The following is a 112,213-nucleotide window of genomic DNA, read 5'->3' as shown; positions in this document are numbered from 1 at the left end:
GCTGCGGTCGGCCGGCCCGGCCACGCGAGCCGCCGCGGCGGGCGCCGGAGCCGCGCCGCCAGCGGCATGAACGTGCTCGCCGTCATCGAATACCCGCCAGATCACGGCAATCAGCACCACCGCAAGGACGCCCAGCCCGATCCAGCCCGCCTCCGAACCCCAGCGCCCGAGCGCGCCGCCGAGCAGGCCGGTCATGGCAATGCCGATCCCCGGCCCGGTGTAGATCACGCCGGCCAGCGTCGGCGCGTTCGTCTCCGCCAGCCGGCGCAGCCCCCAGCCCGAGGCGAAGACGAAGACCCAGGCGCTCATCACGCCCGCCGCCGTGCGCAACACGCCCCAGCTCGTGAAGCTGTGAAGCAGCCCCATGCCGACCAGCAAGGCCGCCGTGGCCACGAGCCCGCCGCGCACCATGCTCGACGCCTTGATGCCGATGGCCGCGCAGCTCACCGCGCCGAGAAAGTAGCCCAGGTAGTTGAGCGAGGCCAGCACCCCGCCCGCGGCGAGTTCCAGCTTTCCCTCGTGCAGCATGATGGGCAGCATGGGCGTGAAGGCAAAGCGCCCCAGGCCCATCGCCACCGACAGAGTGACCATGCAGGCCAGCGCCGCGCGCCAGGCTCCGCGCCGGTCGCGTCCGATTTCCGACATTTCTCGCAGTCTCCGTTGTTGTTCTACTCAAGCAGCGCGGCAGCCACCAGCTTCTTCGTATATGGATGCTCGGGCGCATCGAGCACGCGCTCGACCTGCCCGGTTTCGAGGATCGCCCCGTCCTTCATCACGATGACGTTGTGCGCCATCGCGCGAATCACCTCGACGTCGTGCGTGATCAGCAGGTAGCTCAAGCCGCGCTCGCGCTGCAGGCGCTGCAGCAACCCCAGCACCTGCTTCTGGATCGTGACGTCGAGCGCGCTGGTGGGCTCGTCGAGCACCAGCAGCCGGGGATCGACGATCAGCGCCCGGGCGATCGCCAGGCGCTGCCGCTGCCCGCCCGAGAACTCATGTGGATAGCGCTCGAGCAGCGCCGGAAACTGCGTCTCCGTCAGCCCGACATCCGCCAGCGCGGCAAGCGTACGCGCCCGGCGCGCCTCGACGCCGAGCTCGGGCGCATGCACGCGCAGCCCCTCGCCCACGATCTGCTCCACCGTCATGCGGGGAGAGAGCGACGAGAACGGATCCTGGAACACCACCTGCATGGTGCGGCGCAACGAGAGATCGGAGGCCCGGTCGACCGCCCACCCCTTGCCCGCGACGGTCAGCGCGCCCTGGTACTTCAGCAGCCCGAGCGCCGCCAGCGCGAGCGTCGACTTGCCCGAGCCCGACTCGCCGACCACACCCAGCGTCTCGCCGGAAGCGATGCGGAAATCCGCCCCCTGCACCGCGACGAACTCGCCCTTGCGGAACCAGCCGGCGACGCCCGGCCTCGGCACGGGGTAGACCACCCGCAGGGCCTTGGCCTCGATCAGCGGTGCCGCGCCCGGGCCGCCAGCGACGGGCGCCACGTTGCGCTCGGGATGGCTGTCGATCAGCTTGCGCGTGTAGGGATGCTGCGGGGCGTCGAACACGGATGCAACCGCGCCATGCTCGACGATATGGCCGTTCTCCATGACCACCACGCGGTCGGCGAAGCGCCGCACCAGGTTCAGGTCGTGCGTGATGAGCAGCACAGCCATGCCGTACTTGCGCTGCAGGTCGGCCAGCAATTCGAGGATCTGCGCGCGCACGGTCACGTCGAGCGCGGTGGTCGGCTCGTCGGCCAGCAGCAGGCGCGGCTTGCAGGCGAGTGCCATCGCGATCATGGCGCGCTGGCGCTGGCCGCCCGACAGCTGGTGCGGAAACGCCCTCGCCCGCCGCGCCGGCTCCGGAATGCCAGTGTCGGCCAGCAATTGCACGGCAGCCGCCTGCGCCGCGCGCGCCGACAGCCCCTCATGGAGCTCGAGCACCTCGGCGATCTGGTCGCCCACGGTATAGAGCGCGTTCAACGCGGTCATCGGCTCCTGGAAGATCATGGCGATCTCCTTGCCGCGGATGCCGCGCAGTTCGCGCTCGGGAATCGACAGCAGGTCGCGAGAGCCCTGCACGCGTTCACCACCGGAGAGTCGCGCCGTGCCGGACAGGTCCGCGTTCTGCACCAGCCGCAGCAGCGACAGCGCGGTGACGGTCTTGCCCGAGCCCGATTCGCCGACGAGCGCGAGCTTTTCACCGGCGGCCATCCGGAAGTCGATGCCGTGCACGACCTCCTTGCCGCCGAAGGCGACGCGCAGGTCCTTCACGTCGAGCAAGGATTGACTGGGCATGGTGCTCATCACTTGTCGGCCTTCCGCGGATCGAGTGCGTCGCGCAGGGCGTCGCCCATGAAGGTCAGCAGCATCAGCGTGAGGACCAGCACGCCGAAAGTGGAAATCGAGATCCACCAGGCGTCGATGTTGGCCTTGCCCTGGCTGAGCAACTCGCCGAGCGACGGCGTACCCGGCGGCACTCCCAGCCCCAGGAAGTCGAGCGAGGTCAGCGCCAGGATGGCCGCGCTCATCCGGAACGGCAGGAAGGTGACGACCGGCACCATGCTGTTGGGCAGGATGTGGCGCCACATGATCTGCAGGTTGCTTACGCCCAGGGCGCGCGCCGCTCGCACGTAGTCCATCTGGCGATTGCGCAGGAACTCGGCGCGCACGTAGTCGGCCAACCCCATCCAGCCGAACAGGCTCAGCAGGATGAGCAGCAGCGCCACGCTGGGCGCGAAGATCGCGCTGAAGATGATCAGCAGGTAGAGCTCGGGCATCGAGCTCCATATCTCGATGAAGCGTTGGAACGCGAGGTCGGTCTTGCCACCGAAGAAGCCCTGGATCGCGCCAGCGACGATGCCGAGCACCACGCCGATCGCGGTCAGTGCCAGTCCGAATAGCACGCTCACGCGAAAGCCGTAGATCAGCTGCGCCAGCAGATCGCGGCCACGGTCGTCAGTTCCGAAAATGTTCTCGCCAGAAGGCGCAGCGGGGTTCGGCTGCTTCGCGAAGTAGTTGAGTGTGCGGGGGCCGTAGCGGTTGGGCGCGTAAATCGCCCAGTTGTCGCCTTTGGTGATGCGCTCCTCGATGAACGGATCGAGATAGTCCGCGGGCGCCTCAAAATCGCCGCCGAAGGTTTTCTCCGAGTAGTCACGCAGTACGGGGAAATAAGTCGTTCCCTCGTAACGAACCATGAGCGGCTTGTCGGTCGAGAGCAATTCGGCGAACAGGCTGAGCACGACCAGTACCGAGAAGATCAGCAGGCTCCAGAAACCCAGCGGGTTGCGGCGAAAGCGCCGCCAGGCGCGGCGGCCGGGGCTGATGGATACAGGCGCGTCAGTCAAACTTCACCCTCGGGTCGACCCAGACGTAGCAGAGATCGGAGATGAGCTTGGTCACCAGGCCGATCAACGTGAAGAGATACAGCGTCCCCAGCACCACTGGGTAGTCGCGGCGAATCACGCTCTCATAGCTCAACAAGCCAAGGCCGTCGAGCGTGAACAGCGTTTCGATCAGCAATGCGCCAGTGAAGAAGGCGCCAATGAAAGCCGCCGGAAAGCCCGTAATGATCGGGATCAATGCATTGCGAAAAACGTGCTTCCACAGCACTTGTCTTTCTGCCAGCCCTTTGGCACGGGCTGTCGTTACATACTGCTTGCGGATTTCTTCAAGGAAGGAGTTCTTGGTCAGCATGGCGGTGACCGCGAAACTGCCGAGAACCATGGACGTCACCGGCAGTGCGATATGCCACAGGTAGTCGATGACACGCGCCCCCCAGGTCATGGTCTCCCAATTCGGAGAAGTCAGCCCGCGCAACGGGAACCACTGCAGCTTGCCGCCAAAGATCACGAGCAACGCCACGCCCAGCACGAAACTCGGAATCGCATAGCCGACGAGCACGATCAATGTGGTCCCGAAATCAAAGCGCGACCCCGCGCGCACGGCCTTGGCCACGCCCAACGGCACTGCGATCAGGTAGCTGATGAAGAACGTCCACAAACCCAGGCTGATCGAGACCGGAAGCTTTTCCTTGACCAACTCCCACACAGCCTTGCGCTGATAGAAGCTCGTGCCCAGATCGAAGCTCGCATAAGACTTGAGCATGATCCACAGGCGCTCGTGGGCCGGCTTGTCAAACCCGTAGAGCTGCTTGATCTCCTCGATGCGCTGAGGATCGAGACCCTGCCGACCTCGATAGCCGGCACCGCTGCTCGCAGCGCGCTCGCCGCCCGAATCGCGCCCTTGCAACTGGGCCACCATCTGCTCAACCGGTCCACCGGGCACGAACTGGATCACGATGAAGGTGACGATCAGCACGCCAAGCAGCGTGGGGATCATGAGCAGCAGGCGCTTGAAGATGTAGCTCGTCATGGGTGCGTGCGATTCATGCCTGATCTTGCCTACTTGTTCGCGGGCGAAGCCCACCAAGTCGAAACCGCCCAATCGTCGGCCTGGTAGTACAGCGGAATCGTCGGCGGCAACACGAACGGACGGGGCCGGTAACCGATCAGGAAGGTGTTGCTGTTGTACTGAGGAATCGAGTAATAGCCATGCGAGAGCACCCTGTCCAACACGCGCATGGCCGTGGCGAGTTCGGGACGCGTAGTGGCCGCGACCACCTTGCCCACGATCGCATCGACGGCCGGGTCCGACACGCCCCAGAGATTGAAAGACCCCGGGGTGGCTGCCGCCTTGGAGCCGAACAGCTCGAGCAGCTCTCCACCCGGCGCGTTGCTGCCCGGAAGACGCAGCGAGGTCATCTCGAAATCGAAGTTTTGCATGCGCTGCTGCGACAGCGAGAAGTCGACATTGCGGAACGTCATCTCGATGCCGAGCTTCCGAAGCGCCGTCTGCATCGGCGTGACCACCCGAACCAATGAGGGCTGATCGTTGAGGAATTCGATCGTGAATGGCTCGCCTTCGGTATTACGCAGCGCTCCATCGCGGTAGGTCCAGCCCGCCTCGGCCAGCAGCGCACTGGCCTTGCGCAGGTTCTCGCGCAGGCTGCCAGGCGGGGCGGTGTTCGGCGGAATCGGAGCCGGACCGAAAACATCCGGCCGCAGCTTCGATCGCAGCGGCTCCAACAGTGCCAGTTCGTCAGGCTTGGGCAGACCCTCGGCATGGAACTCGCTGTTCGGGAAATAGCCCTGCACGCGCGTGTAGAGGCCGTAGAACAGCTGTCGGTTGAGCCATTCGAAGTCCATCGCCAGGCCAATGGCCTGCCGCACGCGGATGTCCTTGAACTTCTCCTTGCGGGTATTGAACACATAGCCCTGGAAATCGCCAGGGTTGTGGTTCTCGAAGGCCCGCTTGACGAGTTCGCCACTGTCGAACTGCTTGCCCGTGTACTGGCGGGCCCAGTTGCGCGAGCTGAATTCGCGCATGAAGTCGAACTCTCCGGCCTTGAGTCCCTCGAAACGCGAAGTCTCGTCGAGGTAGACCTTGAAGGTGACGCGATCGAAGTTGAACTGACCCTTGCGAACCGGGAGATCCACCCCCCAGTAGTTCGGGTCGCGTACATAGGTAATGTCGCGGCCCAGACGGTTGCTGGCGGGCCGATAAGGGCCCGATGCGACGGGCAGGTCTGTTGTGATTTGATCGAAGGGCTTTCCGCCACCCCAGGTGCGGCTGAAGATCGCCATGCCTCCCACGACCAGTGGCAGTTCGCGGTTCGGACTGGCGAAATCGAAGCGCACGGAGCGCTCGCTGACCGCAGTGGCCTTCTTGACCTCGGCGTAGATCGTCCGATACTGCGGCGCCGCCAGCTTGCCGGTGAGCGTTTCGAACGAATACACCACGTCGGCCGCCAGCACCGGCGTGCCATTGTTGAATTTCGCCTTGGGATTGAGGCGGAAGGTCGCCGATAGGCGGTCGGGAGCAACCTCCACGTCCTCGGCCAGCAGGCCGTAGGCGGTGGTCGGCTCCTCGAAATTTCCCGTGAGCAGGCTCTCGAACATCAACGTGGCGATATCCGAGGGAGCTGTCCCCTTGAGCGTGAACGGATTGAACTTGTCGAAGTTGGTGGGCCGCGTGGGCGGCACCAGCCGGATCTCCCCCCCCTTGGGCGCACCTGGATTCACGTATTCGAAATGCGTGAACCCCGCCGGGTACTTGATGTCCCCGAACTGCGCATAGGCATGAGCAGCCCATGAGGGGGCTGCCGAGAGCGCCAACGTCATCCAAAGCAGCCAACCTCGCATGCGAGAATTCTGCCCAAGATTTTCACAAGGCAACCTCATGGGCTTTCTTTCGGGCAAGAAACTGCTGATCACCGGTGTATTGAGCAATCGCTCCATTGCTTATGGCATTGCCAAGGCCTGTCACGACCAGGGCGCGGAACTCGCCTTCAGCTATGTCGGCGAGCGATTCAAGGACCGTATCACCGAATATGCCGCAGACTTCGGCTCGAAGCTCATTTTCGACTGCGACGTGAGCGACGATGCGCAGATCGACAAGCTCTTCGCCGATCTCTCGCAGGCCTGGCCCAAATTCGACGGCTTCGTGCACAGCATCGGCTTCGCTCCGCGCGAGGCCATCGCGGGCGACTTCCTCGACGGGCTCTCGCGCGAAGGCTTCAAGGTCGCGCACGACATCAGCGCATACAGCTTCCCGGCCATGGCCAAGGCGGCCCTGCCCTATCTCAACGACAAGTCGGCCCTGCTCACGCTGACCTACCTGGGCGCCGAGCGTGCCCTGCCCAACTACAACACCATGGGCCTGGCCAAGGCCTCGCTCGAAGCCTCGGTTCGCTACACGGCCGCCTCGCTCGGCCCCAAGGGCATGCGCGTGAACGGCATCAGCGCGGGCCCCATCAAGACGCTGGCTGCCAGCGGCATCAAGGGCTTCGGCAAAATGCTGGCGGCGGTGGCCGACGCATCGCCGATCCGCCGCAACGTGACCATCGAGGAAGTCGGCAACGTCGCCGCCTTCCTGCTGAGCGACCTGGCCAGCGGCGTGACGGCCGAGATCACCTACGTGGACGGCGGCTTCAGCAACGTGGTCGGCGGAATGGCCGAATAACCCCGCCGACGCCTGCTGCGCCACGGCCGCTCGAGCGGCCTTTTTTCGCTATTCATTTCATAGCAACGTGCTGAACCGCCGCTCCCTGCTGCTCGCCGCCTTCGGCCTGGCCATCGCGCCGGCTGTGCTCGCGCGCGAGTCCGCGCCATCACTCATGCTGGCCGAGACATACCGCCCAGGCATGTCGCTGGCGGACTACTGGGTGAGCGAGAAGTACGACGGCGTGCGCGCCTACTGGGACGGCCAGCAGCTCTGGACGCGCGGCGGCGAGAAGATCGTCGCGCCGGCATGGTTCACCACCCCGCTGCCGAAACGGCCGCTCGACGGCGAACTCTGGGCGGGTCGGGGCCGGTTCTCGCACGCGGTGTCGACGGCACGCAACCAGACGCCCAACGACATCGCGTGGCACGAGATGCGCTTCATGGTGTTCGACCTGCCCACGCAGCCCGGCGATTTCACGGCGCGGCTGGCGGCCCTGCGCAAGCTGCTGCCCGTCACCGGCGCACCGTGGGTCGTGCCGGTGCCGCAGGAGCGCGCGACCACGCACGAGGCGCTGCAGGCGCTGCTCGACAAGACGATGAAGATGGGTGGCGAAGGCCTGATGCTGCACCGCGGCGCTTCGCTCTACAAGGGCGAGCGCAGCAACGACCTGCTCAAGGTCAAGCCCTACGAGGATGCCGAAGCCCGGGTGATCGAGCATGTGCCCGGCAAGGGCAGGCATGGCTCCCGGCTGGGCGCGCTGGTGGTCGAGACGCCCGACGGCAAGCGCTTCAGGCTTGGCACCGGCCTCACCGACGCCGAGCGCGAAAACCCGCCCGCCATCGGCACCTGGGTGACCTACCGCTACAACGGACTCACCGCCAAGGGCCTGCCCCGCTTCGCGCGCTTCATGCGGGTGCGCGAGGGCTGATCGATCGACCCGATCGACTGACCGACCGGGCCGGTATCGGCCCTTCAGCCCACCTCAGCCCCGCTGACCGGTTACTTCGATTCCTTGACGCAGTCCGCGTAGTAGCGCTTCTTGCCCGTCTCGTCGACGCGCGCCACCAGGCCGTGGATGTCGGTCTCGAAGCCCGGGCACTGCGTGTTGAACTCGCGCGAGAACTTGAGGTAGTCGACGATCTTCTTGTTGAACACCTCGCCCGGGATCAGCAGCGGAATGCCCGGCGGGTACGGCGTGATCAGGCTGGTGGTGATGCGGCCCTCGAGGTCGTCGATTTCCACGCGCTCGGTCTTGCGGTGCGCGATGTGGGCGAAGGCGTCGCTGGGCTTCATGGCCGGCGTCAGGTCGCTCAGGTACATCTCGGTCGTGAGGCGGGCCACGTCGTAGCGCGCGTACAGCTGGTGGATGTGGTGGCAAAGGTCGCGCAGGCCCAGGCGCTCGTAGCCGGGGTGCTGCTGGCAGAACTCCGGCAGGATGCGCCACATCGGCTGGTTGCGCGCGTAGTCGTCCTTGAACTGCTGCAGCGCCGTCAGCAGCGTGTTCCAGCGGCCCTTGGTGATGCCGATGGTGAACATGATGAAGAAGCTGTAGAGGCCCGTCTTCTCCACGATCACGCCGTGCTCGGCGAGGAACTTGGTCACCACGCTGGCCGGAATGCCGGTCTCGGCGAAGTTGCCTTCGAGGTCGAGGCCCGGCGTGACGATGGTCGACTTGATCGGGTCGAGCATGTTGAAGCCGTCGGCCAGTTCGCCGAAGCCGTGCCAGTTGCGCGGCGAATTCTTGCCCTTGCTCTTGCCCTTGGGCTGGCCGTTCTTCTCGCCGTGCATGATCCAGTCTTCCGCACGGCCGATGCCCTCCTCTACGAGCTTTTCGGGGCCCCAGACCTTGAACCACCACTCGTCCTTGCCGAACTCGTCCTCGACCTTGCGCATGGCGCGACGGAAGTCCAGCGCCTCGAGGATGCTCTCCTCCACCAGGGCGGTGCCGCCGGGCGGCTCCATCATGGCGGCGGCCACGTCGCAGCTCGCGATGATCGCGTACTGCGGGCTGGTCGACGAGTGCATCAGGTAGGCCTCGTTGAAGAGGTCGCGGTCGAGCTGGCGGTTCTGCGAGTCCTGCACCAGCACATGGCTGGCCTGGCTGATGCCGGCGAGCAGCTTGTGGGTGGACTGCGTCGCGAACACCAGCGATTCCTTCGGGCGCACGCGACGCTTGCCCATCGCGTGGTAGGCGCCGTAGAACGGGTGAAAGGCCGCGTGCGGCAGCCAAGCCTCGTCGAAGTGCAACGTGTCGACATAGCCGTCGAGCATGTTCTTGATGGTCTCGGTGTTGTAGATCACGCCGTCGTAGGTCGACTGCGTGAGCGTCATCACGCGCGGTTTGACCTTGTCGGCATCCACGTCGGCCAGCAGCGGGTTGGCCTTGATCTTGGCCTTGATGGCGCTCTGCTCGAACTCGCTCTTCGGAATGGGTCCGATGATGCCGAAGTGGTTGCGCGTGGGCTTCATGAACACCGGAATCGCGCCGGTCATGATGATCGCGTGCAGGATCGACTTGTGGCAGTTGCGGTCGACCACCACCACGTCGCCCGGCGCCACCGTGTGGTGCCACACCATCTTGTTGCTGGTGCTGGTGCCGTTGGTCACGAAGAAGCAGTGGTCGGCGTTGAAGATGCGCGCCGCGTTGCGCTCGCTGGCCGCCACCGGGCCGGTGTGGTCGAGCAGCTGACCCAGCTCTTCCACCGCGTTGCAGACGTCGGCGCGCAGCATGTTCTCGCCGAAGAACTGGTGGAACATCTGACCCACCGGGCTCTTCAGGAACGCCACGCCGCCCGAGTGGCCCGGGCAGTGCCAGGAGTACGAACCGTCTTCCGCGTAGTCGATCAGCGCCTTGAAGAACGGCGGCTGCACGCTCTCGAGGTAGCTCTTGGCCTCGCGGATGATGTGGCGCGCCACGAACTCGGGCGTGTCCTCGAACATGTGGATGAAGCCGTGCAGCTCGCGCAGGATGTCGTTCGGCAGGTGGCGCGAGGTCTTGGTCTCGCCGTAGATGTAGATCGGCACGTCGGCGTTCTTGCGCCGGACTTCGCCGATGAAGGTGCGCAGGTTCAACACGGCCGGATCGAGGTCGGGGCCGATGGTGAACTCCTCGTCGTCGATCGACAGGATGAAGGCGCTGGCACGGCTTTGCTGCTGGGCGAACTGGCTCAGGTCGCCGTAGCTGGTGACGCCCAGCACCTCGAAACCCTCCGTCTCGATGGCCTGCGCGAGCGCGCGGATGCCGAGACCCGAAGTGTTTTCGGAGCGGAAGTCCTCGTCGATGATGACGATGGGAAAGCGGAATTTCATGAGCGGGGCTCCGGACAGGCAGACAGACAGCAATGTGGCGAGGCGCGAAGTGTACGGAATTCGGATGACGGATCCGGTCAGCTTCGCGCAAGCCATCCGGAGCAGTCAGGCAAGGCCTCTTTTGCAGTCTCCGGCACAGTACCCCTACGCACGGCAAGCGCTTGAAGCGAATGCATCAGAATGGCGCGCATCGAACAAGTAACAAGAGGAGTCGACATGGCGAATTCCACTGTCTGGTGGCTGATTGCGGGGGCGGCCATCGTGGTCGAGCTGCTCTCGGGCACCGTCTATCTTCTCCTGCTGGCAGCCGGTTTCGCGGCCGCGGCCATCGCGGCGCACCTGGGCTTCGGCACCGTCACCCAACTCATCGTGGCCGCCGTCATCGGCGTGGGGGCCGTGCTGGTCTGGTACACGATCCAGCGCAAGCGCCCTCCCGCCCCGCCCACCGAAGCCAACCGCGACGTGAACCTCGACATCGGCGAGACCGTGCAGGTCGATGCCTGGAATCCCGACGGCACGGCGACGGTGCGCTATCGCGGCGCGCAATGGACCGTGATCCAGCGCGCGGGCCGCACGCCCTCCACCGGCGAGCACCGCGTGGTCGAGGTGGTCGGCAGCAGGCTGGTGGTCGACAAGGTTTAGTCAGTCCGTCGTAGGTAGAACTCAGAAAAGGAAGCGCACCATGGAATTCTCGGTACCTCTCATCATCCTGGTCATCGCGATCATCTTCATCAGCCAGTCGGTCAAGTTCGTGCCGCAGCAGAACGCCTGGATCCGCGAGCGACTGGGCAAGTACCACGGCACGATGACGCCCGGCCCCAACTTCCTGATCCCGTTCATCGACCGGGTGGCCTACAAGCACAGCCTGAAGGAAATCCCGCTCGACGTGCCGAGCCAGATCTGCATCACGCGCGACAACACGCAGCTGCAGGTCGACGGCATCCTGTACTTCCAGGTCACCGACCCGATGCGCGCCAGCTACGGCTCGTCGAACTACATCGTGGCCGTGACCCAGCTCGCGCAGACCTCCCTGCGCAGCGTGATCGGCAAGCTGGAGCTCGACAAGACCTTCGAGGAGCGCGACGTCATCAATGCCCAGGTGGTGGCTGCGATCGACGAGGCGGCGCTCAACTGGGGCGTGAAGGTGCTGCGCTACGAGATCAAGGACCTGACCCCGCCGAAGGAAATCCTGCAGGCGATGCAGCGCCAGATCACCGCCGAGCGCGAAAAGCGCGCGCTGATCGCCGCCTCCGAAGGCCGCCGCCAGGAGCAGATCAACATCGCCACCGGCGAGCGCGAGGCCTTCATCGCCCGCTCCGAGGGCGAGAAGCAGGCGCAGATCAACAACGCCCAGGGTGAAGCTGCCGCCATCACGGCGGTGGCCACGGCAACGGCGGACGCCATCGAGCGCGTGGCGGCCGCCATCCGCCAGCCCGGCGGCGAACAGGCCGTGCAGCTCAAGGTGGCCGAGCGCGCCGTCGACGCCTACGGCAAGGTCGCGGCCGACTCCAAGACCACGCTGATCGTGCCCAGCAACATGACCGAAACCGCCACGCTCATCGCTTCGGCGATGCGGATGGTGCAGGCCGGCAAGTCTTCGGTGCAAGGTCAGGCAAATCAGGGCTGAACTGACTGCTACAATCGTGGGCTCAGGAGCGGTGGATGAGCGGTTTAAGTCGCACGCCTGGAAAGCGTGTGAGGGTTAATAGCCCTCCGCGGGTTCGAATCCCGCCTGCTCCGCCAGAGATTGATTGTTCGTAACCGTTCACGGACAAGCAGACGATCAGAAAAGCCCGAGTTGCCACAAGCACTTGGGCTTTTTTCTGCCCGAGACAGAACAACCAGAAATTCGAGGAGAAACGCATGCAAAAAATCACCCTGCCTGTCGCGCTATCCGCTCTGCTCGTGTTGGCGGGATGCGGAAACGCCCCCACTACCGCAAGCCGCCCTGACCAGTTCAGCATCGTCTCGGAAGGCCGCTACGACGTCACCCACCAATCGTTGATGGTCGACTGCGTTTTCGACGGCTTTCTCTCCGTGCAGGAGCAGGCCATGGCAACGCATGTCCGCCAGGTGAAGCGCGCTGATGGTTGGCGTATCGATGTGATTGCTGGTGCGTTCCAATACCTCGTCGTCGACATGCGTGACGACGGCACGTTCAAGTTGATCCGCAACAAGGCCGCGGTGCTCGTACCCTTGTCGAAGGACGAGGCCGCCGCTACGGCGTGCCTGAACAAGTTCCCTGCCAAGTAGATCGCCCGTCGCTGAGTTGGAGTTGCAATAACGCAACTACCCATTTCTCCACCAAGCGCCTCCTCGTGGCAGTACGATCAAAAGGTCTTACTTTTGCCCGCAAAGGAACCCGATGGCCGGAAAACCGGAAAACCAGTCTCGAGGCACGACACCGCTGGACCGAACCCTGAAAAAGAGCGAACAGGTGGCGGCGGATGTTCAGCGGGCGTCGGACAACCTCGCCGTGGTGAACACGGTGCTCGAGCAGGAGCTGCCCGAGGAAGTGCAGGTCGGCGAGGTGGCGCAGGCCATCGAGCACACCAGCCAACTCGAGGAAAAGCTGGCCAAGTCGGCCGAGAAGCTCGCCGAGGTCAACGCCGCGCTGAGCGAGGAAATCGAGAAGCGCCTCGAGGTGACAGCCGAACGAGACGAAAGCCAGGCGCTGGCCGAGAAGCTCAAGGCGAAGATCCGCGCAGAAGGCGCGGACTGACCTCGCACCGGACCGCGTCCGTATCCCTTCTCCTACGCCGGGCGGGCGTCAGGCACGCTACGCTATTCGTTCTCAAAGCGAAACCACGGCATGGCCCTCATCACGTTCCTCGTCGAGGACAACAAGACCATCAGGGACAACCTGGTCCCGGCACTGGAGGATCTGGTCAACGGCCGGGTGGTCGGCTTCGCCGAAACCGAGACGGAAGCCCTGGCGTGGCTCGCCGAACACCCTGATGGCTGGCAACTGCTGATAGTCGATCTCTTCCTGAAGGAAGGCTCCGGCCTCGGCGTTCTCGGCGGCTGCAGGGACCGCAAGCCCAGCCAGCGGGTGGTGGTGCTCAGCAACTACGTGACGGCGGACATCAGGGCGCGCTGCACTGCGCTAGGCGCGGATGCGGTGTTCGACAAGTCGCGCGACCTCGATGCGTTCATCGAGTACTGCAACGCCAACCGCCCCTCGGGCCTTGCGCCGCTCTGACCGCCTGCCATTGAAGCAGGCATGAAAAAAGGGCCCGAAGGCCCTTTTCTCTTTTGTGCCGGAGCGAATCAGCGCACCACGGCGATCTGCGTACGCGCACCACCCTTGTAGGTGTACAGCGTCAGCGCGCCGTTCTTGATGTCGCCCTTCTCGTCGAAGGCGATCGGGCCGGTCACGCCCTTGTATTGCACCTTGCCGACTTCGGGCAGGTACTTGGCGGGGTCGGACGAACCGGCCTTCACCATGGCTTCGGCCAGCACGTTGACCGCGTCGTACACGTACGGTGCATAGATCTGCACTTCGACGCCGTTCTTGGTCTTGAACTTGGCCTTGAAGTCTTCCAGCGGCTGCTTGAAGTCGCCGTCCACGCCGCCAGCTTCCGCGCACACCACCATGTCTTCGCCGATGGCATCGCCAGCCAGCTTCGGCAGCTCGCCGGTGCACAGGCCGTCGCCGCCCATGAACTTGACGTTCAGGCCCAGCTGCTTGACCTGCTTGAGCATCGGGCCGCCGACGGCGTCCATGCCGCCGAAGAACAGCACGTCGGGCTTGGCAGCCTTCAGCTTGGTCAGGATGGCGTTGAAGTCGGTCGACTTGTCGGTGGTGAATTCGTGACCCACGATGGTGGCGCCAGCAGCCTTGGCCGCCTTCTCGAACTCTTCGGCGACGCCCTGGCCGTAGGCGGTGCGGTCGTCGATCACGGCGATGTTCTTGCCCTTGAGCGTTTCGACGGCGTACTTGCCCAGCGTGCCGCCGAGCTGCGTGTCGTCAGCCACCACGCGGAACGTGGTCTTGAAGCCCTGGCGCGTGTACTTCGGGTTGGTTGCCGAAGGCGAGATCTGGGGAATGCCGGCGTCGCTATACAGCTTCGAGGCGGGGATGGTGGTGCCCGAATTCAGGTGACCGACCACGCCGTTGACCTTTTCGTCCACGAGCTTCTGGGCAACGGCCGTGCCTTGCTTCGGATCGCCTGCGTCGTCTTCGGCGACCAGTTCGAACTTGGCAACCTTGTCGCCAACCTTGAGGCCCTTTGCATTCAGGTCTTCGATGGCCATCTTGGCGCCGAACTCGTTGTCCTTGCCGAGGTGGGCAATGGGACCGCTGGTAGGTGCCACGTGACCGATCTTGATGACCAGGGTGTCTCCGGCAGGTGCGGGTGCAGGTGCAGCCGCCGGGGCCGCGGCCGTTGGCGCGGGCGCTGCAGCGGGAGCAGCAGCTTCTTCCTTCTTGCCGCAAGCCACGAGCGTGATTGCAGCCAGTGCGACCGCAGTCCATTTCAATTGCATGGGAACCTCCAGAACTTGGATGAAAAGAATAAAAAACACCGGTCGTACGATCCGGGCGCGCAGACCTCGCAAGTTTCGCGCCGCAGACCAGCGGCACCCTCACGCCCTTCCGACCTGCGGCGCAGTTTAGCCCAGTATTCAGGCCCCGGAAGCTGGCGTAGACCCGGTGTTTTCGCTGAGTTCGGCGGCCATTGCCTCGATCACAAGCGCGCGTAAAACGGCCTCGATTTCATTGCGCAGACGCGGCACCATCGCATCGAGCTGATGCTGAACGGCAGCTGACACGGTGTCGCTCAAACGCTCTTCCAGCGACAGGTCGACGCGCTGCAGCACGCGATGAAGCAACTGCTCTTCGAGGCTGACGATTTCCGCCTGCGAGAGCTGCGCGGCCGGAGGCAATGCCATCGAACTCGCCGGGTCCGGCTGAGGCGCCTGCGCGACCTGCGGCTCGGGACTCGCGGGCTCCGCAGGAACCTCGAGCACCGTCGTCAGCGTGGGAACGAACCGGGGCGGTGTGCGCAGCGTGCTGGCCATGTCAGGAACTCTTTGCGAAGTCGTGCGGCTGGATGGTGTAGCCACGATCGGCATAGTGACGCCAGCGAGAGCGGCCGACCTGGCGGTCGTTGGCCTCGTCGCTCACGATGTCGATCATGCGTTCGTAGCGCTCGAAGCCCGCAGGCACTTCGAGGCCCAGGTTCACCAGCATCTCGCGGTGCGGCAGCGAGGCCGCATCGGCTCCCTGCGCCGACAGCACCACGGGCGAGCGCGCGACGACGTGGGCCGGCGCGTCGTCGCGGCAATGCGCGACGAAGTCCACCGGCGAGAGCTGCCAGAGCGCCGCATCCACCGCGTCGAGCGAGCGCGCATCACCCACCACCACCACGCGCAGGCCACGCGTGTTCACGGCCTTGCGAACCAGCCGGCAGGCGTAGTTCAGCTTGTCGCGCGCGTTGTAGTGAAAGCCGATTTCCGTCACTTCGCGGACCGTGCCTTCTTGCCCGCGGCCTCGGCGGCCTTGGCCTTCCTGGGCTTCGCCTTGCCCGATGCGTCGCCGCTGCCCGCGCGGCTCGTCAGGTAGGACACCAGCAGGCCCACCGGACGGCCAGTCGAGCCCTTGGCCGCCCCGCTCTTCCAGGCGGTCCCGGCGATGTCAAGGTGCGCCCAGGCGAAGTCACTGGTGAAGCGTTGCAGGAACTTCGCCGCGGTGATGGCGCCGCCCGCGCGGCCGGCGATATTGGCCACGTCGGCGAAGTTGCTCTTCAGCCCTTCGGCGTAGTCGTCGTCCAGCGGCATGCGCCAGCAGCGATCCTGCGAGGTTTCTCCGGCGGCTTCGAGCGCGGCGGCGAGCGTGTCGTCGCTGGCGAACAGTCCGCTGCGCACGCCGCCCAGCGCGATCACGCAGGCGCCCGTCAGCGTGGCGATGTCGATCACTGCGGCCGGCTCGAAGCGCTTGGCGTAGGTCAGCGCGTCGCACAGGATGAGCCGGCCCTCGGCGTCGGTGTTGAGCACCTCGATGGTCTGGCCGCTCATGCTGGTCACCACGTCGCCCGGCTTCACCGAGCGGCCGTCGTTCATGTTCTCGCACGAGGGAATGAGACCGACGACGTTGATGGCGGGTTGGATGTCGCCCAGCGCGCGGAAGGTGCCGAGCACGCTGGCCGCGCCGCACATGTCGAACTTCATCTCGTCCATCTCGGCAGCCGGCTTGAGCGAGACGCCGCCGGTGTCGAAGGTGATGCCCTTGCCGACCAGCACCACCGGCGCCTGGTCCTTGGGAGCCCCGTGGTAGCGCAGCACGATGAAGCGCAGCGGCTCGGCCGAGCCCTGGGCCACGGCGGCGAAGGAGCCCATGCCGAGCTTCTCGACTTCCTTCGGGCCCAGCACTTCGCACTTGATGTTCGGGAGCTTCGCCAGCTCCTTGGCGGCCTCGCCCAGCAGCGTGGGGGTAGCGTGGTTGGCGGGCCGGTTGCCCCATTCCTTGGCCAGTTCGATGCCCCGGACGGTGGCACGGGCCTGGTCGAACGCGCCGGCGATCGCGGCGGCATCGGCCACGCCGACGGTCAGCTGGCGGATGCTGCGGGGTTCGGCCTTCGACTTGGTGGTGGTGTAGGCATAGCTGGCTTCGGCCGCCGCCGTGACGGCGCAAGCCACCGCAGCGCCGTCGGCGGGCTGCGCGAACACCAGGGTCACACGCTTGGGCGCCTGGGCCTTGGCCGCGTTGATCGCCGCGACGACGCCCGTGCGCACCGAGGCCGGCTTGCCGTCGCCGATGGCGGCGAGCACCACGCGGGCGGCCACGACGTCTTCCGGACGGTAGAGCGCGAGCAGCTTGCCGGCCTTGTCGGGCAGGTCGCCGGCCTTGCGGGCACTGGCGGCAAGCACCGAAAGCGGGTCTTTGGAGGCGGGAGGAGCGCTGCCGACGAGCACGATCAGGACATCGGATTTCTCGGCTGCGGCCTGGGAAACGGTGAGGGTCTTGAGTTGAAAGTCCATAATCCTTTTTTTCCTCGAACGATGTTATTCCATTCTTCCCTACGCAAGGAGCTGTCCCGCAGCTTCGGAGCGACCCTCGTGGTACTGGTCACCATCGTGATGACCATGATGCTCATCCGCACCCTCGGGCTCGCGTCCAAGGGCAGTGTGAACCCGCAGGAGGTGTTCCTGGTCATGACCTACACGGTGCTCGGCTACATGCCGACCATCCTGAGTCTGAGCCTGTTCATCGCCATCGTCGGCACCCTCTCGCGCATGTACCGCGACAGCGAGATGGTCATCTGGTTCTCCAGCGGGCGCGGCCTGGCCGACTTCGTCAAGCCGCTGTTCCGCTTCGCCTGGCCGGTGCTGATCCTGATCGCCGTGATGGCGCTGGTGGGCTGGCCCTGGGCCAACTCGCAGACCATCGGCATGCGCAAGCAGTACGAGCAGCGCAGCGACATCGAGCGCGTGGCGCCGGGTGAGTTCCGCGAATCCGCCGGCCGGGTGCGCGTGTTCTTCATCGACAAGGAGACGCCGGACAACTCCAAGGCCACCAACGTCTTCATCTGGTCGATCGAGCGCAACATGCAGATCACCACCTCGGCGCGCAGTGGCAGCATCGAGAACATCGGCGATTCGCGCTACCTGCTGCTCAACAACGGCCAGCGTCTCGAGCAGCCGATGGCGGCCACCGGCCTGAAGATCAGCGAGTTCAAGACCTACGGCACCCGCGCCGGCGGCAACTCCGGCCTGGTCAACGACGCGACGCCGCCGCGCGCGCGCACGACGCTGTCCCTGCTGACCGACTCCGGCGCCCCCAGCCGCGGCGAACTGGCCTGGCGCATCGGCATGCTGCTGGCGGCCGTCAACTTCGTGCTGCTGGCGCTGAACGTGTCCAGCGCCAACCCGCGCGTCGGCCGCAGCGGCAACCTGCTGCTCGCGCTGTTCGCCTTCGTCGTCTACTACAACATGCTCAACCTGGGCCAGAGCTGGATCAGCTCGGGCAAGTACGGCATGGGCGGCTTCATGCTGATGCTGCACGGCGGCGTGCTGCTGATCAACCTGGCATGGCTCGGCGCCCGTCAGAACAACTGGGGCCGGCGGATCAGGTCGAACCCGTCGACTCGCGCCGTGTCGCCCACACCCAAGATCGAACCCACGTGAAAACGATAAGACGCCTGATCTACGTCGAGGTGCTCAAGGCCGTCGCGTTCGTGACGCTCGGCTTCCTGTGCCTCTTCTTCTTCTTCGACTTCGTCGACGAACTGCAGTCCATCGGCAAGCCCGACAGCCTGAACTACGGGCCCGCGCAGGCGCTGGTCTACGTGACCCTGCTGGTCCCGAGCCATCTCTACGAACTGCTGCCGATCACCGTGCTGATCGGCTCGATCTTCGTCATGGCCCGGCTGGCGCAGAGCTCCGAATACACCATCCTGCGCACCAGCGGACTGGGTCCCTGGCGCGCGCTGCGCACCCTGCTGCTGCTGGGCATCGGCTTCGTGGTGCTGACCTTCGCCATCGGCGACTACGTGGCACCGGCTTCCGAGCGCACGGGCCAGCTGCTCAAGGCCAGGTACCAGGGCACCTACTCGCTGGCCGGCAACACGGGCGCCTGGCTCAAGGAAAAGCGGGACAACGCCTCCTACGCCGTGAACGTGCTGGCCATCGACCGCAAGGGCGCGCTGAAGAACCCGCGCATCTTCGAGTTCGACGACAACGGCTACATCAAGACCCAGATCGTCGCCGCCTCGGCCACCATCGGCAACGACGGCCACTGGCTGCTCACCGACGTCGCCGAGCAGAAGTACGACACCCGCAGCTCGGCGGAGCAGGCGCACATCGTCACCACCAAGATCCCTCAGGTGAACTGGCCGACCTCGCTGACCGGGGAAATGGTGTCGGTCGCGCTGCTGCGCCCCGACCGGATGAGCACGATCGACCTGTTCGACTACATCCGCCACCTCGACGCCAACGGCCAGACCGCGCAGCGCTACGAGATCGAGTTCTGGCGCAAGGTGTTCTACCCGCTGTCGTGCCTGGTGATGGTGGTGCTCGCCCTGCCCTTCGCCTACCTGCACTTCCGCCAGGCCGGCATCACCACCTACGTGTTCGGCGGCGTGATGATCGGCATCAGCTTCTTCCTGCTGAACAACGTGTTCGGCTACCTGGGCAATCTCAGCAACTGGTCGCCCTGGCTCACGGCGGCGGCACCCGGGATGATCTATTCGGTGATGTCGCTCACGGCCTTCAGCTGGCTCGTGCTGCGACGATGACGCGGGGCATCGTCCTGCTGGCGCACGGCTCGCGCGACGAGCGTTGGCGCCAGCCCATCGAGGCCGTTGCCGCGCGGGTGCTCGCCGACGAGCCCGATGCCCGCGTGGCCTGCGCCTACATGGAACTGGCCGAGCCCGACCTGCCCACGGCCGTGGCAACGCTGGTTGCCGGTGGTGCCACCGCCATCCGCGTCGTTCCTCTCTTCCTCGGCATGGGCAAGCACGCCCGCGAAGACCTGCCGCACCAACTCGATGCGCTGCGCCAGCGCTGGCCGGCCATCGGCTTCACGCTCGCGCGGATCGTGGGTGAAGAGCCCGAACTGGTCGATCTCCTGGCAAGGATTGCGGTCAAATCCTGAACATCCGGCAATTTCAATAGATTCTGAAGGCATAATGAATTCCGCAATAAGACGGAATTTGATATGAATCTGCATCAGTTCAAGTTTGTTCAGGAAGCCGTGCGGCGCAACCTGAACCTCACCGAGGCGGCCAAGGCGCTGCACACCTCGCAGCCCGGTGTATCCAAGGCCATCATCGAACTCGAGGAAGAACTGGGCGTCGAGATCTTCGCGCGCCACGGCAAGCGGCTGAAGCGCGTCACCGAGCCGGGCCAGCACGTCATCGCCAGCATCGAGCTGATCATGCGCGAGGTGGGCAACCTCAAGCGCATCGGCGAGCAGTTCAGCGCCCAGGACAGCGGTACCCTCTCCATCGCCACCACCCACACCCAGGCGCGCTACGTGCTGCCGGTGCCCGTGGCCAACCTGCGCGAGGCGTATCCCAAGGTCAACGTGAGCCTGCACCAGGGCTCGCCCGACCAGGTGGCACGCATGGTGATCGACGAGATCGCCGAGATCGGCATCGCCACCGAGTCGCTCGACGGCTACGCCGAGCTGGTAACCCTGCCCTGCTACGAATGGCAGCACGTGCTGGTGCTCCCCAAGGACCACCCGCTGGCCTCCAAGGAGCGCATCTCGCTGGAAGACCTGGCGAGCGAGCCGATCATCACGTACCACCCGTCGTTCACCGGCCGCACGCGCATCGACCACGCATTCGCACAGAAGAAGCTCACGCCGCGCATCGCGCTCGAAGCCATCGACTCGGACGTGATCAAGACCTACGTGCGCCTCGGGCTGGGCGTGGGCATCGTGGCCGAGATGGCCGTGCGCGACGAGTCGAATGCCGACCTCGTGGTGCGCCCGATGGGCCATGTGTTCGGCCAGAATATCGCGCGGGTCGCGTTCAAGCGCAGCGCCTATCTGCGCAACTTCGTCTTCAAGTTCGCGGAGCTGCTCTCCGACCGCCTCGACCGCAACCTGATCGCCAAGGCCCTGAGCGGCCACCAACAAGACTACGAGCTGTAAACAGGATCACCCCCAGGCTTCGCGCACTTCGTGTCGCTTCGCCCCCCACCTGCGGCCCGGCAAAGCCGGTTCCGCGGTGTTTCTGGAAGAGGCGGCGACGAGCAAGTGGCATGCAGAACAACAGTTGAAGAAATCACGAACATCATGAGCACGCCACCACGCACACCCGAAGTCGGCACCAAGCTGCCGGCCGTCGGCACCACCATCTTCACCGTGATGTCGGCGCTGGCCGCCGAGAAGAACGCGGTCAACCTGGGCCAGGGCTTCCCCGATTTCAACTGCGACCCGAAGCTGCTCGAGGACGTGACGGCCGCGATGGCGGCAGGCCACAACCAGTACCCGCCGATGCCGGGCATTCCGGCGCTGCGCGAAGCCATCGCGGCCAAGATCTCGGCGCAGTACGGCCATCATGACTACAGCCCGGCCACGGAGATCACCGTCACAGCCGGCGCCACGCAGGCGATCATCACGGCCATCCTCGCGGTGGTGCGTCCGGGCGACGAGGTGATCGTGCTCGAGCCCTGCTACGACAGCTACGTGCCCAACATCGAGCTGGCCGGCGGCAGCGTGGTGCGGGTGCCGCTGGTGCCGGGCACTTTCCGCCCCGATTTCGACAAGATCGCCGCCGCGCTCACGACTCGCACGCGCGCCATCATCATCAACACGCCGCACAACCCGAGTGCCACGGTCTGGACCGAAGCCGAGATGCGGCGGCTCGAGGAGCTGCTCGCGCCCACCGACGTGTTCGTCATCAGCGACGAGGTCTACGAGCACATGGTGTTCGACGCCGCCCGCCACGAGAGCGTGGCGCGCTTCCCGGGCCTGGCCGCGCGCAGCTTCATCGTCAGCAGCTTCGGCAAGACCTATCACGTCACCGGCTGGAAGGTCGGCTACGTGGCCGCGCCGGCCCCGCTGATGGCCGAGTTCCGCAAGGTGCACCAGTTCAACGTGTTCACCGTGAACACGCCGATGCAGCACGCGCTCGCGCAATACATGGCCGAGCCGAAGCCCTACCTCGAGCTGCCGGCCTTCTACCAGCGCAAGCGCGACCTGTTCGCCGCGGGCCTGGCCGAGAAGACCCGCTTCAGGCTGCTGCGCAGCGAGGGCAGCTACTTCCAGTGCGTCGACATCTCGGAGGTGAGCGACCTGTCCGAGGCCGAGTTCTGCCTGTGGCTCACGCGCGAGATCGGCGTGGCCGCCATTCCGCTGTCGGCCTTCTACGGCAACGGCTTCGACCAGCGGGTGGTGCGCTTCTGCTTCGCCAAGAAGGACGAGACGCTGCTGGCCGCGCTGGACCGCCTGGCGCGGCTCTGAGGGCCGCACGCTCGGCAACCGGATGGCCATCGCGATGAACAGGCCGCGCCGGGTGCTTCTTGCACTGGCGCTCTCGTTCGTCGTGGCGGGCGTGCTCTCGCCGATCGTGCCGTCGATGGCCGGCAAGCCGTACTCGGTGATCGACGTGGTCCACAGCCTGCTCATCGGGGCCCTCTGCTACACGTGGTGCCGGGCAGACGGCCTGGAGCGCGGCGTGCTGCCGCCGGGACGCTCGGCGCTGCTGGCCGGCCTGTTCCCGCCGTTGGGGGTGCCCCTCTATTTCTTCCGCACCCGGCCCATCGCCAGGGCGTTCGTCGCCACTCTTGGCGCGATCGGCTTCCTGGTCGTGTGCACCGTGCTGTCCGGCCTCTGCGCCATCGCCACCGCCGCACTGTTCGGAAAGCCCCTGCCCGAATGAAGAACCCGGTCACGATCCTGAGGCTCGTTTTCGGTGCAGTGGCCGTGGTGCTGTGCAGCGTCGCCTGGCTGCTGCACCACAACACGACTTCCTTCATCGCATCGGCAAGCCGCACGCAGGGTGAAGTGATGCGGCTGCTCTACGTGGAAAGCTCGAAGCGCAACGAATCGGGCACCTGGAAGCCGCTGGTGCGCTTCAAGGCGCCGTCGGGCGAGATCATCGAGTTCGCGCCCTCGAACAGCAGCAGCCCGCCTTCCTACGAAGTGGGCGAGACGGTGAACGTCTTCTTCGACCCGGAGAATCCGCAGGACGCCCGTCTCGACAGCTTCTTCTCGCTGTGGGGCGGCGCGACCATCACGGGCGGCCTGGGCCTTGTTTTCCTGCTGGTGACGGCGGGACTGCTGTTCATGCCTGCGAGCACACCGGCAAAGCGCCGACGCCCACGGTAGGACGTTGCCTGACCACCGGAGGGGCTACCCTCCGGCCTCCCACGCGACACGACAGGACGAGCATGAAAGCTCATCACAACAACGCCCTGGAGACAAACATGTCGCTCTCGTTCATTCTGCTGATCGTCCTGATCCTGCTGCTGATCGGCGCACTGCCAAGCTGGGGCTACAGCCGCGCGTGGGGCTACGGGCCCAGTGGCGGCCTTGGCCTGGTCGTGCTGATCGTGGTGATCCTCGTGCTCATGGGGCGCATATAGGCCTTGCGACCATCGCGCCCCGAACACGAAAAAGGAAAAGCCCGCGCGAGCGGGCTTTTCTTCGTCCGGCAAACCCGTCGTCAGGCCTGCAGCTGCGCCCAGGCCTTGTCGAGCCGCTTCACGCTCACAGGCTGCGGCGTGCGCAACTCCTGCGCGAAGAAGCTCACGCGCAACTCCTCCAGCAGCCAGCGGAATTCGAGCATGCGTTCGTCCACCACGCCCTTGCGCTCGGCCACCAGCCGCCAGTAGCGCTGGTCCTGCGGCTTCAGCTCGGCCAACTTGCCGGCGTCGCGCGCCGGGTCCGCGCGCAGCTTGTCGAGCCGCAGCACGATCGCCTTCAGATACCGCGCGAAATGCTGCAGCTGCGTCCACGGCGCCTCGGCGATGAAGCGCTTGCCGACAAGGCGCTGAAGCTGCTGCGCGGCATCCTGCACGGCGTCGGGCTGGATCTTGGTGTCCTTGATCTTGCGCGCGGCTGCGGCGTACTCGACGAGGATGGCCGACGCGAGCCGCGCCACCTCGTTGGCGATCAGCGTGAGGCGGCCACGGCCCTCCTCCAGCCGGCGCTTGAACGCGAACTCGTCTGTCGGCAGCGGCTCCTGCAGGAAGGCCCGGTCGATCGCCACGTCGATGATCTGGGCGCGCAGCTCCTCCGAGGTGCCCAGCGGCATATAGGCCACCGACATCTTCTGCAGGTCGGGGATGTTCTTCTCGAGGTACTTGAGCGCGTCCTTGAGCTGCAGCGCGAACAGGCGGCGCAGCCCGGCCCGATGCTTCGCAGCAGCCACGGCGGGCTCGTCGAACACCTCGATGGTCACGGCGTCGCCTTCGTCGCGCAACGCCGGAAAGCCGATCAGCGACTGCGATCCGCGACGCACTTCCATCAGCTCGGGCAGCTCGCCGAAGGTCCAGGCCGTGTAGCGCTGGCCGGCCGGCAGCGCGGCGGGCGCGGGTGCATCCGCCGCCTTCGAGGACTGCTTCGGGCGGTCATCCGGCGCAGCGCCGGCTGCCTTCTTCTCCGGCGACGCCTTGACGTTCAGCCCCGCCAGCGCCTGGAAGGCCCCTCGAGCCTGCGCACCCAGCTCGGCCTTCAGCGCACCTAGGTTGCGCCCCATGCCCAGCTGCCGGCCATGCTCGTCGATCACGCGCAGGTTCATGAACAGGTGCGGCGCCAGCATGTCGAGCTTGAAGTCGGCGCGCTTGACGTCGATGCTGGTCATGTCGCGCACGCGCTTGAGCAGCACGTCGGTCAGCGAGCCGGTGCCGAACAGTTCGGGCACGGACAGCTCTTCCGCCAGCTTCGAGGCCGACTCGGGCAGCGGCACCAGCCGCGAACGCGGGCGCTGCGGCAGGCTCTTGAGCAGCGCCTGGATCTTGTCCTTGAGCATGCCCGTCACCAGCCACTCGCAGCGCTCCTCGCTCACCTGGTTGAGCACGAAGAGCGGCACGCTGACGGTGAGGCCGTCCTTCGCGTCGCCGGGCTCGTGCAGGTAGCTCGCGGCGCAATCGACGCCGCCGAGCCGCAGCGTCGGCGGGAATGATTGCGTGGTGATACCCGCCGCCTGGTGGCGCATGAGCTCGTCGCGCGTCAGGAACAGCAGGCGCGGCTGCTCCTTCGACGCCTGGCGGTACCAGTTCTCGAAGCTGGTGCCGCTGGCCACGTCGGCGGGCAGCTGTGCGTCGTAGAAGGCGAAGATCAGTTCGTCGTCGACCAGCACGTCCTGCCGGCGCGACTTGTGCTCCAGCCCTTCCACCTCGCGCACCAGCTTGCGGTTGGCCTGCAAAAACGGGAACCGGCTTTCCCACTGGCCGCCGACCAGCGCCTCGCGGATGAAGATCTCGCGCGCGGCGACCGGGTCGACACGCGTGAAGTCGACGCGCCGGCCGCTGTACACCACGAGCCCATAGAGCGTCGCGCGCTCCAGCGCCGACACCTGCGCGCCCTTCTTCTCCCAGTGCGGATCGAGCAGCTGCTTCTTCAGCAGGTGCCCCGCCACCTGCTCGAGCCACTGTGGCTCGATGTTGGCGATGCCGCGCCCGAAGAGCCGCGTGGTCTCGACCAGCTCGGCCGCAACGATCCAGCGCCCGGGCTTCTTCTTCAGATGCGCGCCGGGGTGCCGGTAGAACTTGATGCCGCGGGCACCGAGGTAGGCCTCGTCGTCCTCCAGCTTCCAGCCGATGTTGCCCAGCAGGCCCGACAGCATCGACATGTGCAGCGCCTCGTAGCCCGCGGGCTCGGCGTTGATGCGCCACTTGTGCTCGGTGACCACGGTGAGCAGCTGCGAATGGATGTCGCGCCATTCGCGCACGCGGCGGATGTTGATGAAGTTCTGCCGCAGCAGCTGTTCGTACTGGCGGTTGCTGAGCTTGTGGGTGTCGCCATGGCCGCCGCGCGCGTCGGCGATCCACTTCCACAGCCGCAGGTAGCCGCTGAACTCGCTCTTCTCGTCGTCGAACTTCGAGTGCGCCTGGTCGGCCTGCTGCTGCGCGTCCATCGGGCGGTCGCGCACGTCCTGCACGCTGAGGGCCGAGGCGATGATGAGCACTTCTTCGAGCGCGCTGCGCGAGCGGGCTTCGAGAATCATTCGGCCCACGCGCGGGTCGAGCGGCAGCTTCGACAGCTCGGCGCCGGTGTGCGTGAGCTCGTTGGCGTCGTCGACCGCGCCCAGCTCGTTGAGCAGCTGGTAGCCATCGGCGATGGCGCGCGGCGACGGCGCCTCCAGGAACGGGAAGCGCGCCACATCGCCCAGGCGCAGCGACTTCATGCGCAGGATCACGCCCGCCAGCGAGGAGCGAAGGATCTCGGGGTCGGTGAAGCGCGGGCGGCCCTCGAAGTCCTTCTCGTCGTAGAGCCGGATGCAGATGCCATTCGCCACCCGGCCGCAGCGGCCCGCGCGCTGGTTGGCGGCCGCCTGGCTGATCGGCTCTACCAGCAGCTGCTCGACCTTGCTGCGGAAGCTGTAGCGCTTGACGCGCGCCGTGCCCGTATCGATAACGTAGCGGATGCCCGGCACCGTGAGCGAGGTCTCGGCCACGTTGGTTGCGAGCACGATGCGGCGGCCCGTGTGGCCGTCGAAGATGCGGTCCTGCTCGGGGCCCGACAGCCGCGCGAACAGCGGCAGCACTTCGGCGCTGCGCAGCAGCGGCTGGTGACTCAGGTGACGGCGCAGATGGTCGGCCGCCTCGCGGATCTCGCGCTCGCCGGGCAGGAAGACGAGGATGTCGCCCGCGTTGTGCGGATCGCGCCAGAGCTCGTCGACCGCGTCGGCGATGGCGTCGTTCAGGTCGTGCTCGCGCGATTCCTCGAAGGGCCGGTAGCGCTGCTCCACCGGGTAGGTGCGACCCGAGACGAAGATGGTGGGCGCCGGGCCTTTCGCCGAGGCGAAGTGCTGCGCGAAGCGGTCGGCGTCGATGGTGGCCGAGGTGACGATGACTTTCAGGTCAGGCCTGCGCGGCAGGATCTCACGCAGGTAGCCCAGCAGGAAGTCGATGTTCAGCGAGCGCTCGTGGGCCTCGTCGATGATGAGCGTGTCGTAGGCCTTCAGCAGCGGATCGGTCTGCGTCTCGGCCAGCAGGATGCCGTCGGTCATCAGCTTGACGGAGGCGTCGCGTGACAGGCGGTCCTGGAAGCGCACCTTGAAGCCGACCACGTCGCCCAGCGGCGTCTTCAGCTCTTCGGCGATGCGCTTGGCCACCGAGCTCGCGGCGATGCGGCGCGGCTGCGTGTGGCCGATGAGCCGGCCCTTGCCCGGCTCGGCATTGAGCTTGCCGCGGCCCAGCGCGAGGGCGATCTTCGGCAGTTGCGTGGTCTTGCCCGAGCCCGTCTCGCCGCAGACGATCACGACCTGGTGCGCCGAGATGGCGGCCATGATCTCGTCGCGCCTGCTCGATACAGGAAGCGATTCGGGAAATTCGATGCGAAGTGGTGTGGTGGTCGTCAAGGGAAAACAGTCGTCGGGCCGGCGCGGCGGGCAAACCGTCGATTATCGGCGCGCACCGCGCCTGTTGCACGGCATCCACATCGCGCGGTTTCGTTGCAACACGATCCGTAAATAGTCTTTACTCAATTGCAAACCGCCACTACGATCGCGTCCATGTCCTATCGCCTTGCCCCCATCACCTTGCGCCGTCGCTGCGCAAGCCGTGCGCCCAGTGCGCACGGGCGGGTCAAGTTGCCTCGTCCTGCCTGACCGAAGCTTCGCGCACGTTCGCGCGCTTCGGACACAGAAGCGCCGCAACCGACACCCACAGCGTCCCGACAGCCGACTCCTTCATGCCGAAGGAGCGGCCGCCTTTCCGTACCTGTGTACCTGTATGAACGGCTCCAGGAGCCGAAGAAAAAGAAAAACCAGATCATGTCCAAAGACATCCGCTCCCAACTGCATGCCGAGCTCGCCGAACGCACTCGCCATCTGCAAACCGTCGCCGAAGCGCTGAAGACCGAGCTCTTCGGCATCGACGACATCATCGATCGCGTGATCGATTCGCTTCGCGCCTGGTATGTGCTGCCGCAGCTCATCAGCCGCCCCGTCATCGTCTGCCTCTGGGGTCTCACCGGCACCGGCAAGACGCAGCTGGTGCGCAGGCTCGCGCAGCACCTGGGCTTCTACGACCGCTTCATCGAAGTGCAGATGGACGGCTTCAGCCATGGCTCGGGCTATCACAGCCGCGGCTCCATCTCGGCCATGCTGGCCGAGTCGGGCATTGCCGAAGGCATGCCCGGCATCCTGGTGCTCGACGAGTTCCAGCGCTTCCGCACGGTGGAAGGCAACGGCAGCGACGCCAAGGTCGAGCGCTACCAGGACGTGTGGGCGCTGCTGTCCGACGGCCGCCTGCCGCCCGCGCTCTCGATGCTCGGCGAGATCGAGTCCTCGCTCGCGTACGCCGAGTACACGCAGGACCGCGACGGCACCGAAAAGAAAAAGGAAGACAAGAAGCGCAAGCTGCACCTGTCGCCCTGGGAGGCGCGCGAGGTGAAGCGCTGCCTGAAGCTCTCCGAGACGCTGCTGCAGATCATGGCGTGGAAGCCCGCCGAGGTGCACGCGCGCCTGCGCGCCTTCCGCGACACCCAGCAGAGCTGGGAAACCGACTACAGCAAGCTGCTGGTGTTCGTCTCGGGCAATCTCGACGAGATGTACGCCGAGACGGCCCAGCGCGTCGAGGACTGCGACACCGACGCCGACATCTTCCACGAGCTGACGAAGAAGCTCTCGGTCATCGACGTGAAGAAGGCGCTGGCCGAACGCTTCCGCCCCGAGCAGATCGCGCGCCTGGGCAACAACCACGTGATCTACCCCTCGTTCAACCGCGCGACCTACGTGCGCCTGATCCTGTCGATCTGCGACCGCTACGTGGCCGAGATCCAGGAAAGCTCCGGCGTGCGCTTCGTGCTGGACGCGAGCGTGTACGAGCAGATCTACGCCAACGCCGTGTTTCCGGCGCAGGGCACGCGACCGCTCTTCTCGTCGATCCACGCGATCCTGAGCGCCACGCTGGTCAATGCCGCGCTGTGGGCGCTGGAGCAAGGCGCCAACGGCAGCGAACCCGTGTGGCTCACGCTGGACGCGGGCGTCTCGGCCATCACCGCGAAGTACCGCAAGGCGCGCCGCCAGTTTCCGGTCACGCTGGAGCTGAACCGCCTCAAGCAGCGCTCGAGCGAGGACTTCCGCGCCCTGCTCGCCGTGCACGAGGCCGGTCACGGCGTGGTGTACAGCCTGCTCTTCGCCCGCGCGCCGCAGGAGATCAAGATCAACGTGGCCTCGTTCGAAGGCGGCTACAACAGCTACGAGCAGCGCAAGGCCTGGTCGAGGGAGAACCTGCGCGACCGCATCTGCGTGAGCCTCGCGGGCCGCGCCGCCGAGCAGCTGGTGTTCGGCGAGCAGGCCTGCACCACGGGCGCCACGCAGGACTTCATGCAGGCGACCGCCCAGGCCGCGCAGTACGTGCGCCACTTCGCCTTCGGCTCGCGCCTGAGCCGCACCGACGTGGCGAACGACCCGAACGACAACGTCAACACCGACATCGCCGCGACCAACCCCGAGATCGAGGCGCTGCTGGAGCAGGAGCACGCCCGCGCGCTCGCGCTGCTGGACGCCCATACGCCGGCGCTGATGGCTGTGGTCGACGCGCTGCTGCGCCACGGTTCGATCGCCCCGTCGGAGCTGGCCGGGATGCTCGGGCTGCCGGACCCGGCGTCCGGTGCCGGCGGCGCGGCCACGGACGCCTACGCGGCGCTGCTGGCGAGCTTCCGCGCCGATCGTGTCGGCCTGCCGCCGCCTTCGCCGCCCGGCGGCGGTGGCGGCGCCATCCCGGCGAGCGCGGCCCGGGTGCTGCGCGCGATCGCCTGATCCGGCCCGGTCGGGCCGGGTCAGGCAAATGGCTTTTCATGAATGCACAATCACGCCCCATGTCCACCGTCTTCAATTTCACCTTCGTGCCCTGGTTCCGCTCGGTCGCGCCTTACATCCACACGCACCGCGGTAAGACTTTCGTGGTCGGGCTCGCGGGCGAGGCGATCGCGGCGGGCAAGCTGCAGAACATCGCGCAGGACCTGGCGCTGATCCAGAGCATGGGCGTGAAGATCGTGCTGGTGCACGGCTTCAGGCCGCAGGTCAACGAGCAGCTCGCTGCCAAGGGGCACGAGGCGAAGTATTCGCACGGCATCCGCATCACCGACGAGGTGGCGCTCGACTCCGCCCAGGAAGCCGCCGGCCAGCTGCGCTACGAGATCGAGGCCGCCTTCAGCCAGGGCCTGCCCAACACGCCGATGGCGGGCTCCACGGTCCGGGTGATCTCGGGCAACTTCATCACCGCGCGCCCGGTGGGCGTGGTCGACGGGGTGGACTTCAAGCATTCGGGCCTGGTGCGCAAGGTGGACGCGGCCGGCATCCGCCGCACGCTGGACTTCGGCGCGATGGTGCTGATGTCGCCCTTCGGCTTCTCGCCCACCGGCGAAGCCTTCAACCTGACGATGGAAGAAGTCGCCACCAGCGTCGCCATCTCGCTGCAGGCCGACAAGCTGATCTTCCTGACCGAGATTCCGGGTATCCGCATCGACAGCGAGCTGCCCGAGAGCGACGACAACCCGATCGACACCGAGCTGCCGCTGGACGCCGCCGAGAAGCTGCTGGCCTCTCTGCCGCCGCCGCAGAAGCCGACGGACACCGCCTTCTATCTGCAGCACTGCGTGAAGGCCTGCAAGGCCGGCGTGGAGCGCAACCACATCCTGCCATTTGCCCTCGACGGCTCGCTGCTGCTGGAGGTGTACGTGCACGACGGCGTCGGCACGATGGTGATCGACGAGAAGCTCGAGAGCCTGCGCGAGGCCTCGGTGGACGACATCGGCGGCATCCTGCAGCTGATCGAGCCCTTCGAGCGCGACGGCACGCTGGTCAAGCGCGACCGCACCGAGATCGAGCGCGACATCCACCAGTACACGGTGGTCGAGCACGACGGCGTGATCTTCGGCTGCGCGGCGCTCTACCCATACCCCGAGGCGCGCACCGCCGAGATGGCCGCGCTCACGGTGTCGCCGCAATCGCAGTCGCAGGGCGACGGCGAGCGCATCCTCAAGCACATCGAGCACCGCGCCAAGGCCATGGGCCTGGAAAGCATCTTCGTGCTCACCACGCGCACCATGCACTGGTTCCTCAAGCGCGGCTTCCAGCAGGTCAACCCCGACTGGCTGCCCGAGGCGCGCAAGCGCAAGTACAACTGGGACCGCAAGAGCCTGGTGCTGGTCAAGAAGATCTAATTCCAGCCCTCGTCCCCCGTAGGAACACACAAGGAGACTGCCCCGATGACGCTCGCAACCGCCCTGCTCTTCGCCATCGTGGCCTTCGCCGCCATCGCCACGCCCGGCCCCACGGTGCTGCTGGCACTGAGCAACGGCTCCCGGCACGGTGTGCGGCGAGCGCTGCCGGGCATGCTGGGCGCGGTGCTGTCCGACTTCGTGCTGGTAGGCGCCGTGGCCCTGGGCCTGGGGGCGCTGCTGGCGGCGTCGGAATTCTGCTTCTCGATGCTGAAGTGGGTCGGCGCGGTGTACCTCGCCTGGCTGGGCCTGCGGATGCTGCGCTCCAAGGGCGGCTTCCACCTGCCCGCGGCGGACGCGGCGCCTTCGGTCTCGGCGGGCGAGAGCCGGCGCATCTTCTTCAAGTCCTTCCTGGTGGCGGTGACCAACCCCAAGGGCTACATCTTCTGCTCGGCGCTGCTGCCGCAGTTCATCGACCCATCGGCCGCCCAGGCGCCGCAGTACATCGTCATCGCCCTGATATTCGCGGCGCTGGACATGGCCGTGATGCTGGCCTACGCCTTCGTGGGCGCCCGGGCGATCCGGCTGCTGACCGTGTCGGCCACGCGCTGGATCGACCGCGCCTGCGGCGGCATGCTGCTGGCGCTGGCCGGCTCGCTGGCTTTCTATCGTCGCAGCGCGGCCTGACGGCGCGGTCCTCCCCCAAGCCCCCTGCAGCCGGCCTCCACGAGTAGCCGCTTCGCCGGGAGCGGTAAGACCTGTCACCGATAATCCCGGCCATGAATCCCCTGCTTTCCCGGTTGCAACCCTACCCCTTCGAACGGCTGAAGCAGCTGTTCGCGGGCGTCACGCCCAGCCCCGAGTTCCCGGCCATCAGCCTGGGCATCGGCGAACCCAAGCACGCCACGCCGGGTTTCATCAAGGACGCGCTGAGCGCCAGCCTCGGCGCGCTGGCCGCCTACCCCGCCACCGCCGGCGACCTGAAGCTGCGCACCGCCTTCACCGGCTGGCTCAAGACCCGCTACAGCCTCGCCCTCGACCCGGCCACGCAGGTGCTGCCCGTCAACGGCTCGCGCGAGGCGCTGTTCTCGCTGGCCCAGACGGTGGTCGACCCGACCGCCTCGCCGCAGCCGGTGGTGCTGTCGCCCAATCCGTTCTATCAGATCTACGAGGGCGCGGCCCTGCTCGCCGGTGCCGAGCCGTACTACGTGCCCAGCGTGCCCGCGCGCAACTTCGCGGTCGACTGGGACAGCGTGCCCGAGGAGGTCTGGGCCCGCACGCAGCTGGTTTTCGTGTGTTCCCCAGGTAACCCGACCGGCGCCGTGATGGCGCTGGACGAGTGGAAGAAGCTCTTCGCCCTTTCCGACCGCCACGGCTTCGTGATCGCCGCCGACGAGTGCTACAGCGAGATCTACTTCCGCGACGAGCCCCCGCTCAGCGGCCTCGAGGCCTCGGTCAAGCTCGGGCGGCCCGACTTCCGCAACCTGATCGCGCTGACCTCGCTGTCCAAGCGCAGCAACGTGCCCGGCCTGCGCAGCGGCTTCGTGGCGGGCGACGCGGCCATCATCAAGAAATTCCTGCTCTACCGCACCTACCACGGTAGCGCCATGAGCGGCGCCGTGGCCGCGGCCAGCATCGCGGCCTGGGGCGACGAGTCGCACGTGGTCGACAACCGCGCCCAGTACCGCGCCAAGTTCGCGGCCGTCACGCCGCTGCTGGAGCCGGTGCTCGACGTGCGGCTGCCCGACGCCAGCTTCTACCTCTGGGCCGGCGTGCCCGAAGTGTGGGCTGGCGACGACGAAGCCTTCGCCCGGGAGCTCTACGCTCAATACAATGTGACGGTTTTGCCGGGGAGCTATCTGGCGCGCGAGACGACGTACGGCGCGCACAGCACGAATCCCGGCCGTGGCCGCATCCGCATGGCGCTTGTGGCCGAAACGGCCGAATGCGTGGAGGCCGCAGAGCGCATCGTCCGCTTCTGCAAGGACGCCCGCCGCTGATCCGCTTCGCTTTCCTGCTCCCATTTTTCACCCGAGACTCTCCATGACCCAGCAACTGCAACAAATCATCGACGCCGCGTGGGAAGACCGCGCCAACATCTCGGTCGCCGCCTCGTCGGCCGAAGTGCGCGACGCCGTCGAGCACGTCATCACCGAACTCAACAACGGCAAGCTGCGCGTGGCCACCCGCGAAGGCGTGGGCAAGTGGACCGTGCACCAGTGGATCAAGAAGGCCGTGCTGCTGTCGTTCCGCCTGAAGGACAACGAACAGATCCAGGCCGGCTCGCTCGGCTTCTACGACAAGGTGCCGACCAAGTTCTCGCACCTGTCGGCCAACGAGCTGAAGGACTCGGGCGTGCGCATCGTGCCGCCGGCCGTGGCCCGCCGCGGCAGCTTCATCGCCAAGGGCGCGATCCTGATGCCCTCGTACGTGAACATCGGCGCCTACGTGGGCGAAGGCTCCATGGTCGACACCTGGGCCACCGTGGGTTCGTGCGCGCAGGTCGGCGCCAACGTGCACCTGTCGGGCGGCGTGGGCCTCGGCGGCGTGCTGGAGCCCCTGCAGGCCAACCCGACCATCATCGAGGACAACTGCTTCATCGGCGCGCGCTCCGAAGTGGTCGAAGGCGTGATCGTCGAAGAGAACTCCGTGCTCGGCATGGGCGTGTACATCGGCCAGAGCACCCCGATCTTCAACCGCGACACCGGCGAGATCTCGTACGGCCGCGTGCCGACCGGCAGCGTGGTCATCAGCGGCAACCTGCCCAAGAAGACCAAGTCGGGCCAGGACTACAGCACCTACGCCGCGATCATCGTGAAGACGGTCGACGCGCAGACGCGCTCCAAGACCAGCCTCAACGACCTCCTGCGCGACTGACAACTCCCCGCCGGCCCCTCTTCCGGGGCCGGTTTTCTTCAGAGTCCCAGAGAAAACAACAGCACCCGAGGAGAGAGACCGATGAACATGATGGAACGGCTTCTTCGTCTGATGGCCGAGCGCAAGGCATCCGACATCTATCTCTCTGCCCACTCTCCGGTGCTGATCCGCATCAACGGCATCTGCCTGCCCGTCAACGCGCAGGTGCTGCCGCCCACGGCGCCCCTGGCGCTGCTGTCCGAGGTGGTGCCCGCCGCGCGCATCCAGGAACTGGAGAGCACGGGCGAACTGAACATGGCCGTCCACATCGAGGACGCGGGCAACTACCGCGTGAGCGCCATGCGCCAGCGCGGCACCTATGCTGTGGTGGTGCGGCACATCGCCTCCACGATTCCCAGCTTCGACGAGCTGAACCTGCCCGACATCCTGAAGACGCTCATCATGGAGCGCCGCGGACTGATCCTCATGGTCGGTGCCACCGGCGCGGGCAAGACCACCACGCTGGCCTCGATGCTCGACTACCGCAACGAGCACGCCAGCGGCCACATCCTCACGGTCGAGGAGCCGATCGAGTTCACCTACACCAACAAGAAGTCGGTGGTGAACCAGCGCGACGTGGGCAGCGACACCACCTCGCTGCAGACGGCGCTGAAGAACGCGCTGCGCCAGGCACCCGACGTGATCCAGATCGGCGAAATCCGCGACCGCGACACCATGTCCGCCGCCATCGCCTATGCGCAGTCGGGCCACCTGTGCGTGGCCACGCTGCACGCCAACAACAGCTACCGCGCGCTGAACCGCATCCTGAGCTTCTACCCCGTCGAGGTGCGCCCCACTCTGCTGGGCGACCTGGGCGGCGCGCTGCGCGCCATCGTGTCTCAGCGCCTGCTGCGCACGCCGGTGGGCGGGCGCGTGCCGGCGCTGGAAGTCATGCTCAACACCGCGCTGGTGGCCGAGCTGATCGAGAAGGGCGACTTCTCCGGCGTGAAGGAGGCCATGGAGAAGTCGATGGCCGAAGGCTCGCAGACCTTCGAGGAAGACATCGCCCGCCTCATCGTCGAGGAGCGCGTGACGCGCGAAGAGGGCCTGTCGCAGGCCGACTCCCCCACCAACCTCATGTGGCGCCTGCAGAATCGCGCGGCGCCCAAGCAGCAGGTCGACGACCGCAACCTCACCGACCAGGTCGACGAACCCACTTTCACCGACATCACGCTAGACGTGAAGTTCTGAACCCAGCCTTTTCCCGATGTCCCGTACGCTCCAGCTCGCCGAACAACTCATCTCGCGCCCTTCCGTCACCCCCGACGACGCGGGCTGCCAGCAGATCCTCGGCGAGCGGCTGGCGCGACTCGGCTTCACGCTGGAGACCATCGAGAGCGGCCCGGCCGACTTCCGGGTGACCAACCTCTGGGCGGTGCGCCGACCCGCGAACGCGAAGGCCGCCACGAAGATGCTCGTGTTCGCCGGCCACACCGACGTGGTGCCCACCGGCCCCGTCGAGCAGTGGACCAGCCACCCGTTCACTCCCACGCACCGCGACGGCAAGCTCTACGGCCGCGGCGCCTGCGACATGAAGACCTCGGTCGCGGCCTTCGTCACCTCCATCGAGGAATTCCTGCAGGCACAGCCCGAGCCGAAGCTCACGCTGGCCCTGCTGCTCACCAGCGACGAGGAAGGCCCCGGCGTCGACGGCACCGTGGTCGTCTGCAATGCGCTGGCCGCGCGCGGCGAAACCATCGACTACTGCATCGTGGGCGAGCCCACCGCGGTGGAGCGCTGCGGCGACATGATCAAGAACGGCCGCCGCGGCACCATGAGCGGCAAGCTCACGGTCAAGGGCGTGCAGGGCCACATCGCCTATCCGCACCTGGCGAAGAACCCGGTGCACGCGGTGGCGCCCGCACTGGCCGAACTGGTGGCCATCAATGCCGCCGGCGGCTGGGACGCGGCGAGCAACCCGTACTTCCAGCCGACCAGCTGGCAGATCAGCAATTTCCACGCAGGCACCGGCGCGAGCAACGTGATTCCGGGCAGCGCGGTGATCGACTTCAACTTCCGCTTCTCGACCGAGTCCACGCCCGAGTCACTGCAACAGCGCGTGCATGCCGTGCTCGACGCACACAAGGTCGACTACACGCTCGCCTGGACCATCGGCGGCCTGCCCTTCCTGACCACGCCGGGCGAACTGGTCACTGCCGTACAGGACGCGATCCGCGAAGAGACCGGAATCGAGACCGAGCTGTCGACCAGCGGCGGCACCAGCGACGCACGCTTCATCGCCAAGATCTGCAGGCAGGTGGTCGAGCTCGGCCCGGTGAACGCCAGCATCCACAAGATCGACGAGCACATCGACGTGGCCGAGATCGAGACGCTGAAGAACCTCTACCTGCGCACCATCAAGCGGCTCGATGCCGCGCTCGCCAGCCGATGAGCACCGTCATCGAACTCATCGAGTCGGGCGCGAAGCGGCTGGAAGAAGCCGGTGTCGCCTTCGGTCACGGCACGGCCAACGCCTTCGACGAGGCTGCCTGGCTGGTGCTGTGGCGCCTGAAGCTGCCGCTGGACGACCTCGACGGCGTGGCCGACACGCCCGTCTCGCCCGCGGACGCGGGCAAGGTGAATGCGCTCATCGAGGAACGCATCGCCACGCGCAAGCCCGCCGCCTACCTCACCAAGGAAGCCTGGCTGCAGGGCGTGCCCTTCTACGTGGACGAGCGCGCCATCGTGCCGCGCAGCTTCATCGCCGAGCTGATCGCCGACGGAACCATCGACTACTGGCTGGGCGAACACACGCAGCGCGTGCTCGACCTGTGCACCGGCAACGGCAGCCTCGCCGTGCTGGCGGCGCTCACGTATCCGGAAGTGACGGTGGACGCGGCCGACCTGTCGGTCGAGGCTCTCGAGGTCGCCGCCATCAACGTCACCCGCCATGAGCTGGACGCGCGCGTCAGGCTGATCGAGTCGGACGGGCTGAAGAACCTGCCCGGTCCCTACGACCTGGTGCTGTGCAACCCGCCCTACGTGAACAGTGCCAGCATGGCCGCCCTGCCCGCCGAATACCGCGCGGAGCCCGAGCTGGCGCTGGCCGGCGGCACTGACGGCATGGACTTCGTGCGCCAGCTGCTCGCCGATGCGCCCTCGCGCATGAGCGAACAGGCGGTGCTGGTGCTGGAGATCGGCAACGAGCGCGAGTACTTCGAGGCGGCCTTTCCGCATCTCGAAGTCTTCTGGCTCGAGACCTCGGCGGGCGAGGACCAGGTCCTGCTGGTGACGCGCGACGCCCTGGTGGCCGGCGCCGGCGCGCGTTAGCTGCACCCGCCCCAGCCCCTTTCCGCCGCTTTCCCGCAGCCATTGGCTGCGAAACCCCATTCACCGGGCCATTTCCCGCACCTTCCCGCGCCTTCCTGCGCAATTCCCCGCGCCTTTGCCCCTTTTTCCGGGGCCCGAAGGGCCGGGCGGGATAATCGCCCCTACGGTTCCTCTTTCATGATCACTCTCAAGAACGTCATTCTTCGCCGCAGCGCCAAGGTCCTGCTCGACGGCGCCACGGTCACCCTCAACCCCGGCGAGAAGGTCGGGCTGGTGGGCCGCAACGGCGCCGGCAAGTCGACCCTCTTCGCCCTGCTCAACGGCTCGCTGCACGAAGACGGCGGCGATTTCTCCATCCCGAAGCAGTGGCGCATGGCCCAGGTGGCGCAGAACATGCCCGAGACCGAGGATTCGGCCACCGACTTCGTGGTGGGAGGCGACACCCGTCTCACCGAGCTGCGCGAGTCGCTGGCCGCCATCGAGGCCGCCTACGCCGAGAACCCCGACGACGCCGACATCGGCATGGAACTGGCCCACGTCTACACCGACCTGGCCGATGCCGGCGAGCACGACGCCGTGCCGCGCGCGCAGGCGCTCATCCTCGGCCTGGGCTTCAAGACGCACGAGCTCGACGCGCCCGTCAACAGCTTCTCGGGCGGCTGGCGCATGCGCCTGCAGCTGGCCCGCGCGCTGATGTGCCCGAGCGACCTGCTGCTGCTCGACGAACCCACCAACCACCTGGACCTGGACGCGCTGGTCTGGCTCGAAGCCTGGCTGCAGAAGTACCAGGGCACCATGATCGTCATCAGCCACGACCGCGAGTTCCTCGACGCCGTGACCGACGTCACCCTGCACATCGCCAACGCCCAGCTCACGCGCTACGGCGGCAACTACAGCAAGTTCGAGGACATGCGAGCGCTGCAGATGGAGCAGCAGCAGCAGGCCTTCGCCAAGCAGCAGGACAAGATCGCCCACCTGCAGAAGTTCATCGACCGCTTCAAGGCCAAGGCCAGCAAGGCCAAGCAGGCGCAGAGCCGGGTCAAGGCGCTGGAGCGCATGGAACGCGTGGCGCCGCTGCTGGCCGAGGCCGATTTCAGCTTCGAGTTCAAGGAGCCGGGCAACATCCCGAACCCGATGCTGTCGATCAGCAACGCGAGCTTCGGCTACGTCGTCGAAGACGATGAGCCCAAGACCATCCTGCGCGGCGTGAACCGCTCGGTGCTTGCGGGCCAGCGCATCGGCATCCTGGGCGCCAACGGCCAGGGCAAGTCGACGCTGGTGAAGACCATCGCGCGCGAGATGGGCGCGCTGGCGGGCCAGGTCACCGAGGGCAAGGGCCTGAACATCGGCTACTTCGCGCAGCAGGAACTCGACGTGCTGCACCCCGAGAGCAACCCGCTGGAGCACATGGTGCGGCTGGCGCGCGAGCTCGGCGGCAACGCCAAGGAGCCCTCCGGCGAGCAGGCCCTGCGCGGCTACCTGGGCAGCTTCAACTTCAGCGGCGACATGGTCAAGCAGCCCGTGGGCACCATGAGCGGCGGCGAAAAGGCCCGCCTCGTGCTCGCGATGATGGTGTGGCAGCGCCCCAACCTGCTGCTGCTCGACGAACCGACCAACCACCTCGACCTGGCCACCCGCGAGGCGCTGGCCGTGGCGCTCAACGAGTTCGAAGGCACGCTGATGCTGGTGAGCCACGACCGTGCGCTGCTGCGCTCGGTGTGCGACGAGTTCTGGCTGGTGGGCCGCGGCGTGGTCGGCGACTTCGACGGCGACCTCGACGACTACCAGCGCTACCTGCTCGACGAATCCAAGCGCCTGCGCGAGGAGGCCAAGGTGGCGGTGCGCGAGGCCGAGGCCGCCGCGGCTCCGGCGGCCGCTCCCGCAGCCGCCCCGCAGCAGCGCAAGCAGGACGCCCAGGACCGCCAGCAGCGCAGCGACCAGGCCAAGCCGATCAAGCGCGAGATCGCCCAGATCGACGAACGCCTGGCCAAGGCCGGCACCGAGCGCACCGAGCTCGAGGCGCGCCTGGCCCAGCCACTGCCGCCGGCCGAGATCGCCGACGCCGGCAAGCGCCTGAAGGCGCTCAACGACGAAATCGGCCGCCTCGAGGAGCGCTGGCTGGCCCTGTCGGACCAGCTGGAAGCCCTGGCGGCCTGAGCCACGGCAAGCAACGAGCAAGCAAGGGAGTCGCCGGATGCCGTCAGCCATCGAACTGGCCCGTGGTGACGAGAAACTCATCGCCGCCATCCATCGCAGCCGCCGCCTCATCAGCCGCAAGGCGCTGATGGCGGCTGCGGCTAGCGCGGTTCCCCTGCCCGGCCTCGACTGGATGGCCGACGCCGCGCTGCTGTCGCGGCTGGTGCCGCAGATCAGCGCGGAATTCGGCCTCTCGGTCACCCAGGTCGAAAAGCTCGCGCCACACCAGCGCGAGCGCATCCAGAAGGCCGCGACCACCGTGGGTGCCCTGCTGGTGGGCCGCCTCGTCACGCGCGACCTGCTGCTGCGCCTCGCGAAGCATGCCGGCGTGCGCCTCACGGCCAAGCAGGCCACCAAGTACGTGCCCATCGCCGGGCAGGTGGTGTCGGCCGCGCTCGGCTACGCGGCGCTGCGCGCGCTCGGCGAGCAGCACATCAAGGACTGCGTGCGCGTCAGCTCCACTCTCGCTCTCGCGCCTCCCGAACCGCACGAGAGCGCCTGAGCGCCTCGCGGTCGAACAGCACCTGCGCCGCCCAGGCCGCGCAAACCAGCCCGAAGCAGCCGCCGCCGGCGATGGCCGGGCGCCCCAGGATCAGCCCGACGGCCAGCCCCGCGAGGGACAGCAGCGCCAGCAGCACGCACAAGGCGCGGTCGAGCCGCAGGCCCGACGGCAATCGCTTGCGCACCACGCGCTCATCGCTTCGCGGACCGGCGGCGGGCCTCGGGCGCGGGCTTCAGGGTCTCTTCCCTCACCCGCTGCTCGTAGGCGGCCACCAGCGCGACGTAGTGGCGCGACATCACGTCGGCGACCCGCCCCAGGCCGATCTTGCTGATCGTCGGCTGAGGAATGCCGGTTCTCTGTTCGATCTGCTTCTGCGTGAGCCCCATGGCCCTCAGCGCCAGCACCAACTCCCGTGGCTTCATCTATTCCTCCCTTTTTTAACTATTCTAGAGTTTGAGGTGAATATTCGTTTGGGCTTAAATCCCCATCCGATGGACAGCATTGCCAAACGCGCCTTGGCCGCGCGCAAATTCGCCAAGATGACGCAGAAGCAGGCCGAAGCGGTCTCCGGCGTCAAGCAATCCAGCATTTCCAAGATCGAGCGCGGAGACGTCACCCGCTCCATGAGCGTGCTGGCCTTGGCGCGTGCCTATCGCGCCGATCCGAACTGGCTCGACACCGGCGACGGCCCCGCTCCCTGGGACGAAGACCAGATCCGCCAGGCCCGCGACCGGGCCAACGAGCCACCGGGGCCTTATCGGGTGACGCACACGCCGCCGTCGATCCCGAGCTTCAACCCGCGCACGCCCGGCACCGTGCCCCTCATTTCCTGGGCGGATGCCGCCAACTGGGACAGCCACGAGATCTCGCAGCAGCCGCACGCCGAGCGCTGGATTCCCTGCATCGCCCACCACAGCCTGCAGAGCTACGCGCTGCGGGTTCGCGGCGACAGCATGACCTCGCCCAGCGGCCTGCTGAAGAGCTACCCGCCCGGCTGCATCGTGTTCGTCGACACCGCACTGCGGAAGCCCGACGACGGCGAACGCGTGATCGCGAAGCTGGAGGACAGCGACGAAGTCACCTTCAAGGTGTTCAAGCAGGACGACGGCCGCCGCTGGCTGCTGCCCCTGAACCCGAAACACGAGCCGGTGCGCACGCCCTTCTCCATCCTGGGCACCGTGGTCGGCAAGTGGGAAGACGAGGACTGATCTCGCAGGAAGAATGAGCCGGAAATTAGCCTGGAACGGAATTCCAGCAAGGTCAGGTTGCGTGCAGGTTCGGAGGCGATATTCATGTCTCTCCCTGTGGCCTGCATCCTCTGATCCTCCCTCCTCCAGCAGGTCACCTTCGAGCCCGCCTTCGTGCGGGCTTTTTTTTGTCTGGATGTTGCTCGCCCCCAGGCTGCGCGGCACTTCGTGCCGCTTCGCCACCCCCTACCGGGGGCAACACCTGAGGCCCGGCGGAGCCGGTTCCTCGGTGTTTCTGGCATTGGGGCAGTAGTGGGGTTGGCGCCGCGCCCTTCGGGGTGGTGCGTTTGGCGCCTTGCCCGTACATTCCGCGCCTTGTGGAGCTCGTTTCGTCGCAACGGTCTCGCAACGCGGGGCGGCGACTACGAGACTTCGGGAAAGTCAGGCAGCCCGGGCGTTCCGGGTGTACAACCGCTGCCCCATGCAATATCAAGAAAACAATGCGTTGGAGGATCACCCCGGTTCGTCGTCGCGCGCTGCGCCTGCGCGCCCGCGGCCGGGGTGGCCCGTTCAGGGCGCCGTGCTCGGCGCCGTACTGCTGCTGTTGAGCGGCTGCGCGGTCGGACCGGACTTCAGGACGCCCGACCTGCCCGCCGCCACCAGCGGCGCCGACTACACGCCCGCGCCGATGCCGGCGCGCACCGTGAAGGCCGACGTGGCCGCCGGCCAGGCCCAGGAGCTGCTGCCGGGCCGCGACATTCCCGCCCAGTGGTGGGAAGTGTTCCGCTCCGAGCCGCTCGACCGGCTGATCCGCGCCTCGCTCGCCCAGAGCCCCACGTTGGCGTCCGCACAGGCCGCGCTGCGGCAGGCCGAGGCCACTTACGACGCGAAGTCGGGCAACCTGCTGTGGCCGCAGGTCACGGCGCAGCTCGGCGCGCAGCGCGAGCGGGCCTCCGAGGTCAGCACGCAGGTGCCGGGCGGCCAGTTGCTCACGCTCTACAACGCATCGGTCAACGTCAGCTACAACCTCGACGTGTTCGGCGGATCGCGCCGGCAGATCGAGGGCGCGCAGGCCGCCGTGGAAGCTCAGCGCTACCAGGTCGAGGCGACCTACCTCACGCTCACATCGAACCTCGTCACCACCGCGATCCGTGAAGCCGCGCTGCGCGGCCAGTTGCAGGCCACGCGCGAAGTGCTGCAGGCGCAGCGCGAGCAACTCGGCGTGATCGAAAAGCAGTTCGACACCGGCGCGATCCCGAAGTCGATCGTGCTGCAGCAGCGCACGCAGGTCGCGCAGACGCAGGCGGCGATACCGCCTCTCGAGAAGTCGCTCGCGCAGACGCGCCACCAGCTCGCGGTGTTCGCGGGCCGGCTGCCTTCGGAGGAAGGCCTGCCCGAGTTCGATCTCGCCAGTCTCTCGCTGCCACAGGAGTTGCCGCTGTCGCTGCCGTCCGAGCTCGCGCGCCAGCGGCCCGACGTGCGCGCCAGCGAAGCCCAGCTGCACCAGGCCAGCGCGGCGGTCGGCGTGGCCACGGCGAATCTCTATCCGCAGATCCAGCTCAGCGCCAGCTACGGCAACACCTCGCTGCGCGCACGCGACCTGTTCACCGGGCCGACGACGCTGTGGAACATCGGCGCCGGGCTCACGCAGCCGATCTTCAACGGCGGCGCGCTGCGTGCGCAGCAACGCGCGGCGGTCGCGGCCTACGACTCGGCTGCGGCGCAGTACCGCAACACCGTGTTGGGCGCATTCCAGAACGTGGCCGACGCACTGCGCGCGCTAGAACTCGACGCCGCCGCGCTGCAGACCCAGGCCACGGCCGAGTCGCTCGCGAGGCAGTCGCTCGACCTGTCGACCGCGCAGTTTCGCGCCGGCGCGGTGAGCTACGTGACGCTGCTGACCGCGCAGCAGGCCTGGCTGCAGACGCACACCGCGCTCGCACAGGCACAGGCCGCGCGCTATGCCGACACGGCCGCCCTCTTCCAGGCGCTGGGCGGCGGCTGGTGGAACCGAGGCGCGCTGGCCGACGCGTCAATCGCGCCAGGACAGCCGGCGCAACCAGCACCACAGGCCGCAGCACCGCGGAACTGAGCGGCCCCGAACACTCCATAACTCCAAGAAAAGCCAATTTATGACCCGAAGAATGATCATCATGATCGGCTGCGTATTGCTGCTGGTCGCCGTGCTCGCGTTCGGCAAGTTCATGCAGATCCGCGCGCTGATCGCCGCCGTGCCCAAGCCGTCGCCGCAGACGGTGTCGACGGCCGAGGTGCAGAAGCTGCAGTGGCAGTCGCAGTTCACCGCCGTCGGCACGCTGAACCCGGTGCGCGGCGCCGACCTCAGCACCGAAGTGGCCGGACTGGTGCGCACGGTGCACTTCAAGTCGGGGCAGGACGTGAAGGCCGGCACGCTGCTGGTCGAGCTCAACGCCGACTCCGACATCGCCCTGCTGCACTCGGCCGAAGCCGCCGCCGCGCAGGCCGCGATCGTGCTCAAGCGCGACCAGGCGCAGCTCGCGGTGCAGGCCGTGAGCCAGGCGCAGATCGACGCCGACACCAACGACCTGAAGGCCAAGCGCGCGCAGGTCGAGCAGCAGGCCGCCGTGGTGGCGAAGAAGTCGATCCGCGCGCCCTTCTCCGGCCGCCTGGGCATCACCGCGCTGAACCCGGGCCAGTACGTGAACGCGGGCGACAAGCTGGTCACGCTGCAGACGCTGGACCCGATCTACGTCGACTTCGCGCTGCCGCAGCAGCAGCTCGCTGGCCTGGCGGTGGGCCAGGTGGTGAACCTGTCGGTCGACACCTTCCCGGGCCAGAGCTTCAGCGGCAAGATCAACGCGATCAGCCCCAAGGTGGACGCCGCCACGCGCAACGTGCAGGTCGAGGCCACCATCTCGAACCCGAAGCAGATCCTGCTGCCCGGCATGTTCGCCAACGTGAAGATCGACGTGGGCGGCGTGCAGGAACAGCTCACGCTGCCTTCCACCGCCGTCACCTACAACCCGTACGGCTCGACCGTGTACGTGGTGAAGGAAGCCGAGCCGCCCAAGGAAGGTGCAGCCGGTGCAGGTGCTCCCGCCCAGCCGGCCAATCCCTCGGGTGCCAGGCAGCTCGTCGCGCAGCAGGTCTTCGTCGAGACCGGCGCCACGCGCGGCGACCAGATCGCCATCGTCAAAGGCCTCGCTGCCGGCCAGGTGGTGGTGAGCAGCGGACAGAACAAGCTGAAGAACGGCACGCCGGTGGTGGTGGACAACAGCGTCCAGCCCGCCAACAACCCGGCGCCGACGCCGCAGGAAAAGTGAGGTCGCCCGCATGAACTTCACAGACATCTTCATCCGCCGGCCGGTGCTGGCGATGGTGGTGAGCATGCTGATCGTGGTGCTCGGGCTGCGTGCGCTGGCCGGCCTGCCGGTCAACCAGTACCCCAAGACCGAGAACGGCGTGGTCACCATCACCACCGCCTACTACGGCGCGGACGCGGCCACGGTGGCGGGCTTCATCACGCAGCCGCTGGAAGCCGCCGTGTCGCAGGCGCAGGGCATCGACTACCTGTCGTCGTCCAGCAGCCTGGGCGTGTCGACCATCACCGCCACGCTGCGGCTGAACTACGACTCCAACCGCGCGCTGACCGAGATCAACACGCAGGTGAACTCGGTGCGCAACCAGCTGCCGCCGCAGGCCCAGCAGCCGGTGCTGACGGTGGCCACGGGCCAGACCACCGACGCGATGTACATCGGCTTCTACAGCGACACGCTGCCGAACAACAACGTGACCGACTTCCTGGTGCGCGTGGTGCAGCCCAAGCTCAACGCCATTCCGGGCGTGCAGACCGCCGAAATCCTCGGCGCTCGCACCTTCGCGCTGCGGGCCTGGCTCGACGCGCAGAAGATGGCCGCCTACGGCGTGACCGCCACCGACGTGAGTGCGGCGCTCGCCGCCAACAACTACCTCGCGGCCGTGGGCCAGAGCAAGGGCCAGATGGTGAGCGTGCCGCTCACGGCCGGCACCTCGCTGCACAGCGTGGACGAGTTCAAGCAGCTCTCGGTGAAGAGCGCCAACGGCGCCATCGTGCGGCTGCAGGACGTGGCCAACGTAACGCTGGGCTCGGAGAACTACGACTTCAACGTCGCCTTCAACGGCGTGCGCTCGGTGTTCATCGGCATCAAGGTCGCGCCCGAGGCCAACATCCTCGAGGTGGCCAAGCAGGTGCGCACGGTGTTCCCGGACATCCAGTCCCAACTGCCCACGGGCCTGACGGGCAAGATCGTCTACGACTCGACGGACTTCATCAACACCTCGATCAGCGAAGTGATCAAGACGCTGGTGGAGGCGCTGGTCATCGTGACGGTGGTGATCTACCTGTTCCTGGGCAGCCTGCGCGCGGTGGTGGTGCCGGTGATCGCGATGCCGCTGTCGCTGATCGGCACCTTCTTCATCATGCTGGCGCTGGGCTACTCCATCAACCTGCTCACGCTGCTGGCGCTGGTGCTGGCCATTGGCCTCGTGGTTGACGACGCGATCATCGTGGTGGAAAACGTCGACCGGCACATGCGCGAGGGCAAGTCGCCCATGCAGGCCTCGCTGCTCGCGGCGCGCGAGTTGGGCGGGCCCATCCTGGCGATGACGGTGGTGCTGGTGGCGGTGTACGTGCCCATCGGCTTCCAGGGCGGCCTCACCGGCTCGCTCTTCACCGAATTCGCCTTCACGCTCGCGGGCTCGGTGGTGGTGTCGGGCATCGTGGCGCTCACACTGTCTCCGATGATGTGCTCGCGCTTCTTCAAGCCCGAGCAGGACACCGGCAAGTTCGCGATGAAGATCGAGCACGTCTTCGAACGCGTGCACCACCGCTACCAGCTGATATTGCGCGGCGTGCTGAAGACCTGGCCGGTGATGATCGTCATGGGGGCGATCCTGGTGGCGCTGCTGTTCGTGATGTTCAAGATGTCGAAGTCGGAGCTCGCGCCCGAGGAAGACCAGGGCATCGTGCTGTCGCAGGTGGTGGGCGCGCCCACGGCCACCATCAACCAGATGCAGACGTATGCGGACCAGATCTTCAAGATCGCGCACGACACGCCCGAGTACGCGCAGCTCTTCCAGCTGACCGGCGTGCCCAGCACCAACGCGGGCATTGCGGGCGTGCTGCTCAAGCCCTGGGACCAGCGCACGCGCAGCGCGCACGACATCCAGACCGACCTGCAGAAGCGCTGGAACGGCATTGCCGGCGCGAAGGTGGTGGCCTTCCAGTTTCCGGCGCTGCCGGGCGCCTCGGGCCTGCCGGTGCAGTTCGTCATCAAGACGACCGAGCCCTTCGAGAACCTGAACGCCCTCGCCCAGCAGATCATGGACAAGGCGCGCGCCGACGGAAAGTTCTACTACATCGACGCCGACCTGAAGATCGACCTGCCGCAGGCCTCCGTGGTGGTCGACCGCGACAAGATCGCCACGCTGGGCATCACGCAGCAGGACGTGGGCAACGCGATGGGCGCGGCGCTGGGCGGCGCGTACGTCAACTACTTCTCGATCTCGGGCCGCTCGTACAAGGTGATCCCGCAGGTGCAGCAGGTCGACCGGCTGAACCCCTCGGACGTGCTGAACTTCTACATCAAGACGCCCAACGGCGTGGTGCCGGCCAGCACGGTGGCGAGCCTGAAGTACAGCGTGCAGCCCGAGACGGTGAACCACTTCCAGCAGCTCAACTCCGTGACCATCCAGGGCGTGCCCAGCGGCACGCAGGGCGAGACGCTCGAATACCTGCGCGGACTGGTGCAGCAGATGGCGCCCAGCGGCTACACGGTGGACTACTCGGGCCAGTCGCGCCAGTTCGTGCAGGAGTCGGGCAACTTCGCCGTCACCTTCGTGTTCGCGCTGATCATCGTGTTCCTGGCGCTGGCGGCGCAGTTCGAGAGCTTCCGCGATCCGGTGGTGATCCTGGTGTCGGTGCCGCTGGCCCTCTTCGGCGCGATGATCTTCATCTTCTGGGGCTTCGCCTCGATGAACATCTACACGCAGGTGGGCCTGGTGACGCTGATGGGCCTCATCAGCAAGCACGGCATCCTGATCGTCGAGGTGGCCAACCGCCTGCAGAAGCAGGGGCTGAGCAAGCTCGACGCCATCGTGGAAGCCGCCGGCACGCGTCTGCGCCCGATCCTGATGACGACCGCCGCCATGGTCTTCGGCGTGCTGCCGCTGGTGATCGCCTCGGGCGCCGGCGCAGCGGGCCGCAAGGCGATGGGCATCGTGATCTTCAGCGGACTGTCCATCGGCACGCTGTTCACGCTCTTCGTGGTGCCGGCGATGTATCTGTTCATCGCGGCGCGGCATCAGAAGGAGGAAGGCCCGGAAGCAACCGATGCAGCCGATGCTTCCAAGCCGGCTGCGCTGCCGGGCAGCGTGGCGCCCGAGGCCTGAGCGGCCCTCCGGTCGCGCTTCAGTTCAGCGGCGCGGCCAGCAGCTCGAATTCCGAGAGGCTGACCGCCCCGCTCCCCGCAATTTCCAGCCGATAGCTCGAATAGGCTCCCGGCGTCTTCACGACGAAGGGCCGCACCTGGCGGCGCCAGGCGAAAACTTCGCCCTGGCGCGTGTCGAGCGTGGTCCAGTTGATGCCGTCGTTCGACCCTTTCAGAGTCCAGCCGGCCGGGTCCTGCCCGGTCTTGTTGCTGGAGGTGAGCGTGTAGATCGCCACGGTGCGCGCCGTTGTCGCCGTGCTGCCCTGGATCCATGCGGCGCCTGAAGTGCCGCTGCTCCATTCCGTCAGCGAAGTCCTGTCGTTCAGGTTCTTCAGCCCGGTCGCGTTGCTCGCGGTGGTGGCGAAGGCGGAAGTCGGCAGCAGCGACTGCAGCGGCGACGGCTTGCCCGTGCCCTGCGTGACCGACGAAGGCGCATCGTCCTCGCCCGTGCCCCACGACGACGGGTTCGGCCCCATCTGGAACTCCAGCGTCGCGCCTTCCACCAGCTCGGCATGCGTCAGGTAGGTGCGCGTGATGCTCGCGCCGTTGAGCTTCAGGCCCTGCACATACCGATTGGTGCTGCTCACGCCGGGCGCGGTGATGGTGATGGCGCGGGGTTCGCCCTTGGCGTTGCGCACGAGCACGCTCGTCTTCGGGAAGTAAGGCGCGCCGATCGTGTACTCGGGCCGCCCGGTGGAGGCCGGATAGAAGCCCATGGCGCTGAGCACGTACCAGGCCGACATCTCGCCGTTGTCCTCGTCGCCCATGTAGCCGTCGCCGGTCGGGTTGCCGTCCTTGTCGAAGCCGGAGAAGTAGAGCTTGTCCATCACGTCGCGCAGGTACTTCTGGCCCGAGGACGGGCTTCCCGCGTGGCTGTACATGTAGATGGTGTGATGCACCGGCTGGTTGGAGTGCTGGTACTGGCCGACGCCCGCGAGCGCATCGACGTCGTAGGCCGACTTGATCTCGGGCTTGATGCCGGTGTGCGATCCATTCGGATCGGTGCCGTCGTAGCCGAGACCGGGCTTCGTCGTGAAGAAGGCGTCGAGCTTGGCCTTGAGTGCGGCGCGCCCTCCGTAGAGGTTGGCCAGGCCGCGGCCGTCCTGCGGCGTCGCGAAGGCGTAGGTCCAGGCGTTGCCCTCCGTGTAGCCGTAGTACCAGGCCATGGGGTTGGGCGCGCCGCCGCCGAAGGCTCCGCCCGTGCTCTTCTGGCGGAACCAGCCGCCGGTCCAGGTTCCGGTCGAGGTGCCGTCGAAGATGTTGGCGTAGCCGGTCGCGCTGTTGGCGAAGTAGGCGGCGTCGTCGACCTTGCCCAGCGCCTTGGCCATCTGGCTCACGCCGAAGTCGTTCAGGTAACCCTCGAGCGACCACGACACCGACTCGTCGTAGACCGTCGAGTAGCCGTAGAACGGCGTCTTCTCCATGCCCTTGCGGCCGCGGTCGCTGTCGGGGCTGTAGACGGACGCGTTCTTCAGCATCGAGTCGTAGGCGGCGTTGAAGTCGAAGTTGCGCACGCCCTTCATGTACGCGTCGGCAAGGATGATGTCGGAATTGGTGCCCACCATCATGTCGGCGTAGCCCGGGCTGGCCCAGCGCGTGGTCCAGCCGCCGTCCTTGCAGCCGTTGACGAAGCCGTCGAGCATCTCGCCGGTCTGCTGCGGCAGCAGCAGCGTGTACAGCGGCCAGGTGGTGCGGTAGGTGTCCCAGAAGCCGTTGTTGACCCACAGCTTGCCGGTGCGCACCGTCATCGGGCTCACGTACGGGTTCAGGTACGAGGGCGTGCCGTTCACGTTCTCCCATGCCGAATTGGGGTACAGGAAGGCCCGGTACATGTTGGAGTACAGGATGGTCTTCTGGTCTTCCGTCGCACCCTCGACCTGGATTGTGTTGAGCTTGTCGTTCCAGGCCTCTTTCGCCGCGGCCAGCACGCCGTCGAAGGACTTGGAGCCGATCTCCTGCGCGAGGTTGGCCTTGGCCTGCTCCACGCTGATGAAGGAGGTTCCGACCTTCAGGCCCACCGACTGCTGCCCCGTGGAAGTGTCGAAGCGCAGCCACGTCGGGAAGGAGTCGGCGCCCGAGGCCTTCACCGGTACGTCAGCCACCGCATAGAAGTACATGCGCGGCGAGCCCTGGTCGGTGTAGCCCGACACCACGCCATTGGCGGCATCGACGCCAAGCGATCCCGACACTCCCTTGAAGACGTCGAACACCACCGCCAGCGTCGGCTGGTTCGCGGCCGCGGTGAAGCGGAAATATGCGGCATGGTCGGTAGGTGTGATCTCGGTGCGGGTGCCGTTGTCGAAGCTCACGCTGTAGTAGTGCGCGTGGGCGACCTCGTTGCGGTGGCTGAACTTTTCGCCACGCGAGGCCTTGTCCAGCACCGGGTTGCCCGCCTTGTCGGTCTGCGTGACGGGCATGAACTGCACCGACTGGCGATTGCCCATCCACGGGCTGGCCTCGTGGACGGCCGCGAAGGCGAAGATGCGGTCCAGCGGCTTCGTGTCGTTCTCGTCCTCGAAGAAGGTGTAGAAGAAGTCGTTGCCCATGTAGCCGTCGTAGGGCTTGGTGTTGCTCCAGCCGGAGCTCTGGTCGTCGGGGTCGATGCGGTTCACCGGCGACCACATCGTGAAGCCGAAGGGCACGGCGGTGGCCGGGAAAGTGTTGCCGCGCGAATAGCCATCGTAGATATAGGCGTTGGAGTGCGAGCCGCGCAGGGTGTTGACGTAGTTCGCCAGGTCCTGCTTCGCGCGGGCTACGACGCCCCCGCTGCCGATGTCACCCGTGCCTGTTGCGGGCGGCGCTCCCGTGTTCGTATCCGCAACCGGTTGCCGGTCGCCGGCTGCCCCACCGCCCTGGGGCAGCGGCATGGAGAAGTCGCCGCCGGAGCCGCCTCCTCCACACCCCCACAGCGACGCCGCGACGATCCATGCGGCGGCCCGGGCAGCCCTGCCCGCGAACCTCGTCCGGCCGCTCACATCGCACCCGCGGCGGTTGCCTTGGTGTAGTCCGCTGCCGGGCCGGAAGGCGGCGCCAGCGCGGGGTCGGAGGCCCAGTCGGTGGGCGTGGTCGACAGCTTGAAGGAAAGCGTTCCGCTGTCCTTGATCCTGTCGAGCGGCAGCCATGAACCCGCGTAGGTCGTGCCGTTGAACTTCATCTCTGCGATGTAGCGCACGTTGTCGATCAGCGCCTGCCTGTCGGCCTCGATCCGCAGCTTCTTTCCATTGCCCAGCCAGAGATCCATGCCCGAGAACTGCGGCGTGGAAACCGCCAGCCCCGGCGCAGACGGAATCACCGGGTACAGGCCCATCGCGGCCCACACGTACCAGCCCGAAGTCGCGCCCATGTCGTCGTTGCCCGGCAGGCCGGCCGGATCGATGCTGAAGTTCTTCCGCATGATGACGGGGATGATGTACTGCGCGTACTTCGCGGAGCCGATCCAGTTGTAGGCCCACGGCGTCTGGAACGCCGGCTCGTTGCCGATGTAGTAGCCGTCGGAGCCCTCGCCGCCATTCAGGTCCTGGCCGCTGGGCTCGGTGCCGTTGAACGGGTCGACCGCGTCGAGCGAGAACAGCCTTGCGAGGCGGTCCAGCGTGCCGTCCTTGCCGCCCAGCTTCTTGGCGAGCAGGGTCCAGTCGTACGCGAAGGTCCACAGGTAGTTGGCTTCGGTCGATTCGTGGAAGACGCCGTCGCTCCAGTCGCCCGCGGCGGTCTTCGACTTCAGGGTCTTGCTGCTGTCGTCGAAGATGTTCTGCCAGTTGCCCGCGCGCTTGAACACCGTGTCGATCACGCTCTTGTCCGTGGCCCTGGTGGCGGGCAACGCATCGAGGAAGGCGCCGACGGAGCGGTCGGTGGTGATGGCCTCCAGCGTGGTCGACGAGGGGTTGTCGTAGCCCCTGTCGGAGGGAATCCAGCCGAGGCTCATGTAGTCGGCCAGGCTGTCGCCGGGCTTGCCGATGGAGAACTTGTCGTTGCACTGGCCCTTGGGGTTGGTGACGGCCTGCAGCATGTACTTGCGCGCCATGTCGAGGTCGAACTTGCGCGCGCCGAAGACGTAGGAGCCGGCGACGACGGTGGGCGCGTGGTCGCCGTTCATCGGTGTGGTGTCCTCGCTGCCGTCCACCCAGTGCGGGAAGGCGCCGCACTGCTGCGCGTCGGCCACCAGCGACTGCATCATCTCGCTGGCCTCGTCGGGTGCGATCAGGGCCAGCAGCTGGGCCTGGCTGCGGTAGGTGTCCCACATGGAGAAGCCCGAGTAGTGGGTCTTGTAGCCGGCGTCCTTGCCGTCGATCTTGAACTTGTAGTTCGCGACGTTCTCGGTCGCCCGGGTCGGCAGCACGTTGTTCGATTGCGAGAGGTCCGCCTGCTTCATGCTGCGGTAGTCGCCGTTGACATCGCTGTACACGGTCGGGCCGCTGTAGACCCTGTAGAGGGCCGTGTAGAACTTCTTCAGCTGCGTCCTGGCGTCGTCCTGCTTCTTCACGTCGAGCTTGTCGATCTCGCCCTTCTTCGCGAGATCGAGCTGCACGACGTTGAGGCGGTTGTTCCAGTCGGCCGCGGCGGCCGCCTTCACCGTGTCGAAGGAGGCGTCGAGGTTCTCGGCTTCGAGGTTCTTCTTCGCGTTGTCGGTGCTGACCGAGGAGATGCCCACCCTCACCTGCACCGTGAGGTCGGCATCGGCTAGGTCGAACTGCAGGACCGCCGCCTTTCCCGAGACGGCGGAGGCCGGCTTCAGCGGCTTGTCGAAGGTCGCGTAGTAGTACACGGGCTGCTTCCACGTGCCGCCGCAGAACTCGTTGGCGACCGCGGTGCCGGTGACCGACTTGCGGTCGGCAGCCAGCGCGACGTTCGTCAGGCCGGTGTAGGAGACGCCGTTCTGGTTCGGGTTGTTGCGGGCGGAGTCGATGACGAGAAAGGCCTTGCTCTTGTCCGCGTAGCTGAACCTGGCCATGCCGGTGCGCGTCGTCGCGGTCAGCTCGCTGGTGATACCGTTGTTGAACTTCACCTTGTAGTAGCCGGGGCTGGCCGACTGGTTCGCCTTTGCGTAGGCGAGGCCGCCCGAGGGAATGCCGGTGCCGGCGTCGTTCGGCAGGATGGCCACCGCACCCTGCCCCCGGCAGCCGGGGCCGTTGAGGTGGGTCATGCTGAAGTAGCGGATGGCCGTGTCGTCGTAGTAGTAGCCGCCCGAGCCGTAGCCCCAGGGCGATCCGCTGCCCCGGGTATCGGGGCCGAAGCTCACCATGCCGAACGGCGCCTGCGCGCCGGGATTGACGTTGCCCGAGTGGCCGCTTCCGGTGTTGGAGATCTTCGTTCCGACGAACAGGTCGACGTGCTCCGTGAGCGCGATGTCGACGCGCTTCTCCTGCCCGGGCACCGGCGTGGTCGTGCCGCCGTCGGGGCGCGGGGTGGTTCCGGTGTCGGCGCCGCCATCTGCCGAGGGCGTGGGAGCGGTCGTGGTCGTCGTTGTCGTCGTTGTCGGGCCCGGCGGCACCGAGAAGCCACCAGAGCCGCCACCGCCGCAGCCCCACAGCACCGACGCGGCCACCATGCCCGCGGCCATGGTCCTGCCGTACGAGATCTTCTTTTCCATGTCGTATGTCTCCCTGTTGCCTGTACATCGCCCGCTGTCGCCGGGGCGCCGAACGGGCGCAGTGTATGTACGGCCCCACGCCGGCGATCTTGTGATTTCCCGGACGAAACACAGCGTTGGCAGGGAAACAAACCAGCGCGCTTCCCCTTTCGGGCAGCGGCCTCGCGCGTGCAGCAGTGCCTCGACAACGCCGCGCCGCCACCATGAAAATGACGCCCTTCCTCACCGCGACAGTTCATCCCAAGGAGCTACATGCCCGTAACCATCCGCGATGTGGCCGAGGCCTCCGGCCTCTCCATCAGCACCGTATCGCGCGCATTGAAGAACCAGCGCGGCCTCTCCGACGAGACGCGCCGCATGATCCGGCAGGTGGCCCGCGACATCGGCTACAACGCGGCGCGCCTGCGCGGCGCCAAGGCAAAGCAGCTGGCCTTCATGGTCCACAGGCAGCACAGCCACTTCTCGACCAACCCCTTCTTCTCCGACGTGCTGCACGGCGTCGAGGAAGCGTGCCGCAGGTTCGGCATCGTGCCCACGCTGCTGACATGCGGGCCCACCGACCCCATCCGCGAGCAGCTGCGCATGCACGAGCCCGACATGATCCTCGCGGCCGGCTACTTCGAGAGCGAGGTGCTCGACATGGTGGCGGGCCTCGACCTGCCGATCGCGCTGATCGACTTCTCGCAGGGCGACCTCCCGTCCGTGAACCCAGACAACGCTGTGGGCGGCTACATGGCCACGCGGCACCTGCTGGACATGGGGCGCAAGCGCGTCGCGTACATCTCGGGTTCGCTGGCGCACGTGAGCATCCTGGAGCGCGCGCAAGGCTACCGCCGCGCGCTGTTCGAGGCCGGCATCCTCGCCGACCCCGAGCTGGAGGTTGTGGCGCCCACCGGGCAGCTGCACGACCTGGGCGCATCGGCTGCGATGCAGCAGCTGCTGCGGCTGCGCAAGCCGCCCGATGCGGTGTTCGCGTACAACGACGCCGCGGCGCTGGCGGCGCTGCGCACCTGCAGGCAGGCGGGCCTCTCGGTGCCGGGCGACATCGCCATCGTCGGCTTCGACGACACCCTCGCCGCCGCGCAGGCCGATCCGCCGATCACGACCCTGCGCGTGGACCGGCAGGAGCTCGGCCGCTTCGGTGTCGAGCTCGTGCTGCAGGGCGCCTCGATGCCCCGGCTCAACACCCTGCCTGTCGAGCTGATCGTGCGGGCCAGCACCAGCGGCTGAGGCTCTTTCTGCCGCTGCGCCCGGACCCTTCACCCCGGCGTTTTTTGCGCTGCCAACGCCGTGTTTCGTCCGGGAAATCACAAGACCGCCGCGCGAAACCCCGCTCCTACACTGCGTGCCGTCACACGTCGGGCCCCCTCGGGAGGCCGGCCTTCCGACAACGAGAGACACGGTTCACGCAGCACAACAAGAGGAGACACAGCACATGGCAGCGACTTGCATGCACGACCGGCGAATGCCTGAACGCGGGCTTTCTCGCCATGTCGCTGTGCGTCCCTTCTTTCATCACGAACACCGTGTGCCCTGCGCACGCCCTGCCTGTCGCCCGATGAAGCGATAGCGCGCCCCGCGTCCCCCTTCCCCTCCTTCCGTCCGAACGCGCCTGAACGCGTCCGAACGCGACACCGCCGGCTTCGACCGGCGCGGGACCGCTTTTGTCCGAAGCGGGCGGACGGGCTTTTTCTTCTTTCTTTTCACGCCTTCACAACAACCACCCTGACCAAGGAGACTCCCCGTGAAACCCAAGCTGAACCGGATCACCGCCGCGGCCGTCGTGCTGCTCGCAGGCATGCACGGACTGGCCCATGCCCAGTCCGCCGACACACCGACGGACGCGCCACCCGAGGCCGAAGTGAAGTCCGACCCCACCAAGGACTTCGTCAAGAAGGTCAACGACGCCACCGGCCTGGAGTTCTGGGGCTACGGGCGCGGCGGCTTCTACAGCTCGGGCAAGGGCAAGCCCAAGGGCGGCTATTCGCTCGGCGGCGACCTGCAGAAGTACCGCCTGGGCAACGAGGGCGACAACTACCTCGAGTTCGGCATCGGCAAGCGCTTCGACCTCGGCGACGGCATCAAGTGGGGCGTGTTCTACATGCCCACCATCTACAACGGCAAGAGCGGCACCGCGCAGGCGTACTTCTCGCTCAGCGGCATCTTCGGCAACAGCGCCACGCTGTGGGCCGGCCAGCGCTACCACCGCGTGCAGGACGTTCACATCGTCGACAAGTGGGTGGTGGAAGACGGCGACAACTACGGTGCCGGCATCGACGACATCCCGCTGGGCGGCCTCGGGCGGCTCAACGTGGCGGTGCACACCGCCGACTCGGTCGACAACAAGAGCGGCAACCCCAACAACGCCAAGCGCATCAACGTGCAGTGGCGCGACATCCCGACCAACCCGGGCGGCAAGCTCACCATCACGGGCGGGCTGATCTCGGGCGACTTCGCCAAGGGCAAGGACGGCGGCGCGCTCGGCCTGATGCACGTGCAGAAGAACTTCCTGCTGCCGGGGCTGAACAACATCTTCATCGCGCAGGCTTCCAACGGGCATTCGTCGCTCAGCGGCAAGTTCTACAACCTGGACAACAGCACGACCACCACCGGCTTCCTGCTGCCGGCGGGCATCGGCCAGTCGGACGCCTTCCTGTTCGCGCCGCTGGTCGAGCGCACGGTGATCACGCCGCAGCCCGGCGCGAAGCAGCGCCGCATCCTCGACTCGATGGACTTCCAGATCGGCCGCTTCGGCGGCCAGACGCTGATCGGCTACCAGACCACGCGGCCCGACAACGGCCCCGAGACGCGCGACTTCACGCTCGGCGGGCGGGTGTCGTACGGCATCGCCAAGTACACGAAGCTGCTGGCCGAGCTGGGCACGACGCGCCGCAGCACCGACGGCCAGCCGAAGCAGACGCTGAACAAGGGCACGATCGCCGTCGCCTTCTCGCCGAACACCGACTTCTGGACCCGGCCCGAATTCCGCCTCTACGCCACGCGCGCGAGCTGGAACAAGGCTGCGGCCGACGCCAACGCCGGCACCTTCGGGGCCAACGGGCGGCGCAGCGCGACCATCTTCGGCATCCAGATGGAAGCCTGGTGGGAGTGAGCGGGCGAATGGCGATTCCGCACGCCCTCCTGGCGGCGCTCTTGTTGCGCTCGCAACGCTGTGTTTCGTCCGGGAAATCACAGCGCGCGGCCCCGAAGGGGCTGCCTAAACTGCCGCCGATTCCGGAATCCGGCAATCCAGACAACAGAAGAGACAAGCAGATGAACACATCCCGATTCGCCATTGCCGCCCTGTGCCTCGCCATGGGAAGCGGCACCGCCATTGCCCAGCAGCAGAGCGTGGAAGTCCTGCACTGGTGGACCTCCGGCGGCGAGGCCGGCGCGCTCAACGTGCTCAAGGGCAACCTCGAGAAACAGGGCGTGAAGTGGAACGACATGCCCGTGGCCGGCGGCAGCGGCGAAGCCGCCATGACCGCGCTGCGGGCGCGCGTGACCTCGGGCAACCCGCCCACCGCCTCGCAGATGCTGGGCTTCGACATCCTCGACTGGGGCAAGCAGGGCGTGGTGGCCGACCTCAACGCGCTCGCCCAGAAAGGCGGCTGGGACAAGGTGGTGCCCCCCGCGCTGCAGAAGTTCTCGAAGTTCAACGGCAAGTGGATCGCCGCGCCCGTCAACATCCACTCGACCAACTGGGTGTGGGCCAACCAGGCGGTGCTGGCCAAGGCCGGCGTGACGGCCGAGCCGAAGACCTGGGACGAGTTCATCGCCGCCGCGGAGAAGGTGCAGAAGGCAGGCTTCATCGCCATAGCCCACGGCGGCCAGCCATGGCAGGACGCGACGCTGTTCGAGAGCGTGGCGCTCTCGACCGGCGGCATCGACTACTACCGCAAGGTCTTCATCGAGCTCGACGGCAAGACCATCGCCTCGCCCACCACGGAGAAGGTGTTCCAGCGCATGAGCCAGCTGCGCAAGCTGGTCGACAAGGACTTCTCGGGCCGCGACTGGAATGTGGCCTCGGGCATGGTGATCGGCGGCAAGGCCGGCTTCCAGGTGATGGGCGACTGGGCCAAGGGCGAGTTCGTCAACGCCAAGCAGGTGCCGGGCAAGGACTTCGCCTGCTTCCGCTTTCCGGGCACGCAGGGCGTGGTCACCTTCAACACCGACCAGTTCGTGATGTTCAAGATGAAGGACGCCGACAAGGAGGCCGCGCAACAGAAGCTGGCCGCCGCGATCATGGAGCCGGGCTTCCAGTCGGCCTTCAACGTGGTGAAGGGCTCGGCGCCTGCGCGCACCGACGTGCCGGACACCGCCTTCGATGCCTGTGGCAAGAAGGCGATCAAGGACGTGGCCGAGGCCAGCCAGGGCAACACGCTGGTCGGCTCCATGGCGCACGGGCACGCCGTGCCGGCTTCGATCAAGAACGCGTTCTACGACGTGATCACGCGGCACTTCAATGGGCAGCTCGACGACAAGAAGGCAGTGGCGGCGCTGACATCGGCGGCAAAGAACTGATCCCAGCCGCTCTTGAAAGCTCACAACAACCTGCTCCCCCGGCTCCTGCTGAGCCCCAGCGCCCTGCTCGTGCTGGTCTGCGTGTACGGGTACATCATGTTCACGGTGTACCTGTCGTTCACGGCGTCGACGATGCTGCCCACCGCCGAGTGGGCGGGCACGGCGAACTACGAACGGCTGCTCGGGCTGGAGAACTGGGAGGTGTCGCTGCACAACCTCGCGGTGTTCGCCGGCCTCTACATCGTCATCGCGATGGTGCTGGGGCTGGCGCTGGCGATCCTGATCGACCAGAAGATCCGCGCCGAGGGCGTGCTGCGCTCCATCTTCCTCTACCCGATGGCGCTCTCGCTGATCGTCACCGGCACGGCCTGGAAATGGCTGCTCGACCCCGGCGTCGGCCTGGAGCACACGCTGCAGAGCCTGGGCTGGAGCAACTTCTCCTTCGGCTGGATCAAGGACGGCGACATGGCCATCTACTGCGTGGTCATCGCCGCAGTGTGGCAGACCTCCGGCTTCGTGATGGCGATGTTCCTGGCCGGCCTGCGCGGCATGGACAGCGAGCAGATCAGCGCCGCGCGCGTGGACGGCGCGCGCACCTGGCAGATCTACGCGCGCATCGTGATTCCGCAGCTGGGGCCGGTGTTCGTCTCGGCCTTCGTGATCCTGGCGCACATGGCGATCAAGTCCTACGACCTGGTGATCGCGCTGACCAACGGCGGGCCGGGCCGCTCGACCTGGCTGCCCTCGGTCTTCATGTACCAGTACACCTTCGCGCGCAACGAGATGGCGGTGGGCGCGGCGAGCTCGGTGCTGATGCTGATTGCGATCAGCGTCGTGGTGGTGCCCTACCTGCTGCGCGAGATGCGGGGAGCGAAGAACAATGGCTGAGAAAAGCCTGCGCCTTGCGCTCTACGCGCTGCTGGCCGTGATGGCACTGGTGTTCCTGATGCCGGTGTACGTGATGGTCGTCAACTCGCTGAAGCCGCTGGAGGAGATCCGCAACGGCAACCTGATGACGCTGCCGGTCGACTGGACCCTCGCGCCCTGGCGCGCCGCCTGGAGCACCGCGCAGATCGGCGTGCAGCCCACGGGGCTCAAGCCCTACTTCATCAACTCGTTCCTGCTGGTGGTGCCGGGCGTGGTGCTGTCGACGCTGATCGGCGCGGTGAACGGCTACATCCTCACGCAGTTCAGGGTGCGCGGCGCGCACCTGCTGTTCGCGGCGATGCTGTTCTCGGTGTTCATCCCGTTCCAGATCGTGCTGATACCGATGGCCAAGACGCTGGGCCTGCTGGGCATCGCGGGCACGGTGACGGGGCTGGTGTTCGTCAACACGGTGTACGGCATCGGCTTCACCACCCTCTTCTTCCGCAACTACTACGCCGCGTTTCCGCAGGAGCTGGTGCGCTCGGCGCGCATGGACGGCGCGGGCTTCTTCGGCGTGCTGTGGCGCATCCTGCTGCCCAACAGCACGCCGATCATCGTGGTGACGGTGATCTGGCAGTTCACCAACATCTGGAACGAGTTCCTCTTCGGGGCCTCGTTCAGCGACTACAGCTCGTTTCCCATCACGGTGGCGCTGAACAACCTCGTCAACAGCTCCACGGGGGTGAAGGAATACAACGTGCACTTCGCGGGCGCCTTCATCGCGGCGCTGCCGACGCTCATCGTGTATCTGGTTTCCGGCAAGTACTTCGTGCGCGGCCTCATGGCCGGCTCGGTCAAAGGCTAGTTAGCTTGTTAGGTAGTGAATGGCATCCCTGGACTTGATTGGCATCCGCAAGAGCTTCGGCCCTGTACACATCCTGCACGACATCTCCATCGCGCTCGAAGACGGTGAATTCCTCGTGCTCGTCGGCCCCTCTGGCTGCGGCAAGAGCACGCTGATGAACATCATCGCGGGGCTGGAAGAGCCCACCGAAGGCCGCCTGCAGCTCAACGGCAACGACATCACGCAGGCGGCGCCGGCCGAGCGCAACATCTCGATGGTGTTCCAGTCGTACGCGCTCTACCCCAACATGACGGTGGCGAAGAACATCGAGTTTCCGCTGGAGATGCGCAAGGTCGACAAGGCCACGCGCGCCGAGCGCGTAAAGAAGGTAGGCGAGCTGCTGCAGATCGGCCACCTGATGGACCGCAAGCCGCGCCAGCTCTCCGGTGGCCAGCGCCAGCGCGTGGCGATCGGGCGTGCACTGGCGCGCGAGCCGCAGCTCTACCTGTTCGACGAACCGCTGTCCAACCTCGACGCGCAGCTCAGGCTGGACATGCGCACCGAGATCAAGAAGCTGCACCAGCGGCTCAACGCCACCATCGTCTACGTCACGCACGACCAGATCGAGGCCATGACGCTGGCCACGCGCATCGCGGTGATGAAGGGCGGCGTGCTGCAGCAACTGGGCACGCCGCACGAGGTCTACAACCGGCCGGCGAATACCTTCGTGGCGAGCTTCATGGGGTCGCCGCGGATGAACCTGCTGAAGATGCGGATGGCGAGCGAGCGGCATGGCGAGTTGCAGCTGGTGGGCGGCGATGGCGGTGTCGGGGCTACCGCGATCAAGCTGCCGCCGGGTGTGCTGTCCGCGGTGCCGCAGGTCGTACTGGCCGGGCGAGATGTGATCGTCGGACTGCGAGCCGAGGCCGTGGACCTGGCCGCCGCGAGCACGGAGCCCGGCCCCTCGCATTGCCATCTGGAAGCGCGTGTGCAGGTGGTCGAACCGACCGGCGCGGACACGCTGGTGCTGCTGGACATCGACGGGCATGACTTCACGGCGCGCCTGCCGCCGGATGTGGCGCTGTCGGCTGGTGCTCGGGCCCGGTTTTCGGTCGATCTGTCGAAGGTGGTTTTCTTCGATGTGGAGACTGAGCAGTTGATCGCCTAGCCTGCCGCCTGAGCAGGATCGGACCCCGTGCCTCTTCGAGCCACTCCGTCGACATGCTTGAGCATGTCCGGCAGCCTGTGCTTTCCCGCCATCGACAACACCCGGCGCTTCGCTTCGTCGCACGTCATTCCGGCCGCAGTGACGAAGAGCGGTCGGCTGCTGCCTCCGCGAAAAAGGAAGGCCTCCAGCGGAACACCGAGGTACTTCGTCTTCGCCACGCCGACGACCGGTACCGCTCGCTCCAGTTTGTTCCAGAGCGCGGCACCGAGGCCATCCCGCGGCGGATCGCCAAGAGTCACGTAGCCGTCGACGACGATGCATTCGAGGGGCTCGCTGACTTCCTTCAGCACAGCCTCGATGCACGGCAGCTCGCGCCGGAAAAACTCGCCGGGAACATACTCGGCGACGGCAGGAATGCGAACGACGATCTCCCGCGCCGCAACAGCATCGCTCCAGTTTCGAAGCAGCACGCCGGCAGCGACACCGCCGGCTCCCCGGTAGTCGACATCAACCGCGAGTATCACTGTCGTGTCCTGGCATGGGTTGCTCCACTGCGCGGGCTCCCAACTCGCCCCGGATTTCACATCGACCATGAAAAAATCCTCAAGCGCCACAGGCACTTGAGGATTTTGAAGGGGGTCTGGTAGGACGTACTGGATTCGAACCAGTGACCAACGGATTAAAAGTCCGCTGCTCTACCAACTGAGCTAACGTCCCGGAACCATTTTTTGCTTTTTACCGGAAGTGATATCCGGCAAAGCCAAAGATTATAGCGCGACGTTGGACGCGATTTTGTCCAGAACCCAACCTGCCGCGCATTGACCGAAAGTCGCGGTCACGCTGACCACCGATCCGTAGCCGTGGCAGTTGAGCGAACCGTCGCCGCTTTCGATGGCGCACGAGGCATCCGGCGGGGCCACGCTCTCGCGACTGAACACGCAGGCAACGCCGATCTTGCGACCCTCGCGCGGGGCGCCGTGCTCCTTGCGCAAGCGCTGGCGGAGCTGGGCCAGCAGCGGGTCGTGCGTGACCAGCGACAGGTCTTCGATGTCGACCTTGTGCGCCTGCCGCTTGCCGCCCGCCGCGCCGACCGTGACGAAGCTGCTGCGGGACGCGCGCGCCCATGCCGCCATGGCCACCTTTGCCTTCACCTGGTCGCAGGCGTCGATGACGGCCGTTGCCGGTCCGTTCGCAGCCTGCGCAGCCTCGAGCAGCGAAAGCCAGTTGCCGGGCTCGACGAAATCGTCGATGGCCTGCACCTTGCACTCGGGGTTGATCTGCGCGATGCGATCGCGCATGGCTTCGACCTTGGCCTGCCCCACGGTCGCGTCGAGCGCATGGATCTGGCGGTTGATGTTCGACTCCGACACGTGATCGAGGTCGATCATGGTCAGCCGCCCCACTCCGCTGCGCGCCAGCGCCTCGACGGCCCACGAGCCCACGCCGCCGATGCCGACGACCAGCACATGCGCATTGCGGATGCGTGCGGCGCCGGCCACGCCGTACAGCCGCTCGAGCCCGCCGAAGCGGCGCGCAAAGTCAGGCGCCGCGGTGTCCGTGACGACATCCGCGGCGGCTGGAGGAAGAGTGGTGATGGACGCGTTGGCGATGATGGTGCTCAAGCGGAATGCTCCGCCCGCATCAGCGCAGGCGCGAGAGACGTTCGCGGCCGGCCTGCGCGGCTTCCGACTGCGGGTAGGCCTTGGTCAGGTCTTCCAGCGTGCGGCGCGCGGCGCGCGTGTCCTTCAGCTCGATCTGGCAGTTCGCGATCGACAGCACGGCCTCGGGGGCCTTGGCATGGTCGGGCGCGAGCGAGAGCATGGAGCGAAAGTTCGCGATGGCCTCGTTGTAGTTGCGCGTGGCGTACTGCGCATTGCCCAGCCAGAACAGCGCCGAGGCGTTGTAGCCGCTTTGCGGGTAGCGCTTGACGAATTCGGCGAACGCGGTCTGCGCCTGTGCGAACTGGCCCGAGCGGAACACGCCGAGGGCGGCCTCGAAATCGGCCTTTTCCTTCGGGTCGGCATTGAACTCGCGGCCGTCCACCGACACCTTCGAAGGCTCGCTCTGCTTGAGCTTGTCGTCGATGGTGGTCTGGCGCGACTGCATTTCGCTCAGCGTGCGCGTGAGCTGCTCGTTCTGGCCGGTCATGCGAGCCAAGTCGCCGCGCATCTGCTCGATCTGGTTCTGCAGGTCGAGCAGGCTGCGGCGCAGCTGGCCGTTTTCGTCGGTCAGCCGCTGGTCGGTCTGCTGGCGCATGGCCTCGACGCGCTGGCGCAGGTCGAGGATGGCGCGGCGAGCCTCGTCATCCTCGAACAGCGCGGCCTGCGACGCCGCCGAGACGCAAAGCAAGGCAGCGGCCAGCGCCGCGCCTCTCAGCATGACGCGTGGCATCACCGGGTGTAGCGGATTTCGGCGCGACGGTTCTGCGCCCAGACTTCTTCACCGGAGCCGGTGACGGCAGGCTTTTCCTTGCCGAAGCTCACGGCCTCGATCTGGTTGTCGTTCACGCCCAGCAGGGTCAGCGCGCGACGCACGGCTTCGGAACGCTTCTGGCCCAGCGCAAGGTTGTACTCGCGGCCGCCGCGTTCGTCGGTGTGGCCTTCGATGGAGATGCGACGCTGCGGATTGGCCTTCAGGAACCTGGCATGGCCGTCGATCACCGACTGGAACTCGGGCTTGACCGTGTAGCTGTCGTAGTCGAAATACACGATGCGCGCCACGCCCACCGGACCCTGCGCGGTGCCCGCGGTCGGATCGATGGTGACAGGAGCCACGGTGCTGGCGCCCTGCTGGCCGCCGGCGGTGCCGGAACGGTCGGTCACCGGCGTTTCGTTGAGCTTGGTGCCCGACGAGCAACCGGCGATGAGAGCCACGATGGCCAGCGAATAGATCGTACGTTTCAACATTTTTGAAAACTCCTCAAATAAACCTTAGTCATTGCTTTTGAAACGGACCCCAGTCCGGTTCCCTGATGTCTCCCGCCTGTCCCGCCAGTCGTGCCTTTATTTTTCCATCGAGCGTGGTCGTCATCAGGGCTTCGCGGCCCTGCAACTGCGTTGCGTAGACGATCAGCTTGCTGTTCGGAGCAAAACTCGGACTTTCGTCCGCGGAGGTGTCGGTGATCGCGCTGACGTTGCCGGTTGCCAACTCCATCACGTGGAGTTTGAAGGCGCCGCCCACTCGCGAGATGTAGGCCAACCACCGGCCATCGCCGCTGACAGACGGAGAGATGTTGTAGGTGCCGCTGAAGGTCACCCGGGTCGGACTGCCGCCGCCGGCGCTCATCTTGTAGATCTGGGGAGCACCGCCGCGGTCGCTCACGAAGTAGATCGTGCCGCCGTCGGCCGAGTACACCGGCTCGGTGTCGATGCTGGAGCTCTGGGTCAGGCGGCGCGGTTCGCCGCCGCTGGCCGGAATGGAGAAAAGCTGCGAGCCGCCGTCGCGGCTGAGCGTGACGGCGAGCGAATTGCCATCGGGCGCCCAGGCCGGAGCGCTGTTCGAACCCTTGAAGTTCGCGAGCAGGCGGCGCTGGCCGGTGGCCACGTTGTGCACGTACACCACGGGCTTGCGCGACTCGAAGGACACGTAGGCCAGTTGCTGGCCGTTGGACGACCAGCACGGAGAGATGATGGGTTCGGGGCTGGCGAGTGCGGCCTGGGCGTTCTCGCCGTCGGCGTCGGCCACCCACAGCGAGTAGCGGCTGCCGGCCTTCGTGACGTAGGCGATGCGGGTCGAGAAGATGCCCTTTTCGCCAGTCAGCTTCTCGTACACATAGTCCGCGATGCGGTGCGAAGCCAGGCGCAGGTCGCCCTGGGGAACGGTGTAGCTCTGGCCGCCCAGGTCCTGGCCCTTCACCACGTCCCACAGGCGGAAACGCACGTCGAAGCGGCCGTCTGCCAGACGCGTAACGCTGCCGACCACGAGCGAATCGGCCGTGCGCTGGCGCCACAGGGAAAGATCGGGGCGCGATGCCTCGTCGAGAGCCTGGCCCGAAGCATCGACGCCACGGAACTGGCCGCTGCGCTCCAGGTCGGCCTGGACGATGTCGGAGATCTTCTGCGGGGAGGATTCCTGTCCCTTGAACGGAACGAGCGCGATCGGCAACTGCGTGAGCCCCACACCGGAAACCTCGACCCGGAACTGGGCCAGAGCGGGAATCATGGGGGTGGCAGCGAGGGCCGCTATGACGGTGCGGCGTGCAAATAGCGATGAAGAAGGAGTTGGAATTTGAGCTGGCAACGGCTTGTTCATGCGGTTCGGAGAGGTTTCGGGGTGAAAAGTTCTCCCCTGCTTCAACGGGCCACATGTTACACACTGGCTTGGGGCCGCCGTCACAAAACGTTTATCCGTCAGCGCAGTCCTACAGACGCGGCTGCGGCAAGCCCCGCACGAGGGGCCCCGTAGAATCCGCCGCCATGCAAGCATCCCCCGGCGGCGAGAACGCACGCCCTCCCCTGATGCGCCGTCTGGCGCGACTCATGACCTGGTTCGGCGGCTCCCGCCAATGGTGGGCTCTCGGATTGAGCGGGGCGCTGCTGGCAGCCATCACGGAGCCGCTGATGGCTGCTCTGCTGAAGCCCTTGCTCGATCGGGGCTTCACGCGCGGCGAGATGCCGCTGTGGTTCGTTCCCGCCGCCGTGCTGCTGCTGTTCGCGGTGCGCGGCATCGCACAGTTCATTTCCCAGTACGCGCTCTCGCGCATCGCCAACGAAGGCATGCAGAAGCTTCGTCGCGTGCTGTTCGAGCGGCTGCTCGGTGCCGAGCTCGCGCTGTTCGCCCGGCAATCGGCCAGCGCCTTGTCGAACACGGTGGTCTATGAAGTGCAGACCGGCGCGATGCTGCTGGTGCAGGCATTGCTCGGCCTCTCGCGCGACGGCTTCACGCTGGTTGCCCTGCTGGGCTACCTGATCTACCTGAACTGGAAGCTCACTCTCATCGTCGCCTTCCTGGTGCCCAGCATCTCCTGGATCATGAAGGTGTTCTCCAAGCGGCTCTACCGTCTGACCCAGCAGGGCCAGCAGGCCACCGACGAGCTGGCCTACGTGGTCGAGGAAAACGTGCTCGCCCACCGCGTGGTGCGGCTGCATGGCGCGGAAGGCGCACAGGGCCGCCGCTTCGAGCAGCTGAGCCAGCGCCTGAACCGGCTGGCCGTGAAATCGACCATCGCGCAGGCGGCCACGACGCCGCTCACGCAGATGATGGCCTCGCTGGCGCTCTCGGTGGTGGTGATGATCGCGCTCTGGCAAAGCGGCAAGCAGGGCTTCACCGTGGGCGGCTTCGTCGCCTACATCACGGCCATGCTGATGCTGATCGCGCCCATCCGCCGCCTTGCCGAGGTGGCCGGCCCGATCACGCGCGGCCTCGCCGCGCTGGAACGCGGGCTGATCCTGATCGACGACGTGGCGCCCGAGTCGCAGGGCACGTTCAGCATCGAGCACGCCCAGGGCCGCATCGAGCTGCGCAACGTGCGGGTCAGCTACCGCGGCGATGACGAGCAGCGCGCGCTCGACGGCGTGAGCCTGACCATCGAACCCGGCCAGGTGGTGGCCTTCGTCGGCCCTTCGGGTTCGGGCAAGACCACGCTGGTCAACCTGCTGCCGCGCTTCGTGCAGCCCAGCGGCGGCCAGGTGCTGCTGGACGGCCACGACACCAGCGAATGGCAGCTCAAGAGCCTGCGCGCCCAGTTCGCGATGGTGAGCCAGGACGTGGTGATGCTCAACGAGACACTGGCGGCCAACGTGGCGCTGGGCGCCGAGATCGACCGCGAGCGCGTGATGGAGTGCATAGCAGCGGCCAACCTGAGCGCGCACGTCGAGAGCCTGCCCCAGGGCCTCGATACGGTGCTGGGCCACAACGCCACCCAGCTCTCCGGCGGCCAGCGCCAGCGCCTCGCCATTGCCCGCGCGCTCTACAAGAATGCACCCGTGCTGCTGCTCGACGAGGCCACCTCGGCGCTCGACACCGAATCCGAACGGCTTGTGCAGGACGCCCTTCAGCGCCTGATGCAGAACCGCACCACGCTGATCGTGGCGCACCGCCTCTCGACCATCCAGCACGCCGACCGGATCATCGTGATGGAACAGGGCCGCATCGCCGAGCAAGGCAGCCACGAGCAGCTCATGGCGCTCGACGGGCTCTATGCGCGGCTGCAGACGCTGGCGATGCGCAGCGCCTCGCCGGGGCAGGATCCGACGCTCTGACGGGCAGCTCGTGCTGCCTCAGAGCAGCACGATGTCGTACTGCCCCTGCCCGATCGCCGGCTCGGCCTGCAGCGAGATCGGCTTGCCGATGAAATCGCTCAGCCCTGCCAGGTGCTGGCTCTCCTCGTCGAGGAAAAGTTCGATCACCTGCGGCGACGACACGATGCGGAACTCGCGCGGCGTGAACTGCCGCGCCTCGCGCAGGATCTCGCGCATCACGTCGTAGGCCACGCTGCGCGCGGTCTTCACGATGCCCTGCCCGCCACAGGCGATGCAGGGCTCGCAAAGCATGTGCGCCAGCGACTCGCGCGTGCGCTTTCGCGTCATTTCCACCAGCCCCAGCTGCGAGAAGCCGCCCGCCGTGGTCTTCACGCGGTCGCGCGCGAGCTGCTTGCGGAACTCCGCCAGCACCTGTTCTCGGTGGTCGTCGCGGCCCATGTCGATGAAGTCGACGATGATGATCCCGCCCAGGTTGCGCAGCCGCAGTTGGCGCGCGATGGCCTGCGCCGCCTCGAGGTTGGTCTTGAAGATGGTGTCGTCGAAGTTGCGCGCGCCGACGAAGCCGCCGGTGTTCACGTCCACCGTGGTCAGCGCCTCGGTCTGGTCGACCACGAGGTAACCGCCCGACTTGAGGTCGACGCGCCGGCCCAGCGCCTTCGCGATTTCCTCGTCGACCGAATACAGGTCGAAGATCGGCCGCTCGCCCTTGTAGTGCTGCAGCTTGCCGGCCGCCTTGGGCATGAATTCGAGGCCGAACTTCAGCAGCACGTCGAACTGCTCGCGCGAGTCGATGCGGATTGTCTGCGTCTCCTCGCCGGTCATGTCGCGCAGTACGCGCTGCAGCAGGCTCAGGTCCTGGTGCAGCAGCGACATCGGTGGCATGCGCATCGAGGCTTCGCGGATGCGCGACCAGGTCTTGCGCAGGTAGGCGATGTCCTCGGCCAGCTCGGCGTCGCTCGAATCCTCACCGTTGGTGCGCAGGATGAAGCCGCCCGTGTTGGCCGGCACCACGCCGCCGCTATCAGCAGCCGCGGCCGCTTCTATCAGCGCGAGCATCCGGCTGCGCAGCGACTCGCGCTGCTCCGCCGGGATCTTCTGCGACACGCCGATGTGGTTGTCCTGCGGGAGAAACACCAGCAGCCGCCCGGCGATGCTGATCTGGGTGGAAAGCCGCGCGCCCTTGGTGCCGATGGGGTCCTTGATGACCTGCACCAGCAGCGACTGGCCCTCGAACACCTGCTTCTCGATGGGCACCATCGGCCCGCCGTTGCGGTGGTCGCGCTCCGGCGCCGGCGCGCTGGGGCGCGAACCCGGCGTGAACGGCGCCACGATGTCGGCCACGTGCAGGAAGGCGGTGCGCTCCAGGCCGATGTCGATGAAGGCCGACTGCATGCCCGGCAGCACGCGCGACACCTTGCCCAGGTAGATGTTGCCGACCAGCCCGCGCTCCAGCGTGCGTTCGACGTGCAGCTCCTGCACGGCACCGTGCTCGATCAGCGCCACGCGGGTCTCCTGCGGAGACCAGTTGATCAGGATGTCTTGCATGGAATTCTCAGGTTTTGAAGCCGGCGTTTCGAAGCAGCCCTGCCGTCTCGAACATGGGGAGTCCCATGATGCCCGAATAGGACCCGCTGATGTGCTCGACGAACGCCGCGGCAGCGCCCTGGATGGCATAGGCACCGGCCTTGCCCAGCGGCTCGCCGCTTCCGGCATAGCGGGCGACCTGCGCCTTGGTGATGTCGGCGAAGCGCACGCGCGACACGCTGAGCGCCGCATGGCTCTTCCTGCCGTGGTGCAGCGCCACCGCGGTCAGCACGCGATGCGTGGTGCCCGAGAGCATCCGCAGCATGCGCTCGGCGTCCTTTTCGTCCTCGGGCTTGCCGAGGATGGTGCGGCCGAGCGCGACCGTGGTGTCGGCGCAGAGCACCGGTGCGTCCGCCAGGCCGCGCTTGCGCATCCGCGCCACGGCGGCATCGAGCTTCAGGCCGGTGACGCGCTGCACGTAGGTGGCCGGCGCCTCGTTGGGCAGCGCGGCTTCGAGCGACTCGGCATCCTCGTCGGCATCGGCCAGCAGCAGTTCATGGCGAACACCGAGCTGGCCGAGCAGCTGGGCTCGGCGCGGGCTCTGCGAGGCGAGGTAGATGAAATCCGGCAAGGCTCAAATCTCCTGTGGCGTCGGCTGTTCGCCGGCCACGACGTGGTTCCAGACCAGCCCCTGCGGCAGGCTCGCGGGTCCGAACAGAAAGTGAAGGACGCGCCGGCGTGCCGGCGACTTCGCGCGCGACGAGGCGTGCAGCAGCAAGGGGCGCATCAGCAAGGCGTCGCCGTGCGCCGCCGTGCAGACGGTTTCGCCATGAGCCGCTCGCAATGCCTGCGCTTCGTCGCCGTCCAGCCGGCCGGCGCGGTGGCTGCCCGGCACGACACGCAGCGGCCCGGCATCGGCGCCGCAGTCGTCCAGATGCACACGCACGGCGAGCAGCGACTGCAACACGTCGATCGGTGGCTGCACGTACGGCTCGCCCTCCTTGATGACGCAGGGCATGCCGGCGCCCGAGGCGGGGATGGATGTGTCCTGATGAAGCGCGACCAGCCAGTTCCTGTCGGCGGTCTTGTCGAAGAGCGTGCACTGCACGGCAACAGACGATGCATCGAGCAGGCCCATGGCGGAAAGCCGCGCCTTCAGCTGGATGGCCATCTCGCTGCACGACGGATGGGCCAGGAGGTTGCGGCTGCCCGCCGCCTGCCCCAACCAGTGATCGAGCGATTGCGCCGTGGCGTCGAGCAGCTCGTGCGGCAACAGCGCCGGCACCAGCGCATGGCCTCTTTCCTCGAGCAACGCGACCTGCCCGTCGGCGTTCGTCATTCGCGGTGGTAAGGATGGCCCGCGTTGACCGACCACGCCCGGTACAGCTGCTCGACCAGCAGCACCCGCGCCATCGCGTGCGGCAGGGTCAGGTCGGACAGTCGGATGCGTTCGTGGGCCGCGGCCTTGAAGGCCGGGTCGAGCCCATCGGGCCCGCCGATAACCAGGGCGACGTCATCGCCCTCGCCCTGCCAGGTCTGCAGACGGGCGGCGAGTGCCTTGGTGGTCAGCGCCGTGCCGCGCTCGTCGAGCACGACGATGCGCATGCCGCGCGCAATGGCGCCTTCGATGCGCTCGCGCTCGGCGGCGTAGAGCGTTTCAAGCGTCTTGGAGCCGCGCGGCTCGGTCTTGACGGCGCGCAACTCGAGCTTGAGCTCGGGCGGGAAGCGCTTGGCGTAATCGTCCCAGGCAGTCTGTGCCCAATCGGGCATGCGCTGCCCGACGGCGACCACCAGCAGCTTCATGCGCGACGGGCTGGCGCCTTCCTGGCGGCCGTCGTCTTCTTCGCAGCGGGCTTCTTGGCGGCGGGCTTGCCCACGACCTTGACCGGCACGCGCGCGGTGGTGGTTGCGGCCTTCTTGGCGGGAGCCTTCTTCGCAGCAGTCTTCTTGGCGGGGGTCTTAGCAGCCTTGGCTTCCTGCTCGGCCGCGCGAATCGCGGTCTTGGCGGCGCTCGAGCGGCGCAGCGTCGGCGCCTTGGCGGCAGCCTTCTTCTCTTCGGCGCCGACCTTGGATGCAGTGGCCACCGCGGGCTTGGTGCCGCCGAGCTTGGCGCGCACGGGCTTGTCGCCCCAGATCTCTTCGAGGTGGTAGTACTGGCGGATGGCGGGCTGCATGATGTGCGCCACGGCCGAGCCGCAGTCCACGATGATCCACTCGCCGTTGTCCTCGCCCTCCACCCGCGGCTTGGCGAAGCCGGCTTCGCGCACCGCGTCGCGCACGCTGGCGGCCAGCGCCTTCGTCTGGCGGTTGGAGGTGCCCGAGGCGACGATCACGCGCTCGAACAGCGGCGAGAGATGCTCCGTGTCGAATACCTGGATGTCCTGCGCCTTGACGTCTTCGAGGCCATCGATGATGGCTCGCTGGAGTTTCTGGGTGTCTTTCTTTGCGGCGGCTTCAGTGGTCATCAGGCAGGGCGGTAGAGGTGGTGTTGGTCAATATAGCGTGCAACCGTGGGCGGAACCAGCGAGGAAATGTCCACGCCGAGCGCTGCGCGCCGCCGGATCTCGGTGGCGCTGATGTCCATGGGAGGCAATTCGAGCGCCTCGAAATGCGCGCCAGCCGGGAGGCCGGGAAGCGTTTTCGGATCAAAACGGGCAGTGTCACCCGTCGATAGTGCGCGATACGCTACAGAAACAATAGCAATGCCGAGTATATCCTGCCAGCCGTGCCAGGTCGGCAGCGCGCTGGCCTGGTCGGCGCCCATGATCAGCACCAGCTGCGCGCCGGGCTGCTCGCGCTGCAGTTCGTGCAGGGTGTCGAGCGTGTAGGTCGGGCCGTCGCGCAGCACTTCGCGGCTGTCGACGACGACGGTGCCCTTCAGGTCGCCGAAGGCCAGCCGCGTCATGGCGAGCCGGTCTTCCTTCGGCGTGAGCGCCCTGCTCTTGTGCCAGGCCTGGCCGGTGGGAATCACATGCAACTCGTCCAGGTCGAGTTGCGCCATCGCAGCCTGGGCAAGTGCCACATGGGCGTTGTGCGGCGGATCGAACGCGCCGCCGAAAACGCCGATGCGGCGCGGTGCCTTGCTGGAAGAAGGGCTCACAACCAGTCGCGTCGGACGATGAAGTCACTGTACAGCGCGGCCTCGGGGCTGCCGGGTTCGGGCTGCTGCTGGTAGGCCCAGCTCGCCAGTGGCGGCATCGACAGCAGGATCGACTCCGTGCGTCCGCCGGACTGCAGGCCGAAGTGCGTGCCGCGGTCCCACACGAGGTTGAACTCCACGTACCGGCCGCGCCGGTAGAGCTGGAAGTTGCGTTCGCGCTCGGTGTAAGGCGTGGCGCGGCGGCGCTCGACGATCGGCAGGTAGGCCGGCAGGAAGCCGTCGCCCACGGAACGGATCATCGCGAAGCCGTTCTCGAAGCCGCCTTCGGAGAAATCGTCGAAGAAGATGCCGCCGATGCCGCGCTGCTCGTTGCGGTGCTTCAGGAAGAAATACTCGTCGCACCAGGTCTTGAAGCGCGGGTACTTGTCGTCGCCGAAAGCGGCGAGCGAATCGCGGCACACGGTGTGGAAGTGCACCGCATCCTCCTCGAAGCCGTAGCAGGGCGTGAGGTCCATGCCGCCGCCGAACCAGCAGACCGGCTCGCCGCCTTCAGGCAGCGCGGCCAGCATGCGCACGTTCATGTGCACGATGGGCACGTACGGATTGCGCGGGTGGAACACCAGCGACACGCCCATCGCCTCGAAAGGCGCGCCCGCGAGTTCGGGGCGGTTCTGCGTGGCCGAGGGCGGCAGCTTCGGGCCGCGCACCTGCGAGAAGCCGCAACCCGCGCGCTCGAAGAGCTCGCCGCCTTCGAGGATGCAGGTCAGGCCGTTGCCCTGAAGCGGCTCGCCGGGCGCCTTCTGCCAGGCGTCGCGCACGCAGGTGCCGCCATCGGCCTTCTCGACCGCCGCGATGATCGAATGCTGCAGCCCGCGCAGGTATTCGCCGACGGCCGCCGGATTGGTCTGCTGCATCAGGAGCCGTGAGGGTTGCGCGCGTGCACCGCGCGGAAGCCGATGTCCTTGCGGTACTGCGCGCCGTCGAAGCTGACGCGCGCCGCGACCTCGTAGGCCCGCTGCTGCGCCTGCTTCACGCTGTCGGCCAGCACGGTCACGCAGAGCACGCGGCCGCCGCTGGTCTTGAGCTCGCCGTTGTCGAGCGTGGTGCCCGCATGGAACACCACCGCATCGGGCGCCTCGGCCGGAATGCCGGTGATGCGGTCTCCCTTGCGCGGCGAGAGCGGATAGCCGTGCGCTGCCATCACCACGCCCAGCGCCACGCGACGGTCCCACTGCAGCTCGACCTGGTCGAGCGTGCCGTCGGTGGCGTGCCAGAACACCTCGAACAGGTCGGACTTCAGGCGCATCATGATCGGCTGCGTCTCGGGATCGCCCATGCGGCAGTTGAACTCGAGCGTCTTCGGGTGGCCGGTGGCGTCGATCATCAGGCCGGCGTAGAGGAAGCCGGTGAACGGAATGCCGTCCTTTTCCATGCCGCGGATGGTCGGCAGGATGATCTCGCGCATGGCGCGCGCATGCACCTCGGCCGTGACCACGGGCGCAGGCGAATACGCGCCCATGCCGCCGGTGTTGGGGCCTTCGTCGTTGTCGAGCAGGCGCTTGTGGTCCTGGCTGGTGGCCAGCGCGGTCACATTCTTGCCGTCGCACAGCACGATGAAGCTGGCTTCCTCGCCCTGCAGGAATTCCTCGATGACGACGCGCGCGCCGCCTTCGTTGTGCTGAATTCCCAATGGATTGCCGAACTTGTTGTCGACCAGCATGAAGTCGACGGCCTCGTGCGCTTCCTGCGCGGTCATGGCGACCACCACGCCCTTGCCAGCCGCCAGGCCGTCGGCCTTGACGACGATGGGAGCGCCCTTGGCGTCGATGTAGGCATGCGCGGCCGCGGCGTCGGTGAAGGCCTCGTACTCGGCCGTCGGGATCTTGTGGCGCTTCATGAAGGCCTTGGAGAAGGCCTTCGAGCTCTCGAGCTGAGCGGCCGCCTGCGTCGGGCCGAAGATGCGCAGGCCGTGCGCGCGGAACTCGTCGACCACGCCGGCAGCCAGCGGCGCCTCGGGGCCGACCACGGTCAGCGCAATTTTTTCCTTGATGGCCCACTCGCGCAGCGCGGCGGGTTCGGTGATGTCGATGCAGTCGTAGCGCTCGTCGCTCGCCGTGCCGCCATTGCCCGGCGCCACGTACACGCGGCTGACCCGGGCAGCCTGAGCCAGTCGCCATGCGAGAGCGTGTTCGCGGCCCCCTCCCCCAATTACCAGTACCTTCATTCGCGGGCCTTCATTTCTCGCTGTGATTCAACAAACATTCATTCGGCGACGGCTGCTCACTCGGACAGCGAGGCGTTGTGATACACGTCCTGCACGTCGTCCAGGTCCTCGAGCACGTCGAGAAGCTTCTGCATTCTTGCGGCGTCCTCGCCGGTCACGTCCACGGTGTTCTCGGCGCGCATGGTGACTTCGGCCGCATCGGGCTTCAGGCCGGCGGCTTCGAGCGCGTTCTTCACGGATTCGAAGTCGGCCACGGCGGTGAGCACCTCGATGGCGCCGTCGTCGTCGGTGATGACGTCCTCGGCGCCTGCCTCGAGCGCCACTTCCATAACCTTGTCTTCACTGGTGCCCGGCGCAAAGATGATCTGGCCGCAGTGCTTGAACTGGAAGGCCACCGAGCCTTCGGTGCCCATGTTGCCGCCGTGCTTGGAGAACGCGTGGCGCACTTCGGCCACGGTGCGCACGCGGTTGTCGGTCATGGTGTCGACGATGATCGCCGCGCCGCCGATGCCGTACCCTTCGTAACGAATTTCTTCGTAATTGACGCCTTCGAGGTTGCCCGTGGCCTTGTCGATGTTGCGCTTGATGGTGTCGATGGGCAGGTTGACCGCCTTGGCCTTTTCCACCGCCAGCCGCAGCCGGGGGTTTCCGCTCAGGTCGGCGCCGCCGGCACGGGCGGCCACCGTGATTTCTCTGATGGCGCGGGTCCAGAGCTTGCCCCGCTTCTCGTCCTGGCGGCCCTTCCGGTGCTGAATGTTCGCCCACTTGCTATGTCCGGCCATGGCTTTCTATCTCGCTGTCCTGTGTTTCTGTGTCAATCCGAGCAGGCCCCGAGTTTACTGTCCGGCGCACACAACGCCGGTCCCGGGGGGCCGGAATTCGGCTCAATGCTTTTGGTGATAATTGTTCGATGACGCCATCGCCTTCCGTCGGGCCCGGGAATCCCGACGCCCTGCCACCGCACGCACCCTTGCCGCTGTACTACAGCACCGAGGCGGAGCATCAGGCGTTCCTGAGGCGCATCTTCGACAGCACGGCGGCCGACTACGACCGCATCGAAAGCGTGCTGGCCCTGGGCACGGGCCCCTCGTACCGCCGTGCGGCACTGCAGCAGGCCGGGCTCTCGGCGGGCATGCAGGTGCTCGACGTGGGCATCGGCACCGGGCTGGTCGCGCGCGAGGCGCTGAAGCTCATCGGCTCGATGGGCCAGCTCGTCGGCGTCGACCCCAGCGCCGGCATGATGAGCCAGGTCAGGCTGCCCGGCGTCGAGCTGGTGCGCGGCGTGGCCGAGGCCCTGCCCCGGCCCGACGCCAGCTGCGACTTCGTGAGCATGGGCTATGCCATGCGCCACATCAGCGACGTGGCCGCCGCCTTCTCCGAATTCCACCGCGTGCTGCGCCCCGGCGGGCGCGTGGCGGTGCTCGAGATCACCAAGCCCGAGGGCCGCGTCGCGACGGCGCTGCTCAGGGGCTACATGCGCGCCGTGGTGCCGCTGATCGCCCGCGTGATCGGCCGCCAGCGCAACACATCCGAACTGTGGCGTTATTACTGGGACACGATCGAGGCCTGCATTCCTCCCGAGCGGGTGATGCAGGCGCTGGCCGCCGCGGGCTTGCGCGACGTGCGCCGGCACACGAGCCTCGGCGTCTTCTCGGTCTACACCGCCACCAAACCAGAACACACCGTCGAGGCCAGTTGACAGTGCCAGCTCAGGACGAAACCTCCACTTCCCATCTGCGCGTCGAGCGCCTTTCGCTGCCCGCCAGCCTGGCGCTGGCTGCTGGCGGCAAGGCCCCCTTCGCCGCGCTCGGCTACGGCACGCCGCACGGCGTGGCATGGATGCCGACCGTCAACGCACGCGTGCTGTCGGCCACCGGCGCCATGGCCGACGTCTGGCACGTGAGCAACGGCTCGCACGTCAGGTCGGGCACCACCGGTATCGCGCGCTGGCGCACCGACGGGCACTGGCTGCTCGGCGCCATCGACCTCGACGAAGCCGCCGAGAAGCAGGGCCTGGCCGAACTCGCGCACCGCGCCTATCGCGACCTGTTCAAGACGCTCGACCAGGCCGGCACGCCGCACCTGCAGCGCATCTGGAACTACCTGCCACAGATCAACGCCGACGGCGGCGGGCTGGAGCGCTACCGCCAGTTCAACCTCGGGCGGCAGGAAGCCTTCCTCGAAGCAGGCCGCGCCGCCTTCGAGGGGGCCCCGGCCGCCTGCGCGCTGGGCATTCACCAGGGCGCGCTGTCGATCCGCTTCCTGGCCGGTCAGCGCGCGCCGCTGCCGGTCGAGAACCCCCGGCAGGTCTCGGCCTACCGCTATCCCGAAACCTACGGCCCGCGCTCGCCGACCTTCTCGCGCGCCGCGCTGGCGGACATCGGCGACGGCAACATCGCCCTCTTCATCTCCGGCACTGCGAGCATCGTGGGCCACGAGACCGTGCACCACGGCGACGTGCAGGAGCAAACGCGCGAGACCCTGCGCAACCTGCAGGCGGTGATAGCCGCCGCCAACGAACGCTGCAGCGCGAAGTTCTCGCTGGCCGAGCTCGACTGCGTGGTCTACGTGCGGCATCCGTCCGACACCGAGACGGTGCGCGGCATCCTCGAAGGCGCGCTCGGCGCCGATGCGCCGATGGCGCGCCATGCCGTGTACCTCGAAGCCGACATCTGCCGCAGCGACCTGCTGGTCGAGATCGAGGCCCACACGGTCGCGGCCGGTGAACTGCGGGCCTGACCGGTCGTCGTCCGACCGCGCCTCGCCCGACCTACCGATCCAATGACCCGCGTGCTGAGACTTCTCACATCGATTCCGCTCGCGTTGATGCTCTACGCGTTGCTGCTGTTCCTCGGCCTGATCTCCCTGGTCTGGAACCTCTTCGCCATGCTCATCCATCCGGTGATGCCGGCGGGGCCCGCGCGCACGCTGGGCCGCATGACCATCGCCTTCGCCTACCGCATGTTCTGGTGGCTGGCCTCGGTGACCGGCATGATGCGCATCGACGCCACCTGCCTCGACCCGATGCGCAAGGAGCCCGGCGTGATCTTCGTGGCCAACCACCCGACCATGCTCGACGCGCTGCTGCTTGTGGCGCGGTTGCCGCGCAGCGCCTGCATCATGAAGGCCGACCTGATGGGCAACATCTTCCTGGGCGCGGGCGCCCGGCTGGCGCGCTACATCAGCAACAAGTCGGCGCGCACGATGGTTCGCCTGGCGGTGAACGACCTGCGCAACGGCGGGCAACTGGTGATCTTTCCCGAGGGCACGCGCACGGTGACGCCGCCGCTCAACCCGTTCCGCCCCGGCACCACGCTGATCGCCAAGCTGGCGCAGGCGCCCATTCAAACGGTGTTCATCGACACCGACTCGCCCTACCTCGCCAAGGGCTGGCCGCTGTGGCGCGTGCCGCCGCTGCCCATCGTCTTCAGGCTGCGGCTGGGCAAGCGCTTCGCGCCCACGCAGGACAGCGACGTGCTGCAGGCCGAACTCGAACAATACTTCCGACAAAACATGGAGCAGCGCGCCACCGACGCGTCCCCCGAATGCCAGACGCCTCGCGCACACACCTTGTCCTGATCCCGAGCTACAACACCGGCGAGCGCCTGTTCTCCACGGTCGCCGCCGCGCGCGCGCAGTGGAACCCGGTATGGGTGGTGATCGACGGCAGCGACGACGGCACCGGCGAGCGCCTGCAGCAGATGGCCGAGGGCGACCCGGGCCTGCGCGTTTGGGTGCTACCGCAGAACCAGGGCAAGGGCTCGGCCGTGCTGCACGGCCTGCGCGCCGCGAAGGAAGCCGGCTTCACCCACGCGCTGACGATGGACTCCGACGGCCAGCATCCGGCGGACCTGATCCCCGCCTTCATGAGCTCCTCGCTGCGGCGCCCCGAAACCATGGTGCTCGGCCGCCCGGTGTTCGACGCCAGCGCGCCGCTGCTGCGCGTGCGCGGACGGCGCGTATCGAACGGCTGGACGCAGCTCGAGACCCTGTTCGCGGGCGTCGGCGACTCGCTCTACGGCTTTCGCGTGTATCCCGTGGCCGACCTGATCGCGGTGATGGAACGCCAGCCCTGGATGCGGCGCTTCGACTTCGACACCGAGGCTGTCGTGCGGCTGGCATGGCGCGGCGTCAAGCCGGTGAACATCGACGCGCCGGTGAAATACCTCACGGCGGAGGAAGGCGGCGTCTCGCACTTCCGCTACGGCCGCGACAACGTGCTGCTCACCTGGATGCACGCGCGGCTGATGATCGAATTCGTCCTCCGGCTGCCCTTGCTGCTGTTCCGCAAGCTGGCGAAGAAGCCGCCGTTCCAGGACTGATGCCTTGTTCCCTCCCCCAGAGGGAGAGGGTGCAGATGCGCTATGACGCCTCGGCCGCGCCGCCCAGCGCCTTGTAGAGCGTCATCGTCGCGTTGAGCTGGTTCAGCCGGTTCTGGGCCAGCGACACCTCCGCCGTGCGGCGCCTGTCCTTCGCATCGAGCACCGGCTGCAGCGCGGTCGCACCCGCGCGGTATCGCACCTCCGACAGGCGCTCGGCACGCTGCGCCTCCTGCAGCGCCAGTGCCAGCTTTTCGCTTTCGGCGCGAAGCTGCGCACGCGACGAGAGCGCGTTCTCGACCTCCGACAAGGCCGTATAGAGCGACTGCCGGAAGCCCACCACCGCCTCTTCGTACTGCGTCTGCGACACCGCCACGGTCAGGCGCGCGGTGTTCCATTGCAGGAACGGCAGCGTCAGCCCTGCGCCCAGCGTGCCCACGGGGTTCTTCAGCAGCTCGCCCAGCGCGGTGCTCGAGGTGCCCAGCGAGCCCGTCAGGCTCAGCGCCGGATAGAAGCCGGTGCGCGTGGCGTCGACGTTCGCCAATGCGCTGCGCAGCCTCTGCTCGGCGGCACGCAGGTCCGGGCGGCGACCCAGCAGGCTCGCGGGCACGCCGGCATCGATGACGGGCAAGGCGGTGTCGGGCAGCTGCGTCGGCTCGGCGGCCATCTGCTCCGGCGGCTGGTCGAAGATGATCGCCAGCGCGTTGCGCGCCTCCACGCGCTGCTGCAGCAACTGCGTGTGCGCGGCCTCCTGCGTGGCGAGGTTCTGGCCGGCCTGCGCCACGTCCAACCCCGACACCGCACCCGCCGCGTACTTGACCCGCGCCAGCGCGAGGATGCGCCGGCCGTCTTCCATGCCCGCCTCGCTCAGCGCGATGCGCTGGTTCAGGTAGCCGGTCTGCCAGTAGGCGCCCGCCGTGGTGCCGATCAAGGCCAGCGCGGCGGCCTGGCGGTCGGATTCGGTAGCCTTCAGTTCCCATTCGGCGGCGCTGCGCACCGCCGAGAGCCGGCCCCACAGGTCGAGCTCGTAGCTCAGCGTCACCAGCGAACTCGACGCGGAGCCGGCCACGCCGCCACGCTTCAGGTCGTAGCTGCGGCTGGTGTTGGCCTGCCCGACCACGCTCGGCGCGAGGTTCGTGTTCGCCAGCCCGGCCTGCAGCTGCGCACGCTGCACGCGGATGCCCGCCACGGCCAGGTTGTTGTTGGTGCGCAGCGCGTTGTCGATCAACTGGTCGAGCTGCGGATCGTTGAAAGCCTTCCACCAGCCGGAGGACAGCATCGCGGCCGCGCTGCCCGGGCCGGCCGACTGCTGCCAGCCCTGAGGAATCTCCAGCGGGCGCTGCGCACGCTGCTCCGGCTTGAACAGGGTGCACCCGCCCAGCAGCAACACGGCCGCCGCCACCGCCGACGGAAGAAGACGCGCCCTACTCACGAGCCAATGCCTCGATGGGGTCCAGCCGCGCCGCATTGCGCGCCGGCAGGTAGCCGAACAGCACGCCGATCAGCGACGCGCAGAGAAACGCCGAAACCACGGCGCCGATTGAAAAGATCATTTGCCATTGCTTGACGAGAAGCGAGAAGAGGAAGCTGATGCCGTACGAGAGCGTCACCCCGATCAGGCCGCCCACCAGGCACACCAGCACCGCCTCGGTCAGGAACTGCTGCAGCACGTCGCTCTGGCGCGCACCCACCGCCATGCGGATGCCGATCTCGCGCGTGCGCTCGGTCACCGACACCAGCATGATGTTCATCACGCCGATGCCGCCCACCACCAGCGAGATCACCGCGATGAGCGACAGCAGCAGCGTGAGCGACTGGCTGGTGCGCTCCGCCGTCTTGACGATGCTGTCCATGTTGAAGGTGAAGAAATCCTTGGTGCCGTGGCGCAGCGTGAGCAGCTTGACGATGCTGTCCTCCGCCGCCTTGGTCGGCTGGTCGTCGCGGATGCGCACCGTGATGTTGTCGAAGTGCTGCTGCCCGAAGAGACGGCTCGCGCCGGTGCTGTAGGGCAGCCAGATGTTGAGCGACTTGTTGCCGTCGCCGAACACCGTCTTCTTCTCCTGCGCCACGCCGATCACCGTGCACGGCAGGCTGCCCACCAGGATGATCTTGCCCACCGGCTCGGTGCCGTCGGGAAACAGCTTGCGCTTCGTGTTCTGGTCGATCACCACCACCTGCGACTGATGGCGCACGTCGGAGGCGGTGAAGGCCGCGCCGCTGGCCATCTGCATGTCGCGCACGCGGAAGAAACTGTCGCTCACGCCGTTCACCGTGCCGTTGATGTCGACGCTGCGGTAGCGCAGCCGCAGGCTGCGCGAAGTGGTGGGCGTCACGCTGTGCACGTAGGGCTGCACCGTGATGGCGTCGAGGTCCGAAGGTATGAGCGTGCGGATGCTCGTGGCCTTGTCGTCGCCGAAGTCGCGGCCCGGATACACGTCGAGCGTATTGGTGCCGATGGCGCGGATGTCCGACAGCACATAGCGCTTGGCGCCCTCCCCGATGGCCGCGATCGACACCACCGAGGTGATGCCGATGATGATGCCCAGCATGGTGAGCGCAGTGCGCATGCGGTGCGCCATCATCGAGCGCCAGGCCATGCGGAAGGCCTCGGCGAAGCGGGCCCAGCCGGTGCTGAAGCGCGCGATGCCCAGCCTGGGCCTCGTCATCGCCGTGGGGGCTGCAGTATCAGCTTGCGCCGCCTGCGCTGGCGCCGCCACGGTCGGCACGTTGGGGCGGTCGCCCACGATCACGCCGTCGGCGATCTCGATGATGCGCTCGGTGCAGCTCGCCACCTGCATGTCGTGCGTCACGATGATGATCGTGTGCCCCTGCGCGTGGAGTTCGCGCAGGATGCCGATCACCTCCTGCCCGCTGCGGCTGTCGAGCGCGCCGGTAGGCTCGTCGGCCAGGATCACCTGCCCGCCGTTCATGAGCGCACGCGCGATGCTCACGCGCTGCTGCTGGCCGCCCGAGAGCTGGCTGGGCCGGTGCTCGGTGCGGTCGCCCAGCCCCAGCCGCGCGAGCAGCTGGCGCGCGCGCGAGTCGCGTGCCTGGCCGTCGGTGCCGGCGTACACGGCGGGCACCTCGACGTTGCCGGTGGCCGTCAGGTGCTGCATCAGGTGGTAGCGCTGGAAGATGAAGCCGAAATGCTCGCGGCGCAGCTCGGCCAGCGCGTCGCTGTCGAGCGCACCCACGTCCTGGCCCGAGACGGTGTAGGTGCCGGTGCTCGGTCTGTCGAGGCAGCCGAGGATGTTCATCAGCGTCGACTTGCCCGAACCCGAGGCGCCGACGATGGCCAGCATTTCGCCGTTGCCGATGTCGAGGTTCACGTCCTTGAGCACTTGCACTTCCTGCTCGCCCGAGGGAAAGCTGCGGCCGATGCCGCGCAGGGTCAGCAGTGGCTTCTTCGGCTCCTGCGTCATCAGCGCTTGCCCCGTCCGCCGCCACCGTTGTCGCCCGTCTCGCCGCGCTCAGGCACCGCGGAGGCATCGCCGGTGATGACGTTGTCGCCTTCCTTCAGGCCTTCGAGAACCTGGGCCTGGAAGTTGTTCGAAATGCCGACGCGCACCTTGCGCTTTTCCACGGTCTGGTCGGCCTTGAGCACGCGCACTTCCTGGCGACCGTCCTTGTCGCGCTCGCCGAGCGCCGTCAGCGGCACGGTCAGCGCCTGCTTCGCTTCGCCCAGCAGGATGGCGACCTGCGCCGTCATGTCCACGCGCAGCGTGCGGTCTGGGTTGGGCACGTCGAACAGCGCGTTGAAGAACACGGCGTTGTTGATCTTCTCGGGCGAAGGCTGCACCGCGCGCAGCGTGCCGTGATAGCGCTTGTCGGGGTCGCCGAGGATGGTGAAGTACACGGGCTGACCCGGCTTCACCCGCACCACGTCGGCTTCGGACACCTGCGCCTTGACGGTCATGGTCGACAGGTCGGCCAGCTTCATCAGCGTGGGCACCTGGAAGGCGGCGACCACGGTCTGGCCCTCGAGCGTGCTGATGGAGACCACGTCGCCGTCGATAGGCGCGACGATGCGCGTGTAAGAGAGGTTCTGCTGCGCCGAGGCCACGGCCAGCTTCTGCTGGCGGATCTGCGCTTCCAGCGATACAGCATCGGCGCGCAGCGCTCGCAGCTCGGCGTCGGCGCTTTCCATGTCCTGCTTCGCGGCCGCGTCCTGCGCGAGCATTTCCTGCTGCCGCGTCCATGTGAGCTGCGCCTGCTTGACGCGCACTTCCTTCGCCAGCTTCTGCGCCTGCAGGTTGTCGAGCTTGGCCTGCTCCTGCGCCAGGGTGTTCTGCGAGATGACGGGGTCGATCTCGGCGAGCCAGTCGCCCTTTTTCACCGTCTGCCCGAGCACCACCTTCAGCGACTTGAGCTGGCCGCTCACCTGCGCGCCCACCTCGACCTGCTTGAGCGCCTGCAGCACGCCGGTGGCGAGCACCGCGTTCTCGAGATCGGTGCGCTGCACGGTGGATGTGAGGTATTCGCTCTTCTTCGCCGGGCTCAACAACGAAGAGGCAATGACGGCCAGCACGATGAAAACGGCAATGCCGATCAGGTATTTGCGCGATCGCCGGGGCGGGTTATTGGGCATGCAAAGAAAAAGAATGAAGGCGCCAGGGGCAGATTGTTTCGCTCGAGGAATTCGACGCCGAAAAAGAAAAGGAGCTGCGTGGGTTTTCGCACAATCCTAGCTGTGTTTGCTGAAGGGCTTTTAAAGACCCGCGCTGTGTATTGACACCATCCTCTTACAAGCGGACGCACAGCGATTCCTGCCCCGGCCAGATCGTGACTTTAGGCACTGTCTGCACGCGAATTGCACCCCTACATTCGCAATTGGGCAGCGCATTGCAGGCCGCCCACGACAGCAGATGCCAATGGTCCGCGAATATCTTTTTTGCGGCCGGGGCATCTCTTTTTCGACGCATTCAATTAAGGGGAAACAACCATGAAATTCAAACAGTCGAACACGCTGCTGCGCAATGCAGCACTGGCCGGTGCAATTGCAACGCTGCTGGCTTTCAGCGGCGCGGCGAGCGCGGCCCACATGCCGCAGGACAGCGACATGCTGCAGACGACGGGCATCGTCGCCAGCGTCGGCACGCCCGCCTCGAAGATCGGGATGGAAGAAGTCTCGGCCCAGCAAGACCTGCTGAGCCTCGTTGCGCCCGCCGCCGAGCCCGAGAAGGCTCAGCCCGTGAATACCGCCATGGTCAACAGCTGCTCGAGCCGCTGGTACTGGCGCAGCCTGCTGGAAGAAATGGCTTGCGGCTTCTCCGGCCAGGGCTGGTTCAACTGAACCTTGCGACGTGAAAAAGCCGCCCTCGAACGGGGGCGGCTTCGAAAGAGCTGAAGAAGAAGCTCAGCGCGCGCGGCGTGAGCGAAGCAGCAGCGTGATCAGCAGCAGCGACAGCACCACGAACGCGATGAACGACCAGTTCGCCAGCGTCAGGCCGAACAGCGACCAGTCGATCTTCGAGCAGTCGCCGCCGCCGCGGAAGATCATCGGCAGAGCGCGCTTCAGCGGGAAGGTCTCTATCATCCCGTAGAGGTCGCGCCCGCAGGAAACGACTTCGGGCGGATACCACTGCAGCCAGCTCTGCGAGGCCGCCGTGTAGGCACCGCCCAGCGCGGCCAGCAGCGCCAGCACACCGCCCACGACCCGCAGCCCCACGTTGCGGAACGCTCCGGCCAGCCCGGTGAACAGCGCCACCAGCACCAGCGCATAGCGCTGGACGATGCACATGGGACAGGGCTCGAGCCCGACCACGTGCTGCAGGTAGAGCCCGAAGGCCAGCATCAGGACGCAGGCAAGGCAGATCAGCCCGAACGCGCGGCGCGGCGCGCCGAAGTACCAATCGATCAAGGAGATACCCAATCTTCTTCTACGAACACTCTGGCCTTGCGCGGATTGGCGACGACAGTGTCGCCTTCCTTCAAGCCCAGATCGCGGAACTGTTGCGCAGGGAGTTGCGCTTCGATGATGGTTCCGGAGCCCGGATTATCTGGATTCGATTCCGCGGGCTCAAGTTCCAGCCGCGCGATGGGTCCGACGACGATCGCGCGCGACAGCGTGGCGACGATGCCCGAGGCGCCGTTCACGTAGCGTGTCACGTCGATGTCATGCGGGCGCACGTAGGCGCGTGCCTTGGCGTCGCGCGCGCCGCTGTGCTCGGGCGAGTCCAGGCGCATGCCGTCCAGCTGCACCGCGCCGTTGTCGGCACGGCCGTGGAACAGGTTCACGTCGCCCAGGAAGCCGTAGACGAACGGGCTCGCGGGCTGGTCCCACACTTCCTGCGGCGAGCCGACCTGCTCGATCTGACCCTTGTTGATGACCACCACGCGGTCGGCCACCTCGAGCGCCTCTTCCTGGTCGTGCGTGACGAAGATGGAAGTGACGTGCAGCTCGTCGTGCAGCCGGCGCAGCCAGCGGCGCAGTTCCTTGCGCACCTTGGCGTCGAGCGCGCCGAAGGGTTCGTCCAGCAGCAGCACCTTGGGCTCCACCGCCAGCGCGCGGGCCAGCGCGATGCGCTGGCGCTGGCCGCCAGAAAGCTGCGACGGGTAGCGGTCGGCCAGCCAGTCGAGCTGCACCAGCTTGAGCAGGTCGGTCACCTTCTGCCTGATCTGGGCGTCGCTCGGTCGCTCCTTGCGCGGCTTCACGCGCAGGCCGAAGGCCACGTTCTCGAACACGGTCATGTGGCGGAACAGCGCGTAGTGCTGGAACACGAAGCCCACCTGCCGCTCGCGCACGTGCACGTCGGTGGTGTCCTCGCCCGAGAACAGGATGCTGCCGGTGTCGGCCGTCTCCAGCCCCGCGATGATGCGCAGCAGCGTGGTCTTGCCGCAGCCCGAGGGGCCGAGCAGCGCGACGAGTTCGCCCGAATCGACGTCGAGGCTCACGTCGCGCAGCGCGCGAAAGTCGCCGAACTGCTTGCTGATGTTGCGGATTTCGATGCTCATGACTTCTGTTCTTTCTCGTTCACTCAGGCCGCGGAGGCTTCCGGCGGACGCTCGGGGGGCAGCTCGGCAATGGCCTTCATCTCGCGCTCGTGGCGCCATTCGATCACCGACTTGATCACCAGCGTGACCAGCGCCAGGATCGCCAGCAGCGAAGCCACCGCGAAGGCGGCCACCGACTGGTATTCGTTGTAGAGCACTTCCACGTGCAGCGGCATGGTGTTGGTCTGGCCGCGGATGTGGCCCGACACCACCGACACCGCGCCGAACTCGCCCATGGCGCGCGCGTTGCACAGGATCACGCCGTACAGCAGGCCCCACTTGATGTTGGGCAGCGTCACGCGCCAGAAGGTCTGCCAGCCGGTCGCGCCGAGCACGATGGCGGCCTGCTCCTCGTCGGTGCCCTGCGCCTGCATCAGCGGCACGAGCTCGCGCGCGATGAACGGGAAGGTCACGAACACGGTCGCCAGGACGATGCCGGGCACGGCGAAGATGATCTTGATGTCGTGCTCGGCGAGCCACGGACCGAGCCAGCCCTGCGCGCCGAACACCAGCACGTAGATCAGGCCCGCCACCACCGGCGACACCGCGAACGGCAGGTCGACCAGCGTGGTGAGCAGCGCCTTGCCGCGGAACTCGAACTTGGCGATGGCCCAGGCGCCGGCCACGCCGAACACCAGGTTCATCGGCACGGCGATGGCGGCCGTGATCAGCGTGAGGCGGATGGCGCTCCAAGCATCGGGCTCCTTCAACGCATCGATGTACGCGGTGACGCCCTTGCGCAGCGCCTCGGTCGCCACGGCGGCCAGCGGCAGCACGAGGAACAGGAACATGAACCCGAGCGCGAGGCCGATGAGCAGCCAGCGCACCCAGGCGGCTTCGGTGGTGCCGGCCTGGGCGCGGCGAACGACTTTGGAAGGGGCACTCATGTCAGCTTCCCGAACGGCGACGCTGCCAGGCCTGCAGGCCGTTGATGACCAGCAGCAGCAAGAAGGAAATGACCAGCATCACCAGCGCGACCGCGGTGGCACCCGCGTAGTCGTACTGCTCCAGCTTGCCGATGATGATGAGCGGCGTGATCTCCGAGATCATCGGCATGTTGCCGGCGATGAAGATCACCGAGCCGTACTCGCCGATGGCACGCGCGAAGGCCATGGCAAAGCCGGTCAGCAGCGCCGGAGCGATGGACGGGAAGATCACCTTGGTGAAGGTCTGCAGCCGCGTCGCGCCCAGCGAGGTGGCTGCCTCTTCAAGCTCTTTCTCGGCGTCCTCGAGCACCGGCTGCACCGTGCGCACCACGAAGGGCAGCCCGATGAAGATCAGCGCGATCACAACGCCCGCCGGCGTGAACGCCAGCTTGATGCCGTGCGGCTCGAGCAGCTGCCCGACCCATCCGTTGCCCGCGAGCAGCGCGGTCAGCGAAATGCCGGCCACGGCAGTCGGCAGCGCGAACGGCAGGTCGACCAGCGCGTCGACGATGCGCTTGCCCGGAAACTTGTAGCGCACCAGCACCCAGGCCACCAGCAGGCCGAACACCGCGTTCACGATGGCGGCGATCAGCGAGGCACCGAAGGTCAGGCGGTACGAGGCCATCACGCGAGGTGCGGTCACAGCCACCCAGAACTGCTCCCAGCTCAGCGTGAAGGTCTTGAAGACCAGCGCCGACAGCGGGATCAGCACGATCAGGCTCAGGTAGAGGATCGAGAAGCCGAGCGTGATGTGGAAACCGGGCAGTACGCGCTTGGCGCCCCCTGCCCGGTTGGCACGAGAAAAAGGCGCTCCCGCCGACGGGAGCGCCGAAGTGACAGCGCCGCTCATTTACTTTCCGCCGGGGGTGTACAGCTTGTCGAACTGGCCGCCGTCGTTGAAGTGCACCTTCTGCGCTTCGCCGAGGCTGCCGAAGAGTTCCTGCACCGTGAAGAGCTGCAGCGGCTTGAAGGTCGAGGCGTACTTCTTGAGCACCGTCTGCGAGCGCGGACGCAGCGCGTGCTTGGCGGCGATTTCCTGGGCTTCCTCGGAGTACAGCCAGTCGAGATACGCCTTGGCGAGTTCGCCGGTGCCCTTCTTGTTGACGGTGCGCTCGACCACGGCCACCGGGTTCTCGGCCACGATGCTGATCGAGGGGTAGACCGAGTCGACCTTGCCGGTGCCGAATTCGCGGTCGATGGAGACCACTTCCGACTCGAAGGTGATCAGCGCGTCGCCGATGTTGCGCTGCAGGAAGGCGGTGGTCGCGTCGCGGCCGCCGCGTGCCAGCACCGGCACGTTCTTGAACAGCTTGCCGACGAACTCTGCGGCCTGGGCGTCGGTGCCGCCCTTCTTCTTGATGTAGCCCCAGGCAGCCAGGTAGGCGTAGCGGCCGTTGCCGCCGGTCTTGGGGTTGACGATCACGACCTGCACGCCTGGCTTGACCAGGTCGTCCCAGTCCTTGATGCCCTTGGGATTGCCGTTGCGAACCAGGAACAGCATGGTCGACGTGGTCGGCGCTGCGTTCTCGGGGAATTTCTTGTTCCAGTCCTTCGCGACCACGCCGGCGTTGGCGAGGAAGTCGATGTCGGTGGAGGTGTTCATCGTGACCACGTCGGCGTCGAGGCCGTCCGCCACCGCGCGGGCCTGCGCGCTGGAGCCGCCGTGCGACTGGTCGATCTTCACGTCCTTGCCGGTGGCCTTCTTGTAGTGCGCCACGAAGGCCGCGTTGTAGTCCTTGTAGAACTCGCGGGCCACGTCGTAGGAGGCGTTCAGCAGCCCGGTGCCTTGTGCGAAGGCGGTGCTGCCGGCGAGTGCGGAGGACGCCAGCGCGAGCACGGCGACGAAGGTCTTGATTCTGGAAGTCATGTGGTTGCCAGGTTTTCTGAAAATTCACGGCCCGCCGACCATGCGGCGGGCTCGTCGGTCAGCGACTGGAGCAGGGCAAGGCCCAGCGGCCAGTCCCCGTGTCCCGAGTCGATGTTGATGTGGCCAGCATTCTGCATCCGCACGAACTCGCTGCCCCAGGCGCGCGAATACGCGCCCGCCAGTCGGATCGGACAGTACGGGTCGTTGCTGCTGGCCACCACGATGCTGCGGTACGGCAGCGCGGCATACGGCACGGGAGCGAAATCGGAGAGCACGGCGCGGCGCTCGGGGTCGGCGGGTGCGACCAGCAGCGCGCCCTGGATGCGGGCCGCGGCCTCGGGCGGCAGGTGGGCCGTGGCGATGCAGCCCAGGCTGTGCGCCGCGATCACCACCGGGCCGTCGCTCTCCAGCACCAGCTTCGCCAATGTCGAGACCCAGGCTTCGCGCTTGGGCGAGGCCCAGTCGTCCTGCACCACGCGCGCCGCGCCCGGAATGCGCTCCTCCCACAGGCTCTGCCAGTGGCCGGGCCCGGAGTCGCGCCACCCCGGCACGATGACAACACGCGTCTGCATGACTGAGCCGCCCTGCCCGCTTACTTGTTCGGCTGCGGCGTGATGCGCAGGTACGGGCGCACGGCCTTGAAGCCCTTGGGGAAGCGCTCCGCCAGCTCGGCCGGATCCTGGATGGCCGGGATGATGACCACGTCGTCGCCGTCCTTCCAGTTCACGGGCGTGGCGACCTTGTGGCTGTCGGTGAGCTGCAGCGAGTCGATGACGCGCAGGATCTCGTCGAAGTTGCGGCCGGTGGAGGCCGGATAGGTGATGGTGGTTCGGATCACCTTCTTCGGGTCGATGATGAACACGCTGCGGACGGTGGCCGTGGCCGAGGCGTTCGGGTGGATCAGGTCGTACAGGTCGGCCACCTTGCGGTCGGCGTCCGCGATGATGGGGAAGTTGACCGTGGTGTTCTGCGTGTCGTTGATGTCGCCGATCCATTCCTTGTGCTTGGTGGCCGGGTCGACGCTCAGCGCGATGGGCTTCACGCCGCGCTTGGCGAATTCGCCCGACAGCGCGGCGGTCTTGCCGAGTTCCGTGGTGCACACGGGGGTGAAGTCGGCGGGATGCGAGAAGAACACGATCCACGAATCGCCGGCCCACTGGTAGAAGTCGATGGGGCCTTCGCTCGAATCCTGGGTGAAATTGGGGGCGGTGTCGCCGAGACGCAGAGTAGCCATGGTCGCTCCTGGATTGGATGAGAGTCCCGGATTGTGCGAACCCTTGCTTCAATGCCAAACGAATATCTGCTTGTTTGGATATGACGTTTTCCGCATAACGAGGCCGCCCAGCCCCGTGGCGGGCCCGGAGCTAGAACATCCGCATGTCCGCGCTCTGCAGGTGTTCCATCAGGAAGTCGATCAGCTTGCGCACCGCCGGCACCAGCGCCCGCCGCGCCGGGAACACCATGTGCGCGACCACCGGCGGGGGGCCCCAGCCCGGCAGCAGCCGCACCAGCCGGCCGGCCTCCACGTCGGCGCGGCACATGTAGTCGGGCAGCATGGTCGCCCCGATGCCGCCCAGCGCGCCGAACTGCAGCGTGGCGAGGTCGTCCGCCACGTACAGGGGCGTGTGCGAGTGGACGAGGCTCTCGCCGCCGGGGCCTTCCAGCCGCCAGTCGCTGCGCCCTTCCCCGTTGACCGACATGGCCGCCGTGGGCAGCTTCGCCAGGTCGGCCACCGTCTGCACCGGGCCATGCCGCGCCAGCAGCGCCGGGCTCGCCACCAGCACGCCGCGGCTGTAGCCGAAGGTCTTGGCCACCAGCACCGTGCTGTCCTCGATGGCGGGACGCACCCGCAGGGCGATGTCGATGCCCTCCTCGATCAGGTCGACCGGCCGGTTGATCACCTTCATGTCGATGCGCACCGCCGGGTAGCGCTCCATGAACACCGGCATCAGCTGCGCCAGTCCGCTGTGCGCGATGGTGACGGGGCAGCTCAGCCGCACCAGCCCGCTGGGCTCGGTCTGCACCTGGGCCACCGCCTCGGCCGCCGCCTGCGCCGCGTCGCGCATGGCGGAGGCGTGCCTCAGGTAGATCTCGCCGGCCGGCGTGAGCGACAGGCGCCGGGTGCTGCGCTGCATGAGCTGCACCCCGAGGCGCTCTTCCAGCTCCGCCACGCGGCGCGAGAGGCGCGACTTGGGAATGCCCATTGCCCGGCTGGCGGCTGCGAAGCCGCCGCGCTCGGCCACTTCGGCGAAGAAAACCATGTCGTTGAGGTCTTGCATGGCAGTCATTGTCCTGCAGATGGAACGATGTAGGCAAATTTTGGCTACTTATCACCCACTCGGTCGAAAAATAGAATTCCCACATCCGCCGGCCACATTGAGCGCCGACAGCCAACACAGAAAGTGATTGATTGAAATGAAGCTGCTCCACATCGACTCCAGCATCCTCGGCACCAACTCGACCTCGCGCCTGCTCTCGGCCGAAGTCGTGACCGCATGGCGCGCCGCCCACCCCGACACCGCCGTCGAATACCTCGACCTGGCCGTCGACACCCCGCCGCACTTCGGCGCCGACGCACTGGGCATCAAGATCGGCGTGCAAGCCCAGCCCACCGAAGCCCAGGTGCGCGAGAACGCCCTGTCCGAAAAGCTCGTGAGCCAGTTCCTGGCCTCGGACGTGGTCGTCATCGGCACGCCGTTCTACAACTTCTCGATCCCGACGCAGCTGAAGGCCTGGATCGACCGCCTCGGCCAGGTCGGCCGCACCTTCAAGTACACCGACAAGGGCCCCGTGGGCTTGGCCGGCGGCAAGACCATCATCGTGGCCTCCAGCCGCGGCGGCGTCTACTCGACCAGCGAAGGCGGCCAGGCCATGGAACACCAGGAGAGCTACCTCAAGGCAGTCTTCGGCTTCTTCGGCATCACCGACGTGCGCATCGTTCGCGCCGAAGGCGTGGCGATGGGCGATGAAGCCCGCAACGGCGCCCTGGCATCGGCCCGCGCCGACATCCTGGTGGCGACGGCCGAAGCCGCGAACCAGCGCGACGCGGCGATCGCAGCCTGAAGAACGCGCTCCTGCGCGAACAAGAAAGCCGCCCGATGGGCGGCTTTCTTGCGTCCGGGTCGAACCGGGTTCGGTCAGGCAGCGTGGCTCTTCACCCAGGCCACGTACTTGTCCATCCAGCCCTGCAGGAACTTCTTCGAGCCTTCGTTGCCGATGTGGCCCTTGTCGTCGAACAGGTCTTCCTTGGCCTGCAGGAACACTTCGGGCGCGCCCAGCGTAGGCACGTCGAGATACGCCAGGATGTTGCGCAGGTGCTGCTGCGCCAGCGCGGTACCGATGGCACCGACCGAGATGCCGACCACGCCGGCCGGCTTGCCCGCCCAGGCGCTCTGGCCGTAGGGGCGCGAGGCATGGTCGATGGCGTTCTTCAGCACGCCGGGAATGGAACGGTTGTATTCGGGCGTGACGAACAGCAGGCCGTCGGCCGCCGCGATCTCCGTCTTCAGGCGCTTCACGGATGCAGCCTGGTTGCCGTCGTCGTCCTGGTTGTACAGCGGCAGGTCGTCGATGCGCAGGGTTTCGAAGGTGAAGTCCGAAGGCGCGAGGTGCGCCAGCGCGAGGGCCAGCTTGTGGTTGTAGGAATCCTTGCGCAGGCTGCCGACGATGACGGCGATGCGGGTCTGGGCCATGGGTGAAGCTCCTTTGATGAGGGGTCGGAAATGACGAACGCGATTATGCGAAGCGCCCAAGACCTTTTCTGGAAAAGTTCATGCGGCCCCGGGCGAACGGCGGCAAGATGTTGTGCTCCTCCAACCTCATCGAAGCGCAGGACGAATCAGTGATTCAGTCATCCCCCCACTACGACGTCATCGTCGTCGGCCTGGGCGCGCTCGGCGCCGCCACGCTCTACCAGCTCTCGCAGCGCGGCGCGCGCGTGCTGGGCATCGACCAGTTCTCCCCGCCGCACGACCAGGGTTCCTCGCACGGCGACTCGCGCATCACGCGACTGGCCGTCGGCGAAGGCGACGAATACGTGCCCTTCGTGCAGCGCTCGCATGCCATCTGGCGCGAGCTCGAGGCGCGCACCGGCAAGCCGCTCATGACCACCACCGGCGGCCTGATCCTCGCGCCGCGCGACCGCGTCGCCGAGCACCACGGCAAGTCCGACTTCGTGCGCCGCACCATCGCCTGCGCCGAGCGCTTCGGCATCGCGCACGAAGTGCTCGACGCTGCCGGCATCCGCGCGCGCTTTCCGCAGTTCAAGCTGCAGGGCGACGAGATCGGCTACTTCGAGCACGAGGCTGGCTTCGTGCGGCCCGAGGACGCCATCGGCGCCCAACTGGCCGTGGCCCGCGATTCGGGTGCGCAGACGCGCACCGGCGAGCGCGTGGAGGCCGTCGAGCCCGTGGGCAACGGCGACACGCTGCGCGTGCGCACCGCCGGCGCGAGCTTCACGGCCGACCGCGTCGTCGTCGCGGCCGGCGCATGGCTGCCGGCGTTCCTGGGCGCGCAGGCCCGGACCGACTGGCAGGCCGATTTCTCCGTGCACCGCCAGGTCATGCACTGGTTCGACACCGGTAGCGCCACCGCAGACTTCGCGCCCGGGCGCTTCCCCATCTTCATCTGGATGTTCGGCGACGGGCCGGAAGACTACATGTACGGCTTCCCTGCCTCCGATGCGTCGCAGCCCGCGCTCAAGGTCGCGACCGAACAGTACGTGGCCGCCACCACGCCCGACACCATCGACCGCAGCGTGAGCGCGGAAGAAAGCGCCGCCATGTACCGAGAACGCGTGGCCGGCCGCTTCCCGCAGATCGGCGGTCGCGCAGTGAAGGCCCGCGCCTGCATGTACACCGTGACGCCCGATCGCCGCTTCGTGATCGACGCGCTCGAGGGCATGCCCAACCTGCTCGTCGTCTCGGCCTGCTCGGGCCACGGCTTCAAGCACTCGGCCGGCCTGGGCGACGCCATCGCGGATCATGTGCTGGGCCGCGAGAGCACGCTCGACCTCTCGCCCTTTGCCCGCCGGCGGCTGCTGGAGAAGGCGCAGGGCTGAAGCACGCGCCGGCGATCCCGGGCATCATCGCTGCCGATCTTTTTCACTGTCGGATACAGGAGCGAAGCGCGATGAGATTTCTGGTGGTGGGTGCCGGCGCACTCGGTGGTTATTTCGGCGGTCGTCTGCTGGAGGCGGGACGCGACGTCACCTTCCTGCTTCGCCCGCGCCGCGCGGCACAGCTCGCGAAGACCGGACTGGTGGTGCAGAGCCCCTTCGGCAACCTGAACCTGCCCGCCCCCAGGCACGTACTCGCCGACAACATCGACGGCCCCTACGACGTGATCGTGGTCGGCAGCAAGGCCTACGACCTCGACTCGACGATGGATTCCTTCGCGCCGGCCGTCGGCCCCGACACCGTGATCCTGCCTTTGCTCAACGGCATGAGCCACATCGACCGGCTGGCCGAACGCTTCGGCGCCGAACGCGTGCTGGGCGGCCTGTGCATGATCTCCGCCACCCTCGACGACGAAGGCCGCGTGCTGCACCTCAACGACATGCACGGCCTGAGCTTCGGCGAACGCGCGGGCGGCCGCTCGGCCCGCGTCGATGCCATCGCCGCGCAGTTCGCCGGCGCGAAGTTCGATGCCACCGCCAGCGAGAACATCGCGCAGGACATGTGGGAGAAATGGGTCTTCATCGCCTCGGCGGCCGGCCTCACCAGCCTGATGCACGCATCCATCGGCGACATCGTGGCCGCCGGCGGACAGGACGTGGCGCTCTCGATCTTCGACGAGTGCTGCGCCATCGCCGCCCACAACGGCTTTGCTCCGCGCGCCGCCGCCGTGCAACGCGGCCGCGCCATCATCACGGCCGCCGGCTCGCCGATGACGGCGTCGATGTACAAGGACATGGCGCGCGGCGCGGCGGTCGAAGCCGATCACATCGTCGGCGACCTGCTGGGCCGGGCCGCTCCAGGCAACGCGACGGTGCCCACCGTGCTGCGCACCGCCTACGTCCATCTGAAGGCCTACGAGGCACGTCGCGCACGCGAGACTGCCGCCTCTGCCTGACGCAGTCGTGAGAGAAGCGCTGGCCTTCCTGCACACGGCGCAGGTGCACGTGCCGACCTTCGAGCGGCTGGTGGGCGCAGTCGCACCCGAGCTGCCCGTGCGGCACGTCGTGCGTGAAGACCTGCTGGCCGATGCACGCATCGCCGGCGTCGACGACGCCGGGCTCGTCGCCCGCGTTCATGAGGCCATGCGCGAAGCTGCCTCGGGCGGCGCAAGCGTCGTGGTGTGCACCTGCTCGACCATCGGCGCCATCGCCGAACGCACGCCCACCGGCGACGCATTCAGGGCGCTGCGCATCGACCGGGCCATGGCCGACCGCGCGGTGCGCACGGGGCCGCGCGTGCTGATCGCCGCGGCGCTCGAAAGCACGCTGGCGCCGACACGGGCACTGATTCTTTCCGCCGCCCGGGAAGCCGGCGTCGACGTGCGGCCCGCCATGCTGCTCGTCGAGGAGGCATGGCGGCATTTCGAGGCCGGGAACAACGCGCTCTACATCGAGACGCTGGCTTTCTCGATCCGCGCGGCGGCGAAGGCGGCCGACGTCGTGGTGCTGGCCCAGGCCTCGATGGCTCCCGTGGCCGACAGGCTCGCCGACCTAGGCATCGACGTGCTCAGCAGCCCTGCTCCGGGCACCGCGCACGCGGTTTCACTGGTGCGGGCGCTCAGTCCGACTTGAGGATGGTCTCGCCCTTCAGCATCCCCATGTCGCGGATGTTGAAGCGATGCCGCTTCCAGCCTTCCCAGGTGCGACGCATGTTGCCGATGGAGATGAGGTAGTACAGCACCTTGAACATGCCGATCGGCCCGCGCGACGGCGTGCCGCGGTAGATGTCGCCGGCCAGCAGCGTCATCAACCCTTCCTTCACGCGGAACGGGTTGCCCGGGTGCATGAACATGTCGCGGATGGTGGGGTTGGTCACGCGGTAGATGAACCACGAGTACTCGCGCGGCCCCTTGCGCATCATGGCCTCGAAGCCCTTGCGCGCGGCCGCCAGCCCGGCCGGCCGGTCGAGCGCGGTCGCCACCAGCTCGGCGCCGTCGAAGGCGCTGTGCATCGCGAGGTACACGCCCGAGGAGAACATCGGGTCGATGAAGGTGAAGGCGTCGCCCAGCATCAGGTAGCGGTCGCCCGTGGCGTGCGTGCTGGAGTACGAGAAGTTGCCGGTGGCATGCACCGCGTCGTCGACCAGCGTGGCGTTCTTCAGGCGGTCCACCAGCACCGGGCAGGTCGCGATGGTGTCGTAGAAGAACTCCTTGAGCGGCTTGTCCCGCGTCTTCAGGTAGTACGGCCAGCACACGGCGCCCACGCTGGTGGTACCGTCGGCCAGCGGAATGAACCAGAACCATCCGTGAGGAAACCAGCAGATGCTGATGTTGCCTTCCTTCTTGCCCTCCAGCCGCTCGGCGTTGGTGAAGTGGCCGAAGAGCGCGGTGCTGTTGTGGTCGGGGTTCTTTTCCTTGCAGCGGAATTTGTTGGCCAGCAGCGTGTCGCGGCCGGTGGCGTCGACCACGAAGCGGGCGCGCCAGCTGCGGCGCGCGCCATCGTCCATCTCGGCCTTGACCGTGGCGCCGTCGGCATCGAAGGCCACGTCGCGCACCTTGCAGCCCTCGATGGCCTGCGCGCCGCAGGTGGCCGCGTTGCGGAACAGGAGTTCGTCGAGCTCCGAACGGCGCACCTGCCAGGCAGAATCGAGCGACTTGTCCAGGCCCTCGGCGAAGTCGACATAGCTGCGGTGCTCGTGCTCGGGCGAGACGAACTCGATGCCGAACTTGGGCATGCCGATCTTCTCGACCTGGTCGCGCACGCCGAGCTTCTCGAACAGCTCCACGTTCGCGGGCAGCAGCGATTCGCCGATGTGAAAGCGCGGGTGGTGTGCCTTCTCGAGCAGCACCACCTTGCGGCCCTGCCGTGCCAGCAGCGCGGCGACGGTCGATCCGGCGGGGCCTCCGCCGACGACCAGCACGTCGCAGGATTCGTCGGCGGCCTGAGGCGCGGAGGAAGAAGCTTGGGACAAGGACATTCGAAGGCGAGCAACAATGTTTTGACAGTCGTAGAGCATAGCGCGCTGCCTCCCCGTCCCCGCGAACACCGCAAAGTCTGCTAAGCGGCCCGCGGCGAAGAGCAGCACACTGCCGCGCATGAGCCTCCTTCGCACTATCTGCCTCGCCGCCGCCTGCCTCACGGCCACACTCGCCCAGGCCGCCGGCTTCAGCACCATCGAGATACCTGCCGACCGCGAAGGCCCGGCGATGCAGGGTGCCGTGTGGACGCCCTGCGCCGCGCCTGCCGGGGAGATCAAGCTCGGCCGCACCACGATCCAGGGAGTGCGGGACTGCCCGCTCCCGCCAGGAGCCGCCCGCTTGCCGCTGATCGTGATCTCGCACGGCTACGGCGGCTCCTTCCTCGGCCATCACGATACGGCGCAGGCGCTTGCGGAAGCGGGCTTCATCGTCGCTGCCATCAGCCATTCGCAAGACAACTTCCAGCTCCGCGGCGGCCCGGACGACAAGATCGTCGCGCTGGCGACGCGAACCACCGACATCAAGCGGCTGATTGACCACATGCTCCAGAAGTGGCCCGCGCACGGCAGGATCGCGGCCAACCAGATCGGCTTCTACGGTTTTTCGAGGGGCGGCTACACGGGCCTCGTGCTCGCGGGAGCGCGTCCGGACTTCGAACGGCTGCCGCCACTGCCTTCATCCCCGTGCGCAACGGCGCCCGAAGGCAAGGCATGCGAATGGGTGAAGCAGGGCTTCCAGGAACTGCTCGCCACGCCATTGACGCACGACGCCCGCATCAAGGTCGCCGTGATCGCCGATCCAGTCAGCATGCTCTTCGACGCCCAGGGCCTGAAGAACGTGAAGATCCCGATCGAACTCTGGGCCTCGGCCTACGGCGGCGACGGCGTCACGCCCGAGAGCGTCGCCGCGGTACGCCGCAACCTGCCCGTGGCGCCCGAATGGCATGTGGCCGAGAAGGCCGAGCACTTCGGCTTTCTCGCGCCATGCTCGCAGGCTCAGATCGAGGCCAAGGTCGAGATCTGCCGCGACGCGCCCGGCTTCGACCGCACGGCCTTCCACAAGGCATTCAACGCCGAGGTGACGGCCTTCTTCGCCCGCCACCTCGCGCCGAAGCACTGACTGCACCAGCCCGGTTTCAGCCCGCGCGGCGCTGCGACGCCAGCCGACGCACCACAGCCACCAGCCGGTCGACTTCGTCGAAGGTGTTGTAGAAGGCCAGCGAAGGCCGCACCGTGGTCTCGACGCCGAAGCGGCGCAGGATCGGCTGCGCGCAGTGGTGGCCCGTGCGCACCGCGATGCCCTCCTCGTTCAGCGCCTGCCCCACCTCCTCGGTGGTGTAGCCGTCGAGCACGAAGGACATCACGCTGGCCTTGTCGGCCGCCGTGCCGATCAGCCGCACGCCCGGAATCGCGCCGAGCTGCGCCATGCCGTACACGAGCAGGTCGTGCTCGTAGCGCGCGATGTTCTCGATGCCGACCTTGTTGACGTAGTCGATGGCGGCGCCCAGCCCCACGGCGTCGGCGATGTTGCCGGTGCCGGCCTCGAACTTGTTCGGGATCGGCTGGAACACCGTCTTCTCGAAGGTCACGTCGGCAATCATGTTGCCGCCGCCCTGCCATGGGGGCATGTCTTCCAGCACTTCGCGCTTGCCCCACACCACGCCGATGCCGGTCGGGCCGAACACCTTGTGGCCGGAGAACACGAAGAAGTCGGCGCCGATGTCCTGCACGTCCACGCGCATGTGCGAGACCGACTGCGCACCATCGACCAGCGCCTTCGCGCCCGCGCGGTGCGCCAGCTCGACGATCTCCTTCACCGGCACCACCGTGCCCAGCGCATTCGAGACCTGCGTGACGGCAACGATCTTCGTGCGGTCGTTCAGCAGCTTGCGGTATTCGTCGAGCAGCACCTGGCCCGAGTCGTCCACCGGGATCACGCGCAGCTTCGCGCCCGTGGCAGCAGCGAGCTGCTGCCACGGCACGATGTTGGCGTGGTGCTCGAGGTTCGACACGACGATCTCGTCGCCCTCGCCCACGTGCTGCCCGCCCCAGCTCTTGGCCACCAGGTTGATGGCCTCGGTGGTGCCGCGCACGAAGATCACTTCTTCCACCTCGGGCGCGTTGATGAACCTGCGCACGCGCTCGCGGGCGCCTTCGTAGGCGTCGGTGGCGCGCGCGGCCAGCTCGTGCGCGGCGCGGTGGATGTTCGAGTTCTCGTGCTCGTAGAAGTACGCGATGCGGTCGATGACCGACTGCGGCTTGTGCGTGGTGGCGGCGTTGTCGAACCACACGAGCTGCCGGCCATTCACGCGCTCCTGCAGGATCGGGAAGTCGCGCCGCACGGCGTGCACGTCGAACGGCGGATGCTGGCCGCTGCCGGCCAGCGGCACGGCGCCGGGGCCGCGCGGATCGGGCTTCGCCGGCGTGACGAAGCCGCTGGGCAGGCGCACCGCGTCGACGAAGTAGAACTGGGGATTGCTCCCTCTCCCCTTTGGGGAGAGGGTTGGGGTGAGGGGCAACCCCGCACCTTGCGTCGTCCGCAGGCCCTCACCCCGGCCCTCTCCCGCAAGCGGGAGAGGGAGCAAGACCTGCGGAGGCGCAGACACGGCAGAGAGCGCGCCGGCCGGAGGATGCCCGAAAGCGTTGCTCAAGAAGTAGAACGGTGACGCGTCCGCCTGTAGTGCCGAAAGCGCACTCACCTGCTGCGGCACGCCCTGCACCGTGCCACCGGAGCGCGGCTCGAAGGCCGGCGCCACGGAGAGCACGCTGTCGGGCACACCGTTGCCTGCCACCGCATGCGGCACCAATGCCGGCGCGCGGTTCGCGAGCGAAGGCACCTGCGTGGGCGACGCCGGCACCAGGTTGGCGCCCGGGACCTGCCCCTGCGGAAACGGCGTACCCGGCACGCTGGGCCCGAAGCCGGCCGGGCTCGCGAGCGGCGAGCCCGCGGGCGCGACATTGGCCGGAAACTGCGCGCCCGGCACCAGCCCGTTCGCCACGCCGGGCACCGAATCGGGCGGCGTGCCCGGCAGTGCGGAGAACATGGCGCTGGCCATGCGCGCGAGAACCGCCGGATCGAACGGCGCGTCGCCCGGAATCGATGGAGTACTGCTGCTCACAGCGGCTTACTTGTAGGTGTCGGGATAGTCGTGGTACTTGCCGATCTCGACGTCGTCGAGCACCGCCAGCGCGTCGGTGGTCAGCACCGCGAGCGAGCAGTACAGCGAGATCAGGTAAGACGCGATCGCATGGTTGTTGATGCCCATGAAGCGCACCGACAGCCCCGGGCCCTGCTCGCCCGACAGGCCCGGCTGAAAGAGGCCCACCACGCCCTGGCGCTTGTCGCCCACGCGCAGCAGCAGGATCTTGCTCTTGCCGTCGGCCACCGGCACCTTGTTCGACGGAATCAGCGGAATGCCGCGCCAGGTGATGAACTGCGAGCCGAACAGGCTCACCGTCGGCGGCGGCGTGCCGCGGCGCGTGGCTTCGCGGCCGAAGGCGGCAATGGCCAGCGGGTGCGTGAGAAAGAAGGCGGGCTCCTTCCAGACCTTGGTCAGCAGCTCGTCGAGGTCGTCGGGCGTGGGCGCGCCGGTCAGCGGGAAGATGCGCTGCTCTTCCGACACCTGGGCCAGCAGGCCGTAGTCGGGGTTGTTGATGAGCTCGCTCTCCTGGTTCTCCTTGATCGTCTCGATCGTCAGGCGCAGCTGTTCCTTGATCTGGTCGTGCGGGCTGCTGTAGAGGTCGGAGATGCGGGTGTGCACGTCGAGCACGGTGCTCACGGCATTGAGGTAGTGCTCGCGCAGGTTCTCTTCGTAGTCGACGAAGGTGCGCGGCAGCTGGTTCTCTTCTTCGCGCGAGGTGCAGGTGACCTTGATCGCTTCCGGATTCTTGACCTTGTTGACGCGGTAGATGCCCGCCTCCACCGGCACCCATTGCAGCAGGTGCGTGAGCCAGCGCGGGCTGATGGTCTCGAGTTGGGGGACTGTCTTGGTGGCATTGGCCAGCTGTCTTGCGGCGTTGTCGCCAAGGGCGGTGGTACCACCAACTGTTGCGCTCATGAATCAGGGCTCCGTGGTTGAGAAAAAAGTGGCCGCCAGTGTCCGGCGGCCACGGGTTTTCCCTCAACAGGCTATAGCCGCCAAGTTGATTCGTCGCGCAAGACGCGATTGCTCCAGCTGCTCGCAACGCATGAGCAGGCCGACCATGTTGATGCCCAGCGCGGTCGCGAGCTTCTGCGCGGTGACGATCGAAGGAATGACGCGGCCGCGCTCGACTTCGCCCACGTAGGAGCGGTTCAGGTCGGAACGCTCGGCCAGCTCCTCCTGCGACCAGCCCCTGTCCTCGCGCAGCTGACGGATGGTGACACCGAAGTCTTCCACAAACGCTTTCATGCCGCTCCTCCCGTCTTCGGTGCGTTCTGCAAACTTGCCTGCGTGACGCTCGCGCCCGGAGGCACGTCGTCGGTGATCCACACGTTGCCGCCGATGACCGCGCCCTTGCCGAGCGTCACCCGCCCGAGGATGGTCGCGCCGGCATAGATGACCACGTCGTCCTCCACCACCGGATGTCGCGGCAGGCCCTTCTGCAGGTTGCCTTCGGTGTCGGTCGGAAAGCGCTTGGCCCCCAGCGTGACGGCCTGGTAAAGCCGCACGCGCTTGCCGATGACGGCCGTCTCGCCGATCACGACGCCCGTGCCGTGGTCGATGAAGAAGCCCGCGTCGATCTGCGCGCCGGGATGGATGTCGATGCCGGTCTGCGCATGCGCCAGCTCGGCCACGATGCGCGCCAGCAGCGGCAGTCCGAGCTTGTAGAGCTCGTGCGCGAGGCGGTGATGGATCATCGCGAGCACGCCGGGATAGCACAGCAGCACTTCGTCGACGCTGCGCGCGGCCGGGTCGCCCTGGTAGGCGGCGAGCACGTCGCTGTCGAGCAGGCGGCGCAGGCCGGGCAGCGCATTGGCGAAGCGGCGCACGGCCTCGGTGGCGGTGTCGTCGATCTCGCTCGCGGGGCGCGGCTCGTGACGCGCGTTGAAGTTCAGCTCCAGCCGCGCCTGCACCAGCAGCGCCTGCAGGGCAGCGTCGAGCGTGTGGCCGACATAGAAGTCCTCGCTCTCGTGGCGCAGGTCCGGCGGGCCGAGCCGCATCGGAAAGAGCGCCCCCTTCAGCGACTCGACAATCTGCGTGAGCGCGTCGCGCGACGGAAACTCGCGGGCGCCGGGCTCTCGCGAGCGGCGCTGCGAGTCGCGCCATTCGTCGCGCACGCCATGCAACGCGCGCACGATGTCGCTTACCTCGAAATGGGCCATGTATGTTTTCTCCCGGGAACGTCTTGTAGGGGTGTGCTCAGTCCTGCACCCACGGCAGCCTGTGGAAGCGCCAGCCGTCGGCGACGCCGCGGTGCTGGTGCTCGTCGATCTCGCCCTCGAAACCCTCGAGGACATTGAAGACGTTCGTGAAGCCGGCCTTCGCCGCCGCTTCGGCTGCCAGCGCGGAGCGCTTGCCGCTGCGGCACAGCAGGAGCACGACGGCTTCCTTGCCGCCGTCCTTGGCCAGCTTTGCCTCGAGTTCGCGCACGAAGCGCGGATTGCGCGTGAGCGCCGTGCCAGTGGCCCAGGCCACGTGCTGGCTGCCGGGCACATGGCCGACGAACTTGCGCTCTTCACCGGAACGCACGTCGACCAGCACGGCCTGGCCCTTCTGCACCAGTTCCCAGGCCACCGGCGGCCTGACGCCACCGGCATAGGGCAGATCGTTCTCGGCGGCGGACGCGCGCGCCTGTTCCAGTGCTTCGGGCAAGGCGATGACTTCTTCTTCAACTTCCACTGACATGCTGTGAGGCTCCTGTTGTGCGTTGGATACGCCTTTGATGGCGATAACCATCACTGTAGGAGCCGGGCGCCGAAGCTCAAACAACTGAAAAGTCGATTCCTAACAACCATCCGATCTATAGAAGACGGGCTCAGGCAGCCTCTCCGGCGGCCTCCGCGGCGCGCACGGCCGGGGCGGTCAGGTCCACGCTCCTGGTGCCGTCCACGCCGTACGGCACGTCACCGGCGATGGTCACGCGGCGCACCACGCGGTGCTGGTCGCCGTAGTCGTTGATCGCGTAGTGCTGGGTGGCCCGGTTGTCCCAGATCGCCACGTCGCCCTGGGTCCAGCGCCAGCGCACCGTGTTCTCGAGGCGGTGCACGTGGCTTTGCAGCACGCTCAGCAGATGGCCGGAGTCCTGCGTGGAATGACCCGCCAGCCGCTTCACGAAGTGGCCCAGCACCAGGCTGCGCTCGCCGGTCTCGGGGTGCACGCGCACCACCGGATGCTCGGCCTCCAGCAGGCGGCGTGTGAACACGTTCCTGTAGCGTCTGGTGCCCTCCTCGTCGAGATCGGAGGGCGAGCGCGAGGCGGCATAGTCGTAGTCGTTGCCATGGATGGCACGCAGGCGGTCGGCCAGCGCCTTGAGGTCGTCCGGAAGGCTCTCGTAAGCCGCCACCGTGTTGGCCCAGACCGTATCGCCGCCATAGGCCGGGATCACCACCGCGCGCAGGATCGAAACCTGCGGATAGGCAACCTCGAAGGTCACGTCGGTATGCCACGAATTGGCGCGGCCGCCATGGCGCGAGTCGAGCTCCAGCAGCCGCGTGCCGTCCTTCGAAGGCACGGTCGGATGCGGCACCAGCTCGCCCCACAGGCGCCCGAAGGCCTCCTGCTGGGCGTCGTCGAGATGCTGCTGGCCGCGGAAGAAGAGCACCTTGTGTTTGAGCAGTGCAGCCTTGATGGCACCGAATACCTCGGGCTGCAGCGCACCCGAGAGGCGCACGCCGCGCACCTCGGCGCCGATGTGGCCGGCCTGGCGGACTATGTCGAGTTCGTGGCCCTGCGCGTGCTGCACGGGGGCTGCGGAAGAAAGAATGGCGCTCATCGGAGGTCCTTTTTCGGAGGGATCCGGAAGATTCTGCGAGGCGCCTGGTGGGGGAGGAAGGAAGGTGTTTGCAGTTTCTAATGCGTGGGCCGACTAAGCGGGCCTCCCATGGAGAACTGACAAAAGAAAACCCGCCGTGGCGGGTTATCGGGTCAGGTTGGCCTGTCAGGGCTTGTCGCGCTCGTCTCGCACCCTCTTCAGCCGAAACTCCGCTTCGCTGGCGGAGAGTCGCCCTTCTGCGACCAGCTTCTTGAGCCTTCGCTCATCCGCGCGGTTCAGCGCGTCTTTTAGAAGGGTCATCTTGCGGTCTCGGCAAGGGTGGCATTCGTAGAAGCTAGAGGAACCCGCAACGACCTTCATCTTGGCGTCGTACTCCGCCGTGGCGATTCGTCCCGTGGGCTCGATACCCATGGCAAGTATCCGCCCGTTCTTGAACGTAACGAACGCCTCCCCTTCACACCCGGTGGTATCCACTTTCTCGGGGTCGTACCCCCTCCACAAGACTCTCCGCATACGGCGCAAGGCATAGCGGACATCCTCCTCTGTCAGCACGACGTCGTCGCAGTCCAGAAAATCTTTGTTCTCCCATGCACTTCGGTGCGAAGGAAGTGTGATCTTCACCGTTTGCACGTAGGCGATGGGGTATCGCGGATCAGCGGCATGGGCTGAAGATATTCCTGCCGCCCCAACCAGAGCACTGGCCACGAGATTGTTGATCTTGCGCATCAAGGCCCCTTGCGCGCTGAGCGCGCCTTCTGCAGCAGGAGTTCCGCTTCGGCAGAAGAGACTCGTCCCTGCGCCACCAGTTTCTTCAGCCTGCGCTCATCGGCGCGATCGAACGCATCCTGCAGAAGGATCATCTTGCGCGTCCTGCACGGACCGCACTCGTAGTAGCTTTCAGGAGCACCGGTAGGTTCGAGTTTCGCGTCCGCTTCGAAGATGTTGATCCTCCCCGTGGGCTCGACCCCGATGACGATGATCTTTCCATTGCTGAAAGTGACGGAAGCACCTCCCGAGCACCCTGTCCGCTCCGTCTTCTCGCTGAAAAAAGCCTTCTCCGTGACCCTGCGTATGTGCCGCAGCGCATATCGCACATCATCTTCAGTCAGGACAACATCGGAGCAATCCAGGAGATCCTTGTTCTCCCACACAGACCCATTGGAGGGTTCTACGACCTCGATCTTCTTTACTGAATCAAGCGGGTATCGCTTGTCAGCCGCGTGAGCCAAGGCGCCTGCTGCAGTCGCAACCAACGCCGCCAGAAGCATGCCGATTCTTGTCATGGTGTGGGTATGGGGAGTGTCCAGTTCGCGCCTTGCGCCTCGGTAATGTTTTTTCTGCTGACATCCGGGTGACGAAACACTTCGCTCGCTGCGAGGTGCATCGACTCTTGGAGTACGTGAACAAGCCATGAAAGCGCTTGGTTCTGAGCAGCTGTCGGAGTCGGAAAGACCCCAGCGTCGCCCCGCAGCCTCTCCAGCGACATTCTCTTCTGCCTGGAATCGGGCTCGAATCCCTCCGGCAATCTTGCCCGCCCCACCATTTCGATCCCTATGGCTTCCATGTTGCTCGGATAGCGGTCTGCTGGCGCCTTGCGCATCTCGATCCTATGCATTGCCGTTGCCCCAACTTTTTCTGGAAAGTCACTTAGCGTGCACGTCGGTATGACCAGACATCGTGCCTGCAACGGCCCCACATGATTCGTCCTCTGATAGATCGCCGCCGTCTGATAAATCGTCCCATCCTTGTCGATGAGAAAGTGCGCCCCGTTCGCCTTGGGCCGCTTGTAGCTGTTCAATGAAGACGCCGAAGTATCGGCGTCCGTCTGGTGCACCACGATGCCGGTGATTGCCCCGGCCCTCTTCCCTCGCTCGATCTGCAGACTGCGGGCATGCCTCACTCGCGCGTGGCTGATCATTCCATGTTCGTCAATTTCAACGAGCATGCGGTTCCTCCCTGAAGTGTTTGATTGAATGCACTTGCGAACTCGTGGTCACGCATCGATGTGCGGAACACGACTTCGCGGCGCATGCTATGGCGACGACTTCAAAGGAGATTCAGGTCTTTAAAAGATTTGGATGATTTCCAAAATTCAGCACAGTCGATGAATTCGCGCCCTGTAAACCGCTGAAAACACCGGCGCCAGAAAAGAAAAACCCGGCGCCATTACAGCGCCGGGTCGTCGCAGATGCCCGAGGGTCCGTCAGAGCTTCGCGATCGAAACCTCGGTCGACTTCACGAGTGCGACCACGTCGGAGCCCACCTTCAGCTGCAGCTCGTCGACCGAACGCGTGGTGATGACCGAGGTGACGATGCCCCAGGCGGTTTCGACATCGACTTCGGAAACGACGTCGCCGCGGATGATTTCGCGGACCTTGCCCTTGAACTGGTTGCGCACGTTGATAGCTTGGATGGACATGATGGGTTCTCTTTCAGGTTGAGGAAATTCGTTGAGGAAAAGCACAGCAGACGCCGATCAGACGATCTCGGCGACGTCGTCGAACGCCAGCCTCGGACCACGCTCGAAGGTGCCGGCGTGGTCGGCCACGCCGAGGTTGACGAGGAAGTTCGCGCGATAGCGTCCGTCGGGGAAGAAGGCCTTGTCGACCAGGTCCGCGTTGAAGCCCGACTGCGGGCCGGCGTCGAGCCCGAGGGCGCGCGCCGCGAGGATCAGGTACGCGCCCTGCAGGCTGCTGTTGCGGAAGGCGGTGGCCTGCGCAGCGTCGGCGCTCTTCTCGAAGAAGGGCTTGGCGTCGTAGGCCGGGAACAGGCTCGGCAGGTGCTCGTAGAAGCGCGTGTCGTGCGCCACGATCACCGTGACGCCGGCAGCCAGCGTCTGCGCGGTGTTGCCCGCGGACACGGCCGGCTTCAGCTTCGCCTTGGCCTCCTCGCTGCGCACGAACACGTAGCGCGCCGGCTGGGCGTTGTAGGCGGTCGGGCCCCACTTGAGCAGGTCGTAGAGCTTGTGGATGACCTCGTCGGTCACGGGCACGGGCTTGAACGCGTGCACGGTGCGGGCCTTGCGGAACAGCTGGTCCAGCGCGGCTTCGGGAATGGCTTGCAGTGTGGTCATCGGGTTCTCTTTCTTTCGTGGAACACCGCGGAACCGGCTTTGCCGGGCCGCAGGTGTTGCCCCCGGAAGGGGGTTGGCGAAGCGACACGAAGTGCGCGCAGCCTGGGGGAGAGCTTCATGCTGCGGCGAGCGCCTGGTCGAGGTCGGCGATCAGGTCGTCGATGTGCTCGATGCCGACCGACAGGCGCACCGTGTCCTCGGTGACGCCGGCGCGGGCCAGCTCCTCGGGCGACAGCTGCCGGTGCGTGGTCGATGCCGGATGCGTGGCCAGCGAGCGCACGTCGCCGATGTTCACGAGGCGGGTGAAGAGCTTCAGCGCATCGAGGAACTTCGCCCCGCCCTCGCGACCCGAGCCGATGCCGAAGGTCAGCACGCCGCTGGCCTTGCCGCCCAGGTACTTCTTCGCGAGCGCGTGGTCGGGGTGGTCTTCGAGCGCCGCGTAGTTGACCCACTTCACCGCCCTGTGCGTCTTCAGGTGCTGCGCCACGCGCAGCGCGTTGTCGCTGATGCGGTCCACGCGCAGCGCCAGGGTCTCGATGCCCTGCAGGATCAGGAAGGCATTGAACGGCGAGATGGCCGCGCCCGTGTTGCGCAGAGGCACCACGCGCGCACGGCCGATGTAGGCGGCCGGGCCCAGCGCGTCGGTGTAGACCACGCCGTGGTAGCTCACGTCGGGCTCGTTCAGGCGCTTGAAGCGCTGCTTGTGCTCCGCCCAGGGGAACTTGCCCGAATCGACGATCGCGCCGCCGATGCTGGTGCCGTGGCCGCCCAGGTACTTGGTCAGCGAATGCACCACGATGTCGGCACCGTGCTCGATGGGCCGGCTCAGGTACGGCGAAGGCACGGTGTTGTCGACGATCAGCGGCACGCCGTTGCGGTGCGCGATCTCGGCGATGGCCGCGATGTCGGTCACGTTGCCGGCCGGGTTGCCAAGCGACTCGACGAACACAGCCTTGGTCCTCTCATCGAACAGCTTCTCGAAGCTCGACGGATCGCGGTGGTCCGCGAAGCGGGTGGTGATGCCGAACTGCGGCAGCGTGTGGGCGAACAGGTTGTAGGTGCCGCCGTAGAGCGCAGTGCTGCTGACGATGTTGTCGCCGGCCTCGGCGATGGTCTGGATCGCGTAGGTCACGGCCGCCTGGCCCGAGGCCAGCGCCAGCGCCGCGATGCCGCCTTCGAGCGCCGCCACGCGCTGCTCCAGCACGTCCTGCGTCGGGTTGTTGATGCGGGTGTAGATGTTGCCCGGCACCTTCAGGTCGAACAGGTCGGCGCCGTGCTGGGCGCTGTCGAAGGCATAGGCGACCGTCTGGTAGATCGGCGGCGCCACGGCGCGGGTGGTCGGGTCGGGCGAATAGCCGGCGTGCACCGACAGGGTTTCGAATTTCCAGTTCTGCGACATGCGACTGCCTTTCAAATGGGCTGATGGATGAAGAGGCTCGTCAGATCGCCCAGCGCAATGCATGCGCGGGCGTGGCGAGCCAGCTGGCGTCGGTGCTCTCCGCTTCGGTCTCTTCGGACTTCTGCAGCACCCTGTCGAGGATTCGTTTTTCGATGGCGGCGAATGCCGGGTCGCCCTGCGAGCGCGGACGGGCCAACGCGATGTTCTCGTCGAGGGCGATGCGGCCGTCCTCGATCAGGATCACGCGGTCGGCCAGCGCCACGGCCTCCTGCACGTCGTGCGTCACCAGCAGCGCGGTGAAGCGATGGCGCTGCCACAGGTTCTCGATGAGGCGATGCATCTCGATGCGCGTGAGCGCGTCGAGGGCGCCCAGCGGCTCGTCGAGCAGCAGCAGGCGCGGGTGGTGCACCAGGGCGCGGGCCAGTGCCACGCGCTGGCGCTGGCCGCCCGAGAGGCGCGCCGGCCATTCGTTCTCGCGGTCGGCCAGGCCGACCTGCGCCAGCACTTCCTTGCCGCGCGCCTTGGCATCGTTCGGCAGGCCCAGCGTCACGTTGTCGAGCACGCGCCGCCATGGCAAGAGGCGCGCCTCCTGGAACATGATCCGGGTGTCGTCGTGCAGGCCGTTCACGGCCTTGCCGTCGGTGTAGAGGCCACCGGAGCTCGGCTCCTCGAGGCCCGCGATGAGCCGCAGCAGCGTGCTCTTGCCGCAGCCGCTTCGCCCGACGATGGCGATGAACTGGCCCGGCTCGATGGTCAGGCGGGTGTTGCGCAACACCTCGCGCGCGCCGTAGCGCTTGTGCAGGTTGCGCGCCTCGAGGCGCACGCCGCCGGCAATGGCTTGCGGCTGAGCCTGGGGCTGGATGTCTTTCAGTACGGCACTCATGGTTTCTTCAGGCTCCGGGCTTGAACAGCGCCACGTTCAGCGCATCGATTTTTCTTGGCAGCAGCTTCTCGGCGAGGAAGGCGTCGGCGATGCGCTGCTGTTCGCCCAGCCCCTCGGGCACCACCGGCCGCACCGCGTAGCTGCGGCGGGCGTTGGCCTGCTCGATGGTCGCGGCGTCCAGCCCCCACACGGGCGACAGCAGCGTGGCCGCCTCCTTCGGGTTCTGCTTGACCCACTTGCCGGTCTTCTCCAGTTCGGCGTAGACCACGCGCAGCACGTCGGGCCGCGCCTTCGCGAACTTGCTGCTCGCGAGGTAGTAGCGCTGGTACGACGCGATGCCCGCGCCGTCGGCCAGTACACGCACTTTCGACTGGCGCTGGGCCGCTGCGAGGAACGGGTCCCACACCACCCAGGCGTCGATGGCGCCCTTCTCGAACGCGGCACGGCCGTCGGCCGGCGTGAGGTAGGCGGGCTCGATGTCCTTGAACGACAGGCCGGCCTTGTCGAGCGCGGCGATCAGCAGGTAATGCGCGCCGGCCGCCTTCGCGAAGCCGACCTTCTTTCCCTTGAGGTCAGCCACGGTCCTGATGGGCGAGTCCTCGCGCACCACGATGGCCTGCGCCGATGGCGAAGGCGCCTCCTGCGCGAGGAAGGTCAGGTCGGCACCGGCCGCCTGGGCGAACACGGGCACCGTGTCGGCCACGTCGGCGCTGATGTCGAGGTTGTCGAGGTTCAGCGCCTCCAGCAGCGGCAGGCCGCTGGTGAACTCGTGCCAGCTGAGCGCAACGTTCAGCGGCGCGAGCTGCTTCTCGAGCACGCCCTGCGCCTTCAGCACCGCGATGAGCGTCGACGACTTCTGGTAGCCGAGGCGCACGGTGACAGGCCGGCTGGCCACGCCCTGCGCGAGCACTGCGCCCGAGCCGAGCGCGGCGAGCGTCGCGATGGCGGCGCGGCGGGAGATCGATGTAGATGAAGAGTGCGTCATTCCCCTGCCCTCACTTCGCCTTCTTCTGGTAGCCGGGGTGCCAGCGCAGCCACCATTGCTCCAAGCCGCGCGCGAACAGGTCGGCCAGCTTGCCGAGCAGCGCGTACAGCAGGATGCCCACCAGCACGATGTCGGTCTGCAGGAACTCGCGGGCGTTCATCGTGAGATAGCCGATGCCGGCCTGCGCCGAGATGGTCTCGGCCACGATCAGGATCACCCACATCAGGCCCAGCGAGAAGCGCAGCCCCACCAAGATCGAGGACAGAGCCCCCGGCAGGATCACCTCGCGGTACAGCTGCCAGCGCGAGAGGCCGTAGGTGCGCCCCATCTCGATGAGCTGCGGATCCACGTTGCGGATGCCGTGGAAGGTGTTCAGGTAGATCGGGAAGAACACCGACACCGAGATCAAAAACAGCTTGGCCGACTCGTCGATGCCGAACCACAGGATCACCAGCGGAATCAGCGCCAGCGCCGGAATGTTGCGCACCATCTGGATGGTGGAGTCGAGCAGCGTCTCGAAGAACTTCACCGAGCCGGTCAGCAGGCCCAGCGCCAGCCCTGCTCCGCCGCCGATGGCCAGCCCCGCGAGCGCACGGCCCGCGCTGACCTTCACGTGCGTCCACAGCTCGCCGGATGCCGTGAGGTTCCACGCGGCCTTGACCACGTCGATGGGCGCCGGCAGCACACGCGTGCTGAGCCAGCCCAGCGACGACGCGATCTGCCAGAAGACGATGAGCCCCACCGGCACAAGCCACGGCACCAGCCGCTTCGCCACGTTGACGGCGAAGGCCTTGAACGCGCTGTTGCCCGCCTCCTCGGCCGGCACGACGGCCGGCAGTTCCTGAACCTGTTCAGTCATGGCGATCCTTCAGCTTTGGGAAACGAGCCGAGAAGGCGCGTCTAGGTTGGCGACGACCTCGCCGAAAGGTCCGCTCAGCGAGCCGCCGGCCAGCTGCGTCTTCGCCTTGCGCGAGAGCAGCGGGAACACCAGCTCGGCGAAGCGATAGGCCTCCTCCAGATGCGGGTAGCCCGAGAGGATGAACTTGTCGAGCCCGAGCGCCGCGTATTCCTCGAAGCGCGCCGCGACGGTCTTCGGGTCGCCGACCAGTGCCGTGCCCGCTCCACCGCGCACCAGGCCCACGCCGGCCCAGAGGTTCGGGGCAATTTCCAGCTCGGCGCGGCTGCGCTTCGCACCGCCCGCATGCAGCGCGGCCATCCGGCGCTGTCCTTCGGAATCCATGCGCGCGAAGGCGGCCTGCGCGCGGATCACGGTCTCGTCGTCCACGCGGCTGATGAGTTCCTCGGCGGCCTTCCAGGCGGCATCTTCGGTCTCGCGCACGATCACGTGCAGGCGAATGCCGAACTCGACCTTGCGGCCCTGGCGCTGCGCGCGGGCCCGCACGTCGGCGATCTTCTTCGCGACCTCGGCGGGCGGCTCGCCCCAGGTGAGGTACGCGTCGACCTGCTCGGCAGCGAGGTCGTGCGCGGCGGCCGAGGAGCCACCGAACCACACCGGCGGATACGGCTTCTGCACCGGCGGGTACAGCAGCTTCGCGCCCTTCACGCTCAGGTGCTTGCCCTCGTAATCGAAAGCCTGCCCGTCATGGCTGCGCGCGATGATCTCGCGCCAGATGCGAATGAACTCGGCCGACTGCTCGTAGCGCGCCGCATGGTCGAGGTACACGCCGTCGCCCTCGAGCTCGGCCTGGTCGCCGCCGGTCACGAGATTCACGAGCAGGCGCCCGCCCGAGAGCCGGTCGAAGGTCGCGGCCATGCGCGCGGCCAGGCTGGGCTGGTGCAACCCGGGGCGCACCGCCACCAGGAACTTGAGCTTCTTCGTCGCGCCGATCAGGCTCGAAGCGATCACCCAGGGGTCTTCGCACGAGCGGCCCGTCGGGATCAGCACGCCTTCGTAGCCGAGGTTGTCGGCCGCGCCCGCGATCTGCTGCAGGTAGGCCAGGTCGATGGGGCGCGCACCCTCGGTGGTGCCGAGGTAGCGGCTGTCGCCGTGCGTGGGGAGGAACCAGAAGATCTGCATCACGCGACTCCAGCGCCGGCGGCTTCGAGCACATTGATCTTCTTCGGGATCAGCTTGAGCTCGAAGAAGGTGTCGGCGATCTTCTGCTGCTCGGCCAGGATGGCCTTGGTGATCGGCGCCGTGCCGTAGGCCGAACGGTTCACCGACAGTTCAGCCACGGGCTTCGGAAGACCCCAGAGCGTGGCCAGCTCGCCGGCCAGATCGCCCTTGTTGGCGGCGCCCCAGACGTCGACCTTGTTGAGTTCCTCGATCGCGATGGCCAGCACATCCGCGTTCTTCGCCACGTAGTCGAGCGAGGAGAAGTAGTAGGCGCGGTTGCCGACCACGCCCGTGGCATCGGCCAGCACGCGCGCCTCGAGCGACTTCTCGGCCGCGGCGAGGAACGGGTCCCAGATCACCCATGCGTCGACCGAGCCCTTCTCGAAGGCGGCGCGCGCATCGGCGGGCGGCAGGTAGACCAGGTTCAGGTCGGCGAACGCGAGGCCGTGCTTCTCGAACAGCTTGACGATGAAGTAGTGGACGTTCGAGCCCTTGTTGAGCGCGATCTTCTTGCCCTTGAGCTCGGCCACGGTCTTGATGGCGGAGCCCTTGGGCACCAGCACCGCCTCGGACTGCGGACGCGGCACGGTCGCGCCCACGTAGGCCAGCGGCGCGCCGGCGGCCTGCGCGAAGATGGGCGGTGCCTCGCCCACGTCGCCGAAGTCGATGGAGCCGACGTTCAGCGCCTCGAGCTGCACGGGGCCGGCGGTGAACTCGGTCCACTTCACGCTCACGCCGAGCGGCGCCAGGCGCTTCTCGAGCGTGCCGCGGCCCTTGAGCAGCGTGAGGTAGCCCTTCTGGTGGCCGATGCGGAACTGGCGCGCGGGCGCCTGCGCAAGTCCGGCGAACGAGGCGGGCAGCGCGATGGCGGCGGCCGCGCCCTGGATCAGGCGGCGGCGGGGAATGGAGATGCGTGTCATGGTTGTGCGGGAACGATCCGTTGGATGCCTGTGCCTCAGGGCTGCGCCGTGACCACGGCGTCGCTGACCTTGATGGGCTTGGGAATGAGCTTCAGCGCGAAGAAGGTGTCGGC

The 112,213-nt window shown here is 66.9% G+C and carries 107 protein-coding genes and 2 tRNA genes (2 of these 109 running past the window's edge); 48 read left to right on the top strand and 61 right to left on the bottom strand.

Features of this window, described 5'->3' with window-relative positions; genetic code table 11:
• The 5 genes in view from ABL840_RS17360 to ABL840_RS17340 are tightly spaced (at most 29 nt apart) and all read right to left on the bottom strand, a layout consistent with a single transcriptional unit that may run on beyond the window.
• A protein-coding gene (locus ABL840_RS17360; RefSeq protein WP_093302903.1) for a YbfB/YjiJ family MFS transporter crosses the window boundary here: on the bottom strand, window positions 1–645 show its 5' portion. Its footprint begins 555 nt before the window's first position; the window shows 645 of its 1,200 coding nt (coding positions 1–645); the start codon lies at window positions 643–645; its stop codon lies off the left edge, out of view.
• Window positions 646–668: 23 nt separating this feature from the next.
• Window positions 669–2,300: an ABC transporter ATP-binding protein gene (locus tag ABL840_RS17355; protein WP_093302900.1), complete on the bottom strand. Its 1,632-nt coding sequence runs from the start codon at window positions 2,298–2,300 to the stop codon at window positions 669–671.
• Window positions 2,300–3,340 (bottom strand): ABC transporter permease, encoded by a 1,041-nt coding sequence (locus ABL840_RS17350; protein ID WP_093302898.1) that lies wholly within the window; start codon window positions 3,338–3,340, stop codon window positions 2,300–2,302. Before ABL840_RS17350 ends, ABL840_RS17355 begins: the two co-directional genes overlap by 1 nt.
• Window positions 3,333–4,367: a microcin C ABC transporter permease YejB gene (locus tag ABL840_RS17345; protein ID WP_093302895.1), complete on the bottom strand. Its 1,035-nt coding sequence runs from the start codon at window positions 4,365–4,367 to the stop codon at window positions 3,333–3,335. The genes ABL840_RS17350 and ABL840_RS17345 overlap by 8 nt, the downstream gene beginning before the upstream one ends.
• A gap of 29 nt (window positions 4,368–4,396) precedes the next feature.
• Window positions 4,397–6,196: an extracellular solute-binding protein gene (locus tag ABL840_RS17340; protein WP_093302893.1), complete on the bottom strand. Its 1,800-nt coding sequence runs from the start codon at window positions 6,194–6,196 to the stop codon at window positions 4,397–4,399.
• Window positions 6,197–6,233: 37 nt separating this feature from the next.
• Between ABL840_RS17340 and fabI the strand changes: the two genes are divergently transcribed.
• Both fabI and ABL840_RS17330 read left to right on the top strand, forming a co-directional pair.
• The gene (fabI, locus tag ABL840_RS17335; RefSeq protein ID WP_093302890.1) at window positions 6,234–7,016 is read left to right on the top strand and encodes an enoyl-ACP reductase FabI; all 783 of its coding nucleotides are present in this window, start codon (window positions 6,234–6,236) and stop codon (window positions 7,014–7,016) included.
• Between the two features lie 67 nt (window positions 7,017–7,083).
• The gene (locus tag ABL840_RS17330) at window positions 7,084–7,926 is read left to right on the top strand and encodes a DNA ligase (RefSeq protein WP_093302888.1); all 843 of its coding nucleotides are present in this window, start codon (window positions 7,084–7,086) and stop codon (window positions 7,924–7,926) included.
• A 71-nt stretch (window positions 7,927–7,997) separates the two neighbouring features.
• On the opposite strand, the gene ABL840_RS17325 is transcribed toward ABL840_RS17330, so the two are convergent.
• Window positions 7,998–10,307, bottom strand: coding sequence for an arginine/lysine/ornithine decarboxylase (locus ABL840_RS17325; RefSeq protein ID WP_093195324.1), 2,310 nt, complete (start codon window positions 10,305–10,307; stop codon window positions 7,998–8,000).
• 216 nt (window positions 10,308–10,523) lie between these two features.
• Here ABL840_RS17325 and ABL840_RS17320 point away from each other — a divergent pair, with 216 nt between their 5' ends.
• The 6 genes from ABL840_RS17320 (at window position 10,524) to ABL840_RS17295 (ending at window position 13,509) form a co-directional block, all read left to right on the top strand.
• On the top strand, window positions 10,524–10,949 hold the full coding sequence (locus ABL840_RS17320; RefSeq protein WP_093195325.1) for an NfeD family protein: 426 nt from the start codon (window positions 10,524–10,526) through the stop codon (window positions 10,947–10,949).
• Window positions 10,950–10,989: 40 nt separating this feature from the next.
• The gene (locus tag ABL840_RS17315; RefSeq protein ID WP_093195326.1) at window positions 10,990–11,934 is read left to right on the top strand and encodes an SPFH domain-containing protein; all 945 of its coding nucleotides are present in this window, start codon (window positions 10,990–10,992) and stop codon (window positions 11,932–11,934) included.
• A gap of 25 nt (window positions 11,935–11,959) precedes the next feature.
• Window positions 11,960–12,050, top strand: a tRNA-Ser gene (locus tag ABL840_RS17310).
• A gap of 120 nt (window positions 12,051–12,170) precedes the next feature.
• On the top strand, window positions 12,171–12,560 hold the full coding sequence (locus ABL840_RS17305) for a hypothetical protein (RefSeq protein ID WP_093302885.1): 390 nt from the start codon (window positions 12,171–12,173) through the stop codon (window positions 12,558–12,560).
• 184 nt (window positions 12,561–12,744) lie between these two features.
• A complete protein-coding gene (locus tag ABL840_RS17300) occupies window positions 12,745–13,029 on the top strand; it encodes a hypothetical protein (RefSeq protein ID WP_240652021.1) in 285 nt (94 codons plus the stop codon).
• Between the two features lie 90 nt (window positions 13,030–13,119).
• The gene (locus ABL840_RS17295) at window positions 13,120–13,509 is read left to right on the top strand and encodes a response regulator (RefSeq protein WP_093195328.1); all 390 of its coding nucleotides are present in this window, start codon (window positions 13,120–13,122) and stop codon (window positions 13,507–13,509) included.
• A 68-nt stretch (window positions 13,510–13,577) separates the two neighbouring features.
• Here ABL840_RS17295 and ABL840_RS17290 read toward each other — a convergent pair whose 3' ends face one another.
• The 4 genes from ABL840_RS17290 to ABL840_RS17275 form a co-directional block, all read right to left on the bottom strand.
• A complete protein-coding gene (locus tag ABL840_RS17290) occupies window positions 13,578–14,795 on the bottom strand; it encodes a branched-chain amino acid ABC transporter substrate-binding protein (RefSeq protein WP_093195329.1) in 1,218 nt (405 codons plus the stop codon).
• Window positions 14,796–14,933: 138 nt separating this feature from the next.
• Complete coding sequence (locus tag ABL840_RS17285; RefSeq protein ID WP_093195330.1) at window positions 14,934–15,329, bottom strand: hypothetical protein; 396 nt, start codon at window positions 15,327–15,329, stop codon at window positions 14,934–14,936.
• Between the two features lies 1 nt (window position 15,330).
• Window positions 15,331–15,771 (bottom strand): DNA polymerase III subunit chi, encoded by a 441-nt coding sequence (locus ABL840_RS17280; protein ID WP_093195331.1) that lies wholly within the window; start codon window positions 15,769–15,771, stop codon window positions 15,331–15,333.
• Window positions 15,768–17,288, bottom strand: coding sequence for a leucyl aminopeptidase (locus tag ABL840_RS17275; protein ID WP_093302881.1), 1,521 nt, complete (start codon window positions 17,286–17,288; stop codon window positions 15,768–15,770). The genes ABL840_RS17280 and ABL840_RS17275 overlap by 4 nt, the downstream gene beginning before the upstream one ends.
• Before the next feature lie 21 nt (window positions 17,289–17,309).
• Here ABL840_RS17275 and lptF point away from each other — a divergent pair, with 21 nt between their 5' ends.
• The 8 genes from lptF to ABL840_RS17235 all read left to right on the top strand — a co-directional run bounded on the left by lptF (window position 17,310) and on the right by ABL840_RS17235 (window position 23,345).
• On the top strand, window positions 17,310–18,434 hold the full coding sequence (lptF, locus tag ABL840_RS17270) for an LPS export ABC transporter permease LptF (RefSeq protein WP_093302878.1): 1,125 nt from the start codon (window positions 17,310–17,312) through the stop codon (window positions 18,432–18,434).
• Window positions 18,431–19,543 carry an LPS export ABC transporter permease LptG gene (lptG, locus tag ABL840_RS17265; RefSeq protein ID WP_093195334.1) on the top strand — a complete coding sequence of 371 codons (1,113 nt, stop codon included), beginning with the start codon at window positions 18,431–18,433 and terminating at the stop codon, window positions 19,541–19,543. Before lptF ends, lptG begins: the two co-directional genes overlap by 4 nt.
• Window positions 19,540–19,902, top strand: a complete 363-nt coding sequence (locus ABL840_RS17260; RefSeq protein ID WP_093195335.1) for a sirohydrochlorin chelatase — start codon at window positions 19,540–19,542, stop codon at window positions 19,900–19,902. The genes lptG and ABL840_RS17260 overlap by 4 nt, the downstream gene beginning before the upstream one ends.
• 63 nt (window positions 19,903–19,965) lie before the next feature.
• Window positions 19,966–20,907 (top strand): CysB family HTH-type transcriptional regulator, encoded by a 942-nt coding sequence (locus ABL840_RS17255; RefSeq protein WP_093195336.1) that lies wholly within the window; start codon window positions 19,966–19,968, stop codon window positions 20,905–20,907.
• A 144-nt stretch (window positions 20,908–21,051) separates the two neighbouring features.
• Window positions 21,052–22,221 carry a pyridoxal phosphate-dependent aminotransferase gene (locus ABL840_RS17250; protein ID WP_093302876.1) on the top strand — a complete coding sequence of 390 codons (1,170 nt, stop codon included), beginning with the start codon at window positions 21,052–21,054 and terminating at the stop codon, window positions 22,219–22,221.
• 22 nt (window positions 22,222–22,243) lie between these two features.
• Window positions 22,244–22,639, top strand: coding sequence for a rard protein (locus ABL840_RS17245; RefSeq protein WP_093302873.1), 396 nt, complete (start codon window positions 22,244–22,246; stop codon window positions 22,637–22,639).
• Window positions 22,636–23,088 carry a DUF3592 domain-containing protein gene (locus ABL840_RS17240; RefSeq protein WP_093302870.1) on the top strand — a complete coding sequence of 151 codons (453 nt, stop codon included), beginning with the start codon at window positions 22,636–22,638 and terminating at the stop codon, window positions 23,086–23,088. The genes ABL840_RS17245 and ABL840_RS17240 overlap by 4 nt, the downstream gene beginning before the upstream one ends.
• Window positions 23,089–23,186: 98 nt before the next feature.
• A complete protein-coding gene (locus ABL840_RS17235) occupies window positions 23,187–23,345 on the top strand; it encodes a DUF3309 family protein (RefSeq protein WP_093195340.1) in 159 nt (52 codons plus the stop codon).
• Between the two features lie 80 nt (window positions 23,346–23,425).
• Here the strand turns inward: ABL840_RS17235 and hrpA are convergent, their stop codons facing one another.
• Window positions 23,426–27,214 (bottom strand): ATP-dependent RNA helicase HrpA, encoded by a 3,789-nt coding sequence (gene hrpA / locus ABL840_RS17230; RefSeq protein ID WP_256228042.1) that lies wholly within the window; start codon window positions 27,212–27,214, stop codon window positions 23,426–23,428.
• On the opposite strand from hrpA, the gene ABL840_RS17225 reads away from it, so the two are divergent.
• The 11 genes from ABL840_RS17225 (at window position 27,204) to ABL840_RS17175 (ending at window position 39,979) form a co-directional block, all read left to right on the top strand.
• A complete protein-coding gene (locus ABL840_RS17225; RefSeq protein ID WP_176947487.1) occupies window positions 27,204–27,401 on the top strand; it encodes a hypothetical protein in 198 nt (65 codons plus the stop codon). The two genes, hrpA and ABL840_RS17225, sit on opposite strands and share 11 nt — an antisense overlap.
• 299 nt (window positions 27,402–27,700) lie before the next feature.
• The gene (locus ABL840_RS17220; protein ID WP_093303297.1) at window positions 27,701–29,692 is read left to right on the top strand and encodes an AAA family ATPase; all 1,992 of its coding nucleotides are present in this window, start codon (window positions 27,701–27,703) and stop codon (window positions 29,690–29,692) included.
• Window positions 29,693–29,751: 59 nt separating this feature from the next.
• The gene (gene argA / locus ABL840_RS17215) at window positions 29,752–31,098 is read left to right on the top strand and encodes an amino-acid N-acetyltransferase (RefSeq protein ID WP_093195342.1); all 1,347 of its coding nucleotides are present in this window, start codon (window positions 29,752–29,754) and stop codon (window positions 31,096–31,098) included.
• Between the two features lie 45 nt (window positions 31,099–31,143).
• Window positions 31,144–31,782, top strand: a complete 639-nt coding sequence (locus ABL840_RS17210; RefSeq protein ID WP_093302868.1) for a LysE family translocator — start codon at window positions 31,144–31,146, stop codon at window positions 31,780–31,782.
• Between the two features lie 92 nt (window positions 31,783–31,874).
• Window positions 31,875–33,095, top strand: coding sequence for a succinyldiaminopimelate transaminase (gene dapC, locus ABL840_RS17205; protein ID WP_093195344.1), 1,221 nt, complete (start codon window positions 31,875–31,877; stop codon window positions 33,093–33,095).
• 43 nt (window positions 33,096–33,138) lie between these two features.
• Window positions 33,139–33,972, top strand: coding sequence for a 2,3,4,5-tetrahydropyridine-2,6-dicarboxylate N-succinyltransferase (gene dapD / locus ABL840_RS17200; RefSeq protein ID WP_093302865.1), 834 nt, complete (start codon window positions 33,139–33,141; stop codon window positions 33,970–33,972).
• An 81-nt stretch (window positions 33,973–34,053) separates the two neighbouring features.
• Complete coding sequence (locus ABL840_RS17195) at window positions 34,054–35,202, top strand: PilT/PilU family type 4a pilus ATPase (RefSeq protein ID WP_093195346.1); 1,149 nt, start codon at window positions 34,054–34,056, stop codon at window positions 35,200–35,202.
• Between the two features lie 16 nt (window positions 35,203–35,218).
• Window positions 35,219–36,403, top strand: coding sequence for a succinyl-diaminopimelate desuccinylase (gene dapE / locus ABL840_RS17190; RefSeq protein WP_093302862.1), 1,185 nt, complete (start codon window positions 35,219–35,221; stop codon window positions 36,401–36,403).
• Window positions 36,400–37,281, top strand: coding sequence for a 50S ribosomal protein L3 N(5)-glutamine methyltransferase (prmB, locus tag ABL840_RS17185; protein WP_093302857.1), 882 nt, complete (start codon window positions 36,400–36,402; stop codon window positions 37,279–37,281). The genes dapE and prmB overlap by 4 nt, the downstream gene beginning before the upstream one ends.
• A 177-nt stretch (window positions 37,282–37,458) precedes the next feature.
• The gene (locus ABL840_RS17180) at window positions 37,459–39,438 is read left to right on the top strand and encodes an ABC-F family ATP-binding cassette domain-containing protein (protein WP_093302854.1); all 1,980 of its coding nucleotides are present in this window, start codon (window positions 37,459–37,461) and stop codon (window positions 39,436–39,438) included.
• 37 nt (window positions 39,439–39,475) lie between these two features.
• Window positions 39,476–39,979: a hypothetical protein gene (locus ABL840_RS17175; protein ID WP_093195350.1), complete on the top strand. Its 504-nt coding sequence runs from the start codon at window positions 39,476–39,478 to the stop codon at window positions 39,977–39,979.
• Here ABL840_RS17175 and ABL840_RS17170 read toward each other — a convergent pair.
• Together ABL840_RS17170 and ABL840_RS17165 are read right to left on the bottom strand one after the other, a co-directional pair.
• Window positions 39,930–40,163, bottom strand: coding sequence for a hypothetical protein (locus ABL840_RS17170; protein ID WP_093195351.1), 234 nt, complete (start codon window positions 40,161–40,163; stop codon window positions 39,930–39,932). The genes ABL840_RS17175 and ABL840_RS17170 overlap by 50 nt on opposite strands.
• A gap of 7 nt (window positions 40,164–40,170) precedes the next feature.
• On the bottom strand, window positions 40,171–40,401 hold the full coding sequence (locus ABL840_RS17165) for a helix-turn-helix domain-containing protein (RefSeq protein ID WP_093195352.1): 231 nt from the start codon (window positions 40,399–40,401) through the stop codon (window positions 40,171–40,173).
• A 69-nt stretch (window positions 40,402–40,470) separates the two neighbouring features.
• Between ABL840_RS17165 and ABL840_RS17160 the strand changes: the two genes are divergently transcribed.
• From ABL840_RS17160 to ABL840_RS17145, 4 genes are all read left to right on the top strand, one after another.
• Entirely contained in the window at window positions 40,471–41,187 is a 717-nt protein-coding gene (locus ABL840_RS17160) for a helix-turn-helix domain-containing protein (protein WP_093195353.1), read from the top strand.
• 460 nt (window positions 41,188–41,647) lie between these two features.
• Window positions 41,648–43,258, top strand: a complete 1,611-nt coding sequence (locus ABL840_RS17155) for an efflux transporter outer membrane subunit (protein ID WP_143042939.1) — start codon at window positions 41,648–41,650, stop codon at window positions 43,256–43,258.
• 40 nt (window positions 43,259–43,298) lie between these two features.
• Window positions 43,299–44,468, top strand: a complete 1,170-nt coding sequence (locus ABL840_RS17150; protein ID WP_093302846.1) for an efflux RND transporter periplasmic adaptor subunit — start codon at window positions 43,299–43,301, stop codon at window positions 44,466–44,468.
• A gap of 10 nt (window positions 44,469–44,478) precedes the next feature.
• Entirely contained in the window at window positions 44,479–47,574 is a 3,096-nt protein-coding gene (locus tag ABL840_RS17145) for an efflux RND transporter permease subunit (protein ID WP_093302843.1), read from the top strand.
• A 19-nt stretch (window positions 47,575–47,593) separates the two neighbouring features.
• On the opposite strand, the gene ABL840_RS17140 is transcribed toward ABL840_RS17145, so the two are convergent.
• Together ABL840_RS17140 and ABL840_RS17135 are read right to left on the bottom strand one after the other, a co-directional pair.
• Window positions 47,594–50,479: a GH92 family glycosyl hydrolase gene (locus ABL840_RS17140; RefSeq protein ID WP_093302839.1), complete on the bottom strand. Its 2,886-nt coding sequence runs from the start codon at window positions 50,477–50,479 to the stop codon at window positions 47,594–47,596.
• A gap of 104 nt (window positions 50,480–50,583) precedes the next feature.
• Window positions 50,584–53,199: a GH92 family glycosyl hydrolase gene (locus ABL840_RS17135; RefSeq protein WP_418116314.1), complete on the bottom strand. Its 2,616-nt coding sequence runs from the start codon at window positions 53,197–53,199 to the stop codon at window positions 50,584–50,586.
• Window positions 53,200–53,451: 252 nt separating this feature from the next.
• Between ABL840_RS17135 and ABL840_RS17130 the strand changes: the two genes are divergently transcribed.
• The 6 genes from ABL840_RS17130 to ABL840_RS17105 all read left to right on the top strand — a co-directional run bounded on the left by ABL840_RS17130 (window position 53,452) and on the right by ABL840_RS17105 (window position 60,602).
• The gene (locus ABL840_RS17130; RefSeq protein WP_093302835.1) at window positions 53,452–54,429 is read left to right on the top strand and encodes a LacI family DNA-binding transcriptional regulator; all 978 of its coding nucleotides are present in this window, start codon (window positions 53,452–53,454) and stop codon (window positions 54,427–54,429) included.
• 514 nt (window positions 54,430–54,943) lie between these two features.
• A complete protein-coding gene (locus tag ABL840_RS17125) occupies window positions 54,944–56,311 on the top strand; it encodes a carbohydrate porin (RefSeq protein WP_418116313.1) in 1,368 nt (455 codons plus the stop codon).
• A 203-nt stretch (window positions 56,312–56,514) separates the two neighbouring features.
• On the top strand, window positions 56,515–57,723 hold the full coding sequence (locus ABL840_RS17120) for an ABC transporter substrate-binding protein (RefSeq protein WP_093303288.1): 1,209 nt from the start codon (window positions 56,515–56,517) through the stop codon (window positions 57,721–57,723).
• A 12-nt stretch (window positions 57,724–57,735) separates the two neighbouring features.
• On the top strand, window positions 57,736–58,611 hold the full coding sequence (locus ABL840_RS17115; protein ID WP_093302832.1) for a carbohydrate ABC transporter permease: 876 nt from the start codon (window positions 57,736–57,738) through the stop codon (window positions 58,609–58,611).
• Window positions 58,604–59,455: a carbohydrate ABC transporter permease gene (locus ABL840_RS17110; protein ID WP_093302828.1), complete on the top strand. Its 852-nt coding sequence runs from the start codon at window positions 58,604–58,606 to the stop codon at window positions 59,453–59,455. Before ABL840_RS17115 ends, ABL840_RS17110 begins: the two co-directional genes overlap by 8 nt.
• Window positions 59,456–59,474: 19 nt before the next feature.
• Window positions 59,475–60,602, top strand: a complete 1,128-nt coding sequence (locus tag ABL840_RS17105) for an ABC transporter ATP-binding protein (RefSeq protein ID WP_093302825.1) — start codon at window positions 59,475–59,477, stop codon at window positions 60,600–60,602.
• On the opposite strand, the gene ABL840_RS17100 is transcribed toward ABL840_RS17105, so the two are convergent.
• From ABL840_RS17100 to tolB, 6 genes are all read right to left on the bottom strand, one after another.
• Window positions 60,599–61,195 (bottom strand): endonuclease V, encoded by a 597-nt coding sequence (locus ABL840_RS17100; protein ID WP_418116312.1) that lies wholly within the window; start codon window positions 61,193–61,195, stop codon window positions 60,599–60,601. The genes ABL840_RS17105 and ABL840_RS17100 overlap by 4 nt on opposite strands.
• A 48-nt stretch (window positions 61,196–61,243) precedes the next feature.
• Window positions 61,244–61,319: transfer RNA gene (locus ABL840_RS17095), tRNA-Lys, on the bottom strand.
• Window positions 61,320–61,369: 50 nt separating this feature from the next.
• Entirely contained in the window at window positions 61,370–62,197 is an 828-nt protein-coding gene (locus ABL840_RS17090) for a ThiF family adenylyltransferase (RefSeq protein WP_418116368.1), read from the bottom strand.
• 46 nt (window positions 62,198–62,243) lie between these two features.
• A complete protein-coding gene (gene ybgF, locus ABL840_RS17085) occupies window positions 62,244–62,993 on the bottom strand; it encodes a tol-pal system protein YbgF (RefSeq protein WP_093195363.1) in 750 nt (249 codons plus the stop codon).
• A complete protein-coding gene (gene pal / locus ABL840_RS17080) occupies window positions 62,993–63,508 on the bottom strand; it encodes a peptidoglycan-associated lipoprotein Pal (RefSeq protein ID WP_093195364.1) in 516 nt (171 codons plus the stop codon). The genes ybgF and pal overlap by 1 nt, the downstream gene beginning before the upstream one ends.
• Before the next feature lie 28 nt (window positions 63,509–63,536).
• Window positions 63,537–64,763, bottom strand: a complete 1,227-nt coding sequence (tolB, locus tag ABL840_RS17075; protein ID WP_218152970.1) for a Tol-Pal system beta propeller repeat protein TolB — start codon at window positions 64,761–64,763, stop codon at window positions 63,537–63,539.
• 254 nt (window positions 64,764–65,017) lie between these two features.
• Here tolB and msbA point away from each other — a divergent pair, with 254 nt between their 5' ends.
• Window positions 65,018–66,802, top strand: a complete 1,785-nt coding sequence (gene msbA / locus ABL840_RS17070) for a lipid A export permease/ATP-binding protein MsbA (protein ID WP_093302817.1) — start codon at window positions 65,018–65,020, stop codon at window positions 66,800–66,802.
• Between the two features lie 18 nt (window positions 66,803–66,820).
• Here msbA and rng read toward each other — a convergent pair whose 3' ends face one another.
• The 9 genes from rng to ABL840_RS17025 are packed head-to-tail and all read right to left on the bottom strand — an operon-like array spanning window position 66,821 to window position 74,432.
• A complete protein-coding gene (gene rng / locus ABL840_RS17065) occupies window positions 66,821–68,347 on the bottom strand; it encodes a ribonuclease G (protein ID WP_093195367.1) in 1,527 nt (508 codons plus the stop codon).
• 7 nt (window positions 68,348–68,354) lie between these two features.
• Window positions 68,355–68,957, bottom strand: a complete 603-nt coding sequence (locus ABL840_RS17060; protein WP_093302814.1) for a Maf family protein — start codon at window positions 68,955–68,957, stop codon at window positions 68,355–68,357.
• A 3-nt stretch (window positions 68,958–68,960) separates the two neighbouring features.
• Complete coding sequence (locus tag ABL840_RS17055) at window positions 68,961–69,665, bottom strand: phytanoyl-CoA dioxygenase family protein (protein WP_093302812.1); 705 nt, start codon at window positions 69,663–69,665, stop codon at window positions 68,961–68,963.
• Entirely contained in the window at window positions 69,662–70,129 is a 468-nt protein-coding gene (rlmH, locus tag ABL840_RS17050) for a 23S rRNA (pseudouridine(1915)-N(3))-methyltransferase RlmH (protein ID WP_070060813.1), read from the bottom strand. Before rlmH ends, ABL840_RS17055 begins: the two co-directional genes overlap by 4 nt.
• Window positions 70,126–70,791: a ribosome silencing factor gene (gene rsfS / locus ABL840_RS17045; RefSeq protein ID WP_093302809.1), complete on the bottom strand. Its 666-nt coding sequence runs from the start codon at window positions 70,789–70,791 to the stop codon at window positions 70,126–70,128. The genes rlmH and rsfS overlap by 4 nt, the downstream gene beginning before the upstream one ends.
• Window positions 70,791–71,426 carry a nicotinate-nucleotide adenylyltransferase gene (nadD, locus tag ABL840_RS17040; protein ID WP_093302806.1) on the bottom strand — a complete coding sequence of 212 codons (636 nt, stop codon included), beginning with the start codon at window positions 71,424–71,426 and terminating at the stop codon, window positions 70,791–70,793. Before nadD ends, rsfS begins: the two co-directional genes overlap by 1 nt.
• Complete coding sequence (gene hemF, locus ABL840_RS17035) at window positions 71,423–72,340, bottom strand: oxygen-dependent coproporphyrinogen oxidase (protein WP_093302802.1); 918 nt, start codon at window positions 72,338–72,340, stop codon at window positions 71,423–71,425. The genes nadD and hemF overlap by 4 nt, the downstream gene beginning before the upstream one ends.
• Complete coding sequence (gene purD / locus ABL840_RS17030; RefSeq protein WP_093195373.1) at window positions 72,340–73,650, bottom strand: phosphoribosylamine--glycine ligase; 1,311 nt, start codon at window positions 73,648–73,650, stop codon at window positions 72,340–72,342. The genes hemF and purD overlap by 1 nt, the downstream gene beginning before the upstream one ends.
• A gap of 56 nt (window positions 73,651–73,706) precedes the next feature.
• Window positions 73,707–74,432 carry a YebC/PmpR family DNA-binding transcriptional regulator gene (locus ABL840_RS17025; protein WP_093302800.1) on the bottom strand — a complete coding sequence of 242 codons (726 nt, stop codon included), beginning with the start codon at window positions 74,430–74,432 and terminating at the stop codon, window positions 73,707–73,709.
• 128 nt (window positions 74,433–74,560) lie between these two features.
• On the opposite strand from ABL840_RS17025, the gene ABL840_RS17020 reads away from it, so the two are divergent.
• The 4 genes from ABL840_RS17020 to ABL840_RS17005 are packed head-to-tail and all read left to right on the top strand — an operon-like array spanning window position 74,561 to window position 77,972.
• Window positions 74,561–75,349 carry a class I SAM-dependent methyltransferase gene (locus ABL840_RS17020; RefSeq protein WP_093302796.1) on the top strand — a complete coding sequence of 263 codons (789 nt, stop codon included), beginning with the start codon at window positions 74,561–74,563 and terminating at the stop codon, window positions 75,347–75,349.
• 2 nt (window positions 75,350–75,351) lie between these two features.
• Window positions 75,352–76,389, top strand: coding sequence for a Rid family hydrolase (locus tag ABL840_RS17015; protein ID WP_093195376.1), 1,038 nt, complete (start codon window positions 75,352–75,354; stop codon window positions 76,387–76,389).
• Between the two features lie 42 nt (window positions 76,390–76,431).
• Entirely contained in the window at window positions 76,432–77,229 is a 798-nt protein-coding gene (locus tag ABL840_RS17010; RefSeq protein ID WP_093195377.1) for a lysophospholipid acyltransferase family protein, read from the top strand.
• The gene (locus tag ABL840_RS17005; protein ID WP_093302793.1) at window positions 77,196–77,972 is read left to right on the top strand and encodes a glycosyltransferase family 2 protein; all 777 of its coding nucleotides are present in this window, start codon (window positions 77,196–77,198) and stop codon (window positions 77,970–77,972) included. The genes ABL840_RS17010 and ABL840_RS17005 overlap by 34 nt, the downstream gene beginning before the upstream one ends.
• 40 nt (window positions 77,973–78,012) lie before the next feature.
• Here the strand turns inward: ABL840_RS17005 and ABL840_RS17000 are convergent, their stop codons facing one another.
• Genes ABL840_RS17000 through macA form a run of 3 tightly spaced genes read right to left on the bottom strand, consistent with a single transcriptional unit; the run spans window position 78,013 to window position 82,557 of the window.
• Window positions 78,013–79,437: an efflux transporter outer membrane subunit gene (locus ABL840_RS17000; RefSeq protein ID WP_176947494.1), complete on the bottom strand. Its 1,425-nt coding sequence runs from the start codon at window positions 79,435–79,437 to the stop codon at window positions 78,013–78,015.
• A complete protein-coding gene (macB, locus tag ABL840_RS16995; RefSeq protein ID WP_093302787.1) occupies window positions 79,394–81,391 on the bottom strand; it encodes a macrolide ABC transporter ATP-binding protein/permease MacB in 1,998 nt (665 codons plus the stop codon). Before macB ends, ABL840_RS17000 begins: the two co-directional genes overlap by 44 nt.
• On the bottom strand, window positions 81,391–82,557 hold the full coding sequence (macA, locus tag ABL840_RS16990; RefSeq protein ID WP_093302786.1) for a macrolide transporter subunit MacA: 1,167 nt from the start codon (window positions 82,555–82,557) through the stop codon (window positions 81,391–81,393). The genes macB and macA overlap by 1 nt, the downstream gene beginning before the upstream one ends.
• Before the next feature lie 354 nt (window positions 82,558–82,911).
• Here macA and ABL840_RS16985 point away from each other — a divergent pair, with 354 nt between their 5' ends.
• On the top strand, window positions 82,912–83,262 hold the full coding sequence (locus ABL840_RS16985) for a hypothetical protein (protein WP_093195381.1): 351 nt from the start codon (window positions 82,912–82,914) through the stop codon (window positions 83,260–83,262).
• Between the two features lie 63 nt (window positions 83,263–83,325).
• Here the strand turns inward: ABL840_RS16985 and ABL840_RS16980 are convergent, their stop codons facing one another.
• The 8 genes from ABL840_RS16980 to ABL840_RS16945 all read right to left on the bottom strand — a co-directional run bounded on the left by ABL840_RS16980 (window position 83,326) and on the right by ABL840_RS16945 (window position 90,034).
• Entirely contained in the window at window positions 83,326–83,829 is a 504-nt protein-coding gene (locus ABL840_RS16980; RefSeq protein ID WP_093195382.1) for a disulfide bond formation protein B, read from the bottom strand.
• Window positions 83,826–84,923: a sulfate/molybdate ABC transporter ATP-binding protein gene (locus ABL840_RS16975; protein WP_093195383.1), complete on the bottom strand. Its 1,098-nt coding sequence runs from the start codon at window positions 84,921–84,923 to the stop codon at window positions 83,826–83,828. The genes ABL840_RS16980 and ABL840_RS16975 overlap by 4 nt, the downstream gene beginning before the upstream one ends.
• Before the next feature lie 23 nt (window positions 84,924–84,946).
• Window positions 84,947–85,849, bottom strand: a complete 903-nt coding sequence (gene cysW, locus ABL840_RS16970) for a sulfate ABC transporter permease subunit CysW (RefSeq protein ID WP_093195384.1) — start codon at window positions 85,847–85,849, stop codon at window positions 84,947–84,949.
• A 1-nt stretch (window position 85,850) separates the two neighbouring features.
• On the bottom strand, window positions 85,851–86,738 hold the full coding sequence (gene cysT, locus ABL840_RS16965; RefSeq protein WP_093302784.1) for a sulfate ABC transporter permease subunit CysT: 888 nt from the start codon (window positions 86,736–86,738) through the stop codon (window positions 85,851–85,853).
• The gene (locus ABL840_RS16960) at window positions 86,739–87,755 is read right to left on the bottom strand and encodes a sulfate ABC transporter substrate-binding protein (protein WP_093195386.1); all 1,017 of its coding nucleotides are present in this window, start codon (window positions 87,753–87,755) and stop codon (window positions 86,739–86,741) included.
• A complete protein-coding gene (locus ABL840_RS16955) occupies window positions 87,752–88,327 on the bottom strand; it encodes an RBBP9/YdeN family alpha/beta hydrolase (RefSeq protein ID WP_093195387.1) in 576 nt (191 codons plus the stop codon). Before ABL840_RS16955 ends, ABL840_RS16960 begins: the two co-directional genes overlap by 4 nt.
• A 20-nt stretch (window positions 88,328–88,347) precedes the next feature.
• On the bottom strand, window positions 88,348–88,989 hold the full coding sequence (locus ABL840_RS16950) for a peroxiredoxin (protein ID WP_093195388.1): 642 nt from the start codon (window positions 88,987–88,989) through the stop codon (window positions 88,348–88,350).
• Between the two features lie 130 nt (window positions 88,990–89,119).
• Window positions 89,120–90,034, bottom strand: coding sequence for a LysR family transcriptional regulator (locus ABL840_RS16945; protein WP_093302782.1), 915 nt, complete (start codon window positions 90,032–90,034; stop codon window positions 89,120–89,122).
• A gap of 136 nt (window positions 90,035–90,170) precedes the next feature.
• Here ABL840_RS16945 and ABL840_RS16940 point away from each other — a divergent pair, with 136 nt between their 5' ends.
• The gene (locus ABL840_RS16940) at window positions 90,171–90,818 is read left to right on the top strand and encodes an FMN-dependent NADH-azoreductase (protein ID WP_093195389.1); all 648 of its coding nucleotides are present in this window, start codon (window positions 90,171–90,173) and stop codon (window positions 90,816–90,818) included.
• Between the two features lie 74 nt (window positions 90,819–90,892).
• Here ABL840_RS16940 and ABL840_RS16935 read toward each other — a convergent pair whose 3' ends face one another.
• The gene (locus tag ABL840_RS16935; protein ID WP_093302779.1) at window positions 90,893–91,447 is read right to left on the bottom strand and encodes an NADPH-dependent FMN reductase; all 555 of its coding nucleotides are present in this window, start codon (window positions 91,445–91,447) and stop codon (window positions 90,893–90,895) included.
• A 149-nt stretch (window positions 91,448–91,596) separates the two neighbouring features.
• On the opposite strand from ABL840_RS16935, the gene solA reads away from it, so the two are divergent.
• From solA to ABL840_RS16920, 3 genes are all read left to right on the top strand, one after another.
• Window positions 91,597–92,814, top strand: a complete 1,218-nt coding sequence (gene solA, locus ABL840_RS16930) for an N-methyl-L-tryptophan oxidase (RefSeq protein ID WP_093303283.1) — start codon at window positions 91,597–91,599, stop codon at window positions 92,812–92,814.
• A 71-nt stretch (window positions 92,815–92,885) separates the two neighbouring features.
• On the top strand, window positions 92,886–93,827 hold the full coding sequence (gene panE, locus ABL840_RS16925) for a 2-dehydropantoate 2-reductase (RefSeq protein ID WP_093302777.1): 942 nt from the start codon (window positions 92,886–92,888) through the stop codon (window positions 93,825–93,827).
• A 7-nt stretch (window positions 93,828–93,834) separates the two neighbouring features.
• Window positions 93,835–94,503: an Asp/Glu/hydantoin racemase gene (locus ABL840_RS16920; RefSeq protein ID WP_093302775.1), complete on the top strand. Its 669-nt coding sequence runs from the start codon at window positions 93,835–93,837 to the stop codon at window positions 94,501–94,503.
• Here the strand turns inward: ABL840_RS16920 and ABL840_RS16915 are convergent.
• The gene (locus tag ABL840_RS16915; protein WP_093302772.1) at window positions 94,490–95,848 is read right to left on the bottom strand and encodes an FAD-dependent oxidoreductase; all 1,359 of its coding nucleotides are present in this window, start codon (window positions 95,846–95,848) and stop codon (window positions 94,490–94,492) included. The two genes, ABL840_RS16920 and ABL840_RS16915, sit on opposite strands and share 14 nt — an antisense overlap.
• A gap of 118 nt (window positions 95,849–95,966) precedes the next feature.
• On the opposite strand from ABL840_RS16915, the gene ABL840_RS16910 reads away from it, so the two are divergent.
• Window positions 95,967–96,968 carry an alpha/beta hydrolase family protein gene (locus ABL840_RS16910; RefSeq protein WP_093302770.1) on the top strand — a complete coding sequence of 334 codons (1,002 nt, stop codon included), beginning with the start codon at window positions 95,967–95,969 and terminating at the stop codon, window positions 96,966–96,968.
• 16 nt (window positions 96,969–96,984) lie between these two features.
• Here ABL840_RS16910 and ABL840_RS16905 read toward each other — a convergent pair whose 3' ends face one another.
• From ABL840_RS16905 to ABL840_RS16820, 18 genes are all read right to left on the bottom strand, one after another.
• Window positions 96,985–98,904: a family 2A encapsulin nanocompartment cargo protein cysteine desulfurase gene (locus ABL840_RS16905; RefSeq protein ID WP_418116367.1), complete on the bottom strand. Its 1,920-nt coding sequence runs from the start codon at window positions 98,902–98,904 to the stop codon at window positions 96,985–96,987.
• A gap of 69 nt (window positions 98,905–98,973) precedes the next feature.
• Window positions 98,974–99,906 (bottom strand): family 2A encapsulin nanocompartment shell protein, encoded by a 933-nt coding sequence (locus tag ABL840_RS16900; protein WP_093302769.1) that lies wholly within the window; start codon window positions 99,904–99,906, stop codon window positions 98,974–98,976.
• 63 nt (window positions 99,907–99,969) lie between these two features.
• The gene (locus ABL840_RS16895) at window positions 99,970–100,239 is read right to left on the bottom strand and encodes a helix-turn-helix domain-containing protein (protein ID WP_093195396.1); all 270 of its coding nucleotides are present in this window, start codon (window positions 100,237–100,239) and stop codon (window positions 99,970–99,972) included.
• Window positions 100,236–101,153, bottom strand: coding sequence for a serine O-acetyltransferase EpsC (gene epsC / locus ABL840_RS16890; protein ID WP_093195397.1), 918 nt, complete (start codon window positions 101,151–101,153; stop codon window positions 100,236–100,238). The genes ABL840_RS16895 and epsC overlap by 4 nt, the downstream gene beginning before the upstream one ends.
• A 37-nt stretch (window positions 101,154–101,190) precedes the next feature.
• Entirely contained in the window at window positions 101,191–101,676 is a 486-nt protein-coding gene (locus ABL840_RS16885; RefSeq protein WP_093195398.1) for a rhodanese-like domain-containing protein, read from the bottom strand.
• A 130-nt stretch (window positions 101,677–101,806) separates the two neighbouring features.
• Entirely contained in the window at window positions 101,807–102,763 is a 957-nt protein-coding gene (locus ABL840_RS16880) for a TauD/TfdA dioxygenase family protein (protein WP_093302766.1), read from the bottom strand.
• A 165-nt stretch (window positions 102,764–102,928) separates the two neighbouring features.
• Window positions 102,929–103,489: a hypothetical protein gene (locus tag ABL840_RS16875; protein WP_093302764.1), complete on the bottom strand. Its 561-nt coding sequence runs from the start codon at window positions 103,487–103,489 to the stop codon at window positions 102,929–102,931.
• Window positions 103,489–104,046: a hypothetical protein gene (locus tag ABL840_RS16870; protein WP_093302762.1), complete on the bottom strand. Its 558-nt coding sequence runs from the start codon at window positions 104,044–104,046 to the stop codon at window positions 103,489–103,491. The genes ABL840_RS16875 and ABL840_RS16870 overlap by 1 nt, the downstream gene beginning before the upstream one ends.
• Window positions 104,043–104,708, bottom strand: a complete 666-nt coding sequence (locus ABL840_RS16865; protein ID WP_093302760.1) for an N-acetylmuramoyl-L-alanine amidase — start codon at window positions 104,706–104,708, stop codon at window positions 104,043–104,045. The genes ABL840_RS16870 and ABL840_RS16865 overlap by 4 nt, the downstream gene beginning before the upstream one ends.
• Window positions 104,709–104,966: 258 nt before the next feature.
• Complete coding sequence (locus tag ABL840_RS16860; RefSeq protein WP_007829250.1) at window positions 104,967–105,182, bottom strand: TOBE domain-containing protein; 216 nt, start codon at window positions 105,180–105,182, stop codon at window positions 104,967–104,969.
• 57 nt (window positions 105,183–105,239) lie between these two features.
• A complete protein-coding gene (locus ABL840_RS16855) occupies window positions 105,240–105,836 on the bottom strand; it encodes a malonic semialdehyde reductase (protein WP_093302758.1) in 597 nt (198 codons plus the stop codon).
• Window positions 105,837–105,951: 115 nt separating this feature from the next.
• Window positions 105,952–107,235 (bottom strand): O-acetylhomoserine aminocarboxypropyltransferase/cysteine synthase family protein, encoded by a 1,284-nt coding sequence (locus ABL840_RS16850; protein ID WP_093302755.1) that lies wholly within the window; start codon window positions 107,233–107,235, stop codon window positions 105,952–105,954.
• A gap of 40 nt (window positions 107,236–107,275) precedes the next feature.
• Entirely contained in the window at window positions 107,276–108,118 is an 843-nt protein-coding gene (locus tag ABL840_RS16845; protein WP_093195405.1) for an ATP-binding cassette domain-containing protein, read from the bottom strand.
• A gap of 7 nt (window positions 108,119–108,125) precedes the next feature.
• Window positions 108,126–109,103 carry an aliphatic sulfonate ABC transporter substrate-binding protein gene (locus ABL840_RS16840; protein WP_093302753.1) on the bottom strand — a complete coding sequence of 326 codons (978 nt, stop codon included), beginning with the start codon at window positions 109,101–109,103 and terminating at the stop codon, window positions 108,126–108,128.
• A gap of 10 nt (window positions 109,104–109,113) precedes the next feature.
• Window positions 109,114–109,962, bottom strand: a complete 849-nt coding sequence (gene ssuC / locus ABL840_RS16835; RefSeq protein WP_093302750.1) for an aliphatic sulfonate ABC transporter permease SsuC — start codon at window positions 109,960–109,962, stop codon at window positions 109,114–109,116.
• 9 nt (window positions 109,963–109,971) lie between these two features.
• Window positions 109,972–111,141 (bottom strand): FMNH2-dependent alkanesulfonate monooxygenase, encoded by a 1,170-nt coding sequence (gene ssuD / locus ABL840_RS16830; RefSeq protein WP_093302748.1) that lies wholly within the window; start codon window positions 111,139–111,141, stop codon window positions 109,972–109,974.
• The gene (locus tag ABL840_RS16825; RefSeq protein ID WP_093302745.1) at window positions 111,141–112,100 is read right to left on the bottom strand and encodes a sulfonate ABC transporter substrate-binding protein; all 960 of its coding nucleotides are present in this window, start codon (window positions 112,098–112,100) and stop codon (window positions 111,141–111,143) included. Before ABL840_RS16825 ends, ssuD begins: the two co-directional genes overlap by 1 nt.
• A 35-nt stretch (window positions 112,101–112,135) precedes the next feature.
• Window positions 112,136–112,213, bottom strand: the 3' end of a protein-coding gene (locus tag ABL840_RS16820) for a sulfonate ABC transporter substrate-binding protein (RefSeq protein WP_093302743.1). It continues 957 nt past the right edge of the window; only the last 78 of its 1,035 coding nucleotides appear in the window; its start codon lies off the right edge, out of view — the gene reads right to left on this strand; its stop codon occupies window positions 112,136–112,138.

It is taken from the genome of Variovorax sp. NFACC27, assembly GCF_048301545.1.
Classification (GTDB): Bacteria; Pseudomonadota; Gammaproteobacteria; order Burkholderiales; family Burkholderiaceae_C; genus Variovorax; species Variovorax gossypii.
Note: the sequence above shows the minus strand (reverse complement) of the source record. Positions and strands in the feature narration are given on the sequence as shown.

Coding starts and splice junctions, on each gene's coding strand:
- ABL840_RS17355 (WP_093302900.1), bottom strand. CDS start 2,300: ATGAGCACCATGCCCAGTCAATCCTTGCTCGACGTGAAGGACCTGCGC.
- ABL840_RS17345 (WP_093302895.1), bottom strand. CDS start 4,367: ATGACGAGCTACATCTTCAAGCGCCTGCTGCTCATGATCCCCACGCTG.
- ABL840_RS17340 (WP_093302893.1), bottom strand. CDS start 6,196: ATGCGAGGTTGGCTGCTTTGGATGACGTTGGCGCTCTCGGCAGCCCCC.
- fabI (WP_093302890.1), top strand. CDS start 6,234: ATGGGCTTTCTTTCGGGCAAGAAACTGCTGATCACCGGTGTATTGAGC.
- ABL840_RS17325 (WP_093195324.1), bottom strand. CDS start 10,307: ATGAAATTCCGCTTTCCCATCGTCATCATCGACGAGGACTTCCGCTCC.
- ABL840_RS17320 (WP_093195325.1), top strand. CDS start 10,524: ATGGCGAATTCCACTGTCTGGTGGCTGATTGCGGGGGCGGCCATCGTG.
- ABL840_RS17315 (WP_093195326.1), top strand. CDS start 10,990: ATGGAATTCTCGGTACCTCTCATCATCCTGGTCATCGCGATCATCTTC.
- ABL840_RS17305 (WP_093302885.1), top strand. CDS start 12,171: ATGCAAAAAATCACCCTGCCTGTCGCGCTATCCGCTCTGCTCGTGTTG.
- ABL840_RS17295 (WP_093195328.1), top strand. CDS start 13,120: ATGGCCCTCATCACGTTCCTCGTCGAGGACAACAAGACCATCAGGGAC.
- ABL840_RS17290 (WP_093195329.1), bottom strand. CDS start 14,795: ATGCAATTGAAATGGACTGCGGTCGCACTGGCTGCAATCACGCTCGTG.
- ABL840_RS17285 (WP_093195330.1), bottom strand. CDS start 15,329: ATGGCCAGCACGCTGCGCACACCGCCCCGGTTCGTTCCCACGCTGACG.
- ABL840_RS17275 (WP_093302881.1), bottom strand. CDS start 17,288: ATGGACTTTCAACTCAAGACCCTCACCGTTTCCCAGGCCGCAGCCGAG.
- lptF (WP_093302878.1), top strand. CDS start 17,310: ATGTTATTCCATTCTTCCCTACGCAAGGAGCTGTCCCGCAGCTTCGGA.
- ABL840_RS17260 (WP_093195335.1), top strand. CDS start 19,540: ATGACGCGGGGCATCGTCCTGCTGGCGCACGGCTCGCGCGACGAGCGT.
- ABL840_RS17255 (WP_093195336.1), top strand. CDS start 19,966: ATGAATCTGCATCAGTTCAAGTTTGTTCAGGAAGCCGTGCGGCGCAAC.
- ABL840_RS17250 (WP_093302876.1), top strand. CDS start 21,052: ATGAGCACGCCACCACGCACACCCGAAGTCGGCACCAAGCTGCCGGCC.
- ABL840_RS17245 (WP_093302873.1), top strand. CDS start 22,244: ATGGCCATCGCGATGAACAGGCCGCGCCGGGTGCTTCTTGCACTGGCG.
- ABL840_RS17240 (WP_093302870.1), top strand. CDS start 22,636: ATGAAGAACCCGGTCACGATCCTGAGGCTCGTTTTCGGTGCAGTGGCC.
- ABL840_RS17235 (WP_093195340.1), top strand. CDS start 23,187: ATGTCGCTCTCGTTCATTCTGCTGATCGTCCTGATCCTGCTGCTGATC.
- ABL840_RS17225 (WP_176947487.1), top strand. CDS start 27,204: ATGGCGGCCATGATCTCGTCGCGCCTGCTCGATACAGGAAGCGATTCG.
- hrpA (WP_256228042.1), bottom strand. CDS start 27,214: ATGGCCGCCATCTCGGCGCACCAGGTCGTGATCGTCTGCGGCGAGACG.
- ABL840_RS17220 (WP_093303297.1), top strand. CDS start 27,701: ATGTCCAAAGACATCCGCTCCCAACTGCATGCCGAGCTCGCCGAACGC.
- argA (WP_093195342.1), top strand. CDS start 29,752: ATGTCCACCGTCTTCAATTTCACCTTCGTGCCCTGGTTCCGCTCGGTC.
- ABL840_RS17210 (WP_093302868.1), top strand. CDS start 31,144: ATGACGCTCGCAACCGCCCTGCTCTTCGCCATCGTGGCCTTCGCCGCC.
- dapC (WP_093195344.1), top strand. CDS start 31,875: ATGAATCCCCTGCTTTCCCGGTTGCAACCCTACCCCTTCGAACGGCTG.
- dapD (WP_093302865.1), top strand. CDS start 33,139: ATGACCCAGCAACTGCAACAAATCATCGACGCCGCGTGGGAAGACCGC.
- ABL840_RS17195 (WP_093195346.1), top strand. CDS start 34,054: ATGAACATGATGGAACGGCTTCTTCGTCTGATGGCCGAGCGCAAGGCA.
- dapE (WP_093302862.1), top strand. CDS start 35,219: ATGTCCCGTACGCTCCAGCTCGCCGAACAACTCATCTCGCGCCCTTCC.
- prmB (WP_093302857.1), top strand. CDS start 36,400: ATGAGCACCGTCATCGAACTCATCGAGTCGGGCGCGAAGCGGCTGGAA.
- ABL840_RS17180 (WP_093302854.1), top strand. CDS start 37,459: ATGATCACTCTCAAGAACGTCATTCTTCGCCGCAGCGCCAAGGTCCTG.
- ABL840_RS17175 (WP_093195350.1), top strand. CDS start 39,476: ATGCCGTCAGCCATCGAACTGGCCCGTGGTGACGAGAAACTCATCGCC.
- ABL840_RS17165 (WP_093195352.1), bottom strand. CDS start 40,401: ATGAAGCCACGGGAGTTGGTGCTGGCGCTGAGGGCCATGGGGCTCACG.
- ABL840_RS17160 (WP_093195353.1), top strand. CDS start 40,471: ATGGACAGCATTGCCAAACGCGCCTTGGCCGCGCGCAAATTCGCCAAG.
- ABL840_RS17155 (WP_143042939.1), top strand. CDS start 41,648: ATGCAATATCAAGAAAACAATGCGTTGGAGGATCACCCCGGTTCGTCG.
- ABL840_RS17150 (WP_093302846.1), top strand. CDS start 43,299: ATGACCCGAAGAATGATCATCATGATCGGCTGCGTATTGCTGCTGGTC.
- ABL840_RS17145 (WP_093302843.1), top strand. CDS start 44,479: ATGAACTTCACAGACATCTTCATCCGCCGGCCGGTGCTGGCGATGGTG.
- ABL840_RS17140 (WP_093302839.1), bottom strand. CDS start 50,479: ATGCCGCTGCCCCAGGGCGGTGGGGCAGCCGGCGACCGGCAACCGGTT.
- ABL840_RS17135 (WP_418116314.1), bottom strand. CDS start 53,199: ATGGAAAAGAAGATCTCGTACGGCAGGACCATGGCCGCGGGCATGGTG.
- ABL840_RS17130 (WP_093302835.1), top strand. CDS start 53,452: ATGCCCGTAACCATCCGCGATGTGGCCGAGGCCTCCGGCCTCTCCATC.
- ABL840_RS17120 (WP_093303288.1), top strand. CDS start 56,515: ATGGGAAGCGGCACCGCCATTGCCCAGCAGCAGAGCGTGGAAGTCCTG.
- ABL840_RS17110 (WP_093302828.1), top strand. CDS start 58,604: ATGGCTGAGAAAAGCCTGCGCCTTGCGCTCTACGCGCTGCTGGCCGTG.
- ABL840_RS17105 (WP_093302825.1), top strand. CDS start 59,475: ATGGCATCCCTGGACTTGATTGGCATCCGCAAGAGCTTCGGCCCTGTA.
- ABL840_RS17100 (WP_418116312.1), bottom strand. CDS start 61,195: ATGGTCGATGTGAAATCCGGGGCGAGTTGGGAGCCCGCGCAGTGGAGC.
- ybgF (WP_093195363.1), bottom strand. CDS start 62,993: ATGCCACGCGTCATGCTGAGAGGCGCGGCGCTGGCCGCTGCCTTGCTT.
- pal (WP_093195364.1), bottom strand. CDS start 63,508: ATGTTGAAACGTACGATCTATTCGCTGGCCATCGTGGCTCTCATCGCC.
- tolB (WP_218152970.1), bottom strand. CDS start 64,763: ATGATTCCCGCTCTGGCCCAGTTCCGGGTCGAGGTTTCCGGTGTGGGG.
- msbA (WP_093302817.1), top strand. CDS start 65,018: ATGCAAGCATCCCCCGGCGGCGAGAACGCACGCCCTCCCCTGATGCGC.
- rng (WP_093195367.1), bottom strand. CDS start 68,347: ATGCAAGACATCCTGATCAACTGGTCTCCGCAGGAGACCCGCGTGGCG.
- ABL840_RS17055 (WP_093302812.1), bottom strand. CDS start 69,665: ATGACGAACGCCGACGGGCAGGTCGCGTTGCTCGAGGAAAGAGGCCAT.
- rlmH (WP_070060813.1), bottom strand. CDS start 70,129: ATGAAGCTGCTGGTGGTCGCCGTCGGGCAGCGCATGCCCGATTGGGCA.
- rsfS (WP_093302809.1), bottom strand. CDS start 70,791: ATGACCACTGAAGCCGCCGCAAAGAAAGACACCCAGAAACTCCAGCGA.
- hemF (WP_093302802.1), bottom strand. CDS start 72,340: ATGCAGCAGACCAATCCGGCGGCCGTCGGCGAATACCTGCGCGGGCTG.
- purD (WP_093195373.1), bottom strand. CDS start 73,650: ATGAAGGTACTGGTAATTGGGGGAGGGGGCCGCGAACACGCTCTCGCA.
- ABL840_RS17025 (WP_093302800.1), bottom strand. CDS start 74,432: ATGGCCGGACATAGCAAGTGGGCGAACATTCAGCACCGGAAGGGCCGC.
- ABL840_RS17020 (WP_093302796.1), top strand. CDS start 74,561: ATGACGCCATCGCCTTCCGTCGGGCCCGGGAATCCCGACGCCCTGCCA.
- ABL840_RS17010 (WP_093195377.1), top strand. CDS start 76,432: ATGACCCGCGTGCTGAGACTTCTCACATCGATTCCGCTCGCGTTGATG.
- ABL840_RS17005 (WP_093302793.1), top strand. CDS start 77,196: ATGCCAGACGCCTCGCGCACACACCTTGTCCTGATCCCGAGCTACAAC.
- ABL840_RS17000 (WP_176947494.1), bottom strand. CDS start 79,437: ATGCGGCGCGGCTGGACCCCATCGAGGCATTGGCTCGTGAGTAGGGCG.
- macB (WP_093302787.1), bottom strand. CDS start 81,391: ATGACGCAGGAGCCGAAGAAGCCACTGCTGACCCTGCGCGGCATCGGC.
- macA (WP_093302786.1), bottom strand. CDS start 82,557: ATGCCCAATAACCCGCCCCGGCGATCGCGCAAATACCTGATCGGCATT.
- ABL840_RS16985 (WP_093195381.1), top strand. CDS start 82,912: ATGAAATTCAAACAGTCGAACACGCTGCTGCGCAATGCAGCACTGGCC.
- ABL840_RS16975 (WP_093195383.1), bottom strand. CDS start 84,923: ATGAGCATCGAAATCCGCAACATCAGCAAGCAGTTCGGCGACTTTCGC.
- cysW (WP_093195384.1), bottom strand. CDS start 85,849: ATGAGTGCCCCTTCCAAAGTCGTTCGCCGCGCCCAGGCCGGCACCACC.
- cysT (WP_093302784.1), bottom strand. CDS start 86,738: ATGAGCGGCGCTGTCACTTCGGCGCTCCCGTCGGCGGGAGCGCCTTTT.
- ABL840_RS16960 (WP_093195386.1), bottom strand. CDS start 87,755: ATGACTTCCAGAATCAAGACCTTCGTCGCCGTGCTCGCGCTGGCGTCC.
- ABL840_RS16955 (WP_093195387.1), bottom strand. CDS start 88,327: ATGCAGACGCGTGTTGTCATCGTGCCGGGGTGGCGCGACTCCGGGCCC.
- ABL840_RS16950 (WP_093195388.1), bottom strand. CDS start 88,989: ATGGCTACTCTGCGTCTCGGCGACACCGCCCCCAATTTCACCCAGGAT.
- ABL840_RS16945 (WP_093302782.1), bottom strand. CDS start 90,034: ATGCAAGACCTCAACGACATGGTTTTCTTCGCCGAAGTGGCCGAGCGC.
- ABL840_RS16940 (WP_093195389.1), top strand. CDS start 90,171: ATGAAGCTGCTCCACATCGACTCCAGCATCCTCGGCACCAACTCGACC.
- ABL840_RS16935 (WP_093302779.1), bottom strand. CDS start 91,447: ATGGCCCAGACCCGCATCGCCGTCATCGTCGGCAGCCTGCGCAAGGAT.
- panE (WP_093302777.1), top strand. CDS start 92,886: ATGAGATTTCTGGTGGTGGGTGCCGGCGCACTCGGTGGTTATTTCGGC.
- ABL840_RS16915 (WP_093302772.1), bottom strand. CDS start 95,848: ATGTCCTTGTCCCAAGCTTCTTCCTCCGCGCCTCAGGCCGCCGACGAA.
- ABL840_RS16910 (WP_093302770.1), top strand. CDS start 95,967: ATGAGCCTCCTTCGCACTATCTGCCTCGCCGCCGCCTGCCTCACGGCC.
- ABL840_RS16905 (WP_418116367.1), bottom strand. CDS start 98,904: ATGGCCAGCGCCATGTTCTCCGCACTGCCGGGCACGCCGCCCGATTCG.
- ABL840_RS16900 (WP_093302769.1), bottom strand. CDS start 99,906: ATGAGCGCAACAGTTGGTGGTACCACCGCCCTTGGCGACAACGCCGCA.
- ABL840_RS16895 (WP_093195396.1), bottom strand. CDS start 100,239: ATGAAAGCGTTTGTGGAAGACTTCGGTGTCACCATCCGTCAGCTGCGC.
- epsC (WP_093195397.1), bottom strand. CDS start 101,153: ATGGCCCATTTCGAGGTAAGCGACATCGTGCGCGCGTTGCATGGCGTG.
- ABL840_RS16885 (WP_093195398.1), bottom strand. CDS start 101,676: ATGTCAGTGGAAGTTGAAGAAGAAGTCATCGCCTTGCCCGAAGCACTG.
- ABL840_RS16880 (WP_093302766.1), bottom strand. CDS start 102,763: ATGAGCGCCATTCTTTCTTCCGCAGCCCCCGTGCAGCACGCGCAGGGC.
- ABL840_RS16875 (WP_093302764.1), bottom strand. CDS start 103,489: ATGCGCAAGATCAACAATCTCGTGGCCAGTGCTCTGGTTGGGGCGGCA.
- ABL840_RS16870 (WP_093302762.1), bottom strand. CDS start 104,046: ATGACAAGAATCGGCATGCTTCTGGCGGCGTTGGTTGCGACTGCAGCA.
- ABL840_RS16865 (WP_093302760.1), bottom strand. CDS start 104,708: ATGCTCGTTGAAATTGACGAACATGGAATGATCAGCCACGCGCGAGTG.
- ABL840_RS16860 (WP_007829250.1), bottom strand. CDS start 105,182: ATGTCCATCCAAGCTATCAACGTGCGCAACCAGTTCAAGGGCAAGGTC.
- ABL840_RS16855 (WP_093302758.1), bottom strand. CDS start 105,836: ATGACCACACTGCAAGCCATTCCCGAAGCCGCGCTGGACCAGCTGTTC.
- ABL840_RS16850 (WP_093302755.1), bottom strand. CDS start 107,235: ATGTCGCAGAACTGGAAATTCGAAACCCTGTCGGTGCACGCCGGCTAT.
- ABL840_RS16845 (WP_093195405.1), bottom strand. CDS start 108,118: ATGAGTGCCGTACTGAAAGACATCCAGCCCCAGGCTCAGCCGCAAGCC.
- ABL840_RS16840 (WP_093302753.1), bottom strand. CDS start 109,103: ATGACGCACTCTTCATCTACATCGATCTCCCGCCGCGCCGCCATCGCG.
- ssuC (WP_093302750.1), bottom strand. CDS start 109,962: ATGACTGAACAGGTTCAGGAACTGCCGGCCGTCGTGCCGGCCGAGGAG.
- ssuD (WP_093302748.1), bottom strand. CDS start 111,141: ATGCAGATCTTCTGGTTCCTCCCCACGCACGGCGACAGCCGCTACCTC.
- ABL840_RS16825 (WP_093302745.1), bottom strand. CDS start 112,100: ATGACACGCATCTCCATTCCCCGCCGCCGCCTGATCCAGGGCGCGGCC.